We start from the raw sequence: 115,343 nt of genomic DNA on the forward strand, positions 1-115,343 counted from the left end.
TGATGAGGCGCTGAGCGTCGGCGACATCTTCTTCCAGCAGAAATGCATCCGCCACATGAGGGAGGCGATGGCCGATGTCACCAAGGTCTTCGTCACGCACGACCTCCAGGCGATCCGCAGCGTGACCGAATACGCCTATGTGCTCGACCGTGGCGAAATCGTCTTCGCCGGAAGCTCCAGGGATGCAGTCGATTTCTACATCAGGATGTCGCACCGCGTCTCCGACGGACGCGACCGTTCCGTGGCGGACGCCGGCTCTGCAGCGCTGGGCAGACGCGCCGCGCCGGGCGCGGACATGGACGCGAACAGGTTCGAACGGCTGCCATGGATTGATCTCAAATCGTCGCAATTGAGCGGGGCGGGGGACGTTCTGATCAGGCGGGTCGCCGTCACCAGACCTGATCTTGCTCCGGCCGGTACGGTTCAGGCGGGGGACCGGATCAGCGTCGATCTGTTGCTGGGGTGCGCCGCAACGAAGACGCACGTGATCGTCGGCTATCTGCTCAGCGACCGTCACGGCAATCAAATCTGCGGCGAGAACAGTTGTAGCCTCGCCCGCGGCGTCGTCGCACTCGATCCCGGCGAACACCTGGTGCGGCTCGAATTTGTCTGGCCGGAAATCCAGCCGGGCGACTACACCCTTACGGTCGGCATTGGCGAGGGGACGGATCCGCTGCGGCACGTCGTCCAATGCTGGGCTCATAGCGTCGTCAAGCTCAACGCCATCAGTCCTGGTCGGGCGATCCACGGCATCTTCAACAACCCGATAACGAAGCTCGACATCGTGCCGTTTGGCGATTCCACGGCCTGGCCAGCCCCCGGTTCGGCAGCGCCTCCATCAATCCGGTGTGGCGTATGATCGAGCCCGAGCATTCCGCCGACTTGTCGCAGCAACCAGCCTGGGTCGTCAGCGAACCAGCTTACGAGTCGGATGTCCTGAACCCGCAGCTCGCGATATCCCCCTGGCAGGGGCACCGCGACTTCGCCTATGATCTGGTCGGCTTTTCGCGGCCGCGCCTGATCGTCGAACTCGGCGTTCACTACGGCTGCTCCTATTTTGCCTTCTGCCAGGCGGTCAAAGATCGCGATCTGCCGAGCCGGGTCGTCGGCATCGATACGTGGGAAGGCGACGAGCACTGCGGCCACTACGGCGGCGAAGTGTACGAGACGGCAGCGAAGACGATGGCCGGCTCGTTCGCCGATGATCGCTTTGTGCTGCATCGCGCCCGCTTCGATCAGGCGACGGAAGCGTTCGACGACGATTCGATCGATCTGCTGCATATCGACGGCCTGCACACCTATGATGCGGTTCGCAGCGATTTCACCACCTGGTTGCCAAAGCTTGCCCGGGACGGAATCATCCTGATGCACGACATCGCGCCGTCATCGGGCTACGAGTCCGCCCGTTTCTGGGCAGAGATCAAGCAGCGCCATCCGCACTTCGAATTCCTGAACCGGTGGGGGCTCGGCATCCTCTTTCCCAAGGGCGAACGCTGGTACCGCGCCGGGCTCGCGGAAGGCGTGCCGGACAAGATCCGCGGCTATCTCTACCGCGGCGAATGGCTCGTCGAGCGCTACCGCGCCGCCATCGACTTGCAATGGCAGAGGGAGCAGACCGACCGCTGGTGGCAGGAAAGCGAGAGATTCAAACAGCGCGTCGGCGAACTGGAAAGACGGCAGCCTTCTGGCTGGTTGCGCGCGATCGGCATCGTTCGTCGCTCCGACGGTGATTGACGGGATGGATTGGGGATATCATCAGATGGATGACACTGTTGCGGTGATCACGCGGACCAGGAACCGTCCGTTGCTGTTGCCGCGCGCCCTGGACAGCGTGTTGGGCCAGAGCTTCGAGAATTGGATTCACGTCGTGGTCAACGACGGCGGCGATCCTGCCACGGTCGACGGACTGATCGCCCAGCGCACGGGCCGCTATGCAGGTCGTTGCCACGTCATCCACAATAATACATCGCGCGGCATGGAAGCCGCGTCAAATCAAGGCGTTGAAGCGTCATCCAGCCGCTATATCGTTATTCACGACGATGACGACGCATGGCGACCGGACTTCCTCAGTAAGACTGTGGCCTATATGGAGGCGAATGCGACGTTTCCGAAACTGGCCGGCGTGATCACCCACACGGAGAGAGTCGTCGAGTCCATCAGGGAGGACCGGATCGAGACCGTGCAACGACACGATTTCAATTCCTGGGTGAAGGGGGTGCATTTGTTTCGCATGCTGGCGCAAAACATGTTCCCGCCGATCTCGTTCCTGTTCAGGAGAGATGCGCTGGTGAAGATCGGCCCGTTCCGGGAGGATCTTCCGGTTCTGGGTGACTGGGAATTTAATGTCCGATTCCTGCAATCCTTCGAGATCGGAGTGCTGTGCGAATGCCTGGCCTATTATCACCATCGTTTGCCGGCAGGCGCGGTCGAATACAGCAATTCGGTCGTCGATCAGAGCCACCAGCATGAGAACTACAGCGTCTTCCTCCGCAACGAATGGCTTCGTCAGGAACTGAATAGCGGCCGCACCGGGATCGGCACCCTGGCCAATATTTCGTGGCAGATGTTTCTATTGGAGGCGTGGCTTCGAAAGCGGCGCCAGGACAAGGGCTTTCTTCATCGCGTCTTTCGCCGAAGAAAATTCGATTGAGCATGCAAAGCGACATGGACGCGGAACTCCAATCCAGACTTGATGACGCCGACGTCGTTTCATTCGACGTCTTCGATACGTCGATTCTTCGCGCGTTGGCGGAGCCCGATGATCTCTTTCTGTTGATGGAGCCGGCTGTGCGCCGCAGGCTCGGCGCCGATTCAATTCAGTTCGCGGCGGCGCGGCGCGATGCGGAGCGGTTGGCGCGCGAACGCGCCTGGCAAAGCCATCGTGCCCGGGAAGTCACGTTGGACGAAATCTACGACACCCTTTCCGAGTCCCTGGCTATCGATTCGGAGTTGTCTAAGGCCGTTGCTCAAATGGAGATCGAGGCGGAGCTCGACGTCTGCCGGCGCAATCCGTTCATTCATGATGCCTATCGCTGGTGCCGCGATCGCGGCAAGCGAATCGCCTTCATCTCCGATTCGTACCTTCCGAAGCAGGTGATTGCCGACCTGCTGCGGAATGCCGGCTATGACGGCTATGAAGCCTTACTGGTTTCGTCGGTCTCGAAGAAGACGAAGTCAACCGGCGAGCTCCATGCCGAAGCGCGAGCGCGCCTGCCCGGTGAAGGTCAGCGCTGGCTCCACATCGGCGACAACATCCGCGCGGATATCGAGATGGGACGGAAGCATGGAATGTCGACCTGGCATTACCGGCGCTGCATGGACGCGTATATGAGCTCTCACCGCGCCTCGAAGGTGTGGAAGACATCGGAGCCTGTATCTGCGGCAAGGTCGGTTGCGCAGGGGCTGATCGCCAACCGGATCACCCATGCAAGGCGGGACGCCGTGCCGGTCTCGCGCGAGGAGAGCTTTTGGGAGGATTTCGGCTATGTAACGGCCGGTCCGCTGTTTGTCGGCTTTACGGAATGGTTGATTGAGCAGGCTAAGGCGCGCCGCTTGGACGCCCTGTATTTCCTGGCCCGTGAAGGGCTCGTGATGCAGCAGGTCTATGACAAGCTGGCCGCCGCGACAGATGGAGCGGTCAAAGAGACGCACTATCTTTATGGTTCGAGGCGTGCGCTTAACGTGGCGGCGATCAAGGACCTCAATGAGGATGTCATCCGGTTTCTGTCGGGCGGGACATCGGTGCTTACAGCGGCGCAATTCATCGAGCGCGCTGGCGTCGACTGGCGCAAACATCAGGGAGCTTTCGGTGCGGCTGGATTTAGCGGCCCCGACCACGAGGTCAAGACGGAAGCGGACTATGGACGCCTGCGGCAATTGTTCCTCGGGCTTGCAGGACCGATCTGCGAGAACGCGTGTGAGGAACGTGAGGTTCTGCTGGACTATTTGAGCGCTTCCGGTCTGGTGGGGGGCCGTCGCGTTGGCCTGATCGACGTCGGGTGGCATGGTACGATGCAGCGGTCGATCACCGATATGCTGCGTGAGAGGGGGGATTGCCCGGAGATTACCGGACTCTACCTCGGCACATATGGGTTCGCGCACGAGATCGTTCTGCCCGACGAGAAATATCCCCACGACGCCTATCTTTTCCGGCGGGGCGAACCGGACGACTACCGGCGCTTGATCTGGGAGGGGGTCGAAGTCGTCGAATTGTTGTTTTCGGCGACGGAGGGGACGATCGTTCGTATGGAGCGCGACGCCGACGGCAACTATTTTCCGGTTAGGGCGTCCACCGATCTCGAGCCCTACAGGGTCGAGAGTATCGTGCGCATGCAACAAGGGGCGATGCAATTCGTCGACGACTATCTGGCGCTGAAGGTCCGGTTTCCGGACCTCGCCTTGTCCAAGGACGCGGCGGCGGCGCAATTGAAGCGCTTCCTGCAGTATCCGACCGAAGCCGAGGCGCGTCATGTCGGCGATATTCCGCATGGAGAAGGATTCGGTGCCGTATACGCAAGACGACTGCTGGCCTATCCGCACAGCCTGCGGATGCTGGCGCGACCGCAGTCGTTCCGATGGGTGCTCCGGCACGATTATTGGCATGCCGGCCGCAATCGTCGCGGCTCACCGGTGCAGCGCGCGGTCTATTGGCTTCTGACCCGGTAATCCCGCGGACGTCGCCGCCGGCGCGGCCAGCCCGCCGGCGGCGCCCTCCGCCTTGGTCCCATGGTCATCGCCCACAGTCCGCGCTCGTTCCATCAGTGCGAGATCGCGCGACGTCAACCCAAGGATCAGGAAGAACAGGATCACGCCCGCATATCCGAACCGATAATCCGGTACGACGATGAGGGGAAGCAGCATGACCTGATAGGCGAAAGCCACGACCAGATAGACGATCCACTCCGGTCGACGCCGATGCAGCTTCAGCCGCACTATGGCCGCCAGAAGGACGACGGCTCCGATCATCGGGAGCCAATGGCTGGAGAGCCATTGAGGCGCGGCATCGAGATAGGCATTCACCATTCCGTTCGCCTTCGGCCAAAAGAGGTGAATACGAGGATTTGAATCGATGCCGGGATGGTACGTCCAATGCCCGCGCAGGTACTCGCGCACGATGACGCTGCGGGTGTCGAGATATGCGAGCGGATAGGCCACAACGGCGCTCTCCCAGCGGCGACGCAGTTCTGCCAAGTCGTCGCCGACGACGAACCGCACCATTTCACTTTCGGGATTCGCCCATGCGATCGGAGACAGGCTGTCGCTCCAGTAGTGCCGCTGCAGCACAGCAAGATCGTTGGCGGGAAAGCTCGCGGGAGTCAGCAAGAGCTGATCGGTCCGGATCGAAATGCCGGCGAGGTCGAACAGAAAGATCCCGCCCTCGGCATGCCGGGCTTCAGGCTTGACGACTTTTGCGACGAACAGGCCTAGCGCGGCGGCGGTGAGGAGCAAGACCCCGGCGAAGCGGGCGGCGGGGAGCAATTTTCGTCCGGCCAGGACGTACTCGCCCCAAATGAACAGCGGCAGCAGGAGAACGGTCTCCGGGCGTATCGATGGCGCGAGCGCAATCAGGGCTGCGCGCGTATGGACGAGCCTGGTTGGCGCGGCCGCCGAGGACATCGCGAAGGTCGCGACGAATAGCGCGGCCACCCAGGTGTCCTTCGAGACCGCAACGAGGTGGTTGAGTACGGGTGGGAACAACGCGAATCCGAACGCGGCCAGCAACGCCGCCGGCGACGAAAGGCCATTGGCGCGTAAGGTGAGGACGACCGCATAAACGATCGCGAAGACGATCAGCGTGGTATGCCCCGCGACCAGGGACGGAGAGGCGCCGATCGTTCTCCACAGCCAGGCCACGAGAGGAGCGTGCCAGTCGTGAAAGCGGTCGCCGAGTGCCTGGCCATACAGGTCGAGCGCATCGGCATTCATCCGTCCGGGAAACGAGGGCAACGCGATCAGCGCTGATCCGACGAAGGTCAAGAGCGCCAGAGCCCAAGGCGGAAAGCGATCCTGATGCTCGGTCGTCATGAGCGCTGTGCCTGAGAAGGATACGGAATCGTCGCTGTCGGCTTGCGAAATTCAGCTATTTGCTTGCACTCGTTTGGCGCTACTGTCAAACTTGTTGATACTTATGGTTTCGTAGCGGGGGCGACGTAACATGGCGGCCGTGCAGCAATCGCGAGATCATTTTTCCTGGCCGCAACTGCTGTTGCCGTGGGAAATCGTGCGCAGACTGGTCGCGCACGGCACGCTGCTTCGGCAGTTTACCTTGCGGGATATTCTGGCGCGCTACCGCGGCTCGTATCTGGGCGTTGTCTGGTCGCTGTTGCGGCCGCTGGGGATGCTGACTGTCTATGTGGTCGTCTTCGGCTTCATCCTGCAGCCGCAACTCGGCGGTGGCGCGGGCAAGCTGGACTTCGTGCTCTCGATGTTCTGCGGGCTGATCCTATTCGATTTCTTCGCCGAGGCGGTCGGACGCTCGCCCGCTCTGGTCGTCTCGAAACCTAACTTCGTCACCAAGGTGGTTTTCCCGCTGGAGATTCTGTCGCTGTCGGCCGTGGCGGCCGCGCTCGTGCAGATGATCGTCAGCTTCGTCCCATTCTTCTGTGGCGTCCTGCTGGCGCACGGTACGGTTCCGGCCACGGCGACGCTGCTTCCGCTCGTGGTCGCGCCGTTGATCTGCTTTGCATTGGGCTTGAGCTGGCTGCTGTCCAGTCTCGGCGTGTTTGTCAGGGATCTCAACGCGATGGTGCCATTGTTGCTGACAGTGCTCATGTTTGCCAGCGCGATCTTCTATTCGCTGAGCAGTGTCCCCTCGGAATTCCGATGGTTGTTCGATCTCAATCCGATTGCTGCGCTGGTCGATGATGCGCGCAAGGTCGCCGTGCTGGGGCTTGCGCCGGAATGGGGGAGGCTGGGCGCGATGTTCGCCGCTGGCGTCGTTGTCGCTGTTGCTGGCTATGCTTTCTTCATGCGCACGAAGCGCGGCTTCGCCGACGTGGTCTGACGGTCTGCGGACGCGATGAACAGCACAACGTGCGCTTCGGCCGGGGCGATGAAGGCGCCCACACCGTTCCGATTGGCAATTCTGTTCGACGATGCCGACGCGGCATCGCTGGCGCGAGCCGCCACCTTGTGCGACGGTTTCGATCCCACTTGGTTTGCGCCGGAACTCTGGCCGGCCGGACTCACGCGGTTCTCCGGCCTGATGCGGCTGGCCTGGCAGTTGCGTAGCCGTCGGCCCGCGGCACTCTACGCGCCGTCGTCGCGCGGTGCGAACTGGGGCGCCGTTTTGGGCGTCCTGTTCGGCATTCCCGTCGTGACGGACAGTCCCCAACCCGGCATTGCGCGCCTCGTGCGGCTGGTTCGTGGCCGCTATGCCGCTGTGGGCTTGGATGCAGTGGCGTCTTCAGCCAAAACATCTTCTGCCAAGACGTTGGCGCTGCCAGCCATCGAGGGCGTCGAGCATGTTCTGCGCGGGGTCCTGCAGATGGGATCGTCGTGGACGACGACGGGCGACGGGCGGCTGCCGATCGAGTTGGCGCTGGGCACCAGGAACGGCGGATCGGCGATGGCCGATCGGATCGAAGAGCGTGGCGTCAGTCGTCCCGACCGGTCGGTGCGCGTCGTCGGCCGGCCGACCTTGACGGTGTTCCTCCCCGAGCGGCGGATCGCGACCGGAACGGCGATCGTCATCTGTCCGGGCGGCGGCTATGCCGGCGTCACCATCGACAAGGAAGGTCATGACGTCGCGCGCTGGCTGGCGGCGCGGGGCATCGCCGGCCTTGTCCTGAAATACCGGCTGCCGCAATCGGATCGGGCGGACACCGCCCTGCCGTTGCCGATGGCCGATCTCGACGAAGCGCTGGCAGTGACGCGCGCCCATGCGACGGTGTGGGGGATCCGCTCCGATCGGATCGGCGCCATGGGCTTCTCGGCCGGCGGGCATATGGTGGCATGGGCCTCGCGGTCGGCGGGATCGCCGGCCTTTGCCATCCTGGTCTACCCCGTAATCTCAATGGATCGAGCCATTACCCATGCTGGATCACGCAAGGCCCTGCTCGGGAAGTCTCCATCCGATGCCGTGGCCGGACGTTACTCGTTTGAGCGGGCCGTCACGCCAGGCGTCTGTCCGACATTTGTCGTTCACGCTCGGGACGACACCGTCGCCAAGCCAGAGAATAGCTTCGTCTATCTTGAGGCGCTGCGCGCGGCGGCCGTGCCTGTGGAGGCCATGATCTGTGATCACGGCGGCCATGGCTTTGGCCTCGGAATTCATGGCGGCGAGGTCGCAAACTGGCCGGATCGTTGCCTTGAGTGGATCGCTACGACGACTGCAGCACGTTGGAGGCCGTCACCCGAATGAGCGGGACTCGAGCAAGCCGGTCGACCACAACGATAACCCATGGTATCGATCGAAAGGTGTCGTGTCGATATTTGATCGCATTGGTTGAGGTTGCGAGGCGGGAAGGTTGCGGCTGAAGAAAGCGAGTTCTTGCATGGGTGCTGGGCGGCGGATTCTTGTTACGGGCGGAGCCGGATACATCGGGGCACATTGTTGCAAGGCAGTTAGGGAAGCTGGATTTGAGCCTGTCTGCTACGACAACCTTGCGATCGGCCATCGATCGTTTGTGAACTGGGGACCTCTTGTTACGGGGGACATCCTGGACGAACGGAGCCTCGTTGCAGCGCTGAGGGAGTTTGAGATCCAGGCCGTTATTCATTTGGCGGCATCGAGCCTGGTGGGTGAGTCTGTATCGCATCCTCACATATATTATCGTAACAACGTGGTCGGCACGCTGACGCTGCTCGACTCCATGCGCAAGGCCGGATGCTCCAACATTGTTTTTTCGAGCACCGGCGCAGTCTATGGCGAAGTACCTAGGATGCCCATCAGAGAAGCCCAAGCAGGGCATGCCGTAAATCCATACGGCAGATCGAAATGGATGGCCGAGCAGATCATCGGGGACTTCGAGGCTTCATATGGGTTCAACGCGATTCGGTTGCGCTATTTCAATGCTTGCGGGGCAGATGATTGCGGGCTCATCGGCGAACTTCGGGACCCCGAAACTCATCTGATTCCGCGGGCGCTGATGGTCATTCAGGGACACCTGGATGAGTTCGCCGTCTACGGGGATGATTACGATACTCCCGATGGATCGGCAGTCCGGGACTACATTCATGTCAGCGATTTGGCAGATGCGCATGTGAGGGCGATCCATGCCTTGATGAGAAACGAAAGGAAAATTGTCGGACGAGCGTTCAATCTCGGAACCGGCAAGGGTTATTCGGTCAAAGAGGTGTTGCACGCCATTGAGCGGGAAACCGGTTCTGCGCCGCCCACAACGATGAAGGATCGTCGCCCCGGTGACCCGTCCACGTTGGTGGCGGACCCCACAGCTGCCAACGACGATCTCCAGTTCCGCCCATTGCGATCGGACCTGCATACGATCATCAGGTCAGCCTGGGCATGGCATACGAAGGCGCATCCTCGCCGGGTCCGCGAGCTTTGACCAAGGGGAGCCGCCGTTGCGTCCTTCTTTCCGGCTGCCGGCCATGTCAAAGTCGCGAACGACGCGGCCCACCGGCGAGATCGGCCAGCAGCTCTCGAGCATCCAGTCCGCCCCCCAGCAATCGGTCGGTGCCATCCGCGAGATCGGCATCACAATCGAGAAGCTGCAGGAGATTTCGTCGACGATCGCATCGGCCGTGGAGCAGCAGGGCGCTGTCACGCAGGATATCTCGCGCAATGTCCAGCACGCGGCGGCGGGAATGCAGTTGGTCTCGGCCAACATTGCGGATGGACAGCGTGGCGCAGTCGATGCCGGAACCGCCACATCCCAGGTTCTGTCCGCCGGGTACTAGGGCTAGAATCTGCGCCAAATTCAGAATTGGCGTTGATTTACAGCGGACGCCCGTAGCTTTTGATCCCGCCATTCGGAGGTTCGATCCCTCCCGCCCCAGCCAGGTCGAGCGCCCGACAGGCAGGGCTGGATATCGCCCGTGGGACAATGTCGCCGGTACGTCCGATGTTTCGGGTGCCTGCGACGGCAAAATTCCGGAAGTCCAGACAAACCGCGCGCTGTGCCTTGACCGCCCGCCGCGTGATGGTTCACAAATCGTAGCAAACTGAAGGACATGCAGGCGCCCCATGCTGCGCCGCTCCGCTGGCACGATTGCTGCTTAATGAGCCGCCAAACGAGCGCCAGCTCCAGAACAACAGATGCGAGGGACGTCCGGATGCCAGCCCACAGCCCATCCCTCACCTGAGATCCGGCGACAGGCGATTCCGCCTGCGCAGCTTCGCGGGTCCGCCCCCCGGCCCGGCCCGCGTCCGGACGCATGACGTTGCTCCGGCATGCAATGGAGCCGGCGCGGAAGCGGGTCATAGGCAGACCAGAGAGATAGACCGAGTAAGATCAGGGAGAGAAGATACGATGTCTGCAACCACCACAGCGGCCGCGGCACCACCGCAGAAGCCGTTCTACCGGGTCCTCTATGTGCAGGTCCTGTTCGCGATCGTGCTCGGTGTCATCGTCGGCTGGCTCTGGCCCGAGCTCGGCAAGAACGAATGGATCAAGGCGCTGGGCGACGGCTTCGTCAAGCTGATCAAGATGGTGATCGCGCCGGTCATCTTCTGCACCGTCGTGTCGGGCATCGCGCACGTCTCCGAGGTGAAGAAGGTCGGGCGCGTTGCCGTCAAGGCGCTGATCTATTTCGAGATCGTCTCGACCTTCGCGCTTGCGCTCGGGCTCATCGTCGGCAATTTCATTCAGCCGGGGGCAGGGTTCCAGGGCCAGAGCAACGCCGGCACCGCCGCCGTCGCCAACTACGCCAAGCAGGCGAGCGAGATGAAGTCGGTCGACTTCGTGCTTCACATCATCCCGGACACGGTGGTCGGAGCGTTCGCGCAGGGCGATATCCTGCAGGTGCTGCTGTTCTCGATCCTGTTCGGCATCGCCCTGATGACGCTCGGTGAGCGCGGCCATACGATGCGCGCCTTCATCGACGACGCCGCGCACGCGATCTTCGGCGTCATCGCCCTCGTGGTGAAGGCCGCTCCGATCGGTGCCTTCGGCGCCATGGCCTTCACCATCGGTCGCTACGGGCCGCAGGCGCTCGGCAACCTCGCCGGCCTGATCGCGACCTTCTATCTCACGTCACTCGCTTTCGTCGTGATCGTGCTCGGCATCATCGCCCGCATCGCCGGATTCTCGATCTTCAAGTTCCTCAAATACATCAAGGACGAGCTGCTGATCGTGCTCGGCACCTCGTCATCCGAGAGCGCGCTGCCGCAGATGATGGAGAAGCTGGAGCGGCTCGGCTGTTCCAAGCCGGTCGTCGGCCTGGTGGTTCCGACCGGCTACTCGTTCAATCTCGACGGCACTAACATCTACATGACGCTGGCGACGCTGTTCATCGCGCAGGCGATGAACGTTCACCTCTCCTTCGGCGAGCAGATCACGATCCTGCTGGTCGCGATGCTGACCTCGAAGGGCGCCTCGGGCATCACCGGCGCCGGCTTCATCACCCTGGCCGGAACGCTTGCGGCTGTGCGGCCGGAGCTCGTTCCGGGCATGGCGATCGTGCTCGGCATCGACAAGTTCATGAGCGAGTGCCGCGCACTGACCAATCTGTGCGGCAACGGCGTCGCCTGCGTGATCGTGGCGTGGTGGGAAGGCGAGCTCGATCGCGACAAGCTGCGCATCGCGCTCGATCGCGATATCGATCCCGCCGATGTCGAAGTCGCAGTCACCACGGGATAGGCCTGCGGTCGCGGTGGGCGCTGCTGTCGCATTCCAGCGTCGGTAGCGCCGGCCGCGGCCCTGCCCAATCGCGATGCCGCCAACATCTCGGATAATCTGCTAAGGTGGCGGCGGGCAGGGGTTTACCGTGGAGGCATCCTGCCTGGTGCCGCAAGGCCGGCATGGTCTGACCATCGCGACGATACGGCGTATCGTGAACATGGTCGCGCTGGCTGGGGCGGCGGTGCCGAAGTGATGACGCAGCCGGAGTGACATCGCAGTCATTCCGTCGCGCCGCGGTCACCCTCGGGGAGATTGGATGATGGCCGTTGCGCAGTCTGGTGTTCCTCGCATCGTGATCGTCGGCGGTGGCGCCGGCGGCTTGGAGCTCGCGACCCGGCTCGGAGACAGATACGGCCGCAAGGGCAAGCTCGACGTCACGCTGGTCGAGCGCAACCGTACCCATGTCTGGAAGCCGAAGCTGCACGAGATCGCGGCCGGCAGCATGGACATCTCCGCGCACGAGGTCGACTATCTCGCCCAGGCCTATTGGCACGGCTTTCACTACCGCATCGGCGACATGATCGGCCTCGACCGCGACAAGCGCGAGGTGCTGGTGGCTCCCTACCTCGACGCCGAGGGGCGCGAGGTCACGCCGCAGCGGACCATCCCCTATGACGTGCTCGTCATTTCCATCGGCAGCCAGAACAACGATTTCGGCACGCCCGGCGTCGTCGACCACGCCATCAAGCTGGAATCGCAGCGCGACGCCAGGCGCTTCCACGAGCGCATGGTCAACGCCTGCATCCGCGTCCATTCGCAGTCGTCGCCGATCGCGCCGCACCAGCTGAAGGTCGCGATTATCGGCGCCGGCGCGACCGGTGTCGAATTGGCCGCGGAGCTGCATCGCACGACGCGCGAGGTGGTGGCCTATGGTCTCGACCAGGTCGACGCCGAGAAGGACATCAGGATCACGCTGATCGAGGCCGCGGGCCGGGTGTTGCCGGCATTGCCTGAGCGGGTCTCGCGTGAGACCGAGAAGCTGCTCGCAAAGCTCGGCGTCGAGGTCCTGGTTGGCGCCAAGGTCGCCGAGGTCGGCGCCGACAAGGTCAGCCTTGCCGACGGCCGTGTCATCCCGGCCGAATTGATCGTCTGGGCCGCGGGCGTCAAGGCGCCCGACTTCCTGAAGGACATTGCGGGCCTGGAGACCAACCGCATCAACCAGCTCGTGGTCAGGCAGACCCTGCAGACCACGCGCGACGAGCGCGTCTTCGCGATCGGCGACTGCTCGGCCTGCTCCTGGGGCGAGCGCGGCAACGTGCCGCCGCGGGCGCAGGCGGCGCATCAGCAGGCGTCGCATCTCTACAAGCAGATTCCGCGCTTCGTCAGAGGCGAGCCGCTGGCGGACTACCGCTATCACGATTTCGGCTCGCTGGTGTCACTCGGCGAGTTCAGCACGGTCGGCTCGATGATGGGCGCGCTGGTCGGCGGCAATCTGGTGTTCGAAGGCCTGTTCGCGCGGATGATGTATCTGTCGCTCTACAAGATGCACGAATACGCGCTGCACGGGCTCGCGAAGGTGTCGCTGGACACGCTGGCGCGCCTGATCACCCGCCGCACCGAGCCGCACGTCAAGCTGCACTGACGAGGGCGCCTTGGCGTCGGCCCGGCCGATTTTGTTGTCGCCTATTGCCCGGCAAGACCTTAGACTTGCAGCACAATTACGGATACGGCAGCCGCGGCCCGGTACACGGGCCTGGGAAGTGATGGGCCTGGAACGTGATGGGCCTGGAAAAGGGAATGACGGACCTTCCATTCCGGATCGGCCTCGAGGGACATCCCGACGTCACCGCGGTGGTCGGCAGGCGCGCGGGCTGGGTCGCTCGCGGAGTGATGGCGGCTGCGCTGGTCGGCGTCGCGGCATGGCTCGGCTATGCCATTGCCTTTTCCCGCGGGCTCGATCAGCGGCACGCCGCGGCCCAGCAGCGGCTGGCGGTCGAGGCCGCGCAGCTCGACGGCTACCTCTCGCGCTTCGAATATCTGCCCTCGCTGCTGGAGACCTCGCCCGATGTCTTCCGGCTGCTCGGCACGCCGGACGATCGCGCGCTGCAGCAGAGCGTCAGCCTGCATCTGAAGTCGATCAACCTGCTGGCCGGCGCCGACAACCTCTATGTCCTCACCGTCGCCGGTGATGCGATCGCCGCCGCCGACTTCGATCAGCCGGGAACGCCGGTCGGCAGCAACCTGTCCTACCGCCCCTATATGCGCCAGGCGCTGGCGACCGGTCGCGGCGTGTTCTTCGGCATCGGCATCACCAGCGCGCGCGCCGGCTATTACCTGTCCTATGCCGTCAAGCAAGAGGGACGGACGATCGGTGTCGCCGTCGTCAAGGTCAATCTCGATGCCTTCGAGCGCGAATGGCGCAACCGCGGTGCCGACATGCTGCTGGTCGACGCCCGCGGCGTCACCATTCTCGCCTCGCGCGAGGAATGGCGTTTCCGCCCGTTGACGCCGCTCTCGGCCGACGCGCTCGAGGAGATCGCGACGTCCAAGCCCTATGGCAGCTCCAGCCTCGCGCCGCTCGGCTGGAGCTTCATGGAGAGGACCGATCGCGGCGGCCAGGTCGCGACCGAGCGCGGCGCGGTCTACAGCGTCGACGAGCGTCCGCTCAACGGGCGGCAATGGCAGCTGCTGCTGCTCGACGACGAGGCGCCGATCCGGCGGACGGCCTTGATCATCGGCACGCTCTCGGGTCTCGCCAGCATCGTGGCGCTGCTGGCGTTCGGCCTGCTGGCGCAGCGACGCCGCGAGATCCGGCAGCGGCTGGCGAGCCAGGCCGCGCTGCAGGCCGCCAATGACAGGCTGGAAATGCGGGTGCAGGAGCGCACCGCCGAATTGCGCGCCGCGCAGGACGAACTCGTCCATGCCGGCAAGCTCGCCGTGCTCGGCCAGATGTCGGCCGGCATGGTGCACGAGATCAACCAGCCGCTGGCGGCGCTGCAGACCGCCTCCGACAATGCCGTGCAATTCGTCGATCGCGGCATGATCGGCGAGGCCCGCGGCAATCTCATCCGCATCGGCGAGCTGGTCCGCCGGCTGGCGCGCCTGACCGGCCAGCTGCGCGTGTTCGCCTACAAATCGAACGCGCCGCTCGATGCCGTCTCGGTCGAGCAGGCGCTGTCCGAGACGCTCAAGATCCTCGGCGCGCGGGTGAAGGACGGCAATGTCGACGTCACCATAGATCTCGCGCCCGAGCTTCATGTCAGGGCCGATCAGATCCGGCTCGAGCAACTGCTCTGCAACATCATCGCCAACGCGCTCGATGCCGTCGAGGGCGCCGCGCGGAAGTCCATCCACATCCGCGCCGTGCGTGAGGAGGGCCAGTGCCGCATCACCATCGCCAACAGCGGCCCAGCGATCGCCGCCGATGTCCTGCCGCGCCTGTTCGAGCCCTTCGTGACGACCAAGCCGGCCGGCAAGGGTCTCGGACTTGGGCTCGTGATCGCCAATCACATCGCGCGGTCGTTCGGCGGCGAGCTGCGGGCGCGGAATCTCGAACCGTCCGGCGCCGAGTTCATTGTGCTGCTGCCGCTTGCCGATTGAAGAGGTTCCCGCATGACTCCTGAGCAACCGGTCGGCGTGATCTATGTCGAGGACGACGAGGATGTCCGCATCGGCGCCGTCCAGGCGCTGCAGCTCGCCGGGCTCTCGGTCACGCCGTTCGCCTCCGCCGAAGCCGCAGGCACGACCGTTCGCGCCGACATGCCGTTCGTGGTGGTCTCCGACGTGCGGCTGCGCGGCAAGAGCGGCACCGAGTGGCTGTCCGAGCTGCACCGGCTCGATCCGGACCTGCCGGTCATCCTGGTCACCGGACACGGCGATATCTCGATGGCCGTGGAAGCGATGCGCAACGGCGCCTATGACTTCATCGAGAAGCCGTGCTCGTCGGAGCAACTCGTCTCCGTCGTGCGCCGCGCGCTCGACAAGCGCCGCCTGACGCTCGAAGTCCGCGCGCTGCGCTCGGCGCTCGCCGACCGCCAGGGCATCGAGGCGAGCCTGCTCGGGCGTTCGCCGCAGATCCAGGAGGTGCGCCGCCTGGTCTCGACCCTGGCCTCGACCAATGTCGACGTGACGATCTATGGCGAGACCGGCACCGGCAAGGACGTCGTCGCCCGCTGCCTGCACGCTCACAGCGCCAGGCGCGGCGGCAACTATGTCGCGGTGAATTGCGGCGGCCTGCCGGAGTCGCTGGTCGAGAGCGAATTGTTCGGCCACGAGGCCGGCGCCTTCACCGGCGCGACCAAGCAGCGGATCGGCAAGATCGAATATGCCCATGGCGGCACGCTGTTCCTCGACGAAATCGAGAGCATGCCGCTCAGCGTGCAGGTGAAGCTGCTGCGGGCGTTGCAGGACCGCTCGGTCGAGCGCGTCGGCTCCAACAAGCCTGTGGCGGTGGATTGCCGCGTGGTGGCGGCCAGCAAGGCCAATCTGTTCGAGCTCAGCGAGCAGAAGCTGTTCCGCGCCGATCTGTATTATCGTCTCGGCGTCGCGTTCATCGAGCTGCCTCCGTTGCGCGAACGCCGCGAGGACATCCCGATCCTGTTCGAGCACTTCACCCTCGAGGCTGCCAAGCGGTTCGAGCGCGACGCGCCGATCGTGAACGAGCAGACCATGTCGCTGCTGCTCGGCTACTCATGGCCGGGCAACGTGCGCGAGCTGCGCAACGTCGCCGACCGCTTCGTGCTCGGTGTGCTCGACCGCAAGGTCCTCGACCGCTCGGGCGCCGCGGCCTCGGAGCTGTCGCTGCCACGGCAGCTGGAGAACATCGAGCGCTCGATCATCGAGGATGCGTTGCGCCGCAAGCTCGGCGACGTGCCGGCGACTGCGGCGCTGCTGAGCATTCCGAAGCAGACGCTTTACGACAAGATCAAACGGCTGGCCGTGAAGGTCGACGGCGTCCGCGAGGGCGCGCCGCTGCGGCCGCAGTCCTGACCGTGGCTGGTCCTGCGGCGGCAGGAGGGCATCTGTTCCATGCCGGCGATCAGGAACGAATGCTGGACACCGCTTGTTGAAAGATCATGACAGGCAGAGACACCCGCGACCTGCGCTCCGGCGCCTACGACCCCGTCAGCAAGGACGGTCTGCCGCAGTCGCACCAGGTCAAGGACAAAACGACGCCCCGCCAGCAGGAGCAGTGGGGCGCCGACGTGCGGGCCGAGCCGTTGCCCGGCACCGAGCCGGTGCTTCCGGAAGGGCTCATGCGCGAGCGGCGTGGTCCGCTCAATCGCAATACTGGTCGCCGCGACACTGACTAGTGCGCGGCGACCCAGCGCGCCTATTTCGCCGCGATCACCATGATCTCGACGGTGTATTGCGGCGCAGCCAGCTTGGCTTCGACCGTGGCGCGCGCCGGGGTATTGCCGGCCGAGACCCAGCCATCCCACACGGCGTTCATTTCGCCGAAGGTCTTGATGTCGGTGAGGTAGATCGTCGCGGACAACAGCTTCGACTTGTCGGTGCCGGCCTTGGCGAGGTGGCCGTCGATGATCGAGAGAATCTCCTCGGTCTGCTTGGTGACGCTTTCACCGGCCGTCTTCTGCGCGACGACTCCCGCGAGATAGACGGTATTGCCGTGAACGACGACCTGGCTCATGCGCGGGCCAATTTCGAAACGCTGGATCGACATCGAAGAACTCCTCAAAAGGTCAATTCGGGGCTTCTCCCTAGCGCGTGCGACGCGGCGACGCCAGTCGGCTGAACGGCCACTTTCGCCACCCTGGAGCGTGCGACCTTGCGTTGTCGACCGCGCCGCGGCACACGGACCGCGGGGCGTTTCACGATGACCCGGCCTTGTCGCGCTGCAAAGCGGGCTTGCCCATGGGGCAGGCAAAGGCGGGGCGTTTTCCGCGCTTGCACAGATATTTGAGACATGAAACATTCTCCGCGAGGTTCCTTTTTGAAAGGGCGGAGGGGCGTGATGCGGAAACGGTTGATGCTGGCGGCACTCGCGGCGATGGCTTTGGTGACGAGCGCGGGGCCGACATTCGCACAGCAGACGATCCGCGTCGGCTGGACCATCCCGGCGGAAGAATCCAAATACTGGATGATGAAGCGGCCGACCGAATTTCCGGATCTCGGCAAGACCTACAACATCGAATGGACCCAGTTCCAGGGAACGGCACCGATGACGCAGGCGCTCGCCGCCGGCGCGCTCGACTGCGCCACGCAGGCGCCGCTGTCACTCGCGAACGGCGTCGTCGGCGGCGGCCTCAAGGCCTACATCGTCGCCCAGCACGTCTATGAGAAGCCGGGCGGCTTCTCGGTCTACTGGGCGGTCAAGGACGATTCCCCGATCAAGACCATCGCCGATCTCAAGGGCAAGACGGTCGGCATTTCCGTGATCGGCGGCGGCACGCAAGGGCCGTTCAACATGCTGCTGAAGCAGGCCGGGCTCGATCCGGCCAAGGACATCAAGCTGGTCGAAGTCGGCTTCGCGGTGTCGGAGGATGCGCTGCGCCAGGGCCGTGTCGACGCCGTCAATATGAATCAACCCTTTGCCGCGCGCGCCGAGGCCAAGGGCGGCACCCGCAAGCTGTTCTCGCTGTCCGAGGCGATGCCGAACATCGTCCACATCCTCGAGGCCTGCCGCGCCGACTTCGTCGACAAGAACCCGGAGCTGGTGAAGGCCTATGTCCGCGACATCACGACCGGCATGAAGAAGGCGCTCGCCAATCGCGACGAGACCTTGAAGGTGGTGTCGGAGGTCATGAAGGCGCCGGTCGCCGTGATCGACACCTATCTGCTGAAGGACAATGATTTTGGCCGCGATCCGGTGGCCGCGCCGAACTTCCCGGCGATCCAGAAGATGCTCGACATCTACGCCGAGACCGGCATGCTGCCGAAGCTCGACGTCGCCCAGTTCAAGCATCCCACGATCGTCGCGCCGATCCAGTAGGCGGCTTCACGCGGAGCCTTGTCGATGAGGAAGCTGCGATCGCGTGTGACGGTGGAAGGGCTCGATCGCGCTCCGCACCGGGCCTTCATGCGCGCGATGGGGCTGGACGATGCCGACATCGCCAAGCCGATGATCGGCGTCGTTAGCCAGAAGGGCGAGCAGACGCCCTGCAACATGACGCACGATTTCCAGGTCGATGCGGCGAAGACGGGCGTCTCCGAAGCCGGCGGCACGCCGCGGGAATTCGCCACCGTCTCGGTCTCCGACGGCATCAGCATGAACCATGAGGGGATGAAGTTCTCTCTGTTCTCGCGCGAGCTGATTGCCGACTCCATCGAGGCCGTGGTCCATGGCCTGGCCTATGACGCGCTGATCGGCTTCGGCGGCTGCGACAAGACCCTGCCCGGCGTCATGATGGGCATGGTCCGCTGCAACGTTCCGTCGATCTTCATCTATGGCGGCAGCGCGCTGCCCGGCAAGTACCGGGGCAGGACGCTCACGGTGCTCGACTCGTATGAAGCGGTCGGCAGCTACATGACCGGCGAGATCGATGCACAGACGCTCGAAGGCATCGAGCGGACCTGCCTGCCGACCATCGGCGCCTGCGCCGGGCAGTTCACCGCCAACACCATGGGCATGCTGTCGGAGGCGATGGGCCTGTCGATGCCCAACGTCTCGATGATCCCCGGAATCTATGCCGAGCGCGCGCACGTCGCGCGGCAGGCCGGACGCCTGATCATGCAGATGCTCGCGCATGGCGGCCCGCTGCCGCGCGACATCGTGACCCGGAAGGCGCTGGAGAACGGGGCGGCCATCGTCGCGGCTACCGGCGGCTCCACCAACGCCGCGCTGCATCTGCCGGCGATCGCCAATGAGGCCGGCATCCGCTTCACCCTCGACGATGTCGGTGAGGTGTTCGCGCGCACGCCGCTGATCGGCAATCTCAGGCCGGGCGGCAAGTACACGGCGAAGGACGTCTACGACGTCGGCGGCGCCGCCGTGGTGATCCGCGCGCTGATCGAGAGCGGCCACATCGACGGCTCCTGCATCACTGTCACGGGCCGCACGCTGGCTGATGAATACGGCTCGGCCAACCCGCCGGACGGCGAGATCGTGTTCAGCCCGGCCAAGCCGATCATGGCGGATGGCGGCGTGGCTGTCCTCAAGGGTAACCTCGCGCCCGACGGCGCCGTCATCAAGATTGCCGGCCTCAAGAACCTCGTGTTCGAGGGCCGCGCGCGGGTGTTCGAGGACGAGGAGGTCTGCGTCGCTGCGGTCCGCGCACGCAACTATCAGGCGGGCGAGGTGCTGATCATCCGCAACGAGGGTCCGGTCGGCGGTCCGGGGATGCGCGAGATGCTCGGCGTCACCGCGCTGATCTATGGCCAGGGCATGGGCGAGAAGGTCGCGCTGATCACCGACGGCCGCTTCTCCGGCGCCACCCGCGGCATGTGCATCGGCTATGTCTCGCCGGAAGCCTTCGTCGGCGGTCCGCTGGCGATGGTGCAAGACGGCGATCCGATCCGCATCGATGCGAAGGCGCGCACGCTCGATGTGCTGCTTGATGACGTTGAGCTGGCTTCGCGCCGCAAGCACTGGACGCAGCGGCCGCCGCGGCACCGCGCGGGAGCGCTGGCGAAGTATGCGAAATTGGTCGGGCAGGCGCCGCTCGGCGCCGTCACGCATGAGGGACCGGCCGAATGGCCCTGGTTCGATCAGGAGCAGCAATGAGCGGCGCGCGTGGGACGATTGGCAGGGTTCTTGCTAATCTTTCCAGGTCCCCGTCATTCCGGGGCAATCGTCGAGGCGCAGCCGCGAAGCGGCTGCGCTTCGAGGATTGAACCCGGAATCTCGAGCTTGTTCAGCATGACGCAAGGCAATCTCGAGATTCCGGGTTCAAGGCCTTTCGGCCTTGCCCCGGAATGACGGTGGATGTGGTTTAAAACGATCGTCTGCGGCAGTCTTCATGCCTGATATCACGGAGCCTCTAAGCGTGCTGCATCGGAAAGAGAAGCCGACATGGGCGTGACCCCGATCCGACCCGGCCAGCTCGCGGGCGCTCCGCTCGGCCGCCGCGCGGCCACGCCGATCATCGAGATCGATCACGTGTCGCAGGTGTTCAAGACGTCGTCGCGCCGCGACCACACCGCGCTGTCGGACATTTCGCTTTCGGTCGGCGAGGGCGCCTTCGTCTCCATCCTCGGGCCCTCCGGCTGCGGCAAGTCGACCTTGCTCTACATCGTCGGTGGCTTCGTCAGCCCCACCAAAGGCACGGCGAAGATGAAGGGCAAGCCGATCAGCGGTCCCGGCACCGATCGCGGCCCGGTGTTCCAGGAGTTCGCGCTGTTTCCCTGGAAGAGCGTGCTCGGCAACGTCATGTATGGTCCGCTGCAGCAGGGCAAGAAGCCGGCGAAGGCCGAGGCGCTCGCGCGGACTTTGCTCGCCATGGTCGGACTTACCGGCTTCGAGAAATTCTATCCCAAGGAGCTCTCCGGCGGCATGAAGCAGCGCGTCGCGCTCGCCCGCACGCTGGCCTACGGGCCGGAGGTGCTGCTGATGGACGAGCCGTTCGGCGCGCTCGACGCGCATACGCGCACGCGGCTGCAGAACGACCTGCTCGACATCTGGGAGCGCGACCGCAAGACGGTGCTGTTCGTGACCCACTCGGTCGAGGAAGCCGTGTTCCTGTCCGACAAGGTCGTGATGATGTCGCGCTCGCCTGGCCGCATCCGCGAGGTGATCGACATCGACCTGCCGCGCCCTCGACGCCGCGAGGAGCTTCTGCTGGACCCGCGCTACCAGAAATACATCGTCGACATCGAGCGCATGTTCGACGATTCCGGTGACAACGAGCTGCCGTCATGAACGGCCTGCTGAAGCCGCTCGCGCCGGTGCTGGCTTGCTGCGGTCTGCTGCTGGCGTGGCAGCTCGCCTCGCTCGGACTGAAGAACGACAGCTTTCCGACCGCGCTGGAATCGCTGCGTGCGATCCCGCCGATCCTCACCGACAAGGACTCCCTGATCAACATCCTGGCCTCGCTGCGGCGGATGGCGATCGGCTTCGCACTGGCGCTTGCGTTCTCGATTCCGCTCGGGTTGCTGATGGGGCGCAGCCGGTCGACCGCCGCCTTCTTCAACCCGCTGCTGATGCTGATCTACCCGGTGCCGAAGGCGGCGCTGATGCCGATCATCATGCTGTGGCTCGGCGTCGGAGACATCTCCAAGACGCTGGTGATCTTCCTCGGCGTCAGCCTTCCGGTGATCTACCACAGTTTCGAGGGCGCCAAGGCGGTCGAGGAGAAGATGCTGTGGTCGGGCGCGGCGATGGGGCTCTCGGCCGGCGAGCGCCTGCTGCGCATTGTCCTGCCCGCGGCGCTTCCGGAGATCCTCACCGGCTGCCGCACTGGAATCGTGCTGGCGCTGATCACGATGGTGACGAGCGAGATGATCGCGCGGCAATCCGGCGCCGGCAACATCCTGTTCAACGCGCTCGACATGGGCCAGTACGACACGGTGTTCGCGATGATCATCATCATCGGCGCCATGGGCATCTGCCTCGATGCGGCGTTCGAGGTCGTCAGGCGCTGGCTGGTGCGCTGGTCCGAGCCGCAGTTCGACATGCCGCTGAGCTTCTCATGACGCGCACCTCCAACGACATCCTCCTTGGCGCCGCGCCGATCGTGCTGGTCCTGCTGCTGTGGCAGGGGCTGGTGTCGTTCGGCTATGCGCCGCCGACCCTGCTGCCGCCGCCGGGGCAGGTGTTTTTGCGGATGGGCCAGCAGCTCACCAGTGTCACGTTTCAGCAGGACATCGCGGCAACGCTGTTCCGGCTGTTCGCCGGCTTTGCGATCGCCGTGGTGCTCGGTGTTTCCCTGGGAATTGCCGCCGCAGTGAGCCCGCCTGTCAATGCCGCCGTCAAGCCGATCGTGCGCGTGCTGGCGCCGCTGCCGAAGGTCGCGCTCTATCCGGCGTTCCTGCTGCTGCTCGGCTTCGGCCACGAATCCAAGATCATGCTGGTGGCCGCGGATGCGCTGTTTCCGATTCTGCTGTCGACCTACTACGGCGCGACGACCGTCGAGCAGAAGCTGATCTGGTCGGCGCTCGCCGCCGGCACGCCGCCGCGCGACGTCTTGTGGAAGGTGGTGCTGCCGGCCGCGATGCCGTCGATCCTGACCGGCTGCCGCATCGGCCTCGTGATCTCCTGCATCGTCGTGTTCCTGGCCGAGATGATCACCTCGACCGACGGGCTCGGTCACGTGCTGGTGACCGCCGCGCGCACCTTCCAGGCTGTCGACATGTTCGTGCCGCTGATCACGATCTCGCTGCTGGGCCTCATTCTCAACGGCCTGTTGCAGGGCCTGCGCGCGTATCTGCTGCGCGGCTTCCCCTCAGTCTGATAACAACACCAACAACAATCGGGAGAACGTACCATGCTGGCGGATCGCATCGAGGCGAAATGGATCGACGCATTCTGCGAGATCTTCGAGCGCTGTGCCGTCAAGGCGGGTGACACCGCCGCGATCCTGTCGGAAACGCAGTCGCGCGCCCTCAACGTCCACCTTGCGGAGTTGGCGCTGTTGCGGATGGGGGCGCGTCCGTTCCATGTCGTTGTGCCGACCCCGCGCAACCGCCATCCGGTGCCGGTGCGCTCGACCGGTGCGTCGGAGGCGATCGGCAAGCTCGGGCCGGTGGTCTCAGCGCTGCAGCAGGCCGGCTTCGTCGTCGACTGCACCATCGAAGGCTTGATGCATGCGGTGGAGACGCCGGAGATCCTGAAAGCCGGCGCGCGCATTCTCGTGATCTCCAACGAGCATCCCGAGGCGCTCGAGCGCATGGTGCCGGACTCGGCGCTCGAGAAGCGGGTGCGCGCCGCCGCCAAGATGCTGCGCGGCACCAAGCGGATGCGCGTGACCTCGAAGGCCGGCACCGATCTCGACGTGATCATGGAGGGCGCCTCCACCGTCGGCGTCTGGGGCTGGACCGACCGTCCCGGCACGCTCGCGCATTGGCCGGGCGGCATCGTCGTCAGCTTCCCCAGGAGCAAATCGGTCAACGGCACCATCGTGATGGCGCCCGGCGACATCAACCTCACCTTCAAGCGCTATCTCACCTCACCGGTGACGATGACCCTCTGCGACGACTACGTCACCGGGCTGGACGGCGAGGGCGCCGATGCCGCGATGATGCGTTCCTATCTCGCCTCCTGGGGCGACCGCGAGGCCTATGCGGTGTCGCATGTCGGCTGGGGCATGAACCCCGGCGCGCGTTACGAGGCGCTGACCATGTACGACCAGCGCGACACCAACGGCACCGAGCTGCGCGCCGTTCCCGGCAATTTCCTGTTCTCCACCGGCGCCAACGAATTCGCCGGCCGCTACACGGCCGGGCATTTTGACCTGCCGATGATGGGCACCACGATCGAACTGGACGGTGTGGCCGTGATCAAGGACGGCGTGCTGCAGGACGTGTTCGGGTAATTCTCCGGGTCGTCGCTCGCGAGTGGGCGCCACGGCGGCAGTCTACTCCCCTCCCCGCAAGGGGGAGGGGAGCGCACCGTCACATGAGGGGCAGGTCGCCCCACAATGGCGAAGCGTCCGCGATGCAGAATTGTGTCGAGCGAGTTCTGAAAAAAATAATTCACTTGCCATTTTCCGGAAATTGTGGTTCTCTCTCGCCATCCCGCCTCACTGCGGAGGGGCGTTGCGCGCGATCGTCACGACACGCGAGGCGGGGAGCGATGGCCGCGAGAGATCGCAGCGTCCTCTCGCGAGGGCGCCGACGAACGATCGATTGCGGACGTGAAGTCGCAGCGTCCTGACACCCCGAAGCTGGTGTCCAGCGCAATGCGCCTAAAGCGCATTGTCGCCATGGTGGCCAACAAGCCCGGCGCACCAGGGAGACTGCGTATAAGCGTGAAGCCCATCGCGCAGGGAATGCCGGAGTGTTCGGCTGCACCTGTGGTACCTGCCGCCTGCATTCTTCTTCGCAGGCGGGCCACGGGTGAGGCCTTCACCCGGCATTCCCTGCGCCCTCTGCATTTGAAGAGGGACGAACTGATCGCAACGCTCGGGCGCAAATGCGCCGCGAGAACGAGACGTCATGCCGCCCGCTGTTTGACCCGTGTATCCGATCCCCCCACCATTGTCGTCCTGGGCAAGCCGTGACGCGCAAAGCGCGTCGCGGCGCCGACCCGGGATCCATACTCCGCGGCAGTCATTGTTTTGCGAGATGATCGACGCGCGTCCCCAAACTCCTCCCTGGGGTTATGGGTCCCGGCGCTCGCCGGGACGACGGCGGAGTTTGTTGATGCAGTTGCAGTTGATACCCGCAAAGGGCCGGCAGCGACACCGCTGTAGGGTGGGCAAAGCAGCCGCCCGCAGGGCGGTTGCGTGCCCACCGTGCATCCAGGCATGCGGAGCGACATGGTGGGCACGGCGCGCGATGGAGCGCAGCATGAGGCGCGCAGTGTCGCCTGCGCGCCTTTGCCCACCCTACGGCTATGCGCCACGCGACGATCAGCCTCGCTGCGTGCTCAATCCACAACCGGCGGCCGGGCGAGCTTGAAATGCCGCAGCATGTCGACCAGCGCGCCGAGCCGCTGCTCGCGATAGGCTGCGACATCCATACCGGAATAATCGAGGAATCCGGCGCCGGTGCGCAGGCCGATGCGGCCCTCTGCCATGTTGCGCTCGATCACGTCGGGCGCGCGATAGCGGTCGCTGTGGAGCGCGCCCTCGAGATAGCGGCTGGCGTAGTAGAGGATGTCGCCGCCGCCCCAGTCGATGAATTCGAGCAGGCCGAGCACGGCGTAGCGGAAGCCGAAGCCGTAGCGGATCGCCTTGTCGATCTCCTCGGCGCTGGCGACCCCTTCGCCGACCATGCGCGCCGCCTCATTCATGGCGAGCGCCTGGATGCGCGGCACGATGAAGCCCGGCGTGGCCGCGCAGACCACCGGCACCTTGCCGATGCCTTCGAGCAGTGCCTTCAGCCGCGCCGTGACATCGGGATCCGTCGCCTGGCCCGGCGAGATCTCGACCAGCGGGATCAGATAGGCCGGGTTGAGCCAGTGCGCATTCAGGAAGCGCTCAGGCCGCTCCACCGCACCGGAGAGATCGTCGACCAGGATCGTCGAGGTCGTCGAGGCGATGATCACGTCGGGCGCGACCGCGCGCGACGCTGCCCCGAGCACCTCGCGCTTGAGGTCCACGATCTCCGGCACGCCCTCGAACACCAGGGTCGTCTGCGCCAGCACATCGCCGCTCGCGCTGGCCGGCGCGACGGTGATTTTGCCCATCAGCTTTTTGGCATCGGCGGCTTGCAGCATCCCGAGCCGCGCCAAGGTCGCGAACGTCGCGCCGACCTCGCCGAGCGCGTCGCGCTCGAGCCCGGCGAACTCCTCCGGCCTGCGCGACTTGATGTCGATCATCGTCACGGGATGGCCGGCATAGGCGAAGGCCACGGCGATGCCGCGGCCCATGCGGCCGGCGCCGAGGCAGGCGATATGACCGCGCGCGCTCATTGAGCAAATCCATCACGCAGCAGCGCCTGCAGCGCGGTCCGGTCGAGACCACCAAGGCCGAGGCGGGCGAGCGTGCGCCCCGTTGCCACGAAATCCTCGCCGCAGATCGCACCGCCGATGGCCAGGAAGGCGCGGGCGAGCGGCGTCGGCGTGCCGCTCAGCTCGGCGGCCGAGATCAGGAACGACAGGCCGAGCCTGAGATCTTCGCGCATGTAGCGGTGCTGCGTCAGCACGAGCTGCTCGCGCCAGTCGCCGGAATCGGTGAGCCGGTCATGCGAGCCGCGGCCATACATCCAGATCTCGCCCTCCCTGGCGTAGTGATGCGCCAGCGGAAAATGTGGCGCGCCGTAGCCGAGCGCTTCGCGCACCGCAATCCGCTCCGCATCGAGCGCATCGGTGACGCGGCGGATCGAAGGTTGCGTGCCCTCCTTGTGGATGTCCCAGCGCTCGAAATGCTCGATCGGACCTGCATTCATCACGATCAGCGGCGGATGGATGATGCAGCCGGCATTCATCAGCGCGCCCGACAGCGCGTCGCCACAGGGCTCGATCACGTCGGGGAAGGCGCGGCCGATCACAGCCAGCGCGTGCTCGGCCGTCTTCGAAGGAAACACGCCGACCGGCAGCCGCTTGGCCCGGATGGTGATCGCGACCTCGAACGGGCCGTGCTTGCGCGTCAGCCAGGGCAGCGTGCCGGTCTCGGCGTAGCTGACGTTGGCTTGATTGCCGGCATCACGCGCGGCCGCCGCGAAGATCATCGTGCCGAAGGTCGCCGGCGGCAGGAACACGACCTGACCGTCGACGAGATGCGGCGCAAGTTGGTGCGCGATGGCTGCCTGCGCGAAGGCCGGTGCCGGGCAGAGGATCAGCTCGGCGCCATAGACGGCCTCGCCGATATCCGTCGTGACCAGCGCCAGCCTGGCCTCATGACGGCCATTGACGTCCTTGACGATGATCGTCGAGCCCGCCGCGCGATGCTGCGCGACAGCGTCCACATCGCGGCGCCACAGCCGGACCTCGTGACCTCCGAGCGCGAAATCGCCTGCCGCTGCAAAGGAGCCGTTGCCGCCGCCAAGCACTGCAATTTTCAAGAGCGCGTCTCCATGCCGATCATTTGGGGCCATCGATCTGGCGCAGCAGATGGTGCTGCACCTTGCCGAGCGCAGTGCGCGGCAGGTCGTCGACGAACACGATGTCGCGCGGCACCTTGAAGCGCGCGAGCTGCGCCTGCAGATGCGCGCGCAAGGTGTCCGCATCGAGCGCGCAGCCCTGGCGCTTGACGACGAACGCTACCGGCACCTCGTCCCAGCGCGGATCGGGCCGGCCGATCACGCCGCATTCGACGACGTCGGGATGCTCGCCGAGCACGCGCTCGATCTCGGCCGGATAGACGTTTTCGCCGCCGGAGATGATCATGTTGTTCTTGCGCTCGAGCACGAAGAAGTTCCCCTCCGCATCGCGCTGGGCGATGTCGCCGGTGCGGTACCAGCCGTCATGGATCGCCTGCTGCGTGACTTTGGCGTTGCCCCAATATTCGAAGAACAGATTGGGCCCGCGCACGGCGATCTCGCCCGCTTTGCCCGCCGAAAGCTCGTCGCCGTCCTTGTCGATGATCTTGGCTTCGCAGCACAGCCCGGGCAGGCCGGTGGAGCCTGCGCGCGAGAGGTCGCCGCCGAGCCGTGTGTAGACCGCGATCGGACAGGTCTCGGTCGAGCCGTAGACCTGCAGCACCGGCACGCCGCGTGCGGTGATGCGTTCGATCAGCGCCGGCGGCACGATGCTCGATCCGGTCGCAACAGCTCTCAGCGAGGACAGGTCCGTCGCGTTCCAATCGGGATGCTCGGTGACGGCCTGAATGGTTGCCGGCACCAGCACGGTCAAAGTCGGCCGTTCGTTGACGATCGCCGCCAGTGTCGAATCCGGCGTGAAGCGGGCGTGCAGCGTAACGGTGGCGCCGTGATGCAGCGCCGGCGTGGTCTGGATGTTGAGGCCGCCGACGTGGAACAGCGGCAGCACCGTCAGCACGTGATCGTCGGAGGTGAGGCCATGCATGTGCTGGCTCATCACCCCGTTCCACAGCAACGCCTCCTGGCGCAGCACCGCGCCCTTCGGCCGGCCCGTGGTGCCCGAGGTGTAGACGATCAGCAGCGGGCAGGAGAGGTCGATGTGCGGGTTGCGATCATCGCCGTGACCGCGGCCCAGCAGATCGTCGATCTGCAATCCGCTCGACGGCGCAAAGTCGATGCCGACCGGCACGGTCTCCGGATGGCTCTCGGCGAGCGCCGGCAGCACCGGCGCAAAGGCCTGCTCCAGCACCAGCACCTTGGCGGCAGCATCCGAGAGAATGAAGACCTGCTCGGCCACCGCCAGCCGCCAGTTCAGCGGCACCAGGATCGCGCCGAGTCGCGCACAGGCATAGAGCAAGACCAGATAGTCCGGCCGGTTGAGGCTCAAAATCGCGACGCGGTCGCCGCGTCCGACGCTGAACTCGGATTTCAGCGCCCGCGCTGTCCGCGCTATGCGCTCGCTGAAATCGGCATAGCTCAGCGTCCTGCCTTCGAAGTGGATCGCCGGCTTGTCCGGCGTGAACGCCGCGTTGCGCTCGATCAGGCTGCAGAGGTCCACGCTCAGTCGTCCGTCTCGCCGGGCTCGTACAGTGCCTCGCGGCCGATGCGGTCGAGGCACAATTCGGCGGTCCAGGGCAGCATCAGGGAGCCGCAACGGCTGTCGCGATAGATGCGCTCCAGCGGCAGCGTCTTCAGCATCGATTGTCCACCGCATGTGCGGATGGCGAGCGCCGCCAGATCATTGGCCCCCTCCATCACCGAGTACTGCGCCGCATAGGCGCGCAGCACCTGCTCCTTGCTCGGATTGGCTCGCGCCTCGGTGACGGCCTGGAACCAGATTCCCTTGATCTGCTCCAGCTTGATCTGCATCTGCGCGACCGCGATCTGCTTGGTCGGGTACATCCGCCGCTTGACCGGCGGCATGCCCGGCACCTCGCCGCGCAGATATCTGACGGTGAAGTCATACGCAGCCTGCGCCAGCCCCATATAGGTCGGCGACAACGTCATGAACATGTGCGGCCAGCGCATCGCCGCCTGGAAATAGACGCCGCGCGGCATCAAGGCGGCGTCCTCCTCGACGAAGACATCCTTGAAAAGCAGCGTGCGTGACACCGTGCCGCGCATGCCCAGCGGATCCCAGTCGCCGACGACTGAGACGCCCTCCGTTTTCGCCGGCACCGCGAGATAGAGCGTGTTGCGGCGGGATGCCTTCTCGCCCTCGCTGACCTCGGTGCATAGCACACCATAATAGTCCGCGTGTCCGGCGAGCGAGGCGAAGATCTTCTTGCCGCTGACCAGCCAGCCGCCCTTGACCGGCTTGGCCTCAGTACCGAACGCGACGCCGCCCGCTGCCGCCGCGCCACCCTCCGAGAAGGGCTGCGAATAGATCGCGCCGTCGTCGACGATGCGCTTGTAGTGGATCGCGCGCCGCCGCTCGTGCTCGGCGCGGACGTCCTCGTCCATGTCGAGATCGTCGGCGAGCGGTCCGGACCATAAGGTCGAGCAAACGTGCATGTTCCAGGTCAGCGCGGTGGCGCCGCAATAGCGGCCGATCTCGGCGGCGGTGAGTGCATAGGTCTGGTAGCCCGCGCCGAGGCCGCCGAGAGCCTTGGGAACGGAGATGCCGAGCAGGCCCGCGCGATGCAGGTCCTTGTAGTTCTCAGTCGGAAAGCTCGCCTCGCGATCCCAGGTCGCGGCGCGGCCCGCCAGCACGCTCTGTCCGAGTTCCCGGGCCCGTGTGATGATGTCGGCCTGCTCGGCCGTGAGCCGATATGGGGCCGGATCGAACATCGGCGCATCGAGGGCTTCGCCGGAGGCCATCGCCGTCTTCTGGACCGGGATCGTCATCATCTCTCCGCTGTCGCTGGTGTTGCATGTGTCGTCAGGAACGTATCGAGTGCGGCGTTGAACTCGCCGGGCCGTTCGAGATTGACGAGATGGCCGGCGCCCTGAAGTTCGACGTAGTCCGACGAGGGAATGAAGCTCGCCATCTTCTCCATCATCGGCGCCGGCGCGTTGCGATCCTTCGAGCCCGAGAGCACCAGCGTCGGCACCTTGATGTCCTTCAAGGCTTGTCGCCGGTCGAAACCGAGCAGGGCCAGCATGCTGGTGCGATAGCTTGCCTCGGGTACACCGGCCATGCAGGAGGCTGCAATTTCAAGGCCGCGCGGATCGGGATCGTCGCCGACCAACTCCTTGACCAGGTCCGGCGCCAGCGACGCCATCGTCGCGCCCCGATCGAGCGGTCCGAGACGCGCCTCGATGAACGACTTCTGCCAGTCGCCGTCGGCCTTGCCGAAGGCCGGGCTGGTCTGAGCCAACACCACGGCCGACGCGGCCTGCGGATGCGTCGTCAACCATTCCTGTACGATCATCCCGCCGATGGAATGACCAACGAGGATCGGCTGCTTGGCGCCGATCTGGCTCAGGAAATCTTGAAGCGCAGCGGCGAGCGTGGTGATGCTGGCCGTCTCGAGCCGGGCGGATTGGCCATAGCCTGGCATGTCCCAGGCCACCGCATGGCGGCGCTCGCCGAAATAGTCGAGCTGACCGCGCCAGGCGCGTGCCGCGCCGCCGATGCCGTGCAGGAACACCACGGTCTGCCGCTCGGGCGCCCCCGATGCCTCGTAGCCGAAGCGGCCGTCCTTCGTGGTGGTGATTTGCGACGCAGGCACGCAGACCTCCGAGATATGCCTGATACCGCTACGCTGCTCGCTCCAGGCCCTTGAACGCTAGTCGCGGCAACCGGGGTGTCAAGGCGCTTCGGGCGTGTTGTTGCAAAAATTTGAAGTTTAAAATAACTTCGAGGCCGCGATCGTATTGCAAGAGATGAGGAGGCGCGCGTGTCGGGATTGCCTGCAGCTGCGCATGCGATGGTGACGGGCGGCGGACGCGGCATCGGCCGCGAGATCGCGCAAGCCCTGAAGCTTGCCGGCGCAACCGTGACGATCGTCGGGCGCAACGGCGCAACGCTCGATGAGGCGATCGCAGCCGGCTGCGCCGATTACGCCGCCATTGCCGATGTTGCCGATCAGGCCGCGCTGAACGCGGCCGTTGCCGCCGCTGTTGCGCGCCAGCCGATCGACATCCTGATTGCCAATGCCGGAAGTGCCGAGTCCGCCCCGTTCCTGAAATCGGATGCCGCGCTGTTCCGTCGCATGATCGACATCAATTTCATGGGTGTCGTGCATGCCGTGCAGGCAGTGCTGCCGGCGATGAGGGCAAAGTCCTATGGCCGCGTCGTTGCGGTCGCGTCCACGGCAGGGCTCAAGGGCTATCCTTACGTCAGCGCCTACACCGCAGCGAAGCATGCTGTCGTCGGCCTGACGCGCTCGCTCGCGCTGGAGCTGGCTGCGACGCGCGTGACAGTCAACGCAGTCTGCCCAGGCTTCACCGATACGGATCTCGTCGCCGACAGCGTGGACAACATCATGAAGAAGACCGGCCGCAGCCGGGAGCAGGCGATCGCCGAGCTTGCCAAGCATAATCCGCAGGGGCGGCTCATCATGCCGCAGGAAGTTGCTGATACCGTGCTGTGGCTGTGCGGCAGCGGTGCCGGTGCGATCACGGGACAGGCGATCGCTGTGGCCGGCGGCGAGGTGTAGACCGTAACGCCCAACGATAAGATTTGAAGGAAGGAAGCTGACATGTCGAGACACGCCAATCCCGTCACCGTGCCGTTGGCGGACTACAAGCCCAGCCATTTCCTGCTCGCGGTCAAGGATCGCGTCGCGACCGTGACGTTGAACCGGCCCGAGCGCAAGAACCCGCTGACCTTCGAGAGTTATCGCGAACTGACCGACTTCTTTCGGGCCTGCGCGTTCGACGACGACGTCAAGGCGATCATCGTGGCCGGTGCAGGCGGCAATTTCTCGTCCGGCGGCGACGTGTTCGAGATCATCGGTCCGCTGGTGAAGATGGACACCAAGGGTCTGACCGCCTTCACCCGGATGACCGGCGATCTCGTCAAGGCGATGCGGGCCTGTCCGCAGCCGATCGTCGCGGCGGTCGAAGGAATCTGTGCAGGCGCTGGCGCGATCGTTGCGATGGCCTCCGATATCAGGCTGGCTGCAACCGGTGCCAAGGTCGCGTTCCTGTTCAACAAGGTCGGCCTTGCCGGTTGCGACATGGGGGCCTGCGCGATCCTGCCGCGCATCATCGGTCAGTCCCGCGCGTCCGAACTGCTCTACACCGGCCGCTTCATGAGTGCCGACGAGGGCGAGCGCTGGGGCTTCTTCAGCCGCATCGTCGCACCCGCCGACGTGCTGGCGCAGGCCGTGGTGTTGGCAACCGAGATCGCGAACGGCCCGACTTTCGCCAACACGATGACCAAGCGCATGCTGGCGATGGAATGGGCGATGTCGGTCGAGGAGGCGATCGAAGCCGAGGCAGTTGCCCAGGCCTTGTGCATGACGACGGAGGATTTCAACCGCGCCTTCGAGGCCTTCGCGGCCAAGTCGAAGCCGGTCTTCCAGGGCAATTGACAAGCGGAGGGAACCGAAGGGGCTTGCCAGGAGATATTTTAGGGTTAAAATAATTTCGGTTGGCTCGGCACTCCAGCGGAGGCGCTCATGAAGATCGCGATCATCGGCGGCGGACCCGCCGGTCTCTATGCGGCGATACTGCTCAAGAAGCAGCGGCTCGGCGCCGACATCGCGGTCTACGAGCGCAACCGCGCCGACGACACGTTCGGTTTCGGCGTGGTGTTCTCCGATGCCACGCTCGACAATTTCGAGAAGCACGATCTGCCGAGCTACCAGCGGATCACCCAGGAGTTCGCCTACTGGGATGATATTGCCGTGCATTTCCGCGGCACGGTCCACCGGGTCGGCGGCAATGGTTTCTGCGGCTGCTCGCGCCGCACGCTGCTGCGAATCCTGCAGGAGCGAGCGCGCGAGCTGGGCGTGACCCTGCAGTTCGAGGTCGACCTCGAGGACGAGTCGCAATTCGCTGATGCGGATCTCCTGATCCTGTCTGACGGCATCAACAGCCGCTTCCGCCAGAAATACGTCGATCACTTCCAGCCCGAGGTCGATCTGCGCGCCAACAAGTTCGCGTGGATGGGATCGACCAAGCCGCTCGACGCCTTCACCTTCATCTTCCAGGAGACGGAGTGGGGCCCGTTCATCGCGCACGCCTATCAGTACGAGACGGGCCATTCGACCTGGATCTTCGAGACCGATCCAGAGACCTTCGAGCGGGCCGGCCTGACCGGGCTCGATGAGCGGCAATCCGCCGACCGCATGAAGGAGATCTTCGGCTGGTTCCTCGGTGATCATCCGCTGCTGATCAACCGCTCGATGTGGCGCAACTTCCCGATGATCCGCAACAAGCGCTGGGTCAAGGACAACATGGTGCTGCTCGGCGACGCCAAGTCGACCGCGCATTTCTCGATCGGCTCGGGCACCAAGCTCGCGATGGAAGACGCGATCGCGTTGGCTGACGCCATGCAGCGCGCGCCCAGTATTCCGGCCGCACTGGATCTTTATGAGCATGGCCGCCGCGAGGAGGTCGAGAAGACGCAGCATGCCGCCGACGTGTCGCTGGTCTGGTTCGAGCACGTCGACCGCTTCTGGGATTTCGATCCAGTTCAGTTCGCGTTCGGCGTGATGACGCGCTCGAAAGCGATCACCTACGACAATCTCACTCTGCGCGCGCCGGACTTCGTGGCCGAGGTTGACAAGGCGTTCGCGCGGCAGGTTCGCGCCAAGGGCTTCGACGTCGACGTCGAGAAGCCGGTCGCGCCGATGTTCCAGCCGCTCAAGCTGCGCGAGATGACGATCGCAAATCGCGCGGTGCTGTCGCCGATGTGCATGTACTCGGCAGATGAAGGCGTACCCAGCGATTTCCACCTCGTGCACTATGGCTCTCGCGCGATCGGCGGTGCCGGTCTGTTGTTTACCGAGATGACCTGCGTCAGCCGCGAGGCCCGCATCACGCCCGGCTGCGCCGGTCTGTGGAACGACGCGCAGGAGGCCGCTTGGAAGCGCATCGTCGATTTCGTTCACGCCAACTCGCAAGCCAAATTCGCGCTGCAACTTGGCCATGCCGGACGCAAGGGCGCGACCAAGCTGATGTGGGACGGCATGGACCGGCCATTGGAGCAGGGCGGCTGGGACATCGTGTCGGCGTCGCCGCTGCCGTACTTCCCTGACAGCCAGGTGCCACGCGAGCTCGACCGCGCGGCGATGGACGCGATCAAGGCCGATTTCGTCGCCGCGGCCGAGCGTGGCGAGCGCTGCGGCTTCGACATGCTCGAGCTGCACTGCGCCCACGGCTATCTGCTGGCGAGCTTCATCTCGCCGTTGACCAACAAGCGGACCGACGCGTATGGCGGCGCGCTGGAGAACCGGCTGCGCTTCCCGCTGGAAGTGTTTGCCGCGATGCGCGCGGCGTGGCCGGCGCACAAGCCGATGTCGGTGCGCATCTCCGCCACCGACTGGGCCGAGGGCGGCGTCGCTGGTGACGACGCGGTGCTGATCGCCCGCGCCTTCGGCGAGGCGGGCGTCGATCTCGTCGACGTCTCGACCGGTCAGACGGTGCGCGAGGCCAAGCCGATCTACGGCCGCATGTTCCAGACGCCATTCTCCGATCAGGTCCGCAACGAGGCCCGCGTCGCCACCATGTGCGTCGGCAACATCACCTCGGCCGATCAGGTCAACACCATCCTTGCCGCCGGCCGCGCCGATCTCGTCGCGCTCGGCCGCCCGCATCTGGTCGACCCCGCCTTCACCATGAAGGCCGCGGCCTGGTATGGCGCCGACATGTTCTGTCCGCCGCAATATCTGCCGGGCAAAGAGCAGATCTTCCGCAACAGCGTGCGGGAGCGGCAGGATTTCGAGGAGCTGAAGATTAAGGCTAAGCCGAAAACGCGGGCGGAGCTGAAGGCCGAGGCTGCGAAGCCGCTTGCGGCGGAGTAAGCCGCTGTGCCACGCTGCGGCCCGGTACGTCCTGAGCGAGTGGAGTAGGGCGCGATGAAGGCGATCATCGTTGGTGGCGGTATCGGTGGATTGACCACGGCTCTGATGCTGCGGGCGCGCGGCATCGATTGCGAGCTGTTCGAGCAGGCGGATGCGATCCGCGAGCTCGGCGTCGGCATCAACACCCTGCCGCATGCGATCCGCGAGCTCGCCCAGCTCGGGCTGCTGGACCGGCTCGACGAAGTCGCCATCCGGACCTATGAGCTGTTCTACCTGACTCGGCGCGGCCAGGAGGTCTGGCACGAGACTCGCGGGCTCGACGCCGGCCATGACGTGCCGCAATTCTCGATCCACCGCGGCCGGCTGCAGAGCGTGATCCACCAGGCCGTGGTGGAGCGGCTCGGGCCGGAGAAGGTCCACACCGGCTGCCGGCTCGGCGCCTTCACCCAGGACGAGGGCGGGGTCACCGCCTATTTCTTCGACCGCACCGGGTCTCATGTTCACACCGCCCGTGGCGACGTGCTGATCGGCGCCGACGGCATCCATTCCAAGGTCCGGCAGACGCTGTTCCCCAACGAGGGCGCGCCGTGCTGGAACGGCCTGATGCTGTGGCGCGGCGCCACCGACTGGCCGGTGTTTTTGACCGGGCGGTCGATGATCATCGCCGGCGGCCTGAACGCCAAGGCGGTGATCTATCCGATCGCCGAGGGCTCGAGCCCCGCGACCCGCCTCACCAACTGGGCCGTGCTGGTGCGCATCGGCGATGCCAACACTGCGCCGCCGCGGCGTGAGGACTGGTCGCGGCTCGGCAAGACCGACGAGCTGATGCCGCATGTCAACGGTTTCTCCATCCCACAGGTCGATTTCGCCGCCATGGTGCGCGCGACGCCGGAGTTCTGGGAGTATCCCTGCTGCGACCGCGATCCGCTGCCATACTGGTCGAGCGGTCGCGTCACCTTGCTCGGCGATGCCGCGCATCCGATGTACCCGGTCGGTTCCAACGGCGCGTCGCAGGCCATTCTCGATGCCCGCGCGCTCGCCGACGCCTTGGCCCGCTCGGAGCATCCGCGCCAGGCGCTGATGGCCTATGAGCAGAAGCGGCTGCCGATGACCGCCGAGATCGTCGCCTCGAACCGTCGTGGCGGGCCCGAGGGCGTCATCGATGCCGTCGAGCAGCTCGCGCCGCAGGGTTTTACGGACATCAACACCATCCTCAACTACGAGGCCCGCGAGGGCATCGTGCGCGGCTATGCCAGCCGGGCCGGCTTTGCCGCGCGGATGGTCACGCGGCAGGCTTCGTAGGTCAGCTCGCGAGCACCGTTGTTGAGGCTGCCCCTCATCCCCAGTCCTCTCCCCGCAAGGACGGGGAGAGGGCGTGCACCGCATTCTGTGCGACAGCCGATGTCTCGGCCGACTCACGCCCCCGGAGGCGGGGGCAGGAAGTGGATGTTGTGCTCGGCGGCGAGCTTCACGACGTCGTCTGGGTTCTGCTCGCGCATGTTGTGGATCGCCCAGAACAGCTCGTAGAGCCGCCGCGTTGGCGACACCCAGAACAGCGTCTTGGCCGTCTGCTGCGACTTGTTGAAGATGCCGTGCGGCTTGCCCATCGGCAGCCGCACCGTGTCGCCGGCGGTGGCGTATTCCTCGGCGCCGTCGAGGAAGAAGTCGAGCCGGCCTTCGAGGATGTAGAGATATTCGTCCTGGTCGGGATGGATGTGCGGCGGCACGAAGGTGCCGACCGGGAACGTCGCATGCCAGGAGAAGCTGTGCTCGGTGCGGTTCTTCGGCACATAGATCTGGCCGAGGATGTTCCAGGAGATGCCCTGGATGCCCTCATTGGCCCGGGTGATGCCCGCGATTTCCGGATGGCTCATGTTGGTTTTCGCTCCCTGCTTTTACTTGGCCACGCAGTCCTTGGCGTAGCGGTCGGCGTAGTTCTCGAACACCTTCTGCACGATCTCTGTCTGGAACTTGCCGTCCGGGCGCTTGGCGACCTTGGTCAGATAGAAGTCCTGGATCGGGTAGCCGTTGGTGTTGAACTTGAAGTTGCCGCGCAGCGAGGCGAAATCGGCCTTCTTCAGCGCCGCGGCCACGGCGTCCTTGTTACTGAGGTCGCCGCCGACCGCCTTTACGGCGCTGTCGATCAGCAGCGCGGCGTCATAGGCCTGCATGGCGTAGGTGCCGGGCACGCTGTTGTAGGCGGCCTCGTAACCGGCGACGAACTTCTTGCTCTGCGGATTGTCGAAATTCGGTGCCCAGTTGGCGCCGCCGAACATTCCGACCGCGGCATCCTGCTGCGCAGGGAGCGTGGACTCGTCGACGGTGAAGGCGGAGAGCACCGGGACGCTGTCGGCAAGGCCCGCCTGCTTGAATTGCTTGACGAGGTTCACGCCCATGCCGCCCGGCATGAAGGTGAACACGGCGTCCGGCTTTTGCGAGGAGATCTTGGACAGCTCGGGCTGGAAGTCGAGCGTGTTGAGCGGAACGTAGGACTCTTCGACGATCTCGCCCTTGTAGTCGAGCTTGAAGCCGGCGACGCTATCGCGCCCGGCCTGATAGTTCGGCACCAGCAGATACATCTTCTTGTAGCCGCGGTCCTGTGCGACTTTGCCGAGAACCGCGTGCACCTGGTCGTTCTGGTACGACGTCACATAGAAATAGGGACTGCACTCCTTGCCAGCGTAGCTCGACGGACCGGCATTCGGGCTGATCAGGAAGGTCTTGTTCTCCGTGATCGGGCGGTGGATCGCCTGCAGCATGTTGGAGAAGATCGGGCCGACGACGAAGTCGACCTTGTCGCGCTCGAGCAGGCCCTTGGCCTTGGTGATCGCGGCGTCCGGCTTCAGCTCGTCGTCGGCGACGACCACGTCGACCTCCTTGCCGCCCATCTTGCCGCCGAGGTCCTTGATCGCGAGGTTGAAGCCGTCGCGGACCTGCCCGCCGAGCGCGGCGGCCGGCCCCGAGAGGGTGACGATGACGCCGATCTTGATCTTGTCGGCGGCCAGCGTCGGCTGCGCCAGCAGGCACGCGACGACGCCAAGTCCAGCGCCGAGACCGACCAGCTTCGAACTCACTTTCATGACAACTCCCCCGGATGCGGAAATTCACGTTTATGTTTTTTGCACCTGACCAGATGATGCGTCAGACCGCAGCTTGGTCTCAAGCCTAGTCCGACGACGCCCTTACCCGCAAGCGAGCTGCCTGCGGTGAACGGCGGTTTCGGCTGCATGCAAGCAGCGCGCCAATTGCTTGAAGGTTAAAGGAATTACCGTCCTTCCTCCTCTGCCACAGGGGACGGTACGTTTTTCCTTGCTCCCGGAAGGTCCTGAAGGTCAAACTCGCGAGCCTCGCTGGACGAGGCTGAACGTGCCCAAGTGATTCCGTCATGACGCTTGATTCCGAGACCAAGGCCGTCGAGCTGCCCGAGGACCATGCCGAGGAGCTGCGGCTGTGGCTGCGCCTGCTCACCTGCACGACCCTGATCGAGGGCGAGATCCGCAGCCGGCTGCGCGAGCGCTTCGACGTGACCCTGCCGCGTTTCGACCTGATGGCGCAGCTCGACAAGGCGCCTGATGGCATGACCCTGTCCGATGTCTCCAAGCGCATGATGGTTTCGAATGGAAACGTGACCGGGCTGGTCGAGCGCCTGGTCGAATCCGGCCATCTCGATCGCCGCACTTCGGAGACCGATCGTCGGGTTCAGGTGATCCGCCTGACCAAGCTCGGCCGCGCCGAATTCCGCAAGATGGCGGCCGAGCACGAGACCTGGATCGCGGACATCTTCGGCGATCTCACGGAGAAGGACGTGCGTGAGCTGATGCGGCTGCTCGCCAAGACCAAGGGATCGGCGCAGAAAGCCGTGCAGCGCCGGCAGGATTGACGCGAGCCTGACAGGACGTCGCAGGCGACGCTGCTGCGCGCGGCAAACGCTCAAACAATTTGCTGGCAGTGCACAATCTTCGGCTCTTGCGTCCAGATGTTTTAAGTCTAAAATGTTTAGGACTGAAACGTACCGGGCGTCTTTCCTTTCAGACAGGAGCCTGTGATGGCCGCCGCCGCCAAAGCTCAACTTCCGGACAGCGCAAAGGCGCATAGCGCCCATGTCGACACCTTCGCTCAGGACAATCTGCCGCCGCGCGAGCTGTGGCCCGACTTCGTGTTCAGCCGGCCCGAATTCCACTATCCGCCACGGCTGAACTGTGTGACGCATTTCGTCGACCGCTGGGTCGAGGAAGGGCGGGGCGATGCGCCCTGCATCATCAGCACCGAGGTCAGCTACACCTATTCCGAGCTGCAGGCCCTGGTGAACAAGATCGCCAACGTGCTCGTCAGCAAGCTCGGCCTGGTGCCCGGCGGCCGCGTGCTCTTGCGCTCCGCCAACAACCCGATGATGGTTGCCACCTATCTGGCCGTCATCAAGGCCGGCGGCATCGTCGTCGCCACCATGCCGCTGTTGCGCGCAAAGGAGCTGTCCTATCCGATCCAGAAGGCGCAGATCGCGCTGGCGCTGTGCGACGGCAAGCTCGCCGACGAGATGGAAAAGACGCGCGCGGTCGCGCCGGCGCTGAAGCAGGTCGTCTACTGGGGCAATGGAAAGCCCGACTCGCTGGAAGCGCTGATTGCGGATGTCAGCCCTGAGTTCACCGCGGTCGATACCGCCTCCGACGATCTCTGCCTGATCGCGTTCACCTCGGGTACCACCGGGGATCCGAAGGGCACGATGCATTTCCACCGCGACATGCTGGCGGTGTGCGACGGCTACGCCCGCAACGTGCTGCGCGCCAATCAGGGCGACCGCTTCATCGGCACCGCGCCGCTCGCCTTCACCTTCGGCTTCGGCGGCGTGTTGTTTCCGATGCATATCGGCGCCTCCTATGTCGTGCTGGAGAAGACGTCGCCGGACGATCTGTTGTCGGCCATCGAGCGCTACAAGGCGACCGTCTGCTTCACCGCCCCGACGGCGTATCGCGCCATGCTCGGCAAGCTCGAAGGCCGCGACATCTCCTCGTTGCGCAAATGCGTTTCCGCTGGCGAGACGCTGCCCAAGCCGACCTTCGATGCCTGGCTCAAGGCCACCGGTCTGAAGCTGATGGACGGCATCGGCTCCACCGAGATGCTGCACATCTTCATCAGCGCCGTCGAGGACGAGATCCGCCCCGGTGCCACCGGCAAGCCGGTGCCGGGCTACGAGGCCAAGATCGTCGACGACGAGGGCCATGACGTGCCGCCGGGCACGATGGGTCGGCTCGCGGTGCGCGGGCCGACCGGCTGCCGCTATCTCGCCGACGAGCGCCAGCGCAAATACGTCCAGAACGGCTGGAACGTCACCGGCGACACCTACGTCATGGATGCGGACGGCTACTTCTGGTACCAGTCGCGGTCGGACGATATGATCGTGTCGTCCGGCTACAACATCGCCGGCACCGACGTCGAGGCGGCGCTGCTGACGCATCCCGCGGTCGCCGAATGCGGCGTGGTCGGTGCGCCCGACGAGGCCCGCGGCATGGTCGTCAAGGCCTATGTCGTGCTGGCGCCCGGCGCCGAGGGCACCCCGGCGCTGGTGGCCGAGCTGCAGGAGCATGTCAAACGCGAGATCGCGCCCTACAAATATCCGCGCGCGATCGAGTTCGTGACGCAGCTGCCCAAGACCGAGACCGGCAAGCTGAAGCGGTTCGCCCTGCGCGCGATCGCACAGGCCGCCGCTGCGCCATCGTCGGGCACGGGCGCGTAGCAGAGACAGGGAGAGACGTTCGTGAGCACGACCAAAGCGCCCACGCTCGCCGTGGTGAAGCAGGAGGAGGGCGAAGGCCTGCGCGTCCTGCAGCCGAGCGGCTGGCCGATGCCGAAGGGCTATGCCAACGGCATCAGCGCGGACGGACGGATCGTCGTGACCGGCGGCGTCATCGGCTGGGACGCGAACGAGACGCTGGCCGAGGGCTTCGTGGCGCAGGTGCGGCAGGCGCTGCAGAACATTGCCGCCATCCTGGCCGAGGGCAACGCCGGACCGGAGCATCTGGTGCGGCTGACCTGGTACGTCGTCGACATGGACGAGTATCTCGCCAACCTGAAGGATCTCGGCAGGATCTATCGCGAGATCTTTGGCAGCCACTATCCGGCGATGGCGCTGGTGCAGGTGGTGCGGTTGGTCGAGAAGGCCGCGCGCGTCGAGATCGAGGCGACCGCGGTGGTGCCACGCTGAGGGCGACGTTCGAGCGAGAGGCGCGAGACCATGGAGATTTCCGTAAAGTGCTGCGAAGCCGGGCTCCGCCGTGCGCATGCGTTCCTTCCATCGGTCTCGGCTCGGAGATAATTGAAGCAAAATCCGCGACGCGGTTTCGACCTCACCTCGGCGTGCGACATTGCCCTCTCGCGGCGCAGATGCGCCCGAGCTGTGCTGGTCTCGTTCGCCCTCCTGAAATCGAGGGCGCAGGGAAGGCCGGGTGTCCACCACACCCGCGGCCCCCGTGCGAAAAATGTGCACGGGGCAGGAACCACAGGTGGGCCGAACATTCCGGCCTTCCCTGCGCGATGGTCTGACGGCTTATACGTGGTCTCCCTGGTGCACCGGGCTTGTTGGCCACCATGGCGCGCGCAATGCGCTGGGGCATTGTCACGCACGTGATACCAGCATCGGGGTATCAGGACATCACGACTTCACCGTACGCCGCCACATCACTCGTCTGCGCGAGATGCGCATGATGCAACCACGTCCATCGCAGCCTGCCCCACGTATCGTGACGACGCGTACGTCCCTCTTCGCCGAGGCAGGATGGGCGCAACCATCGTCCTGATTTGCCCGACGACACAAGGCTGTGACGCTGCGACATGGTAACGCGACGGGCAGTCACATAGCAGGTCACGGATCTCGTGCGGAGCCATTCGTGGAACGAACAAATGTGGTCGTCAGATGAGAATGTCGCCGAACGACGGACTCCGGATCGCCATGCCGCAGACAAAAACCTGTTCGAGCGTGGCAGCGCAGTGGCGGGTGAGAGCAGGGGGCAGATTTGGACTGGAAATTCTTCGTGACGACGGCGCTGGCTGCCGCCATCGGGGCTGCGGCCGGTGCATTGGCGTTGGCAAGTGCTGGTGGCGGCGGCATAGAACATCAGGCCGACGCCAAGATGCTGGAAATCGGCGTCGCTATCCTGCGCGAGCCGGCGCGGGTGGATGATGATCCGATGCGATCATGGGCGGTGAAAGTGGTGGAGAAGAAGTCCGGCGTGAGTTTTACGGATCAGCAGCGCGCGGCGTTGCTGAAGCGGGCGGCCGGGGGACGGTAGATCAGCGATCCGCTGAATAGCGTGGGCAAAGGCGTGCCTGCGCGATTGCCTGTTTGTCGATGCTGTGTGATAGCAGCCGTGCTGACCATCTTGTGCTGATAGATTTTAGTCGGCGCGCCCCGTGGACTCGGGACCGGTGTCATCAGGTGTCAGAACCAGTTGTGCCTCACGTTCCGGCCGGTGGTTATGGGTCCCGGCGTTCGCCGGGACGACAGTTGTGAGTGGGGCGCACAGCTGTGTAGGACGGCCCCAGTCGAGCGACAACCACCGCTGTCGTCCCGGCGAACGCCGGGACCCATACCGCGGGACTTTCCTTGGGCCCGAATGGGAGAGATATCCAAGGCCCCGACGCGCCGCTCCGTCATGTTGTCATTGGGAGGCGCGCAGCTTCGCTGCGCTCGCAATGACGGAGTGCGAGCGGGGGCTACTGATACGCCGACACGATGTCGCTGACGGCGCGCTCCAGCTGCTGCGCGGTCGCGCACGGGCGGACGACGTTGCAGAAGGTCTGGTAGCGCGGCATCTCGGAATCGCCCCAGCCCCAGGTCACGCGCCCTTCGGGGTTGAGCCAGACCACGCGCTTGGCGCGCTCCGAGATGGCTTTCAGGATGTCGGCGCGTGGGTCGAGCTTGTTGCTGCGGGCGTCGCCGAGCACGATCACGGTGGTCTGCGGCGTGACCGAGGCCATGAACTGCTTCTCGAAATCGACGAGCGAGCTGCCGTAGTCCGACGAGCCGAAGCCGACCTTGTCCATGATCTCGGCCATCGCCTCCTCGGCGGATTTCTGCTCCAGGATCTCGCTGACCTCGATCAGATGGCCGGAAAACGCGAACGAGCGGACGTCGCTGACGACGTCGTGCAGGCTGTGGATCAGCAGCAGGAAGAAGTCGGAGACGCGCGCGACCGAGCCGGAGACGTCGCACAGCGCCACGATCTTCGGGCGGTCGCGATGCCGCCGCTTCCACGCGGTGAGGAAGGGCACACTGCCCCAGGCGGCGTTACGGCGAAGCGTGCGGCGGACGTCGAGATGGCCGCGGCGCTGGCGCTTGCGCGGCTTGCTGTAGCGCTCGCGCAGGCGGCGGGCGATCTGCCGGATCAGCGCCCGCATCGCCGCGACCTGGCGCGGCTCAATGCGCGATAGCTGCGCGTTGCGCAGGATCTCGTGGCGCAAATTCTCGGTTTCTTCGCGGCCGTACAGTGCGAGCGCCTGCGCGACGGCATCACGCACGGTGTCGCGCAGGCCATCGAGCCCGGCCTGCAGCCGTTCGGCCAGCGCGGGATTGCTTTCGGTCAGTGCGTCCAGATCGTCGCGCAGTCGCTGGATGCCCATCGTCTCCAGCATGCGGCTGGAGAACAGGCCGCGCTGGGTGAAGTAGCGGATCTCGGAAAGGCCGACGGCGCTGGAGGCGTTGGCGATCGCAGCCGAGATCTCGGCCGTGCTCTGCGCGAGCAGCATCTGGGCAAGGGGGCCGAGCTCGGTATTCGCTTTGCCGGTCTGCTGCCCCAACGTCGGCGCTGGCTGGGCTTCGGTCTGCGCCGCCTCCTCCGATCCCTCGTTCGTCTCTGCCTGTGCCGGATCGACATGGGCGAAGAACAGGTCGAAGCAGGCGCCGAGCGCCTTCTTCTCGTCCTCGCTCTTGGCCAAGGTCAGCAGCAGGCTGTCGCGCAGCACGGTGCGATCGGACAGGCCCACGCGCGCCACTGCCCGCATCGCGTCGATGCTCTCGGCCGGCGAGACATGCACGCCGGCGCCGCGAGCGGCGCGAAAGAAGCGATGCAGGTTCTCCTGCATGGGCCCTATCCGAAGATGTTCTGGCGCTGCGCCTTGGCGACGAAGGTCGTCACCTGCGGCAGCGCCACCTCGATGTCGGACTCGTATTTCAAGAGCACGTTGAGCGTGTCCTTGACCACCTCATGGCCGAGCTCGGCGGCCTGCAGCAGCACCAGCACGCGCGCCCAGTCGATGGTCTCGCTGACCGACGGCTGCTTCTTCAGGTCGAGCGTGCGGATGTCATGGATGAAAGCCACGAGCTGCCGCCGCAGGGTTTGCGAGATGCCGGGGATGCGGCTCTCGACGATGCGCTCCTCCAGCTTCTGCTCCGGGAAGCCGATGTGCAGATGCAGGCAGCGCCGCTTCAGGGCGTCGCCGAGATTGCGCTCGGAGTTGGAGGTCAGGATCACGGTCGGCGGCTTGGCGGCGGCGATGCTGCCGAGCTCGGGGATCGTGACCTGGAAGTCCGACAGGATCTCCAGCAGCAGCGACTCGAACTCGGCGTCGGACTTGTCGATCTCGTCGATCAGGAGCACGCAGCCATCAGGCTCGAGCAGGGCCTGCAACAGCGGCCGGGGTTCGACGAATTCCTTGGAGAAGAACACGTCGCCGAAATCATGCAGCTGGGCGAGCGCCGCGTGCAGCGTCTGCGCGCCGCCGAGCACCTCGCCGAGCTTGTCCTTCAGGATCTGGGTGTAGAGCAGCTGCTTGGCGTATTTCCACTCATACAGCGCCTTGGCCTCGTCGAGCCCCTCGTAGCATTGCAGCCGGATCATCTTGAGGCCGCGCCAAGCGGCGATGGCCTTGGCGAGCTCGGTCTTGCCGACGCCGGCCGGGCCCTCGACCAGGATCGGCTTGTCGATCGCCTGCGACAGGTAGACGGCGGTGGCGATCTGGCGGCTGGCGATATAGCCCTGGGCGGCGAGGCCGGCTTCGACGGCCGCGATCGAGGCGATGGCTGAAGAGGGGGCCGGGGAATCAGCCACTGATCGAACTCCGTTTCCTTGGGCAGTCGGACCTGGAGCTGACGTGATCGGCGGTCCGGTCCCTGCGATGCCCGTCAGGCGAAACCCCTGACATTTGCTGGCTTTGTGTTATGTCCTGGCTACGCGCCCGGCCCATCCTTGTCCAGTGCGGGCGCGTCGGCAGGGCAGCATGGCTGCCTGTCCCGGATCGACGGACCCCGAAAATCACGCCGAGCGGAATATGAACCGATCCATCCTGCATCTCCTCGTCCTCTTGGTTCTCGTGGTCGGAGGCGGCTGGATCATCGGCGCCTCCAACATGCCCGGCGCCTGGTACGGCTCGCTCAACAAGCCCTGGTTCACCCCGCCGGGCTGGCTGTTTCCGATCGCCTGGACCGTGCTCTACATCATGATCGCGATCGCCGGCTGGCGGACGTATGAGCGCGTCGGCAGCGGTGCGGTGATGCAGGTGTGGTGGGGCCAATTGGTCCTGAACTTCGCGTGGTCGCCGGTGTTCTTCACCGCGCATCTGATGTGGGTCGCGTTCGCGATCATCGCCAGCATGTTCGTGCTGATCGTGACCTTCATCGTGATGCAATGGCGCGAGGACCGGATCGCGGCGCTGCTGTTCGTGCCCTATGCCTGCTGGGTCGCGTTTGCGTCCGCGCTGAATTTTTCGGTGAACGTGCTGAACTGAGATGAGGCGGCTGATGGGGCGAAGCTTAGGACGATTGGCCAGGCTGCCGCGGCATCCTCCGCCGTCGTCCCGGCGAACGCCGGGACCCATACCGCGGATGGCCGATTGTTGGAAACGGCTCTGCGTCATCTTTCTTTCTCGACAGAGGGCCCCGGTGGTTATGGGTCCCTGCTTTCGTAGGGGCGACAGTTGGGGGTGGGGCAGCCGGCTGTGCATACTGAGGCATGATGTTCGAGGCCTCCAGCCATGAACCTCAAGCAGCTCGAATATTTCGTGCAGGTCGCCGAGCTCGGCTCGTTCAGCAAGGCGGCAAGCGTGCTCGACGTGGCGCAGCCGGCGCTGTCGCGGCAGGTGCGGGCGCTGGAATCCGAGCTGAAGCAGCAGCTGTTCGCGCGCAATGGCCGCGGCGTGGCGCTGACGGAAGCCGGCAAGCGGCTGCTCGACCATAGCGTCGGCGTGCTGCAATTGGTGGCGCATGCGCGCGAGGATCTCGGCGCCAGCCGCGACGCGCCGGTCGGCCGCGTCACCATCGGCCTGCCGCCGAGCATCGCGCGGCAATTGACGCTGCCGCTGATCGACCGCTTCCGCAAGGAGTTTCCGGCGGCGCGGCTCGCCGTGGTCGAAGGCCTGTCGACGCATGTGGTGGAGTGGGTGACCACGGGGCGTATCGATGTCGGCATGGTCTACAATCCCGAGGCCCAGGCCGGCATCGAAATTACGCCGGTGCTGCAGGAGCCCTTGGCGCTGGTGAGCCACGCGCCGAAGGGCAAGCGCCGCGTCACCGCGCCGCTGCCGATGGCCGAGCTGTCGCGCTATCAGCTGATCATGCCGGAGCGGGTGCATGCGATGCGGCGTCTGCTGGAGACGCAAGCCGCGCTCGCCGGGATCAAGCTCGACATCGCCTGGGAAGTGTCGAGCGTGCCCTCGATCATCGACCTCGTCTGCGCCGGCTACGGCCACGCCGTGCTGACCCCGAGCGGCGTCGCCGCGTCCGGGCGCGCGAGCGAGCTCGCGATCCGTCCGCTGACCGAGCCGGCGCCGACCAGCGTGCTGTGCCTGGTGACATCAGCGCACAAGCGGCCGACCCCGCTGGCCCAGCACACGATGAAGCTGGCGACGGCCCTGATCAGGAAACTGCCGCGCTGACTGCAGCAATCCGTTTCGGCTCGGCGGGTGCCACCCTCCCCTGGAGGGGGAGGGTCGGTCGCCTGCGAAGCGGGTGAGCGGGGGTGGGGTGAAGCCACGGGCGCCGGAGCATCTGGAGAGATCACCCCACCCCGGCTCACTTGCGCTGCGCTCAAGTGAGCCGACCCTCCCAGGGGCGGGTGGAGCCCGGGGCGTCTACGTGATGCGCAGTCCGCAGCCCAGACCCGTTGAGACCCGTTCTAAAATCAGCATGGCTCACCTGATATCTTATGCCGTTTTGGAATAGCTGATAGACGCAGCCCGGCGCTGGCGCGCCCTGTCGCGCCCGGTCACATATCTCGTCAAGCCGCCGCAGGCGCAGGGCTGATCGCGCACGGACGCGCGCTCCTTGCGGACCTCGGCGAACGAGCAAGAACAGCCCCCCAAGGAAAGCAGAAACGATGCAAACGACCGGCCGCGTCGACGTCCAGGCCTTTCTCGACGATCACAAGTTCTCCGCCTTCCAATGGCTGATCTTCGCGCTCGGCTTCGTCATCGTGCTGCTCGACGGCTTCGACACCGCGGCGATAGGGTTCATCGCGCCGTCGCTCTTGAAGGAATGGGGCATCGAAAAATCGGCGCTCGGCCCGGTGCTGAGCGCTGCGCTGTTCGGGCTTGCCGCCGGCGCGCTGTTCGCCGGTCCCGTGGCTGACCGTCTCGGCCGCAAGCTGGTGCTGGTCGGCTCGGTGCTGATCTTCGGCGTTGCCTGTCTCGCCTCGGCCTTCGCGACCAACCTGACCGAGCTCACCGTGCTCCGCTGCGTCACCGGCATCGGCCTCGGCGCCGCCATGCCGAACGCCGTGACCCTGCTCAGCGAGTATTGTCCGGGCCGGCTGCGCGCCACCATGACCAATTTGATGTTCTGCGGCTTCCCGCTGGGCGCGGCCTGCGGCGGCTTCCTGGCCGCCTGGATGATCCCGCAATGGGGCTGGCGCAGCGTGCTGGTGCTCGGCGGCGTGACGCCGCTGGTGCTGACCGTGCTGCTGATCGCGATCCTGCCGGAGTCCGTGCACTATTTGCTGTCGCGCGGCGCCTCCGTCGAGCGCGTGCGCAAGGTCATGCGCAAGATCTCGGCCAAGGCATCGGACGTCGCCCAGTTCGTGATGCTCGAGCCGGAGCATGCCGAGACCACCCGGCGCGTCAACGCCACCGGCATCGGCATGGTGCTGTCGCCGGTGCTGCGCGTCGGCTCGGTGATGCTGTGGGTCACCTATTTCATGGGGCTCGTGATCTTCTACTCGCTGATCAACTGGATGCCGGTCCTGTTCAAGGATGTCGGGCTCAACCCGCAGACCGCGACCCTGATCTCGGCGCTGTTCCCGCTCGGCGGCGTCGGCGCGGTGTTCTTTGGCCTGCTGATGGACCGCTTCAACGCCAACCGCATCGTCGCGGTCGGCTACGCCCTGACCGCGGTGACGATCTTCCTGATCGGCCAGGCGGTCGGTAACATCGGCTTGCTGGTGGTGATCGTGTTCGTCGCCGGCGTCGTCATGAACACGGCCCAGTCGTCGCTGCCGGCGCTGGCCGCCGCGTTCTATCCGACCCAGGGTCGGGCCACCGGCGTGGCCTGGATGATGGGCATCGGCCGCTTCGGCGGTATTGCCGGCTCCTTCCTGGTCGCCGAGCTCACCGCCCGCCATCTGACCTTCAGCGAGATTTTCACCGTGATCGCAGTTCCCGGCTTGATCGCGGCGCTCGCCCTTGTGGTAAAGCAGGCCGTGGGACCGGGAGGCCGCGCCAGCGGCAAGGATGTCGGCAGCCCTGTGATTGCGCATTGAGCGGCGCCCCGGAAGACAGAGAAGCTTGAGGGAGAGACTGACGTGATCATCGACGTGCACGGCCATTACACGACGGCCCCGAAGGCGCTCGAAGAGTGGCGCAACCGGCAAATCGCGGGCATCAAGGATCCCTCGGTGATGCCGAAGGCCTCCGAGCTTTCGATCAGCGATGACGAGCTGCGCGAGAGCATCGAGAGCAACCAGCTCAAGAAGATGAAGGAGCGCGGCAGCGATCTCACCGTGTTCTCGCCGCGCGCGAGCTTCATGGCCCACCACATCGGCGACTTCCAGGTGTCCTCGACCTGGGCCGCGATCTGCAACGAGCTGTGCTATCGGGTCAGCAAGCTGTTCCCGGACCATTTCATCGGCGTCGCCATGCTGCCGCAGTCGCCGGGCGTCGATCCGAAGACCTGCATTCCCGAGCTGGAGAAGTGCATCAAGGAGTACGGCTTCGTCGGTATCAATTTGAACCCGGACCCGTCCGGCGGCCACTGGACCTCGCCGCCGCTGTCGGACCGGCACTGGTATCCGATCTATGAGAAGATGGTCGAGCTCGACATCCCCGCGATGATCCACGTCTCGACCAGCTGCAACGCCTGCTTCCACACCACGGGCGCGCACTACCTCAACGCCGACACCACGGCGTTCATGCAGTGCCTCACGTCCGACCTGTTCAAGGATTTCCCGACCCTGAAGTTCCTGATCCCGCATGGCGGCGGCGCGGTGCCGTATCACTGGGGCCGGTTCCGCGGCCTTGCCCAGGAGCTGAAGAAGCCGCTGTTGAAGGACCACCTGCTCAACAACATCTTCTTCGACACCTGCGTCTATCATCAGCCGGGCATCGACCTGCTGACCGGCGTGATCCCGACCGACAACATCCTGTTCGCGTCGGAAATGATCGGCGCCGTCCGTGGCATCGACCCGGAGACCGGCTTCTATTACGACGACACCAAGCGCTACATCGAGGCCGCCAAGCTGACGCCCGAGCAGCGCCACCAGATCTACGAAGGCAACGCCCGGCGCGTGTTCCCGCGGCTCGACGCCGCGTTGAAGGCCCAAGGCAAGTGATTTAGGACCAGCGAGATGAGCACCCCCATGAACAATCTCGGCATCGTCAAGAAGAGCATCACCCGCGCCGACAAGGCCGCGGTGGAGAAGCTGTCGAAATTCGGCGTCGCCACCATCCACGAGGCGATGGGCCGGGTCGGGCTGATGCAGTGCTACATGCGTCCGATCTATCCGACGGCGAAGATGTGCGGCACCGCGGTCACCGTGCTGCTGCAGCCGGGCGACAACTGGATGCTGCATGTCGCCGCCGAGCAGATCCAGCCCGGCGACGTTGTCGTCGCCGCCTGCACGGTCGAGAACACCGACGGCTTCTTCGGCGATCTCCTGGCCACCAGTTTTCGCGCCCGCGGCGCCCAGGGCCTCGTGATCGACGGCGGCGTCCGCGACGTCGCTGATCTGACCGAGATGCAATTCCCGGTGTTCTCGCGCGCAATTTCCGCGCGGGGAACGGTGAAGGCTACGCTCGGCTCGGTGAACATCCCGATCGTCTGCGCCGGTGCGGCGGTCAATCCGGGCGACGTGATCGTCGCCGACGTCGACGGCATCGTCGTCGTGCCGGCCGCGGTCGCTCATCAGGCCGCAGATGCCGCCGCCGCGCGCGAGGCCAACGAGGCCGACAAGCGCGAGAAGCTGGCGTCCGGCGTGCTCGGACTCGACATGTACAAGATGCGCGAGCCGCTGGCGAAGGCCGGGCTCAAATACATCGATTGAGCGACAATGACTGTGGCGTCCAACCAGTGGCGTGTCGGGCTGATCGGCTACGGCGAGGTCGGCAAGATCCTCGCCGAGGATCTGCGCAAGGACGGCGTGCGCGTCTGCGCCTACGACGTGAAGTTGGCTGACGCTAGGGGCGACGCGATGCGCAGCCACGCCGCTGAAATCGGCGTGACGCTCGCAGCCTCGCATGCCGAGCTGGCAGCGCAGGCCGACTTCATCGTGTCTGCCGTCACCGCGAGCCAAGACGTGGCGGTGGCGGATGCCTGTGCTGCGACCATCAAGCCGGGCGCCTGGTTCCTCGACTTCAATTCAGCCTCGCCCGGCGCCAAGCAGCGCGCCGCCGCGCTGATCGACGGCGCCGGTGGACGCTATGTCGAAGGCGCCGTCATGACGTCGGTGCCGCCCTATCGCATCAAGGTGCCGCTGCTGCTCGGCGGCGCCGGCGCGCGCGAGCTGGCGCCGCTGCTCAACGACCTCGGCTTTGCCGCGAAGTTCGCCAGCGACAAACTTGGTGTCGCCTCGGCCACCAAGATGTGCCGCAGCATCATGATCAAGGGCCTCGAGGCGATGGTGATCGAGAGCTTCACCACCGCGCGCGCCTATGGCGTCGAGGATGCGGTGCTGGCCTCGCTCAAGGAGACCTTTCCCGGCATCGACTGGGAGAAGCAGGGCGCCTATTTCTTTCAGCGCGTGATCGAGCATGGCCGCCGCCGCGCCGAGGAGGTAAGGGAGGTCGCCGAGACCGTGCGCGACATCGGCCTGACGCCGTGGTCGGCGGAAGGCACGGCCGAGCGCCAAGCCTGGGTCGCCGATCTCGCCGATGACGGCCTGTTCGGAATCCGCGGAACGAAGGACTTCGCGCGCAGCCCCGACTGGCGCACCGAGGCCGATCGCATTCTCAACAAGATCAAGTCCAAGGAGTAGGGAACCTCATGGAGTTCCAGAAGACCCCGGGATGGCTCGACTGGTACGACGGCCCGTCGAAGCCGCGCTTCAAGGTGCCGGCCGGCAGCGTCGATGCGCATTGCCACGTGTTCGGCCCTGGCGCCGAATTCCCTTATGCGCCCGAGCGCAAGTATACCCCCTGCGACGCCTCCAAGCAGCAGCTCTATGCGCTGCGCGACCATCTCGGCTTCGCCCGCAACGTCGTGGTGCAGGCGACCTGCCACGGCGCCGACAACCGCGCCATGATCGATGCGCTCGTGCATTCCAACGGCAAGGCCCGCGGCGTCGCCACGGTGAAGCGCAGCGTCAGCGACGCCGAGCTGCAGGCGATGCATGACGCCGGCGTGCGCGGCGTCCGCTTCAACTTCGTCAAGCGCCTGGTCGACTTCACGCCCAAGGATGAGCTCATCGAGATCGCCAACCGCATCAACAAGCTCGGCTGGCACGTCGTGATCTACTTCGAAGCCGTCGACCTGCCGGAGCTGTGGGACTTCTTCACCTCGCTGCCGACCACCGTCGTCGTCGATCACATGGGGCGTCCCGACGTCACCAAGCCGGTCGACGGTCCGGAGTTCGAGCTGTTCGTGAAGTTCATGCGCGAGCACGGCAACGTCTGGTCCAAGGTGAGCTGCCCTGAGCGTCTCTCGGTCGCGGGACCGCCGGCGCTGAACGGCGAGCAGAACGCCTATCGCGACGTGGTGCCGTTCGCCCGGCGCATCGTCGAGACCTTCCCGGATCGCGTGCTGTGGGGCACCGACTGGCCGCATCCGAACCTGAAGGACCACATGCCCGACGACGGCCTCCTGGTCGATTTCATTCCGCATATCGCTGTCACGCCGGAGCTGCAGCACAAGCTCCTGGTCGACAATCCGATGCGGCTTTACTGGCCGGACGAATCCTGAAGGAGAGAAGCGATGTCGCTCGACAAACCCTATACCGACGTTCCCGGCACGACCATCTTCGACGCGGACATGTCGCGGATGGGTTATCACCTCAACCAGTTCTGCATGTCGCTGATGAAGGCGGAGAACCGCGCCCGCTTCAAGGCCAACGAGCGTGCCTATCTCGACGAATGGCCGATGACCGAGGAGCAGAAGCAGGCCGTGCTCGACCGCGACCTCAACCGCTGCATTTCGCTCGGCGGCAACATCTACTTCCTCGCCAAGATCGGTGCGACCGACGGCAAGAGCTTTCAGCAGATGGCCGGCAGCATGACCGGCATGACCGAAGATCAATATCGCGACATGATGATCAAGGGCGGCCGCTCGGTCGAGGGCAACCGCTACACCGGGGAGAAGAAGTAAATGGCCCATATCTCCGCAAGCGTCTTCACCTCGCACGTGCCGGCAATCGGCGCCGCGCTCGACCTTGGCAAGACCGGCGAGGACTATTGGAAGCCGGTGTTCGCCGGCTACGACTTCGCCAAGCAGTGGGAGAAGGAGCAGAAGCCCGACGTCGTGTTCCTGGTCTTCAACGACCACGCCACCGCCTTCAGCCTGGAGATGATCCCGACCTTCGCGATCGGCACTGCGGCCGAATATCAGCCGGCCGACGAGGGCTGGGGTCCGCGTCCCGTGCCGAAGGTGATCGGCCATCCCCGGCTCGCTGCGCACATCGCGCAGTCGGTGATCCAGGACGACTTCGACCTCACGATCGTCAACAAGATGGACGTCGACCACGGCCTCACCGTGCCGCTGAGCCTGATCTTCGGCCAGGTGGATGCCTGGCCGTGCCCGGTGATCCCGTTCGCGGTCAACGTCGTGCAATATCCGGTGCCGTCGGGCCGCCGCTGCTTCATGCTGGGCAAGGCGATCCGCAAGGCGATCGAGAGCTATGACGAGCCGCTCAACGTGCAGATCTGGGGCACCGGCGGCATGAGCCACCAGTTGCAAGGGCCGCGCGCCGGCTTGATCAACCGCGAGTGGGACAACGCCTTTCTGGACCGACTGATCAACGATCCGGAAGGGCTGTCGAAGGTGCCGCACATCGAATACGTGCGCGAGGCCGGCAGCGAGGGCATCGAGCTCGTGATGTGGCTGATCGCGCGCGGCGCCATGAGCGACGTCAACGAAGCCAAGAAGGGCAACGCGCCGACCGTGCGTCACCGCTTCTACCATGTGCCGGCCAGCAACACCGCCGTCGGCCATCTGATCCTGGAGAACAACTGATATGGCCAAAGACGGTTCTAAGACCATCAAGGTCGCGCTCGCCGGCGCCGGCGCCTTCGGCATCAAGCATCTCGACGGCATCAAGAACATCGACGGTGTCGAGGTGGTGTCGCTGGTCGGGCGCCGCTTCGACCAGACCAAGGAAGTCGCCGACAAATACGGCATCAAGCACGTCTCGACCGAACTCGCCGACAGCCTGAAGCTGCCGGAGGTTGACGCCGTCATTCTCTGCACCCCGACCCAGATGCATGCGGCGCAGGCGATCGACTGCCTCAAGGCCGGCAAGCACGTACAGGTCGAGATCCCGCTGGCGGACTCGCTGAAGGACGCGCAGCAGGTCGTCGAGCTGCAGAAGGAGACTGGGCTGGTCGCGATGTGCGGCCACACCCGGCGCTTCAACCCCAGTCATCAATGGGTGCACAAGAAGATCAAGGCCGGCGAATTCCACATCCAGCAGATGGATGTGCAGACCTACTTCTTCCGCCGCACCAACATGAACGCGCTGGGCCAGCCGCGCAGCTGGACCGATCACCTCTTGTGGCACCACGCCGCGCACACCGTCGACCTGTTCGCCTATCAGGCGGGCTCGCCGATCGTGAAGGCCAATGCTGTGCAGGGACCGATTCATCCCAACCTCGGCATTGCCATGGACATGTCGATCCAGCTCAAGACCGCCAATGGCGCGATCTGCACCTTGTCGCTGTCGTTCAACAATGACGGCCCGCTCGGAACTTTCTTCCGCTACATCGGCGACACCGGCACCTACATCGCCCGCTACGACGATCTGGTGAACGGCAAGGAAGAGAAGATCGACGTCTCCAAGGTCGATGTCTCCATGAACGGCATCGAGCTGCAGGACCGCGAGTTCTTCGCCGCGATCCGCGAGGGCCGCGAGCCCAACGCCTCCGTGGCCCAGGTGCTGCCCTGCTACCAGGTGCTGCACGATCTCGACGAGCAGCTCGCCAAGGGCTGACACTATCCCTCCTCGCGTGGTAGGCGCGGGGAGGGGACTTCCCAGGCGCGGCCCCGTGGCCGCTTATGGCGCCTTGGACGGCTTCAACTTCGGCAGCGTCGCCACGATCTTCTGCTTGCCGTCGACGATCTCGGCCAGGAAGCTCTCCCGGTCGATGTCGCCGTTCTGGTCCCAGCTTGCCTCCATCAGCATGCCAGGTGCCTTGTCCGGCGTCAGCGTCAGCCCTTTCATGGTGGCGCCGAAGGCGTGGCCGTCGAACTTGCCGATCATCTCGGTGACGTATTTGACGAGATAGACCGCGGTATAGCCCTTGATGCCGTTATGGTCGGGCCAGTAGCGGTAGCGCTCGTTGAACTTCTTCGCAAAGGCCTGGATGGCTGGGACCGGCGCATCCGCGCTCAGGCCGACATGGCCGCGCACGCCGTTGGCGGCGGGGCCTGCGAGCTCCACGACCTTCTGACTGAGCAGCGTCGTCTCTCCGAACAGCGGCACCGACAATCCCTGACGTTTGGCCTCGATCAGGAAACGCGCGCTTTCTTCCTCGTTGGTGTAGACGAAGATCGCGTCGGCCTTGACGTTCTTCAGCTTGATCACGTCCGAGCCGAAATCGACCTGGCCCTGCTCGGTCGAAATGTCGGACACGACGTCGATGCCGCGGGTCTTCATCTCCTTGACAAAGCTGTCGCGGCCGCCTTTGCCGAAATCGTTATTCACCCAGACCACGGCGACCGATTTCACCTTCGACTGGTCGTGCAGATAATTGGCGATCTTCGGCATGCTGAACTGTTGGCCGAAGGCGGTGCGGAAGATCCAGGGATTGCCTTGCGTGGTGATGTCGGCCGCCTCGGCGCCGACGATCTGCGGTACCTCCGCCTGCTGCGTCAGCGCCATGTTGACCTTGACCGAGCCGGAGTAGATCGGGCCGAGCACGACGTAAGGCTCGCGGTCGAGCACCTTCTGAACCTGGGCGCGGGAGACGCCGGGATTGCTCTGGGTGTCGAGATGCTCGGTCGTGATCTTGCGGCCGAGAATGCCGCCAGCGGCATTGATTTCGTCGACCGCAAGCGCGACGCCATCGCGCCAGTTCGTCCCCGACACCGCGCCTGGGCCCGACAGCTCGACGACGTCCGGAATGTAGACAGTGTTCTCGGCATGCGCATGAAAGCCCCACAGCGAAGCGGCCAGCGCAACGCCGCTCAGTCGTCCCAGATGTCTCACGATATCCTCCCCCTTGTTTTTGCTTATGGTGACGAACTCATCGGTATCTCTGCAAAGCCCAGCAGCCGCGATGGCGTTCGCCATAGCAGCCGATGCTGGTCGTTGGGATCTGGAAAGATCTCGGTGATGCCGGCCAGCAGCGGCCCGTAGTCGAGCCGTTCAGGCGCACGCAGGAAAGGCCAGTCCGAGCCCCAGACGCAACGATCGAGCGTGAAGGCATCGACGAGCGCGGCGATGAACGGCCACGTATCGGCGTAGGGATAGGGCTGCCGCGCGAACTTGTAGTAGCCGGATAGCTTCACATAGGCATCACGCTCGCGGCCGAGTGCGAGCAGCGCCTGGAAGGCGGCGCGCTTCAGCCCGTGTTCGACGGCAGGCCGGCCGCAGTGATCGAACACGAGACGGACTTTTGACCTTTCAATGAGCGGCAGCAAGTCGAGCAGTTGATCCTGCTCGACCTGGACCTGCAGAAACAGATCGAGGTCGGTCAGCTTGTCCAGCAGCGGCGCGGCGTCACGGTAATAGTCGGTGCCATGAAACGGCACGTTGAAGGCGATGCCGACGACGCCGGCGGCCTTGAGCCGCTGCAGCTCCTTGATCTCGACGTCCTTCTCGACGACAGCGACGCCCTTGAACCGCCCGTTTCCGAGTCCGAGCGTATCGAGCAGGATGCGGCTGTCCGAGCCATAACCCGAATTCGTCGCGACGATCAGCGCATGGCGCACGTCGAAGACATCGAGTACGCGGATCAGATGCGCAGCGGTGGCGATCTCCTGACCGGTTGGACGGTAAGGCGTGTCCGGCGCGTAAGGAAAGCGCGCGGGATCGATGGCGTGGATGTGGCAATCGATCCTGGGGCCTGCCGGAAGTGCCATGGTCGAGCCCTCTCTGACCGACGTTCAGAACGTCGCTTGAATGGCCTTGATCAGCGCGGGCGTCACGTCCGGCAGCACCCCGAACCACGCCTGGAAGGCCAGGCGCGCCTGGTTGAGCAGCAGGCCAAGGCCGTTCACCGTCGTGCAGCCGCGGGCGCGAGCGTCCGCGAGGAAGGGCGTCTCCAGCGGCGTGTAGATCAGGTCTGCCACGAGCGTCTTGGCTGAGAGCCGCCCCAGATCGATCTCCAGCGCCGGCTTACGGATCATGCCGCGATCGGTGCTGTTGATCAGCAGCGCGACGTCGGCCACCGCCGCCGAGCGGTCGTCCCACGCCACCGTGCTGATGGCCGACCCGAACTCGGCCGCAATGGCCTGCGCCTTCTCGGCGGTGCGGTTGCTGATGCGGATGTCGCGGGCGCCGTTCTCCAGCAGCGCCACCACCACCGCGCGCGCAGCGCCGCCGGCGCCGAGCAAGAGAATAGGACCTTCGTCGGCGCGCCAGTCCGGCCTGGCGTCGCGCAGGCTCTGGACAAAGCCGTTGCCGTCATTGTTGAAGCCGCTCAGCGTGCCGTCGGATTCGACGACAATGGTGTTGACGGCGCCGATGCGGCGTGCGGTTTCGTTCACCCGATCGAGCAGCGGCATCGCCGTCTGCTTGTGCGGCATGGTGACGTTGCAGCCGCGAAAGCCGAGTGCCACCAGTCCTGCGAGCGCATCCTTCAGCCGCTCCGGCTGAACCGCGAGCGGCACATAGGCGCCGCGCAGGCCGTGCGCGTTGAGCCAGAAATTGTGGATCGTGGGGGAGCGGGAGTGAGTAACGGGCATGCCGATGACGCCGGCCAATCCGAATCCATTCGCTTGCGACATGCTGCGCGATGACCTCCCTTTTCAGATATCGGCCTGTCCCGGCCAAATGTGAAACCGTCTTATGAGCAATGACGCGCACAGGCAATTGAAACATTCGACCACAGATCCTTGTCGCAATGCAGCGCATCATGGCTCAATGTCCAGTTCATGGGCGTCATCGCGTGACCCGCCCCCTGGGCAAAGCCAGGGGTGATTTCTATGATTGCGCAAGTCTGCCTCGACGACCGTCCGCCGGACCCAAAGGATCGCCATTGACTGTCCAATCTCCGCCACCCGTGGCAACAGAAACCTTCACCGACGCCGCCGCCGCGGTGGCCCGGCTCGAGGAGATCTACGAGCGCAATACCGCTTTCCTGCGCGGCCATTTCGAGGCCTATGCCAACGGCGTCGTGCCGGCGACACGGATCCGCGCCACCTATCCCTTCGTGCGGCTGACCACCGCAAGTCACGCCCGGCTCGACTCGCGTCTCGCCTACGGCTTCGTTGCGGGTCCTGGCGCGCACGAGACCAGCGTCACGCGGCCGGACCTGTTCCGCTCGTACCTGACCCAGCAGATCCGCCTGCTGATCGAAAACCACGGCGTACCGGTCGAGATCGGCGAGTCGGCTGAGCCGATCCCGGTCCATTTCGCCTATCGGCGCGACATCAACATCGAGACGGCGCTGCCGCATCACGAGAGCCCGCTGGTGACGCGCTCCTTGCGCGACGTGTTCGACGTGCCGGATCTGTCGACCATGGACGACGCCATCGCCGACGGCACGCTCGAGCTGACGCCGGGCATGCCGGAGCCGCTGTCGCTGTTTCGCGCCGCGCGCGTCGACTACTCGCTGCGCCGTCTCTATCACTACACCGGGACCGATCCCGACCACTTCCAGAACTTCGTGATCTTCACGAACTACCAGTTTTACGTCGATGCCTTCGCGGATTGGGGCCGTCAGCAGCTCGCGGCGGGGCAGGGCGCCGCCGAGACGTTCGTCGAGCCGGGCAACGTCATCACGCGCAATGCGCGGCTCGGCGGCGGCACCACGGGCGCGGCGCCGTCGCGCACGCCGCAGATGCCGGCCTTTCACCTGGTCGAGCCCGGGCACCAGGGCATTACCCTGATCAACATCGGCACCGGGCCCTCGAACGCACGCAACGTCACCGACCACATCGCGGTGCTGCGGCCGCATGCGTGGCTGATGGTCGGCCATTGTGCGGGTCTTCGCAACACGCAGCGGCTCGGCGACTATGTGCTGGCGCACGGCTATGTCCGAGAGGATCATGTGCTGGACCAGGAGCTGCCACCCTGGGTGCCGATCCCGGCGCTTGCGGAGGTGCAGGTCGCACTGGAAGAGGCCGTCGAGGCGGTCACCGGCTTTTCCGGTTTCGAGCTGAAGCGGCTGATGCGCACCGGCACCGTCGCCAGCGTCGACAATCGCAACTGGGAGATCAGCGGTCCGGCGGTGATCCGGCGGCTGTCGCAATCGCGCGCCATCGCGCTCGACATGGAGTCGGCAACGATCGCGGCCAATGGCTATCGCTTCCGCGTGCCTTACGGCACGTTGCTCTGCGTGTCCGACAAGCCGCTGCATGGCGAGATCAAGCTCGCCGGCATGGCGGGCGACTTCTATCGGCAGCGCGTCGGCCAGCATCTCCAGATCGGGCTGAAGGCGCTGGAGCTCCTGAAGCACCAGGAGTCGGAGCGGCTGCATTCGCGCAAGCTGCGCAGCTTCGCCGAAGTCGCATTTCAATAGCGGCCCGTGGCCGTCTGGGATCAGCGGCCCCGGCGCCCGTCGAACGCCTGACGCGCCTGCTCGACCTCCGGCATCTTGGCGATGGTCCAGGCGTAGAGCGCGCGGAACGGTGGCTGCAGGGTACGGCCGAGCGGCGTGATCTCGTATTGGACCGCGACCGGCGAGTCCGCGATCACCTCGCGGGCGACGAGGCCGTTCCGCTCCAGCCGGCGCAGGCATTGCGTCAGCGCCTTCTGGGTGACGCCCTCGAGCTGCTTTTTGATCGCGTTGAAGCGCAGCGGTCCGGAGTCGAGCACCGCCAGCACCATCATCGACCATTTGTCGGCGATCTGGTCGATCAGCACCCGGCTCGGGCATTCCGACGAGAAGTGCTGCGGCTTGCAGCGGAGCGGGGCGGTCTCTGATGTCGACGTGGCGGTCACGACAGCGGTTTCCTCGGATATACCTGAGCGACTTTGGGTGCCTGATTGACTTCAGGTTTACGAAGTATACTGGAGCGGTTCCGAACGCAATGGAGCCCCCTGAATGTCCGACCTCGATACCAGCGTGCTGTTTCGTCCGTTTCGCCTGAAGTCGCTGGAGCTGAAGAACCGCATCGTCATGGCGCCGATGACCCGCAATGCGGCGCCGAACGGCATTCCCGGCGAGGCCAACGCCGCTTATTACCGCCGCCGCGCCGAAGGTGGCGTGGGGCTGATCCTCACCGAGGGCACGGTCGTCAACCGCCCGGCCTCGCGCAACGAGCCCAATATTCCCTTCTTCCACGGCGATGCCGCGCTGGCCGGCTGGCAGAGCGTCGCCACGGCCGTGCACGCCGCCGGCGGCCGCATCGCGCCACAGATCTGGCACACAGGCTCGACCAGGGGCATGAGCCGCTGGGAGCCCGATGCGCCGGTCGAGAGCCCGTCCGGGCTGGTTGCGCCGGGCAAGCCGCGCGGCAACGCGATGAGCGAGAACGACATTGCCGACACCGTTGCCGCCTTCGCGCAGGCCGCGGCCGATGCCAAGCGGGTCGGCTTCGACACCGTCGAGATCCACGGTGCGCACGGCTATCTGATCGATGAATTCTTCTGGTCCGGCACCAACAAGCGCGAGGACCGCTATGGTGGCGCGACCATCAAGGAGCGCTCGCGCTTCGCTGGCGAGGTCGTCGCCGCGATCCGCAAGGCGGTGGGTCCCGATTTCCCGATCATCCTGCGCGTCAGCCAGTGGAAGCAGCAGGACTATGCGGCGCGCCTCGCCGAGACGCCGGCGCTGATGGCCGACTGGCTGCAGCCGCTGGTCGCGGCCGGCGTCGACATCCTGCACTGCTCGCAGCGCCGTTTCTGGGAGCCGGAATTCCCGGACGTGGACGGCGAGAAGGGCCTGAACTTTGCCGGCTGGGCCAAGAAGATCACGGGGGCTGCGACCATCAGCGTCGGCTCGGTCGGCCTGTCCGATGAATTCTTCTCGGCGTTTGCCGGCAAGCCGTCGACGACGGCCGATCTCGACGCGCTGCTGGAGCGCATGGCCAAGGAGGAGTTCGACCTCATTGCGGTCGGCCGCGCGCTGATCAGCGATGCCGAATGGGTCGCCAAGATCAAGTCCGGCGACAAGGCGGGCCTGAAGGGCTTCAGCGCGGCGGATCTCGGCGCGCTGGTTTGAGCTCTTGTCGACCCGTTGGTGCCCCTCGCCCGGCGCAAGCGGGGCGAGGGGGCGTACCGTCAGCGAGGCGCGAGCTCGAGCCTGCCATCCCGTCCTTGCGACGGACTAATGCACCGTCAGCTCGAGATACATCGGGCTGCGGAAGGTCGAGGACGGCATCCAGGGCAGTTGCTCCTGGGTGCGGCGATAGTCCGGCACGACCTTGTGCAGCTCGTCGAACGCGATCCTGATCGCCATGCGCGCGATCGCCGATCCCAGACAGGCGTGCACGCCGCCGCCGAAACCGAGATGGCCGCGCGGTTTCCGCGCGATGTCGTAGACATCCGGATTGGGAAACTGCCGCTCGTCGCGGTTGGCGGAGCCGTAGGCGAGGCAGACGAAATCGCCCTCGCGCATGGTCTGGCCGTGCAAGGTGACGTCCTTCTGCAGGCAGCGGCGGAAGCGCTGCGCCGAGGTGTTGAAGCGCAGCGACTCTTCCACGGCGTCCGCCATCAGGTCGGGATTGGCGACGACGGCCCGGCGCGCCTCCGCGTGATCGGCGAGATTGTAAGCCAGCATCGTCATGAAACCGCCGAGCGACTCGATGCCGGCCATGATCAGCGTTGTCGTCGTCAGCAGCACCTCGCGCTCGTCGAGCTTGTCGCCGTCGATCTCGGCCATGCTGAAATGCGAGATCAGGTCGTTCTGCGGCCGAGCGCGGCGCTCCGCGATGATGCCGGCCGCATAGTCCTGCATCCAGTTGTAGGCTGCGATGTGCTGCGGTCCCTTGGCGCGGCTCACCGGATCGCTCTGCACCATCAGCACCGCCTTGTCGCGCACGGTCTGCTCGTCGCCGAGCGGCAGGCCGAGCGCGGCGAACAGCACGCGCACGGTGAATTTCGAGGAGAACGCCTCGATGAAGTCGAACCGGTCCTGGCCGCGCAGCGCCTCGGCGCAGTCGCGCGCGATGTCGCGGATCGGGCCTGACAGGCTCTCCAGATTGCGCTTCATGAACGCGTGCTGGACGAGGCCGCGCAGCCGGTCGTGGCGCGGCGGATCGGTGGTGCCGAGCGTCGCGCCGGCGCGGTTCGGCAGCTCGGTCATCAGGTTGCCCTTGGCCGACGAATAGGTCTGCCAGTTCGTTCCGGCCGCCGCCACATCGGCATAGCGCGACAGAATCCACACCTGGGCCTGCGGGCTCCAGAAGCAGGGGTGCTCGTCGCGCAGCGTCTTGTAGAATGGGAACGGGTCGGCATCGACCGCAGGCGAATACGGGTCGAACGCGAACATGTTGGGCCTCCTCTCCATTGAGTGTGGTCGTTGTTGTTCTTTTCACTGATCTAGCCGAGCCGTGGCCGCGGCGTGAGACACGAAAGCCGGCCAAGACTTGTACTTTTCCGACATTCAGGGTTAGCTCTCGCTCATGCCCCGCTTTCGCACCAAGCCGTCGATCCCCGCGTTCGCGCTCTACGGCGAAGCGTCGGCCGCGCAGCCGGACATGCTGCATGTCGAGCCGATCCAGGTGCGCAGCAAGCTCTATCGCTGGGAGATCGAGGCGCATACGCACCAGGGCCTGCACCAGATCCTCTGGGTCGCTGCCGGTCCAGCCGAGATCGCCTTGGACGAAAGCCGCGAGCGCTGTACCGGCCCGGTCGCCGTGATCATTCCGCCCGGCGTGGTCCATGCCTTCCGCTTCTCGCGCGACACCGACGGCTATGTGCTGACGTTCAATCCGCGGGCGGTGGTGGAGGGCGATGTGCCGGCGACCGGCGAGGCGCTGCGCGACCTGTTCGCAACCGCGCAGATCCTGCATCTCGATGCGCAGGCGGTCGCGACGCGGCGCATCGCCGCGCTGTTCGTCGACCTCGCCGACGAGTTCGCCGCGGCCGATTCCGCGGCCTCACCGGTGCCGCATTGGCTCGGTCGCTCGATCGTGTGGCGGCTGGCGCAGCAGAGCGCGCGGCAGTCGCAAGGCGCGCGGCGCGGCAGCGGGCATGCGGCGCTGTTCACCCGCTTCATCGTGCTGGTCGAGGCGCATCACCGCGATCACTGGTCGGTGGCGCGCTACGCCGACGAACTCGGCATGACGCCGGAGCGGCTCAATCGGTTGACGCGGGCTGAGACCGGCCAGTCCGCGCTCGACATCGTGCATGCGCGGCTGGCGCGCGAGGCGTGCCGGCGGCTCACCTATATTGCAGCGCCGGTGTCGAAGCTGGCGTTCGAGCTCGGTTTCAAGGACCCGGCCTATTTCTGCCGCTTCTTCAAGCGGCACACCGGGGCGAGCCCGCGCGACTATCGCCGTGCGATGGGGGTGGGGGACGGCGCGGCGCCGCCGTAAGGGTGATCGGCGCCGCCCGATACCACCTTCGCATTCGTTTTGCATCGCGGCATGGTGTCGGAAAAGTGCAAGAGAATGTCGCGTCCATCCAAGTGATCCCAGCACATTCCTTGCTAAAATCAGCGACTGAAAAGCATACCCAACAAGCCTGCGTCTGCGAATCCGGGAGAACACGCCCATGAAAGTCCAAGTCTGCATCATCGGCGGAGGCCCGTCGGGCCTGATGCTGTCGCAGCTCCTGCACCTGCAGGGCATCGATACGATCATCCTGGAGAAATCCAGCCGCGACTACGTGCTGTCGCGGATCCGCGCTGGCGTGCTCGAGCACGGCTTTGCCGAGCTGATGCGCGAGGCGCAGTGCGGCGAGCGCATGGACCGCGAGGGCGAGATTCATCACGGCTTCTACATCGCCCATGACGGCAAGCTCGACCGCGTCGACCTGCACAAATATTCCGGCGGCAACTCGGTGATGGTCTACGGCCAGACCGAGCTGACGCGCGATCTCTACGAGGCCCGCGACAAGCTCGGCGGCAAGGTCGTGCACAACGCGACCGACGTGACGCCGCACGACATCGCCTCCGACAAGCCTTACGTCACCTACCGTCAGGACGAGGAGGTCGTCCGCATCGACTGCGACTACATCATCGGCGCCGACGGCTTCCACGGCGTCAGCCGCAAATCGATCCCGCACGACAAGCTGACGGAATACGAGCGGGTGTATCCGTTCGGCTGGCTCGGCGTGCTGTCGCGCACCAAGCCCGTGTCGCCGGAATTGATCTATGCCAAGCACGAGCGGGGCTTCGCGCTGTGCTCGCTGCGCTCGCAGGTGCTGAGCCGCTACTATGTCCAGGTGCCGCTCACCGACAAGGTCGAGGACTGGAGCGACGATGCGTTCTGGGAGGAGCTGAAGCGCCGGCTGCCGGCGGAGATCGCGGCCAAGCTGATCACGGGGCCCTCGATCGAGAAGAGCATCGCGCCGCTGCGCAGCTTCGTCGCCGAGCCGATGCGCTACGGCCGGCTGTTCCTCGCCGGCGACGCCGCCCACATCGTGCCGCCGACCGGTGCGCGCGGGCTGAACTCGGCTGCGTCCGACATCTACTATCTCTATCATGCGCTGCTCGATCACTACAAAAAGGGCGACGACCGCGGCATCGACGGCTATTCGCAGCGGGCGCTGGCGCGGATCTGGAAGGCGCAGCGCTTCTCCTGGTGGATGACGACGCTCTTGCATCGTTTCCCCGACCGGTTGTCCTACGACGACAGACTGCAGGACACCGAGCTCGCTTATCTGTTCTCGTCGGAGGCCGCGCAGCGGTCGCTGGCGGAGAACTATGTCGGACTGCCGTTCTAGCGAGGTCAACGCGACGCGTTTCGCCTGCGCTGCTTGATGGCACCACGCATCAGTAGCCTCGCTGTCGTCCCGGCGAACGCCGGGACCCATACCCCCAGGGAGCGGTTTGAGGCAGGCTGGCGATTGGCTTTGTGCCCATCATGACTGCCGCGGAGTGTGGGTCCCGGGTCGGCGCCGTGACGCGCTTCGCGCCTCACGGCTTGCCCGGGACGACGGTTGGGATAGATCGGATTCACGTCTCAAACAGCGCAGGCAGGACGTGGCAACGCGGTCTCGCGGCACATGATGCCCGAGGTCTGCGATCAACTCGCCCCTCCCATAATCGAGAGGGCGCAGGGAATGCCGGGTGAAGGCCTCACCCATGGCCCGCCTGCGTAAGAAAATGCTGGCGGCAGGTACCACAGGTGCAGCCGAACACTCCGGCATTCCCTGCGCGGCAGTCTCACGCTTATACGCAGTCTCCCTGGTGCGCCGGGCTTTCTGGCCACCATGATCCGCGCGGCGCCTCGAGCGCCCTCGCGAACGTAACACCAGCATCGGGGTGTCAGGACGCTGCGACTTCACGTCCGCAAGAGATCGCTCGTCCGCATGCTCTCGCGAGCTTGCTCGAACTCTCGCGGCCACCGCATCCCCGCCTCGCGTGTCGTGACGATCGCGCGCAACGCCCCTCTCGTTGAGGCGGGATGGCCGGAGATAAGCACATTTTCCGATAAGGCGAAAGAAAAATTTTCTGAAAAGCGGAAAATTTTCGAAGGGGGCCGGGCAGATCGCGTTCAATGCCGCGCAGGAACGTCGGCTGCCCGCGAGCCCCATGAGCAGGATGCAGTATGTTGATCGAACACGCGACCGTCAGCCCCGTCACCGCTCCGCGGCCGCTTGGAGGATGACGCCGTGTTTCGCTGGTACAACTTCGCTCAGCTCGAGATCGGCGGACAGATGATCGGGGCGCGCTGTTGGATTAGCGCCAACTGCTAAAGTCTGTCGGCCTCCCCGCGCGCCCCGAAAAATGAGTTGCGCACCTCAAAAACCGCGCTATGGTCCTCAACCCAAAGGGGAGGAGCATGAACGCGCCGCTGACATTGCGGGATATTGCGCGGCAGGCGGGCGTGAGCCTCGCCACCGTCGACCGCGTGCTGCACAACCGGCCGGGCGTGCGCCCGGACACGGTGCGACGCGTCAAGGATGCGATGGCGCGCAGTGCGTTCCAGCCGCATGCGGCGGCCTCCGAACTCGCCCGTGCCCGCTCGCGGCGTTTTGCCTTCGTGATGCCGTCCGGTGCCAATCCCTTCATGCAGCAGATTCAGGCGCATCTCGGCGAGTTGGCGAACTGGATGGCCGCGCGCCGGCTCTCGGTCGATGTCGTCACGACGGACGTGTTCGATCCGGCTGTGCTGGCCGGCAAGCTCGAAGATCTGGTCGGTCGCGTAGACGGTGCGGCGGTGGTGGCGCTCGACCATCCGAGCGTGCGCGCCGCGATCAATGATCTCGTCGAGTCCGGCGCCAAGGTCGTGACTCTGGTCTCCGACGTGCCGTCGTCGCGGCGGCATCATTATGTCGGCATCGACAACATCGCCGCTGGCCGCACCGCGGGTGCGCTGGTCGGACGCTTCGCCGGCGGCAGGGCGGGGCGGGTCGCGATCATGGCCGGCTCGCAAGGCCTGCGCGATCATGCCGAGCGCATCTTCGGCTTCGGCCAGGTTCTCGCGGCGGAGTTTCGGCAACTTGAGGTTTTGCCGGTTGCTGAGGGGCATGATGTGGACGATCGCTCGGAGCACCTCATGCGTGAGCTGCTGACCGAGTATCGCGACATCGTCGGGCTCTACAATGTCGGCGCTGGCACGGCCGGCGTCGCCAAGGCGCTGACCGAGTCGGGGAGGGTCGATGACATCGTGTTCGTCGGCCATGATGTGACGGCGCTGACGCGCAAGCTGCTGTTGAACGGCGTGATGGATGCGGCGATTTCGCAGAACCCGGGACACGAGGCGCGTTCTGCCGTGCGCGTGCTCCTGGCGCTGGCGCGCGGCGAGCCGATCCTGAGCGAACAGGAGACGATCCGCATCGACATCGTGATGCGGGACAATCTGCCGTGAGCGGATGGCCGCGGTGACGCGGTCGGCCCGAACACGGAATGAGAAACGACCGAGGCGCTGGTTTCGAGGCGACGCAGATCGCCGAGGCGCCTGGCGGTCCGTGTGGGAGGAGTGGAGTCGTGTTTCTCGGACTGGATGTCGGCACATCCGGCGTGAAGGCCGTGCTGGAGGACGAGACGGGCGCGCTGATCGCGAACGCCGCGCGTCCGCTGTCGCTGTCGCATCCGCAGCCGCTGTGGTCCGAGCAGAATCCGGATCATTGGGTCGAGGCCGTCATCGGCGCGGTCGATGATCTCGCGCGTGAGCGTCCGCGTGAGACGTCAGCGGTGCGCGGCATCGGCTTGTCCGGCCAGATGCACGGCGCGACCTTGCTTGGTCGCGACGGCCGGCCGCTGCGTCCCGCGATCCTGTGGAATGACGGCCGCTCGCAAGCCGAATGCGCCGAGCTCGAACGCCGCTGCCCCGAATTGCACACGATCGCCGGCAATCTCGCGATGCCCGGCTTCACCGCGCCGAAGCTCGTCTGGGTGGCGAAGCACGAGCCGAAGATCTTTGCAGAGGTCGCGACGGTGCTGCTGCCGAAGGCCTATGTGCGCTATCGGCTGTCCGGCGAGATGGTCGAGGACATGTCGGATGCGGCCGGCACCCTGTGGCTCGACGTCGGCGCGCGGCGCTGGTCGGAGAAATTGCTGGCGGCGACCGGGCTCGGTCTCGATCACATGCCGCACCTGGTCGAGGGCAATGAGCGGAGCGCCGTGTTGTCGCCCGAACTGGCGCGGCGCTGGGGCATGGGCGCTGATGTCGTGATCGCAGGCGGCGCCGGCGACAACGCGGCGAGCGCTATCGGACTCGGCGCCATCCGGCCTGGCGATGCCTTCCTGTCGCTCGGCACATCAGGCGTGCTGTTCCGGGTGACCGACCGCTTCGCGCCGGCGCCGGAAGCGGCCGTGCATGCGTTCTGCCACGCGCTCGGCGGGCTGTGGCATCAGATGGGCGTGATGCTGTCGGCCGCGGCCTCGCTGGCGTGGCTGGCGCGCATTCTCGAGACGCCGGAAGCCGCGCTGCTGGCGCCGCTCGGCACGCGCGTCGAGCGTCCGAGCCCGGTGCAGTTCCTGCCTTATCTCGACGGCGAGCGCACCCCGCACAACGATGCCCATGCCGCCGGCGCCTTCGTCGGCCTGCGCAGCGCCGCTGGCCGCGGTGATCTCGTGCAGGCGGTGCTTGAGGGCGTGGCGTTTGCCTCACGCGACATGTTCGCCGCGCTCGCGCGTAGCGCGCAGCCGATCAAAGAGCTCGATCTGGTCGGCGGCGGCTCGCGCTCCTTGTTGTGGGCACAGATCATGGCCGACGTGCTCGGCGTCACCGTGCACCGGGTCGAGGAGGGCGAGGTCGGCGCCGCCATCGGCGCCGCGCGGCTCGGCCGTCTCGCCGCGACCGGCGCAGCACCGGCCGATGTCTGCCGCAAGCCGCAGCGGCTGCAGAGTTTCGAACCCCGCGCCACGCAGCGCGCGGCATACGACGCCGCCTACGCGCAATGGCGCAAGCTCTATCCCGCTCTCAAGGAGTAAACCCTCGTGAACGTCCAGGCTCCCTTCTTCCAGACCGGCGCAACCGTCACCTATGGCGGGCCCGAGTCGCGCAGCCCGCTGTCGTTCCGCTGGTACGACAAGGATCGCGTCATCCGGGGCAAGCGGATGGAGGATCATCTGCGCTTCGCGGTCTGCTACTGGCATTCGTTCTGCTGGCCGGGCAGCGATCCGTTCGGCGGCGAGACCTTCCTGCGGCCTTGGCAGCACGGCGATGATGCGCTGGCATTGGCGCGCGCCAAGGCCGACGTCGCGTTCGAATTGTTCCGGCTGCTCGACGTGCCGTTCTTCACCTTCCACGACGTCGACGCCGCGCCGGAAGGCGCGACGCTGAAGGAGTCGGTCGCCAATCTCAACGCCATCGCCGACCTGTTCGAGCAGAAGATGGCGAGTGCGAAAGTGCGGCTGCTGTGGGGCACGGCCAACCTGTTCTCGCACCGCCGCTACATGGCGGGCGCCGCGACCAATCCCGATCCGGACGTGTTCACCTACGCGGCGGGACAGGTGCGTGCCGCACTCGAGGTGACGCATCGTCTCGGCGGCGCCAACTACGTGCTGTGGGGCGGCCGCGAGGGCTACGAGACGCTGCTCAACACCGACATGAAGCGCGAGCTCGACCAACTCGGCCGGTTCGTCTCGCTGGTCGTCGAGCACAAGCACAAGATCGGCTTCAAGGGGCCGCTGCTGATCGAGCCGAAGCCGAAGGAGCCGACCAAGCATCAGTACGATTTCGACGTCGCCACCTGCTACGGCTTCCTGCGGCGCTACGATCTGCTCGACGACGTCAAGCTCAACATCGAGCAGAACCACGCCATCCTCGCCGGCCACTCGTTCCAGCACGAAATCGCGCTGGCGCAGGCGCTCGGCGTGTTCGGCTCGCTTGACATCAACCGCGGCGACGATCTGCTGGGCTGGGACACCGACCAGTTCGCGATGAACGTGCCGGAGCTGGCGCTGGTGTTCCACGACATGCTCAAGGGCGGCGGCTTCACCACGGGCGGCCTGAACTTCGATGCCAAGATCCGCCGGCAGTCGATCGATCCGGATGATCTGCTGCACGCCCATGTCGGCTCGATGGACGCCTGCGCGCGTGCGCTGATCGCCGCCGATCAGATGCTCGAGGACGGTGCCCTGACGGCGCCGCTCGCGCAGCGCTACGCCGGCTGGGACGGCGAGGAGGGGCAGGCGATCCTCGCCGGCCGCCGCTCGCTCGCCGAGCTCGCCGACCGCGCCGTCGACACCGGCCTCGATCCGCAGCCGCGCTCCGGCCGGCAGGAATATCTCGAAAGCGTGGTAAATCGCTATGTCTGATGACAGCAGCCTGCGCACGATGACGAATGAGGCTGAGCGAGCCGTGATGAGCACCGCCGCGCAGCCGGTCTTGGAGCTGAAGGGCCTCGGCAAGCAGTTCGGCGCGATCCGCGCGCTGCACGGCGTCGATCTTTCGATCGACGCCGGCGAGGTCGTCGGCCTGATGGGCGACAACGGCGCCGGCAAGTCCACCCTGGTGCGCATCATCGCCGGCAATTTTCCGCCGAGTCAGGGCACCATCCGTTTCGGCGGCCGCGAGGTGCATTTCCATCGTCCGATGGATTCGCGCAGCGTCGGCATCGAGGTCGTCTACCAGGACCTGGCGCTCGCCAACAACCTCACCGCCGCCGCCAACGTGTTTCTCGGTCGCGAGCTGAAGCGCAATTTCGGCCCGCTGGTGCTGCTCGACCACAAGGGCATGGAGGCGCGCGCGCTCGAGCTGTTCCGCGAGCTGCGCTCGGAGACACGCCCGCATGATCTGGTCAAGGACATGTCGGGCGGCCAGCGCCAGGCGGTGGCGATCGCGCGCACGCGGCTGTCCAATGCCAAGCTCGTGATGATGGACGAGCCGACCGCGGCGATCTCGGTGCGCCAGGTCGAGCAGGTGCTGAGCCTGATCCATCGGCTGAAGGAGCAGGGCATCGCCGTCATCCTGATCTCGCACCGCATGCCCGACATCTTCGCGGTGTGCGATCGCGTCGTGGTGATGCGTCGCGGCGAGAAGAAGGCCGACAAGCCGGTCGGCGAGACCAGCCCCGAGGAAGTGACTGCGCTGATCACCGGCGCCAAGGAGGCGGCGTGATGTCCGTTCCATCCGAGACCCGCTCCGCCGGCACCGAAGTCACCTTCACCAATGTCGGCGCCATCAGATGGTGGCACCGCGGCGTGTTCGCCTCGCAGACCGCTTATGTCACGCTGGCGCTCATCGCCCTCATCATCGTGATGAGCTTCGCCAGTCCCTATTTCCTGACCGAGGGCAATCTGCAGAACGTCGCCAAGAACTTTTCCTTCATCGCCATTGCGACGCTCGGCATCACCTTCGTCATCATCACTGGCGGCATCGACCTGTCGGTCGGCTCGATGATGTGCTTCGCGGCGATGATCACCTCGATGGTGATGACGACGCTGTCGACACCGGGGATGCCGCTGTCATCGCTGTTCGTGCATCTCGCCGCGGACGGCAAGACCGTGGTCGCCAACGTGCCCGGCCTGATCCTGATCGTCTCGGTGCTGGCAGGCCTTGCGGTCTCGCTCGTCGTCGGCCTGATCAACGGCGTCTGCATCGCCTTGCTCGGGCTGTCGCCGTTCGTGACCACGCTCGGCATGCTGTCGATCGTGCGCGGTCTCAGCTATGTGATCTCGAACGGCAAGGGCAGCTTCCCCGGCGGCCCCGACGCCGATTATTTCTATGCGCTGACGCAGGGCGATGTCTACGGCGTGCCGGCGCCCTTCATCTATCTGATTGCGTTGGCGCTGGTGATGGCGCTGGTGCTGCACCACACCGCGTTCGGCCGCCACGTGTTCGCGATCGGCGGCAACGAGAAGGCGGCGGAGCTGACCGGCGTCTCGGTGCCCCGCGTGAAGATCGAGGTCTATGTGATCGGCGCGCTCGCCGCCGGCCTGCAGGGAATCATCATCTCCGGCTGGCTCGGCTCCGCGCCCGCCAACATGGCGACGTCCTACGAGCTCAACGTGATCGCGGCGGCCGTGATCGGCGGCGCCAACCTCGCCGGCGGTCTCGGCGGCCCGCTCGGTGCCATCGTCGGCTGCGTGCTGCTCGAGGTGATCAGGAACGGGCTGGTGCTGGCGCAGGTCAACTCCTACTGGCAGCAGACTCTGGTCGGCGTGATCATCATCGCCGCCGTGCTGGTGGATCGTATCCGCGCACGCCTGCTGTGACGAATACTGGCCGGGATGACAAGCGCGTCTATCCTCACCCGGAACAGACAATCATCAGGGATAGACATGGAGGAGGGAAACCCATGAAGAAGCTGCTCTATGCGGTCGCATCGCTCGCGATCATGCTGGCCCCGGCGCAGGCCGAGACCAAATACCGCTTCGCCATCGTGCCGAAGGCGATGAACAATCCGTTCTTCGACGTCGCGCGCGACGGCTGCCTGAAGCGCGCCAAGGAGCTCGGCAACGTCGAGTGCATCTACAAGGGTCCGGTCGAGCACGAGCCGGCCACGCAGGCGCAGATCATCCAGGACTTCGTCACGCAGAAGGTCGACGGCCTGGCGATCTCGGTGGCCGACGTCGCCGCGATGACGAAGTCGATCGAAGCGGCGACCGCCGCCGGCATTCCGGTGATCACCTTCGATGCCGATGCGCCGGGCTCCAAGCGCATCGCCTATATCGGCACCAACAACAAGGATTTCGGGCTGGCGCTCGGCAAGCAGCTGCTGCAGCTCCGACCCGACGGCGGCAAATATGCCGTCGTCTCCGGCGGCCCCGGCGCCAAGAACCTCGCCGAGCGCGTCGATGGCGTGCGTGAGGCGCTGAAGGGCTCGAAGTGGACGGAGGTGGCGGGCTCGCCGACCTTCTGCAACGACGATCCCGCGCTCGCCGTGCAGCAGATGGCCGATCTGCGCACCGCGACGCCGGATCTCGGCGCCATCGTGCCGATCGGCGGCTGGCCGATGTTCGCGCCCGAGGGCTACAAGGCCTTCGTCAACAAGAACCGCAAGGACATCGACGCCGGAAAGCTGACGCTGGTCGTCGCCGACACGCTCAAGATGCAGCTCGAATTGCTGCGTGACGGCTATTCCAACGCGCTGACCGGCCAGCGCCCGTTCGAGATGGGCGAGAAGGCGATGGACACGCTGCTCGCGATCAAGAAGGGCGAGAAGGTGCCGGACGTGATCTACACCGGCCTCGATCTCGTCACCAAGGACAACGTCGCCAAGCTTCTGAACTGAGTTCCTCCCGGGGAAAACCTGGCGGTCCGGCATCCGGCTTCGGCCGGCGGCTGGGCCGCCCTTTTTGTTTGGGATGCTTTTGTCGCGTGGAGCGGGCACCAAAGACGGCCTGCGTTTGCGTTGTCTCGCTCCACGAAGACGCTGCTGATCGTCTCCACCACACTGTCATCGTCCGCGACGGCGGACGATCCAGTATTCCAGAGACGGTCGTGGGCAATCGCGACGCCGCTGCGTGCTGGATCATCCGCCGGAGCCTGTCATTGGGCTCGCCGAAGGCGAGACCCGGTGGCGGATGATGACAGTTGGGGAGAGGCAACACGGGCCCGGACGATTGACAGGGGGATATATCTGACTAAAGTCAGACATCATGCTCGACCCCATCTCTCGCGTCCGCCGCTTCAACCGCGCCGTCACCTCGGAGGTTGGCGCGCTCGACACCTCGTTTCTCGGGCGCGGGCGGCCGCTCGGGGCGGCCCGCGTGCTCAATGCGATCGGCCATGGCCGCAGCGACGTCGCCGATCTGCGCGACTATCTCGCGCTCGATTCCGGGCTGATGAGCCGGCTGCTGCGCAGCCTGGAGGAGGAGGGGCTGGTGACGACTAGGCCGCATCCCGACGACGCACGCCGCCGCATCGCCAGGCTCACCGCCGCCGGACGGCGCGAATTCGAGGCCTATGAGACGCTCTCCAACGCCCAGGCCGAGTCGATGCTGGCGCGTCACGCCCAGCCCGAGGCGCTTTTGGCGGCGATGGACCTGGTTGCGGCCGCGCTGGGACGCAGCCGCATCGCCATCGACGAGGTTGATCCGCGCGGCGAGCAGTCGCGCTACTGCCTCGGCGAGTACTACGCCGAGCTGTCACGCCGCTTCGAACGCGGCTACGACGTCGCGCTGTCGCGCGATCCCGACGCCGCCGACATGACGCCCCCGCGCGGGGCTTTCTTCGTGGCGCTGTCCGACGGCCTGCCGCTCGGCTGCGTCGGGCTGAAGGGCAGCGGCGGCGATGTCGCCGAGATCAAGCGGCTGTGGGTCGCGCCCGCGGCGCGCGGGCTTGGCCTCGGCCGGCGGCTGATGGATGCGGCCGAGGACGCCGCGCGAAAGCTGTCGATCACGACGCTCCGTCTCGACAGCAACAGCGCGCTGACCGAGGCCGTCCAGCTCTATCGCCGCACCGGCTGGACCGAGATCGACCGCTTCAACGACGATCCGTATCCGGATCTGTTCTTCGAGAAGCAGGTTTGAGGTCGATCTCCCGTGACGCTCGGCGCTCGTGCATCGGGCTTCAGGAACGCGAGCGCCTTGTGGTCGGCGAATTGCTAGGGGACCTCTGCGACGGACCCCGTCGGCCTGCTCGGCGTTAAGCGATGGGCAACCGGCGGGTGATTGGATGAGGGTCGTTGGGTTCCAGCGATGAGAGGCAGACGGGCGTGCTTTGAGTCTAATTTGTTGCCTGAGCCTGACGCAATTGCGGCGAGGGCCTCGTGACTAGGGGACGCTTCTTCGCCTCACTTCACCCCAAGACTTGATCGAGCGTATAGATCGTCCTGCGCCGATCGCGCCGGCGCGGGCGGAACAGCAATGACGAATCGGGACAAGGCATGGTGACACGATCCACGGCGGCTCAGAACCTTGCAGCGATGCGGCGTCGCGGACCGGTCTTGATGACCCTTGCGGCCTTGGCGGCACTGGCGATGCCCAGCTCCGCGGCCAACGCGCGGCAGGCGCGCCCCGCGCCGGCGACCGAAGCGACGGCGCCGCGCGCGCATGGCGATCCGATCATGGCGATCGTATCGATCAAGGCCCAGAAGGTGACGTTCTACGACGCCGACGGCTGGATCTGGCGGGCGCCAGTGTCGACCGGTGTCTCGGGCCGCGAGACGCCGGCCGGCGTGTTCGCCGTGCTGGAAAAGGACAAGGACCACCGCTCGACGCTCTATGACGACGCCTGGATGCCGAACATGCAGCGCATCACCTGGAACGGGGTGGCGCTGCATGGCGGGCCGCTGCCCGGCTATGCCGCCTCGCATGGCTGCGTCCGCATGCCCTATGGCTTTGCCGAGAAGCTGTTCGACCGGACCTGGATCGGCATGCGGGTGATCATCGCGCCCGGTGATCCCGCGCCGGTCGAGTTCTCCCATCCCGCCTTGTTCGTGCCGACCGCAGAGGCGCTCGCCGCGGTGCCCTCGCGCGCCGCGACGCTCGGCCGCGAAGCCGAGGACGCCGCCAGGCTCGCCGACGAGGCCAAGGCGGCGGCTGTCGCGGCCGAGCGCGAGGCCAAGGCTCTGAAGGCGTCCTTGCGCAAGCTGGAGCAGGCCAAGGTGCGCAGCGAGGCCGAGCTCAAATTCGCCGACAGGAAGCTGGCCGCCGCCAAGACCGATCAAGCCAGGACGCTGGCCGAGGATGCGAAGCAGAAGGCCGCCGCCAAGGCGACCGACGCGGCGGCGCAGCTCGAGGCCGCCAAGTCGGACGCGACCGCGAAGCTCGCTGCGGCGAGCTCGACCAAGGATGCCGCCAAGGCGGCTGCGGCCAGGAAGGCCGATACGAGCAAGGCTGCGACGGACGCCAGGCTCGCGACCGAGCCGGTCTCGGTCTATATCAGCCGTTCCACGCAGATGCTCTATGTCAGGCGCAACACGCACAAGCCGGCCCCCGACGGCGGCGGCGAGGTGTTCGACACCTCGATCGAGGCGCCGGTGACCATCCGCGATCCCGACCGGCCGATCGGAACGCATGTGTTCACCGCGGTGGCGCAGAACGGCGCGGGGCTGCGCTGGACGGCGGTGACCATCGACGACGGCGACACCGCCAAGGACGCGCTCGACCGCATCACCATTCCGAAGGACGTGCTCGCGCGGATCGCGCCGACGGCCGTGCCGCGCTCCTCGATCATCGTCTCGGACGAGCCGCTGTCGAGCGAGACCAATTATCGGACCGAGTTCGTCGCGGTGCTGAGCAACCAGCCGCAGGGCGGCTTCATCACGCGCCGGCCGACGACCAATGTCGACGTTGCCAGCGGCGACGAATATGACGATGGCTTCGGCAGCTTCGTCCAGCGCAGCTGGGATGGCCAGCCCGTCGCGGCGCCGCGCCGTCGCGGTCCGCCTCCGACCTATTACCGGCCGGTGCAGCCGGGCTGGTGGTGACCAGCCGGCCTGATGCCTGACCGCGATTCGCGGGTCAGGCCGGATGGCACTTCAACTCAGTTGCGGCCCGCGGGGATGACGCCGGGCCACTGCATCAGGAAAGGCTGCGGCTCGTGCTGTGCCTCGGTCGCGCGCGCCACGCGCCTGACACGGTGAGGCCTGCGAGAGATCGAGCTGGTCGCCTCGCGAGCGGTCTCGATGCGCGCCAACTGCTGACGCATCTCGCCGGTGGAGGTCCGGAGCTGCTCGATGGTGACGTCGCTGTTCGCGGCCGCGGTGCGCAGCCCGCTCAGCTCGGTCGCCGCATCTTCCTGGGCGCCGCGGAGGCGGACCGTCTGGCGCTTCAGCAGCGCGAGATCGGACTCGATCTTGTCGGCCGTATCGCGGCGGCGCGCCTCGTTCTCGTCGGCGGTGGTGCGCAAGGCGGCCAGGCCCGTTTCGGCCGTGGTGAGGCTGGCGCGCAATTGCAGAAGCTCGCCGGAGGTGTCGCTCTGGCGGTCGCGCAACTGGGCGGTCTCGGCCTTGAGCTGCGCCAGCTCCGATGTCAGGGCGGCGACGCGGGTCTCGAGCGAAGGCGCTCCGGTCCCGAAGGAGAAGCTGTTGGCGCCGCCGCTGCTCCACCACATCGCACCGGCGCTGGCTGCGAGCGCCAGGCTCAGGACAATTCGTAGAGAGGCCGTGCCGCTGCTCGGCGGGGCGTCCGGCGTCTTGGTGGGTCTGCGCATCGACAGGTCTCCGGGATTTGATGGAGACAATTATGATCATATTAAGGTTGCCAATGTTCTAAGCGCGCCGCGCCCGCGGAACATTTCATCCACGTAGTTTTGCGGGAATGCAGGCTCGCAGCCTTGAGTCGTGAGCACGATCGGCGGCGCTCAATCGTGCGGATGCAGGGACGGCGATGATCCGGCCTGGATCGCCGGCACACAATTCGGATCCGTCGGAAAAGGCTTCGTGCGTCCTCGGGATCGTGATCTAAATCGCGCATGTCCAACATTCCGCCCATCGCCACACCGCCGGCATTCGACGAACTCGCCGAGGCCATCAGGCAGCGCCGCTCGGTCTATGGCCATATCAGCGGGCTCAGGATGGACCGGTTCGCGCCCGGCGAGGCCTGGTCGACCTTGCCCTATCGTCCGGTGTTCGTCGGCGACAGCGAGACCGGCGTCATCCATGGCGGCGTCGTCACCGCGATGCTCGACGAGAGCTGTGGCATGGCGGTGCAGCTCGCGCTCGACGGCAGCCGGGCGATCGCCACGCTCGATCTGCGTATCGACTATCAGAAGCCGGCAACCCCCGGTTTCGACATCAAGGCCCATGCGGTATGCTTCCGCGTCACCCGCTCGATCGCGTTCGTGCGCGCCACCGCCTATCAGGAGGAGGAGACCGCACCGGTCGCCACCGCGACCGCCTGCTTCATGATCGGCGCCAACCGCACCAACATGCTGACCGACCGGGCGGCCTTCGACGGCGCGCCACCGCCGCTCGACGCACCGGACGATCCGACGGGGCCGTTTCCCACCAGTCCGTTCGCGCGCTGCCTCGGCATCCGCTTCGCCGAGAACGACACGCTCGTGATGCCGTTCTCGCACCGGATCATCGGCAATCCCGTGCTGCCTGCGATCCATGGCGGCATGACTGGCGCGTTTCTCGAAACCGCGGCGATCGTCACCGTGATGCGCGAGCTCGGCGCCACGGCGCCGCCGAAGCCGGTCGGCCTCACCATCAACTATCTGAGGTCGGGGCGCGCGCTCGACACCGTCGCATCGGCGTCGATCGTCAAGCAGGGCCGCCGCGTCGTCGCCTTCGAGGCCCGCGCCTGGCAGGACGATGCGACGAAGCCGATCGCCACCGCCTTCGGCCATTTCATGCTGCGGCAGGCGCCAGGGCAGGAGCAGGACTGAGGAAGATCGCGTCGCGGGTCGCGATCATGCCTTGCGCAGGATCTTGTCCATTGCCTTTCCCCGCGCCAGCTCATCGACCAGCTTGTCCAGGTAGCGGATCTCCCGCATCGTCGGTTCCTCGACATCCTCCACGCGGACGCCGCAGATCATGCCCTTGATCAAGGTCCGCGCGGGATTCATCGCAGGCGCTTGCGCGAAGAAGGTCTCGAAGTCCGTCTGACGCTCCAACCGGGTCTCAAGCTCGTTTTGGCCAAAGCCCGTCAGCCAGCAGATCACCTGATCGACCTCTGCCTTGGTGCGTCCCTTCTTCTCGGCCTTTGCGACGTACAATCGGTACACGCTCGCGAAGCTCGTCGTGTAGATGCGGTGTTTTGCCATGCTGGCTCCATCGGATCGTAGGCGACGCATGTCGGGTCTGAGAGGGGCGACGGCGCGCCCGAAGCGCGTGCTTCATGTCCGCGTTCAGATCGTAATACAGCACGTTCGTTCGCACACGTCGGAAACGCGCGCTAGCCCGGCAGGAACATTGGAAACGACACCCCGAACGACCACGCCAGGATCAGGCCGAGACCCAAGCCTTCGGCCAGCGGCGAGCACGTCCTGCGACCGACACAGCCGCCGATCACGCCGAACACGATGAGGAACAGCACGATCACGGGGGATGATGATGAGCAGGAAGAACAGCCGCTTGAGGTCGAGCGCGACTGCCCCGCCCAGCGAGGCCAGGAAGGCGGCGCGAATCCACACGGTGCGCCACGGCGCGGCGTGGCCGCCCTGGTTGGCGATGCTGTCGGCCAGCCTGCAGGGCACCGCGCCGTGCCCTGCGCAAACCGATGGCGTCTCGTCTGCGCGGCGCAGCGTCCATGATCGGCTCCGTTTCAATCCCAAAACTAGCGCAGGAACTCGTGCGGTTACAGCGACGGCGCAGGCGAGCGTTGCGGCCGCGATCGAACGAAACGCACGCCGTTTCGTTGACAACGCCGCCGAGGCGATATTCGGTGACCCCGTTCAGCGGCGACAAGGAGGATGCATGAAACCGGAAGTCATCTGCCTGATGGCGTCGAGCGTCGACGGCCGGACATTGCCGAGCCGCTGGCGTCCGAAGGGATCGGGCGATCTGTTCGAGCAGGTGCATGACCAGCTCGGGGGCGATGCCTGGCTGATCGGCCGCGTCACCGGCCAAGAGTTCGCCAAGGGCTCGGCCTATCCGGCCGAGACCACCGAGCGAATCCCGCGTACCCATTGGATCGCACGACGCGGCGCCAAGGCCTACGGCATCGTGCTCGATCCCCATGGCAAGATCTGCTGGGGCCGCGCCGACATCGGCGGCGATCCGATCGTCGTCGTGCTGACCGAGGCCGTGTCGGATGCACATCTCGCGGGCCTGCGCGGCGAGGGTGTCTCCTACGTCTTCGCCGGCCAGTCGAAGCTCGATCTCTCACGCGTGCTGGAGATCGTCGCGCAGGAGCTCGGCGTGAAGCGCCTGCTGCTCGAGGGCGGCGGCGGCGCCAACGGCGCGTTTCTGCGCGCGGGTCTGGTCGACGAGTTCAACCTCGTTCTATGTCCGGCCGTGGACGGCGCCAAGGGGGCACCCAGCGTGTTCGATTCGACCGAAGCCGAGTCCGGCGAGCGCGCGCCGATCACGGCGATGACGCTCGAAAGCAGCACGGCGCTGGAGGGCGGCGCGCTGTGGCTGCGCTACAAGATCACCAACGGCTCGCCCTTGCCGGCCCAGGCAAGTCATGGCTGAGCGGCGAATGCACGTCATCGTCGTCGGGGGCGGTGCCGCGGGCCTGATGGCGGCGCGTGAGCTGGCCCGCGCCGGCAAGCAAGTGACGCTGCTGGAAGCGCGCGACCGCTGCGGGGGGCGCATTCATCCGCTGCCCGCGAGCAGGTTTGGATATCGCGCGGATGCCGGCGCGGAATTCATCCATGGCGAGGCGCCGGTCACCCACGCGCTGATGGCCGAGGCGGGGCTCACCTCGACGCCGGTCGATGGCGCGCGCTGGTACGTGACGGACGGCGCGTTCTCGCGCGAGGATCCTGCCGATCGGCAGATGCGCCAACTGCACCGCGTGGCGCGGCAGCTCGATCAGGATATGACCGTCACGGCGCTGCTCGAGCGTCATTTCGGCGGCGCGGAGTTTGCCGCCCTGCGCAAGTCGGTGCTCGGGATGGTGCAGGGCTATGATGCCGCCGATCCTGGTCGTGCCAGCGTGTTCGCGCTGCGCGACGAGTGGATGGGCGGCGACCGCGGTGCTCAGGCACGCATCGTCGGCGGCTACGCGGCGCTGCTCGATCATCTCTTGGCGGAGTGCCGGGCGCATGGCGTGGCGATGAAGCTCGAGGCGGTGGTCCGCGCGGTGGAGAGCTCCGATGATGGCGTCGTCGTGCGCTGCGCCGACGGCCGCGCGCAGCGCGGCGATATCGTCCTCCTGACCGTGCCGCTGCCGCTGCTGCGGACCATCGCGCTGCCGCCGGCGATGCGCTCGCAACAGGCCGCAGCCGAAGCCATCGGCTTCGGCAACGTCATCAAGCTGCTGCTGCGCTTCGAGCGCCGGTGGTGGCGAGAGGCTCGGACCGAGGACCTCTCCGACATGCTGTTCGTGCTGTCCGATGCCGACGTGCCGGTGTGGTGGACGCAGCATCCGAACGATGATGCGGTGCTGACCGGCTGGCTCGCCGGGCCGCCGGCCGGCGCTTTCGTCGCGCTCGACGATGTCGCCTTGATAGAGTCGGGTCTCTCGGCGCTTGCGAGCATTTTCTCGCAGCCGGTGGACTCGCTGAGGCAGCAGCTCGTCGCGTCGCATGTCACGGATTGGGCGAAGGATCCGTTCGCGCGCGGGGCCTATTCCTATGCGACGCTAGGATCCCGCGAGGCGCAGGATACGCTTTCGCGCTGGGATGACGGTCGTGTCCTGATCTCCGGCGAAGCACTGTATCGCGGGCGCGACATGGGAACGGTCGAGGCGGCGCTGGCCAGCGGGCAACAGACGGCGCGGCGCATCCTCGCGATGTGATCGCGCGCCGCGCGCATGATGTTGCGCCCGTAGGCCCACGGCGCTAGCATTCGTCGATCACCATGGAAAGGATCGTCATGCTCGATCACGTCGGCTTCCCTGTCTCCGACTTTGTCCGCGCCAAGGCTTTCTATGCGGCGGCCCTGGCGCCGTTGGGTTACGTCCTGATGATGGAGATCACCAACGAGCAGACTGGCGGTCACGGTGATCACGCCGGCTTCGGCGACGGTCGTCCGGATTTCTGGATTGGCACCGGCGGGACGGCCGCGACCTCGACGCATGTCGCATTCCACGCCAAGGATCGCGCCACGGTCGATGCGTTCTATCAGGCGGCGATCGCGGCAGGCGGACGGGACAACGGCGCGCCTGGACTGCGGCCGCATTATCACGCGAACTATTACGGCGCGTTCGTGCGCGACGCCGACGGCAACAACATCGAGGCGGTGTGCCACGCGCCGGCGTGAGGGCCGCTCACCCTTCGGGATGAGTCATGCCATCACCGGCATGTGCTCGGCAGCCGCGGCTAAGCTCGGCGCGACCACGATCTCGAGCTGCTGGCGCAGCCAGCGGTGCATCGGATCCTCGTGGTGTCGCAGGTGCCAGACCATGTACATCGGCATCGCCGGGCAGGGGACCGGCACCGGCGCCACCGCCAGGCCGCGCAGCATGTAGGCGCGCAGCAGGCTCGGCAGCGTCGCGATCATGCGGCTGCCGCGCAGGAACGGGCCGATGCCGCCGAAGCCCGGCACCTGCGCCGCGAACCGCCGGACGATGCCGCGCTCGGCCATGACCTCGTCGATGTCGAGCCGGCGCCGCGGCTCGTACAGCACCGTGACGTGGTCGCTGGCGAGATAGTCCTCGAGGCTCTGCGGCGGCTCGCGCTGGCTCGCATCGTAGAACACGCGATAGCTGTCCTCGAACAGCCGCTTCTGCAGGATGTCGCTGCCCTCGGGCGGGCGCGGCGTGATGATGAGCTGACAGTGCTCTTCGCGCAGCATCTCCGGCGTCGGTGCGCCGGAGGGGATGACGCGCAGGCTGAGGCCCGGCGCCTGCGCGCGGGCGTAGCGGAGCAGGGACGGCAGCAGCAGGTCGCGCTGCAGATCATTGGCAGCGATCGTCACTTGCGCGGAGATTTTCGCCGGCTCGAACGCAGCGGTGTGCGAGAAGCTCCGGAGGTCGTCGAGCAGAGCGCGGGCGCGCAGCGCCAAGAGCTGCGCATGCGCGGTCGGCACGATGCCACGGCCGGACTTCACGAACAGCGGATCGCCGGTGATCGCGCGCAGCTTGTCGAGCAGATGGCTGACGGCCGACTGCGTGACGCCGAGCCGCTGCGCAGCGCGGGTGACCGAGCCCTCCTCGATGACGGCGAGCAGGAGCTGCAGCAGATGGCCGTCGAGGTCCAAATGATCGAATTGGCTCATGGATCGGATCGGTCGCGCGGCCTTTATTGACGGTGTCTGCCAGTGATACTGGCGGGCACGAACGGCGCCGCGTTTGATCCAGATCAAGCGCGGCCGTCCGAAACACGACCAGGGGAGGCTCAGATGTCCACCACGTCAGCCCGGCAGCCCGTGCCCGGCACCACCATCTTCGACGGCGAGCAGGCCCGCAAAGGCTACGCCCTCAACAAGATGTGCTACTCGTTCAACGATGCCGCCAACCGCAAGGCCTTCGTCGCCGACGAGGATGGCTATTGCGCCAAATACGGCCTCAATGCACAGCAGTGCGCGGCGATCAGGAACCGCAACGTGCTGGAACTGATCGAGGCCGGCGGCAACGCCTATTACCTCGCCAAGTTCGCCGGCATCTTCGGGCTCGACATGCAGGACATCGGCGCGCAGCAGACCGGGCTGACGAAAGAGCAGTTCAAGGCCAAGCTTCTGGCGGCAAGGGGTTGATCATGGCGAAGATCGTAGGTTGCATCACCACGTCCCACGTTCCGGCCATCGGCGGCGCGATTGCCAAGGGGTTGCAGCAGGACCCGTATTGGAAGCCGTTCTTCGACGGTTTCCCGCATGTGCGCGAATGGCTCGCCAAGGCCCAACCCGATGTGGTCGTGCTCGTCTATAACGACCACGGCCTCAACTTCTTCCTCGACAAGATGCCGACCTTCGCCGTCGGCGCGGCCGACAGCTATAGCAATGCCGACGAAGGCTGGGGCATTCCGCAGACCGCGCCGTTCAAGGGTGACAGCGAATTGTCCTGGCATTTGATCGAGCATCTGGTGAAGGAGGATTTCGACCTCACCACCTGCCAGGAGATGGTGGTCGATCACGCCTTCACGCTGCCGATGGCGCTGTGCTGGCCCGATCAGAAATGGCCGGTGCGGGTGGTGCCCGTGGTCGTCAACACGGTGCAGGCGCCGCTGCCGTCGGCCGCGCGCTGCTACAGGCTCGGCCAGGCGCTGGCGCGGGCGATTCAATCCTGGCCGAAGGACGAACGCGTCGTCGTCATGGGCACCGGCGGCCTGTCGCATCAGCTCGACGGCGAGCGCGCCGGCTTCATCAACAAGGATTTCGACGAGAAGTTCATGGCCAGCATGGTCGACGATCCCGCCTGGGCGACGAAGTATTCGACCACCGAGCTGGTCGAGCTGTCGGGCACCCAGGGTGTCGAATTGCTGAACTGGATGGTCGCGCGCGGCACCCTGCCGGAGAAGGTCCGCAAGGAGCATTCCAACTATCACATCCCGATCTCCAACACGGCGACCGGGCTGATGGTGCTGGAGCCGGTGTAGCGGCTCCAGCGGGATTTTTGGTGCGGAAGGTGATGACCGAGAGCTATTCCGCCAACGACCATCACGCGGTATGGGTCCCGGCTCAAGGCCGGGACGACAGCAGTGTGTTTGGTACGACCGCGCCACATCACCGGTGTCGTCCCGGCGAACGCCGGGACCCATACCGCGGATGCTATCGAGGGACGTTGCTGTCCGTCACCCGCATCGATGACGGTCGATGTGACTTCCAATATCTCCGACTAACTCACACATCTCATCTGCATCTCAACGCACGGCCGCCGCCTCGCCGCCATGAACCGTCATGTCGTGCGCCGTGCCGCGATGGGCAATCAGCGCATAGGCGACGGGGACCACGAACAGCGTGAACAGGGTGCCGATCGCGAGCCCGGTGGCGATCACCAGCCCCATGTTGAAGCGCGACACCGCGCCGGCGCCGCTCGCGGTGATCAGCGGGATCACGCCGAGCACCATCGCCGCCGTGGTCATCAGGATCGGACGCAGGCGGACGGTGGCCGCCGCGATGATCGCCTCGGTGCGGTCCTTGCCCTGTTCGCGCAGCTCGTTCGCGACCTCGACCATCAGGATGCCGTGCTTGCTGACGAGGCCCATCAGGGTGACCAAGCCGACCTGGGTGTAGATGTTGATGCTGGCGCCGCCGATGCCGAGGCTGATGAAGATCAGCGCGCCCGCCAGCGACATCGGCACCGACACCAGGATGATGATCGGATCGACGAAGCTGTTGAACAAGGCGGCGAGCGCCAGGAAGATGATGATCAGCGCGAACACGAAGGTGGTGACGAAGCCGCCGGATTCCTGTTCGAGCTGTCGCGACGCGCCGCCATAGTCGATCGAGTAACCCGATGGCAGCGACTTCGCGATCTCCTTCAAGGTGGCGAGCGCGTCGCCCATCGCGATGCCCGGCATCGCCACGCCGGAGATGGTTGCCGCATTGATCTGCTGGAAGTGATTGAGCGACTCGGGGATCGTCTTGCGCTCGAGCCGGGCCACGGTCGACAGCGGCACCATGGCATTGCCGCTGGTGCGGATCGAATAGTCGAGCAACTGACTGTCGGTGAGGCGGTCGTTCTGCCGGACCTGGGGGATCACCTTGTAGGAGCGGCCCTCCAGGCTGAAATAGTCGAGATAATTGCCGCCCAGCATGGTCGCGAGCGCGCCGCCGAGATCGCTCATCTTGAGGCCGAGATCGGCGGCCTTGTCGCGATCGAACACCACGGTGGTCTGCGGCTTGTCGATCTTCAGATCGCTGTCGAGGAAGATGAATCGGCCGCTCGCCAGCGCCTTGGCCATGAAATCGCGCGACACGTCGTTGAGCTCGCCGAACGCGCCGGTGGTGCCGATCACGAACTGGACCGGCAGGCCGTTGCTGCCCGGCAGCGGCGAGGGCTGGAACGCCACCGAGCGGGCGCCGGCGATGCCGTTCAGGAGCTGCTGGAATTCCGGCTGCAGGGTCTTGGTCGTCGCCTTGCGCTGATCCCAGGGCTTGAGAACCCAGCCGCCGATCACCTGTGTCGAGGTATCGATCTGGAACACGGTACGCGTCTCCGGGCGCTGGGCGATCAAGCCATACAGCTGCTGGCCGTAAAACTGGCGCTGCTCGAGCGTGGCCGAGGGCGCCGAATTCGTCAGCGATAGCACGATGCCCTGGTCCTCGTCCGGCGCAAGCTCGCTGGTGGAACTGACATAGAGCCAGGGAATCATCGCGAGCAGCAGCAGCGCGAACACCACCACCACCGGCTTGGTCGCGAACACGCTTTCGAGCCAGCGGCGATAGAAGTGGGCGAGCCGTTCGAGCACATGGTCGATCGTCCTCACCAAACGCGTCTCGAACGTGGTGGCGTCGCGCTCGGTCCGGCGCAGCAGCCAGGCGCAGTTCATCGGCGAGAGCGTCAGCGCGATTACCGCCGAGACGGTGACGGCGCCGGCGAGCGTGAAGGCGAACTCAGTGAACAGGGCCCCGGTCAGGCCGCCCTGGAAGCCGACGGGCACGTAGACCGCGATCAGGACCACGGTCATCGCGATGATCGGGCTCGCCAGCGCCCGCGCCGACTGGATCGCGGCCTCGACCGGCGGCACGCCCTCGTCGATCAGGCGGTGGACGCTTTCCACCACGATGATGGCGTCGTCGACGACCAGGCCGATCGCGAGCACCAGCGCCAGCAAGGTCAGCAGGTTGATGGAGAAGCCCATCAGCAGCATCAGCCCGAAGGTGCCGATCAGCGACAGCGGAATGGCGATCACCGGGATCAGCACCGAGCGCCACGATCCCAGGAACATGAAGACGACGACAATTACGATCCCGATCGCCTCCACTAGCGTATGGATCACCTCGTCGATGGACGAGTTCACGAAATCGGTGGAGTCGTACAGGATCTCGCTGGTGATGCCGTTCGGCAGCTGTCGCTGCAGCTCCGGATAAACAGCCTTCACGCCGTTGATGACGTCGAGCAGGTTCGCCGTTGGCGCCACCTGGATGCCGATGTAGACCGCGGTCTTGCCGTTGAAGCGCGTCGCGCTGTCGTAGTCGTCATTGCCGAGCGTGACATTGGCGACATCGCGCAGGCGGATGATGGCGCCATTGACCTGCTTGACGACGAGATTGCGGTATTGCTCCAGCGAATGCAGATTTGTCGCGGCGGCGAGGTCGACCTGCACGAGGCGGCCCTTAGTGGTGCCGAGCCCGGAGATGTAGTCGTTGCCCGACAGTGCCGTCGACACGTCGGTCGCGGTCAGGCCATAGGCCGCGAGCTTGTCGGGGTCGAGCCAGGCGCGCAGGGCGAATTTCTTGGCGCCGAGCAATTCGGCGGTCTGCACGCCGGAGACCGCCTGCAGCTTCGGCTGCACCACGCGGGTGAGGTAGTCGGTGATCTGGTTCGGCGCCAGCACGTCGCTGGCGAAGCCGATATACATCGAATCGATGGTCTGCCCGACCTTCAAGGTCAGGGTCGGCTGTTGCGTGCCGGTCGGTAGCTGGTTGAGCACCGAGTTCACCTTGGCGTTGATCTCGGTCATCGCCTTGCCGGAATCGTAGTTGAGCCGCAGGTTCACGGTGATGGTGCTGCTGCCGGTGACGCTGGTCGACGTCATGTAGTCGATGCCGTTGGCCTGGGCGATCGCGTTCTCCAGCGGCGTCGTGATGAAGCCGGCGATGATGTCGCTATCGGCACCGGCATAGGCCGTGCTCACCGTGACGATGGCGTTCTGCGTGCGCGGATATTGCAGGATGGCGAGCGTCGTCATCGAGCGCAGGCCGAGCACCAGGATGAGGGCGCTGACCACGAGCGCCAGCACCGGCCGGCGGATGAAGATGTCTGTGAAACGCATGGTGATGACTCTGGTGGGCGCGGGCTGGCCGGATTATTGATCGACGACGTTCGGCGCGGCTTCCGCGACCGGTACGTGTGAGTTGTCGACTCTCACCGGGCTGCCGTTGCGCAGCTTGATCTGTCCCGCGATCACGACCGCCTCGCCCGGCTTGACGCCGTCGGTGATCGCGATCCGGTCGCCCTTGGCCGGCTTGCTCTTGACGAACATCTGCCGCGCCTTGCCCTGGCCGTCCTTGAGATCGTCGACGACGTAGACGAGATCGCCGTAGGGGTTGCTGACGATTGCCGTCAGCGGCAGCGTGACGAGCTGCTCCGGGCTGCCGGTCGCGATCTCGACCTTGGCGAACATGCCAGGCAACAGCCGGGCGGCCTCGTTGTGCAGGGTGGCGCGGACCTGGACGTTGCGGCTGGTGGAATCGACCTTGGCGTTGATCGCCGAGATCTGGCCGGTGAAGCGCTCGGATGGGAAGGCATCCACCGTGATGGCGACGTCCTGGCCGATCCGAATGTCGGCGAGCGACTGCTGCGGCAGATAGAAGTCGACGAAGATGGGATCGAGGCTCTGCAGGGTGACAATGGTGGTGCCGGCGCCGAGATACTGCCCGAGATCGACGGCGCGGATGCCGAGCCGGCCGGCGAAGGGCGCCTTCAGGGTCTTCTGCTCGACGATCGCCTTCTGCTGCGTCACCAGGGCCTGCGCGTTCTTCAGATTGGCGCGGTCGCTGTCGAGCGTGGCCTGGCTGACCGCGTTGAACTTGATCTGCTCCTCGTCGCGCTTGACGACGATGGCATAGTTCTCGGCAGTCGCCTGCAGCGACTGCAGCTTGGCGACGTCGTCGGTCGCGACCAGCTGCAGCAATTGCTGGCCGGCTTCGACGGTGTCGCCCGAATTGAACTGGATGCCCTGCACGATGCCTGCGGCCTGCAGCGCCAGATCGGCGCCGTTGACGGCGCGCAGCGAGCCGACCGCGGTGAGGTTGGAGCGCCATGGTGCGGTCGCCGCAACGACCGTCGAGATCGTCTGCGGCGGGTTGGCCATGGCGCCGATCGCCTTGGCGATCATGATGCCCTTGAATGTCTGAAAGCCGTAGAGGCCGCCGAACAGCACCGCCATGGCGGCCAGCATGATCGTCATGCGTTTCTTCATTACATTGCTTCCTGGGTCGTGCGATTGGGACCGGCGAAGTAGCCGGGATTGACGCGGGGCAGCGCCGCCGGGGTCTCGTCCTGGCGATTCCACCAGCCGCCGCCGAGCGCCTGGAACAGCGCCGCGGTGTCGGTGAAGCGCGTGGCCTGCGACTTGATGCGGGAGACGCGCGCGTTGAGATAGGATTGCTGCGCGTTGATGACGTTGGCGTAGGGCACCGCGCCGCTCTTGAACTGCTCGACCGCCATGGCGAGACTGTCGGCGGTGGCCTTCTCGGCGGCGGCCTGGGCCTTCAGCGCCTCGGCGTCGTACTGGATGGCGCGCAGCGAATCCGCAACGTTCTGGAACGCGGTGATGACCGTGCTCTTGTAGAGCGACAAGTCCTGCTCGAAGGTGGCGACGTCAGCCTCCTTGGTGTGATACAGCGTGCCGCCGTCGATCAGCTTCTGGCTGACGCTCGAGGCCGCATCCCACACGATGGTCGTCGGCGAGAACAGCCGGCCCGGTCCGCTTGCGCCGTAGCTGCCCGACAGCGTCACCTGCGGCAGCAGATTGGCGACGCCGACGCCGACCGTCGCTGTGGCCTGGTGCAACGTAGCCTCGGCCTGCCGGATGTCCGGACGCTGCCGGACGAGCGAGGAGGGCAGTGACACCGGCAGCTTGCGCGGCAGCCGCAGCTCCGCGAGGGTCACATGCTCGCCGCGGTCCTGGCTCGGCAGCCGGCCGAGATAGGCCATCAGTTGATTGCGTTGCTGCGCGAGTTGCTTCTGCAGCGGCGCCAAGGTCGCCTTGGCCTGCGCCAGCGTCGCCTCCTGCGCCAGCACGTCGGATTTGGAGATGGCGCCGACATCAAACTGGTGTTGGATCCGGCCAAGCTGGTCGGTCTCGGCCTTGATGATCTCCTCGGTCGCTGCGATCTGATCGCGCAGCGAGGCGTCGCTGATCGCGGCGGTGACGACATTGGCGGTCAGCGCGAGATGCGTCGCCTCCAGCTTGAACGCCTGGTAGTCGGCCTGCGCCTGCAGCGCCTCGACCTGGCGTCGCGTGCCGCCCCACAGATCGAGCGCGTAGCTGACGCTTACCGACGTGCCATAGAGCGTGTAGAGCGAGGTCTGGCCGGGCCATTGCCCGTTCTGTGTGGTGGAGCCCTGGGTGCGTTCGGCGGATCCGCTCGCGCTCAGCTGCGGAAACAGCGCGCCCTGTTGCGACAGCGCGTTCTCGCGCGCAGCACGCAGCGCCAATTGCGCGGCTTCGATGTCCGGGTGGTTGCGAATCGCTTCCTCGACGAAGGCGTTGATCTGCCGGGAATGAAACAGCGCCCACCAGGTGCCGGGCAGATCGCCTCCGGGTGCGAAGCTCTGCACATTGCCGCCCGGCGTCGAGGCGCTGGCGGTCGCGGCGAGGCGTCGCTCGGCGACGTAACCGGTCGCGACCGGCGCCTCGGGGGAGATGAAGTCCGGGCCGACGGCGCAGGATGCGAGCAGCACGCTGCAGCCAAAAAGGCCGAGCGGGACGGACATCGCGCGGCCTGTCGGGACCCCCCTCAAACGCGCGGGAAACATTCGGACATGATCTGACATAAAACTAAACCGTTTCGTTTTCTATCCGGACCATGCGGGGCAGCACAGACGTAGTCAAGTCACGTTGATGACAGGGCGGTGATGCGCACAGCTTCGTCCTGCGCGGCGCCGGTGCTCGCTTGCACCGGACGGGCGCATCATTTTTGAGGTGAGAGTAGACAACGCGCCGCTTCCATTTCCGCAGCGGTCGGGCAGCGACGTCGTTCTTGTCACAATGATCGAAAAAGGTCTGCCGCCGAGCTCGCGCGGCGCGGGCCGGCCTTTGGCGAAGCAGCGCGCGAGACGGAGTTGGAGGCCGGCTCGCAGCGTCGAGCCGGCTCCGTGGGGCGGTCGCCGCGCGTCAGGACGGCATCGAGGATGCGACCACCGGCTTTGCCGGCACGGTGCGCGCGCGATTCGGGCGCCGCAGCCGGCGCTGCGCCCAGATCAGCACGCCTGTGATCAGCAGTGCGAACAGCGCGATCGAGATCAGCACGTTGGCCGCGCTGCCGATCAGCGACCAGTTGCCTTCGTGCAGCAGGCGCGGCCAGTTGCGCGGCAACGCGGAGAGCCCGTCGGACGTCACAGCATAGGCCCTGAGCTCATCGTCCTCGATGATCCTCGCCATCATCCGCCCGCCGCGATTGCCGATCGAGTTGACCGCCGAAAGGTCGTGGTCCCTGGCGACGATGCTGACGGCGTCAGGCAGCGAGATGCGCTTGGCTGCGGTGGGCGGAGCGCTGCCTGCGAAGGTCAGGCCGAGCTCGAGACAGAGTCCGGTGAGCGGGCTGAGCAGAATCAGAGGCAGCGTGAACCAGGCCGTGCCCTTGTGCCAGCCGGACAGCGTGTTGCGCAGCCGCGGCAGTCCCATCAGGATGCCGATGATCATGATGGTGACCATTGCGATGGTCGAGATCAAGGTGAGGCCGGGGATTCCGATCAGATGCTCGTGGGTCCTGCGCGCCCACAGGAAGACGCTCGCCATCGCGGGCTTCTCGACCGCGGCGCCGGTCGTGATGTCGACCTCGGCGCCCGGCGTACCCTGCAAGGTGAGGTGCTGTGTGGACGCATCGATCGACAGGCCGCGTGCCTTGCCGTCGGGATCATGCTGCTTGATCAGCGCGATCACGCGCGCCGGATCGACGCTCTGCGGCTTGACGGCAGCGACCTGCGCCATCGGCTCGAAGGAGAGGATCAGTCCGGTCACGATGATGACAAGCAGCGGCAGCGCGAAGACGAGGCTGATCCAGCGGTGAAGTTTGAGCAGAAGCTGCTTGTTCATGATCGTCTCCAAGTATTCGCCAAGTGATCGTCGAGTGATCGTCACACACACGAACGACGCGGCGTGACTGTTGTCCGCAGGCGCTCACTCCGTAGTTTCAGATCGTTTCTTGCTGGACGACGCTGCGAGATCAGTCCGCCGCCGTTGCGCTTTCATTAGCCGAGCGCACCACTCATACGAAAGGAGATAACTATTAATTTTAGGTCATGCGCCGTTTGATCGGCGTCAATGCGGCGAAAGCAAATCGGTGTCTATGCAAATGATGTCAATTCACGACTGACGTTTCTCGGTGACCGGCTGAAACGAGATAGCGGCGGCATCTCAGGATGACGCGCTCATCTCGGACTTCAGCGCGTCATTGTGAGAGGCCCTTGGCGATGCGCTTCGCTTCTCACGTCGGTGTCGCACTGATCCGCAGTCTGTCGCTGTCCGATGCGGAGAACACCGCGATCCCCGGCGGCACTGCGCGCCGACGCGTCAGGGCGATTTCCCTGGCGACACAATGCCCTTCAGTCCGGCGCGCTCAGCAGCGGCGCTGACGAGGCCAGACGACTGGATCTCGGCCGTGAAGCTGCGCAGGAAGTCGAGCCCGGCGTCGCGGCCCCTGGGGATCGCGATGGCGTGGCGCTCCTCGCCCCAGCGCCCGTCGAGCACGCGCGATCCTGGCACCTGCTCGGCGATCTCGAACAGCGTCGCCTTGTTGGTGGCGAAGGCATCGATCTGGCGGCTCGTCAGCATGGCGACCGCATCCTTCAAGGTCGGCGCCCGGACCAGCGTCGCGTTCTTCAGCTCGCGCCCGAGCGTCGCATCCGACGTGCTGCCGGTCGTGACGCCGATCTTGCGGCCGCTCGCGTCGACATCGCCGGCGTCGGAAAGCGGGGAGCCGTCGGGCACGAGATACCCAAGCTCGATCTCGAGATAGACAGGACCGAAATCCATCTCCTTTGCGCGCGCCGGCGAAGCATTGGTGAAGGCGACGTCGACCGCGCCGGTCTTGACGGCCTCGAGCACCTCGGCGTTCTTGGCGAACACGACCGGCTCGTAGTCGACATGGAGCTGGCGCGCCATTTCCTTGCCGATGGTGTAGCCGACGCCGCGGGGATTCTCGGTCCCGTCGGGCAGGATCGATGTCGGCGTGCCCGGATAGAGTCCCGCGCGCAGATGTCCGGTCGGCGCGAGAGTGCGTGCCACGTCGACATCAGCGGAATAGCTTCGAACCGGAGCGAGCGTCGCGCACGCGACGAAAGCGACAATGACGGCCTGCCTCAGGATGGTAGCTGCGCAGTCCATCGGTCGCCTCGCTGATATCAGACTGATTCGGTCAGTTCGCTGCCGGCTTCGCCATCGAGCACCTGCTGGAGACGCGTCTTGTCCAGCGCGTTTTCCCACCTTGCGATGACGATGGTGGCGACCGCGTTGCCGATCAAATTCGTCGGCGTCAGCCCCTGCGACATCAACCGGTGAATGCCGAGCACCAGTGCGACGCTGGCGACCGGAATCGTTCCGGTCGCGGCGAGCGTCGCGGCCAGCACGACGAAAGCGGCGCCGGCGATGCCGGCTGCGCCCTTCGACGTCACCAGCAGGATCAGCAGCAGCCCGATCTGGTGGCTGATGTCGAGATGAGTGTTGGTCGCCTGCGCCAGGAACACCGCGGCGGTGGCGAGGTAGAGGCAGGTGCCGTCGAGATTGAACGAGTAGCCGGTGGGGATGACCAGGCCGACGATGCCGCGCTCGCATCCGGCGGCTTCGAGCTTCGCCAGCATGCGCGGCAGCACGGTCTCCGATGACGTGGTGGCGATGCAGACCAGCACCTCATCGCGAATGTAGCGGATCAGCTTCCACAGGCTGAAGCCGGTGAGGGCGGCAATGGGGCCGAGCACGGCGGCGATGAAGATCAGGCAGGTGAGATAGAAGCTGCCGAGCAGCAGGCCGAGCTTGGCCAGCGAGCCCAGGCCGAACTTGCCGACGGTGAAGGCGATGGCGCCGAAGGCGCCGAGCGGGGCCGCCCACATCACGATCCGAACGACACCGAAGATCATCTTGCCGCCGACATCGATCACATCCGTCACCGCCTTGGCGCGGTCGCCGAGCCAGATCAGCGAGAACCCGCACATCACCGAGATGAACAGCACCTGCAGGATGTTGCCTTCCGCAAACGCGCCGACGAAGGTCTGCGGGATGATGTTGAGCAGGAACGGCACGAAGCCGACCGCAGCGGTCTGCTTGACATAGGGCTCGATGGTCGCGGAGTTGATGGTCGCCGGGTCGATGTTCATGCCGACGCCGGGCTGAAACAGGTTCACCGCGGTCAAGCCGATGATCAGCGCCAGCGTCGTGATCGCCTCGAAATAGATCAGCGCCTTGATCGCGACGCGGCCGACCTTGGCCATGTCGGCCATGTGGGCGATGCCGTTGACCACCGTGCAGAAGATGATCGGCGCGATCAGCATCCGGATCGCCTTGATGAAGGCGTCGCCGAGCGGCTGCATCTGGGCGCCGAGATCCGGCTTGACGGCACCGAGCAGGATGCCCGCTGCCATCGCGATCATGACCTGGACCCAAAGCTCCTTCCACCAGCCGCGGCGGGCGCCTGCCTTGCTGTCGGCGGTGAGGGTCGTGGCAGTCATGATCGGTCCTGTCGCTGAAGGGCTCGAAGTTGCAGCTGGCGGTGACTCAGCTCTTGGGCTCGAACTTGAACAGCCGTTCGGGATTGCTGACAAGCAGCTTTCGCTGCATGGCCGGATCCGGGGCGTAGAGCGGGATCAGATCGACCAGATCACCATCATTGGGCATGATCTTGACGTTCGGATGCGGCCAGTCCGTGCCCCAGATGACGCGATCGGGCGCATTCTCGATCAGTTTCCGGGCGAACGGCACGGCGTCGTGGAACGGTGGTCCGGAGGCCGAGGCGCGCTCGGGACCGGTGATCTTGATCCAGCACTTGCCGTCGCTGGCCTGCAGGTCGAGCAGCGCCTTGAACTCGGCGTCATCGATGCCCTTGGCGGCGCTGATCGTGCCCATGTGGTCGATCACATAGGTGACCGGCAGCGCCTTCAGGATCGGCACGAATTCCTGGATTGTCCCGGCCTCGAGATAAATGTCGACGTGCCAGCCGATCGCCGCGACGCGGTCCACCAGGGTGCGGAAGACGTTCATGTCGCCGACGCCGCCGAGGCGGCGGAGGAAGGCGAACCGGCAGGCGCAGATGCCGGCCTTCCCGAGCGCCGTGAGGTCGGCGTCGGACATCGCCGCGTTGATGTTGGCGACGCCTTTGTAGTTGCCGTTGCTCTGCGCGATGGCGTCCGTGACGACGCGATTGTCCGTGCCATGGACGGTGGCGTTGACGATGACGGCGCGTTCGACACCGATTTTGGCGTGCAGCGCCCGGAACATCTCCAGTGACGCATCGGGCGGCGTGTAGGGGCGGGTGGGCGAGAACGGATAGGTCGAGGCCGGCCCGAAGATGTGCGTGTGGGTATCGACGCTGCCGAGCGGCGGCCGGAAGCTCGGGGTCTTCGTCGCCGGATCCGGGCCGGCGATGCTGGGGATCTTGACCTCTTCGGCGGAGAGTTGCGCAGGGACAGCGCCGAGCACGCTCGCCGCTCCCAGTCCGGCCATGGTGGCCAGCAGATCTCGTCTCAACATCAGAGCGTCCTCCTCGGAATGGCCGCGGTCACAGGCAGGCGTTGCCTGCCAGGCTCCGGCATCGTTCGTGTTTGCTATCGTCACGCCACGATGGAGAGATCAGGCGACCTCTCAACATGGCGTCGTGATCATGGCGTGCTTCGGATCCGGAGCCGGCGGACCGCTGTGATCCCAGTTGTTCCTGATCGAGGATCTTGCAGCCTCTGCAGCATGACAAGAAGCATTGGGTGAACGGTCAGTTCGCTTGGTTGGACAATGCTCTGCAGTCCTACTGCCAACGTTGCTGAGACCCTCCGTTCGAGCTGCGTTGCAGCGCGACTGGGCGAGATGGGCTGCTCTTCAACCAGTCTGCGAGAAGGCAGCCCGAGCGCGCCGATCCGCGGAATTGTTCGTGCGACGGAAAGGTGAGTTGCGTCAACGCCATGGCGTGCGTTTTGGTCATGCGCCGGCGGCTTCGAGCGCCGTTGTGGAGACCGCATGCGCAATGCTATGCGACAGCAAAGAGGGGCGCGCGGGGCACCGAGACGCTGCGCGGCTGTCAGTTCACAACGGTATCGGGCAAAGGAAACACCATGGTCGACGCGCTCATCATCGATGCCTGCAGAACGCCGCGCGGTATTGGCAAGGCCGGCAAGGGCGCGCTCGCAGGACTGCACCCGCAGCATCTCGGCGCCACCGTGCTGCGCGCGCTGGCCGATCGCACCGGCATCAACACCGGCGACGTCGAGGACGTCATCTGGGGCTGCTCGTCGCAGCGCGGGCCGCAGAGCGGTGATCTCGGCCGCATGTCGGCGCTCGACGCCGGCTACGACATCCGCGCCTCGGGCGTCACGCTCGATCGCTTCTGCGGCTCCGGCATCACCAGCGTCAACATCGCAGCAAGCTCGATCATGGCCGGGCAGGAGGACCTCGTCGTCGCCGGCGGCTGCGAGATGATGTCGATGGACGGCCGGCGCGGCGAGGGGCCGCTGATGATGGACGCCGGCAATCTGCATCTGCGCGCGCTGCATCCGCAGTCGCACCAGGGCGTCTGTGCCGACGCCATTGCCACCATGGAAGGCATCACCCGCGCCGACGTCGACGCGCTCGGGCTGGAGAGCCAGAAGCGCGCGGCGGCTGCGATCGCTGCCGGCCATTTCAAGAAGAGCCTGGTGCCGGTGCATCGCGAGGACGGCAGCCTCGCGCTCGACCACGAGGAATACCCCCGGCCGCAGACCACGGCCGAGGCGCTGGCCGGGCTGAAGCCGGCGTTTCCGGCGATCGCCGACTACGCGCTGGACGAGAAGGGCACGACCTATCGCAACCTGATCCTGCAGCGCTATCCCGGCCTCGAGATCGATTTCATGCATCACGCCGGCAATTCCTCCGGCGTCGTCGACGGTGCGGCGGCGATCCTGCTGGCGTCGCCGTCCTATGCCAAGGCCCATGGCCTGAAGCCGCGGGCACGCGTCGTGGCGATGGCCAATATGGGCGATGACCCGACCCTGATGCTGAACGCCCCGGTGCCGGCGACGCGCAAGGTGCTGGCCAAGGCCGGGCTCAAGCTTGATGACATCGACCTGTTCGAGATCAACGAGGCGTTCGCCGTCGTCGCCGAGAAGTACATCCGCGACCTCGAGCTCGACCGCGCCAAGGTCAATGTGAACGGCGGCTCGATCGCGCTGGGACATCCGATCGGCGCCACCGGTTCCATCCTGATCGGGACGCTGCTCGACGAGCTCGAGCGGCGCGATCTCAAGCGCGGCCTGGTCACCATGTGCGCGGCCGGTGGCATGGCACCCGCGATCATCATCGAGCGGGTCTGAACGGTACATCTCCTCGATTTGAGGTGCGCGCCCGTTGCGGAGATTCCCGCGGCGGGCGCCGTCGTCTTTACTCCGGCAATTTGTGATTTTGGCGGTGGCGCAGTTGAGGCGCAGGATCGCGCGAGCCGCGGCGGTTCCACTTTCCGGACCAGTCAACCACGTTTCGACCGGAAAGGAATTCGCGCTTGTTCCGCTAGTTGCGACGGGTTATTGCCACGGCGAGGCCTCATCTTAGAAGAAACGGCTCTCCGTGCTGTCGACGCTGTCGCATATCATCGATCGCAAGGCTTCGAACCGGGTGGTCACGCGGCTGCGGGCACTGCTGCGCAGCAATGAGTTCTACCTGATACCGCTGGCCCTGGTGATCGGCGTTGCGACGGGTGCGATCGTGACGGTGATGAGCCTGATCGCGCAAGTCGCGCATGTGGTCATTTACGGCATCCCGATCGATGTCCGGCTCAGCGCTCATACCTGGGTCAACCCGGTGGTCGCCCTGATCGCACCCGCCTGCGGCGGCCTTGCGCTCGGCATCATGGAATGGCTGCGGCGGCGCTGGAAGATCGCGGCCGCGGTCGACCCCGTCGAGGCCAATGCGCTGCGCGGCGGACGGCTGTCGATGCGTGACAGCATCGTGGTGAGCGGCCAGACCCTGGTCTCCAACGGCTCCGGCGCGTCGGTCGGGCTCGAGGCCGGCTACACCCAGATCGGCGCCGGCGTCGCCTCGCTGCTTGGGCAGTATCTCACGCTCCGCCGCAACGATATGCGCCTCATTCTCGGCTGCGGTGCGGCCGCCGCCATTGCGGCCGCCTTCGGCGCGCCGATCACGGGGGCGTTCTATGCCTGTGAGCTGATCGTCGGCGTCTACTCCGTCGGCAGCGCGGCGCCGATCCTGGCGGCCTCGCTGGCGGGTGCGCTGACCTCGCAATATCTCGCCGGCGCGCCGTATTCGCTGGAGGTCGCCAAGGTCGGCGCGGTCGGCTTCGAGCAATACATCGCGTTGTTCGTCCTGGCGCTGCTCGTCGCCGGCATCGGCATCCTGGTGATGCGTGCCTCGCCGACGGTCGAGCGGCTGTTCGTCCGCATTCCGGTGTGGCTGCGCCCGGTGATCGGCGGGGTCTGTGTCGGCGCCATGGCGATCGTGACGCCGCAGGTGCTGGCGGCAGGCCACGGCGCAATGCTGCTCGACCTGCATCGCGAGATGGCGGTCGGCATGATCGCCACCATCATCGTGCTCAAGCTCGCCGCCTGCCTGATCTCGCTGGCCTCGGGCTTCCGCGGCGGTCTGTTCTTCGCCTCGCTGTTCGTCGGCAGTCTGCTCGGCAAGCTGTTTGCGGGCCTGCTCGCGCTGGCCGGCCTCGGGCTCGCGATCGACCCGCTGGTGGCGATGCTCACCGGCATGGCGACGCTCGGTGTCGCCATCGTCGGCGGACCGCTGACGATGTCGTTCCTGGTGCTGGAAATGACCCGCAGCGTCGACGTTACCGCCGTCGTGCTGGCCGCCTGCATCGTGACCTCGGTATGCGTCCGCGTCCTGTTCGGCCACTCGTTCTCGACCTGGCGCCTGCATCTGCGCGGCGAGACCATCCGCAGCGCCAACGATGTCGGCTGGCTGCGCAACCTCACGGTCGAGCGGCTGATGCGCTCCGACGTCGGGAAGGTGCCGACCACGACGAGCATCGCGGCCTGCCGGCGCGAGTTCGCGCTGGGCACGCGCCAGGCCGTGGTGGTGGTGAACAACAGCGACGATTATTGCGGGCTGGTCTCCTTGCCCGATCTGTTCTCGGGCGAATTGGATTCCATTGCCGACGAGATCCAGGTGGTCGAGCTCGCCAAATATTTCGACGTCGCGCTGTTGCCCGAAATGAACGTCAAGACGGCGATGAAGATCTTCGACGATTCCGGCGCCGAGGTGCTGGCCGTGCTGGAGTCAGAGAACAGCCGGAAGGTGATCGGCTTCCTGACCGAGTCCTTCGCGCGCCGCCGCTATGTCGAGGAGATCGACCAGGCGACGCGCGGCGTGCTCGGGGCGCTGTCGTGAACGCGTCCCATCGCCGCGACGCGTGATCCCTGGGCCGGCACCAGGGCAGGCTGACGGCCGATCGAGACGCGTGAGGACTGCATGACGAGACGGATGAGCACGGCTATCGTGGCCGCCTTGAGCGCGCTGGTGACGGCTGCGGCGACAGCACAGCCCGCGGTGCTCAAAGGCAAGGACGCGTTCGGCAGCTGGCAGGGCGATGCACCGGGCACGATCAGGCTGATCCGTCCCGAAGACCTGCCCAAACCGGGTGCGACGGCGTCCGCAGCCAACGTCTCCCGCGTGGTGCAACGACCGGCCTCCGCCGTGCCGAAGGTCATCGACGGTTTCAAGATCGCGCTGTTCGCCGAGGGGCTGAGCGGGCCGCGCATCATTCGCACCGCGCCGAATGGTGACATCCTCGTCGCCGAGACCCGGGCAGGGCGCGTCCGCGTGCTGCGCCCAAGCGAGGACGGCAGCAAGGTCGCGTCGAGCGAGATCTTCGCCGACCGGCTCGGCCATCCCTTCGGCATTGCGTTCTATCCGAGTGCCGATCCGCAATGGGTCTATGTCGCGAGCACCGAGCGCGTCATGCGCTTTCCCTATCGTGCCGGCGACATGAAGGCGCAGGGGCCGCTGCAGGTCGTCGTGCCCGATCTGCCGGCCGGCTACGGCCATTCGACCCGCGATGTCGTCTTCACCAGGGACGACAAGCGCATGCTGGTGTCGGTCGGCTCCGTCGGCAATGTCGGCGAAGCGCTGGGAGAGCCTGCCGGCGGAATCAGTGCCTGGATCAAGGCGCACCCGCTCGGCGCGGCCTGGGGTGGGGAGGCCGACCGTGCCGGCGTGCTCGCGTTCGATCCCGACGGCAACAACCGCAGCCTGTTCGCCACCGGCATCCGCAACTGCGTCGGCCTCGCCATCCAGCCCACGACCGGAACGCCGTGGTGCTCGACCAACGAACGCGACGGGCTCGGCGACGATCTGGTCCCGGACTACGTCACGCGGGTGAAGGAGGGCGGCTTCTATGGCTGGCCCTGGTACTACATCGGCGAAAACCCCGACCCGCGCCATGCCGGCGAGCGCCCGGACCTCAAGGGCAAGATCACCGTGCCCGACGTGCTGCTGCAGCCGCATTCGGCCTCGCTCGGTCTGACGTTCTACGACGGAAATCTGTTCCCGCCGGAGTATCGCGGCGACGCCTTCGCGGCGGAGCACGGCTCGTGGAACCGCTCCAAGCGCACCGGCTACAAGGTGATCCGGGTCAGGCTCAAGGACGGCGTGCCCACCGGCGAATACGAGGATTTCGTCACCGGCTTCGTCCTCAATGACCGCGAGGTCTGGGGTCGGCCGGTCGGCGTCACCGTGGCGCGCGACGGCAGCCTTCTCATTTCCGAGGACGGCAATGGCACGATCTGGCGCGTGAGCCGCTGAGCGCCGCACCACCACCTGTGACTCACTTCTTCGGCGCGCGGCAGTTGAAGGCGCGGCGGAAGCCGGCGGCGCGGGCGTCGTCCTCGGAGCAGAACCAGCGATCGGGCTCGGTGGTCGCGGGATAGCTCGGGCAGCCCTGCAGATGATAGATGCCGATGTTGCCGGTGACGCGCGCGCGCACCGCGAACTTGCCCTTGATGCTGCAGCCCGGCGGCGCGCTCGGCGCGTCCGGGAACAGCACGGCACGGATCTCGCGGTCGCGGTCGGTGCGGCAGGCGGCGCCGAGCAGGGCGCCGTCCTTCTTGTCGGTGCGGAACTCGGCCGGCGCGACGAAGCAGCCCTTCCAGAGTCCGCGCAGCGCCTCCTTGGCCGCGGCGACATCGTCCTTGACCCGCGCCTTCGCGGCCGGGTCGGCGCCGACGGCGAAACCTGCGCGCGCCATTTGCTGGTTGAGGCTGACCCTGTCGCCGTCGACGGTGCAGAGGCCGATCCTGCGGGTCTTGAGCGGCTTGTCCGGACCGAGATCGTCGCAGCGCACCGCGCGGCCGCCGATCAGCTTGCCGAGCTGCTCGCGCGCCTCGACGCCACAGCTCCAGGAATCGGCGTGATCGTCGATGCAGAGCTGGTCGACCTCCGGCGCATCGATGCCGTCGAGCCGGAACACCGTGTCGCCGAGCTGGATCGTGTCGCCGCTGCGCACCGTGGCGCTTGCGGCCAGCGACGCGCCGGTCATGCCGGCTCCCAGCACCATGGCCCCACACAACGACAACAGCCGGTCTCGCAGCCGCATGCTTCCTCCCGCAATCACATTCATCAAATACCCGGCCGAAGTCCTATCACAGCGCGCGTGAGTCTCGCCAAGGGCGGCGCGGAACGGTGCCGCCGGACGGCCACCTTGCGCGGGGGGCGGCTGCTACCCATCTGACCGGGCGAAGGAAATCTTGCCATGTTGGACTTTACCTCCGATCTCGCCGGCGATGCGCTGTCGCCGGCGCGTGCGTCTGACCCTGCGCCGGCCGATGACCGCGCGCTGCTCGACGCCTATTCCAATGCCGTCATCGATGTCACCGAGCGCGTCGGTCCTGCGGTCGTGCGTGTCGAAACCGGACCCAAGGCTGGGGCGACCGCCGGCTCCCGCGGCGGGCTCGGCTCGGGCATCGTGATCTCGCCCGACGGCCTCGTGCTGACCAATAGCCATGTGGTCGGCTCCTCCAAGAGCATCCGGCTGCGCGACGTCGAGGGCATCGTCACCGATGCGCAGGTGCTCGGCGTCGATCCCGACACCGATCTGGCGCTGCTGCGCGCCAATCACGCGCGCGACCTGCGCTACGCCGCGCTCGGCAATTCCAAGAGCCTGCGCCGCGGCCAGCTCGTGGTCGCGATCGGCAACCCGCTCGGGTTCGAATCGACGGTCACCGCCGGCGTCGTCTCGGCGCTGGGGCGCTCGATCCGCTCGGTGTCGGGCCGCATGATCGAGGATGTCATCCAGACCGATGCGGCGCTCAACCCCGGCAATTCCGGCGGCGCACTGGTGTCGTCGGCCGCCGAGGTGATCGGCATCAACACCGCCATCATCCAGGGTGCGCAGGGCATCTGCTTTGCGGTCGCGAGCAACACCGCGCAGTTCGTGCTGTCGGAGATCATCCGCCACGGCTATGTCCGCCGCGCCTATATCGGCGTGTCCGGGCAGACCGCGCCGGTGCCGCGGCGACATGCGTTGCTCGCCGGTGTCGAGAACAAGATGGGCGCGCTGCTGATGCAGATCGAGCCGGACGGGCCCGCGGCCCGCGCCGGCCTGCTGCCTGGCGACGTCGTGATCAGGCTCGACGGGGTCGAGATCAACGGCGTCGACGACCTGATCCGCGTGCTCGACCGCGACCGCATCGGCCGTACCATCGCGATGGACGTGCTGCGGCTGGGACGGCTGCGCGGCATCGACATCGATCCGGTGGAGCGCAAGCCGGCGGCAAGGCAGGCGTCTTAGCATTGCATTCGTGAGATGCTGAGCTGCAGCCACGACCACAGCTGTCGCCCCGGCGAACGCCGGGACACATAACCCCAGGGAGCAGTTTGAGGCAGGTGCGTCGTGAGCACCTCGCGCCACACGTCCGCCGCGGCGTATGGGTCCCGGGTCGGCGCCGCGCCGTGCTGTCGCGCGTCACGGCTTGCCCGGGACGACAGCGGTGGGTGGGTCGGATATACGCTTCAAACAGCGATTGGTATAAGGTCTCGTTCCCGCGGCGCGTCGCGCCCGAGTTCTGCGATCAGTTCGGTCCCTCCTGATAGTGCAGAGGGCGCAGGGAATGCCGGGTGAAGGCCTCACCCATGGCCCGCCTGCTGAAAAAATGCAGGCGGCAGGTACCACAGGCAAAGCCGATTCAACCGGCATTCCCTGCGCGACGGTCTTCACGCTTATACGCAGTCTCCCTGGTGCGCCGGGCTTGTTGGCCACCATTCGCGACAATGCTTGCGCATTGCGCGGGACACCAGCATCGGGGTGTCAGGACGCTGCGACTTCACGTCCGCAAGCGATCGTTCGTCCGCGCATCCGAAGACACACTGCGATCTCTCGCGGCCATCGCTCCCCGCCTCGCGTGTCGTGACGATCGCGCGCAACGCGCCTCCGCAGTGAGGCGGGATGCGCGCAGACAACCGCGATTTCTGGAAATACGCAGCATGTTTCTACCCGAAGTTCAAGGTGGCCATGGACCTTGCGGGACGCTGTCCGGAACGTCGGCTGGAGCCCAAATTCGGGACCGATGCACCGCTGGGCCCAAGACGGCTTGCTACACAGGATGGCCAGAGGGCGGCTGGTCAACGGTTAGCATCCACGATGATCTTAGCAAGCAACCACACTCCGAGACCAATGATCAGGATCGGAGCCAGTGGCCAAGGCAAGTTGAGAAGCGCCCAAAGCCCCCCTGCGAAGCACACGACCCCGCAAGCGACCCAGAAGCCTTCGATCCTGATGTCCATCTGCCAGCGGGCATACTCCGCCGCGAGGATGAGGATGCCAACACCCATGAGAAACCATTCCCAGGGCACCGGCACCAGCATGGCGATGCCGACCCAGATGAAGAACACGGCCCAGGCAACGGCGTCGATCTGCCCGGCGATTTCGGTGGACGATCCGCGATTGAACGCTGGCTGGCTGTTCATGCCTTTCTCCATTTCGTCGTTCGAAGGAACGAGCAACCGAAGACCTAGAGCTTGGGTTGCATGGACCGGATCATGGCCTGCGCTGGAACAAGGGCGGCAACTCTCCCCGACCCGGGGGGCGCAAGCGACCGATAGGCGGAGCTACTCCGACCACAGGATGTCGAAGCGGTTGAAGCCAATTGACTTCGTTACGAACTTGGGGGTCTTGCCGGACAGGCCTGCCAACGCGCCCGACGTGAACTTGATGAGGGCCTTGCCGGACCCGGCTAAGCCAACTGCCCTTCCGTCCTTCATCTCGATCGTTGCGGTTCCTTCCTGCATTTTGGTTAGGGCGAGACCCCCGGGCGTCCTGTGGACGCCGCCGACGAGGACCAGCTTTCCAGTTGGACCATCTCCGATCAAACTGAGCACAGAACACGCCACCATTGTAACTAATCGCTTGATCATGGAGTGTCCTACTGCGAAGTTGCGCGACCTTGATCTCAATACGAGCCCGCCCATTGACCGAGATCAACAGGGCAATCATGTGCGTCGGATGCGCACTCTCTAAGCTGGAAGGCGATGGGCCGCCCCCGGACCGCGCCGCCCGGGTCAATCCATCAACAATGAGGCCCGGTCAGGTCAGGCAAGCAGACGCATTTGGACCTCGGTCGACAAGTCGGGAAAGGGCACGTGCCGACATCGGCGGGGTGACCTTAATCTCTCATGCCATCAGAAACCTTGCACGACTTGAGACCGCGAAACCAGCCTTCGATCTCCTCGGACTTCATAGGATCTTTGTGAGCGCCCACTGAAGGGTGAGACGACACGGCATTCGTACACCCGACACACACCGGCGACTCAAAGGCGCACCAATTCTCTGCGGGGGATTTAGATGAATGCCTGAAGCAGTTAAGCCAAGGTGGCTCGGATGCGCCCATATGTCTGTCACTCCACGTAACAGGCTGCGACCGGAAATCTACAGTTTTTCGTGCGAGCGACCGCTGTTGTGGGCTGCTTGCAAGCCATGGCATGCGCGGCAGTCAGGACAAGATTCCTGCACCTTCTCGATGGCGCGGCGACATAGATCGACCGGCTTCTCTTGGCCGTCAGCCGCCGAGGCCAAGATCTTCTCGGCGAGGCATGCCATCAAGGAAGGTGTCCGCTTTGCTTCGGGTATCGTTCTTGCAGCGTCCGCCAGAACACCCCGCAATGCGGCGCGAGGATACGTTTGCGACCACTCGCTCTGCGTCAGCGCCATCAGTTCCCCCACAGACAGACAACTCACACTACTTACAAACGAAAATCGGCTGTTGAGCTTTGCTCGGCGCCTCGCGTTCGAAAATTGGGCCGTCGAATGTGACATTCGACGGCCCAATTCGTTCGGTGTCACTGGTGAACGATCCAGGGGCGGTCACACCGAGGAGACGAAAGTATAATTAGGTCATTGAAAGCCGGACATCTTGGCTATCTCGACTTAGGTATCTCGATGCGCTTCGCGGAGGCGGGTAGTTTCCCCATTTCATTCTCGATCAGCCGGAGCAATATGCGGCTCTTATGCGGATCCGTCTCCTCTCGCAGGAGCGCTTTGTAGTGAACCAGGTTCTGGTTGACGATGAAGCTTTCCAAGTCAGTCATTCGAGCCTCGCCTTCCCACGCATCATTTATAAGGTATGCGGTGCGCGAGGCAGAACCATTTTCAGTGCCCAAATCCTGCAGACATTGCTCAATGCGCGCCGGGGGGCGTCCCCAACCGCCCTTGGCGTGCTCAATCTCGGTAGTCCGCATTGGGGCGCAAGCCGCTGCTTGGCGTTGGACTGCGGTAGATCGGCTCTGGCCTGAAGAACGGACATCGCGTTCGGGGCCGGGCGGCGCCTTGGGCCAGACGGAACCCGACAAGCGCTGCTCCATCGCCCTCCAGGGTCCCTCGCATTGTCCGATGTCAATGCTGCCGGGACCAGAGGATTAAGCTCCCGACCCGAAAGTCGTGCCGAGAGGAGGCCGCCATGTTGTTTGGTCCGTGTGGTTGATGACTCGATCGCCGTCGTTGTCGCGACGCCACCTGCTTTGCGCCGGCGGCGCGGGCTTTGTGTCCGCGATGGTGGGCACGCTGGTCGGGAGCGGGCGGAGCGCAAGGGCTCAGGCACTCGGCGGAGCCGTGCCGCAGGTCGATCGCTTGAAGGTTCGCATGGTCAGCGACATCATTGTCCGTCGCTTCGGGATATCGCAAAAGCTCGGTGACCTCTCGATCGCGCGCATGCAGGGCAATGAAACACCGGATGCGCCGCCCCGCGCCACCCTGGTCGGGGAATGGGGCCTCTCGATGCACGCTGAATCCCAGCGTGACAATGAGGTCCGCAATATCCTCGTCGATTTCGGATACAATCCGGTCACGCTGCTGACCAACATGGAGATCCTGAAGATCCAGCCCGAGGAGTTCGACGCGCTCGTCCTCAGCCATGGCCATTACGATCACTTCGGCGGCATGGTGGGGTTTCTCTCCGCGACAAAGGGCAAGCTCAAGAAGGATCTGCCCTTCTTTGTCGGCGGTGAGGACTGTTTCTGCACGCGGACCGTCGGGAATGGTGGTCAGTTCGGGGCGCTCGATCGCCAGGCCATCAAGGAGTCGAACCTCATCCTGATGATGGCGGACGGGCCGGCCGTCGTTGCCGATCATGCGTTCACGACGGGCAAGATCGCGCAAAGCAGCTTTGAAAAGCCGCTCAGTCCCAGTCGCGAGAAGGTCGGCATCGCCAATGGATTCGGCTGCTTCCCGGACAAGGTCTCGCCGGCGAAAAACGCCGGCGAGTTCGTCGTGGACGACTTCGAGCACGAGATCGGGACCAATTTCCTGCTGAAGGGAAAAGGTCTGGTGATTCTGACCTCGTGCAGCCATCGTGGCGTCATCAACACCATCAGGCAGGCCCAGCGCGCATCGGGAGTTGACAAGGTTCACGCGGTGATTGGTGGCTTCCACCTCGTGCCGCCGCTCGACGATGCCTACTTCAAGCAGGTCATCGCGGAGTTGAAGGACATCAACCCTGATTACCTCATGCCGGCCCATTGTACGGGCGAGCCGTTCTACGACATGCTCCGGCGCGAAATGCCGGGGAAAGTGTTCCAGTCGAACGTCGGAACGCTCTATACGTTTACGACCTAGGTGGTTGCCCCACCTTCGCGACGGGCTGACCATCGGGACCATGCGCCGCGTGCAGCGGCCGCCCAAGAAATAAGCTGAGGCGTCGGCGAGGGCGGCTGCCCGGCAATCGAGCAGCTTCAGGTCCTTTTCTCAAGTCATTGAAACGGTTGTCTCTTCCAAATCCGCGGCAAGCGCGAGCCGATTGTACACAATGGCACAGCGCTTGCTTCGTTACTTGCGAGCCATTCTCGCGGGGAGGCAATGGTCGCCATGGCGGACTCAATTGCATCGGGTGGAGTGAGCATCGCCGCCGAGCCCGAGCCGATCGCGCTCGACTGGGACGAGACGGCGCTGCTCATCATCGACATGCAGCGCGACTTCATGGAGCCGGGCGGTTTTGGCGAGACGCTGGGCAACGACGTCTCGCAGCTCGCGCGCGCCGTGACGCCGATCGCGAACGTCCTGGCGGCGGCGCGCAAGATGGGCATGCTCGTCATTCACACCCGCGAGGGCCACAAGCCGGATCTGTCCGATGCGCCGCCGGCCAAGGTCGAGCGCGGCGCGCCATCCCTTCGCATCGGTGATCCCGGCCCGATGGGGCGCATCCTCATTCGCGGCGAGGCCGGGCACGACATCATTCCCGCGCTCTATCCCGTCGACGGCGAGGTCGTGATCGACAAGCCGGGCAAGGGCGCATTCTACGCCACCGAACTCGGTGAGGTGCTGAAGCATCACGGCATCGAAAACCTGCTGGTGTGCGGCGTCACCACCGAGGTCTGCGTCAACACCACCGTGCGCGAGGCCAATGACCGCGGCTATCGCTGCGTCGTCGTCTCCGACGGCTGTGCGTCCTACTTTCCTGAATTCCACGAGATGGGCCTGAGGATGATCAAGGCCCAGGGCGGCATCTTCGGCTGGGTCGCTGACTCCGCCGCGGTTCTGAAGGCGATGAACTGAGAGATGAGCCGAGAGACGAGTTGAGACGGATGAGTTCGACGATGTAGGCGCTGACAGCAACAGGGGAGCAAGGCGATGAGCGGAAGCGGGACGGCAAGCGCGGTCAAGGCGGATTTCAAGCCGGTGCTGTGGACACCCGGCGATTGGAACGCATTCTTCGGTTTCGGCACCAACATCCTCGTCAACATGCTCGTGCTCACCGGGCTCTTGCGCTTCGTGCTGAAGATGCCGGACAGCCTGGTGTTCGGTCGCATCCTGCCGGCGCTCGGCCTGATGATGTGCCTGTCGACGTTCTACTACGCGTTCCTCGCCTACCGCCTCGCGCAGAGGACCGGACGCAGCGACGTCTGTGCGCTACCCTCGGGGGTCAGCGTGCCGCACATGTTCATCGTCACCTTCGTGATCATGCTGCCGATCACCTTGAAGACCGGTGATCCGCTGAAGGGTTGGTCGGCCGGCCTCGTCTGGGTGTTCTTCCAGAGCTTCATCCTGATGATCGGCGGCTTCATCGCGCCGTATATCCGCAAGATCACGCCGCGCGCCGCGCTGCTCGGCACGCTCGCCGGCGTCTCCGTCACCTTCATCTCGATGCGCCCGGCGCTCGAGATGTATATGACGCCGCAGATCGGCCTGGTGTGCTTCGCCATCATTCTGGTGAGCTGGTTCGGCGGCGTGAAATATCCGAAGGGATTGCCGGCCGGGCTCGTCGCCATCGCGGTCGGCATGATCATCGCCTGGGGCTCGAACCTGTTCGGCCTCGGTCTCGGCGGCCTCAGCGTCAAGGGCCTCAGTGACGCCTTTGCGAGCTTCGGCTTCTCGGTGCCGCTGCCAGCGTTCGGCACGGTGTTCTCAGGCTTCGAATATCTCGGCGTTATCCTGGTCACCGCGATCCCGTTCGGTATCTACGACCTCGTCGAGGCCATGGACAACGTCGAGAGCGCGGAAGCCGCGGGCGACGAATATCCGACCACGCGCGTGCTGACCGCCGACGGCATCGTCAGCCTGATCGGCTGCATGATGGGCAATCCTTTTATCAACGCGGTCTATATCGGCCATCCCGGCTGGAAGGCGATGGGCGGCCGCATCGGCTACTCCGCGGCGACCGGGCTGATGGTGATCGTGCTGTCCTGGCTCGGCATCATCTCGGTGCTGCTGGCACTCGTGCCGGTGGTCGCGATCTCGCCGATCCTGCTCTACATCGGCATGCTGATCGGTGCGCAGGCGTTCCAGACCACGCCGGTCAAGCATGCGCCCGCGATCGTGCTCGCCTTCACGCCGCATCTCGCCGCCTGGGCCAAGCTGCAGATCGACACCATGCTGGCCTCGACGGTGACGGCGGCACAAACCGTAGGCGGCCTCGCCGCCGACAAGGTCGATGCGGTCAAGACCGCTGCGATCGCCGCGCTGCCGCAGCAGGGCGTGCTCTATCATGGGTTGGAGGTGATGGGCGGCGGCTCGATTCTCGCCGGGCTCGTGCTCGGCGCGATCGGCGTGTTCGTGATCGAGCGCGACTTCACCAAGGCGGCGGCGTTCGCGCTCGCCGGTGCCGTCATGACCTATTTCGGCTTCATGCACGGTGAAGCGGTCGGCATCGGCGGCGGCCTCGGCGTGACGCCCGCGGTGGCGCTGGCCTATGTCGTGGTCGCCGGCGGATTGTTCGCGCTGGGCCGGCTCGGCATGTCCGAGAGCTACGTTCCGCATGCGGAGATGCAGGCGGCGCCCGCGGAGTAGTCCGATGACGTCACGACCACCGTCATTCCGGGATCGATCGTCAACGCGCAGCCGCTTTGCGCCTTCGCGTTGCCGATCGCCCCGGAATGACGGTGGAACGCCGGCAGGGCGAACAGCGACGCATCCGGGTCGGTCCGATGCGTCCCTGCGCATGCGGATCGGTGAAGGAGAGGCGGGGCATCGCGGCTCCGTTGCCCCATCAATCCGATCTTGGTTGGTTGCGTCGTGGTTTGGTTCGACGCACTCATGGCCGCACCGCCGGCGCGTCCATCGGCATGCCACGCGCGCGCGACATCAGGTAGAGCTCGAGCGCGATCATGTCGGGCGCGTCGAAGTCGAAGGCTTGCGCGCGGATGCCGGTCATGCAGCCGCGGAGGCGGCGCTGCAGCGAGCCCATGCCTTGCCATTCCAGCCGGTAGATCGGATAGCCTGTCGGCTGTCCCTGCGTGATCGCGGAGCCGGCAAGATGCTTGTCCCAATTGTCGTTGTGGCAGTTGCTGCAGGCGAGGTTGAGCTGACCCTGCCGCTGCATGAACAGCTCGCGCCCGCGCGCAACTGACGGCTCCAGCCGCGGATCGTCGCCGGCCGTGATCGGCATGCCGCGCGATTGCCGGGCGATCAGCGCCGTCAGTGCGAGCAACTCCCGGCTCTCAGGGGCGAACGGTTCAGCTTCCTGATGCTGCCTGCGGCAGAGATTGACGCGCTGGCCGAGATCGACCGAAGCAGCGCTGGCGGCATTGAAGGCCGGATAGCGCGCGGCGACGCCCTTCATGCTGACGTCGACCTCGCCATGGCAATCGTTGCAGGACTTGTTCGCCGTGCCCGCCTTCGTCGTCCACAGCGTCTCAGCATCGAGCACCGACAGCATCGCGGGATTGGCGGTGTCGTCGTCCTGCATAGCCCTGGTGTCGGAGGACATGAAGTCATAGCCGGAGCGGCGCGCGGATTCCGCAATCTCACCCGCGACGACGGGCAACGCTGCGCCCAGCAAAGCTGCGACCGCGAGAAGCGCGCTCCGCATCATTCGACCGTGATCGTCGCCGAGGCGCTGGCAACGAAGCCGTTGTCGCCGATCCATTCGAACTCGAAGCGGCCGCTCTCGCTCGCGGTGGTGAAGAACGACAGGAATGGATTGGCGGCGATGGCGGGAAACAGATCGGCCCGAAAGATCTCGGTGCCGTTGAAGCGGCAGGTGAAGCTGGTGATGATGTCGCGCGGGACGGCTTCGCCTGCGGCCGTATGGCGATAGCCCGGCTCCATGACGTGGCTCATCAGCGTCTTGATCTCGATGACGGCGCCGCGCTGGGCCTTGGCGGGAACGTTGACGAGGGCGGCAGGCATCACGGCATCTCCTCGGTGCAGGCGGCGAGCGTCACGATGACATCGACGCTCGCCGACCAGAACGAGCCGTCGGAGAGTCTTGCGATCGCCACGACCTTCTGCGTATCGGCGAGCCGGATGCGGGTCGTCACCTGGGCGCGGCCGGCGCTCGCTGTCAGGTGAAAGTTGGCGACGTTGGGCTGCGGATTCTTCTCGTTGAAGACGTGGATGCTCTTGACGTAGCTGTCAGGCGTCATCGGATGATCGACGCTGACGGTCATCGGCACGGTGTTGCCGTTCTCGACCAGCGGCGGGATGTCGAGCCGGACCTTGCCGACCGTCACATTGGCCTCGCCGACGAGATTGCGGATCGCCGACGCGAGCATCGCCGGCGTCGCCTGCGCAGGCCGGACCGTGATCAGCGGCAGCGCGCCGGCGGCGGTCAGCGTTCCCGCCAGTTGCAGCAGGTGGCGGCGCGAGATGTGGGACGATTCGAACATGCCAATCATATGGGCTCACTCGCGCAAGGTCGCGAGATAGGCGACGATGTCTTCGATCTGCTCCGCCGACAGGATCGGCTTGTCGCGCCAGGCGGAACCGACGCGCGTCAGCCCATCCACGCGGTAGTAGGACGGCATGATCGTTTCCGGATTGAGCCTGGAGGCATCGACCAGCCGCAGGCGGAGCTGCGGGACCGTCGAACGGCTGCCGGCCCCGGCAAGGCTGGGCGCGAGATCGCCCTGGAAGCGCACCTCCGCAAACGGGCCGGAGTGACAGAGGATGCAGGTCGAACTGCGTGCGAGGACGAGCGCGCGGCCGCGCTCGGCGTTGCCGGACTGGCCGGTGAGGGAGGAGGCGATGCCGTCGCCGGTGATCGTAGTGGGCGCGAGTGCCTGCGCCGTGATAGCGGCGGGCAGGGCGGCGACGATCGCGGCGATCAGAACGCTAGCCGAAGGCATCATGGGTCAGCGCCTTGAACCAGGCCGTCGCCGCGTCGGCCTCACGCGCGCGCGTCTCGCGCGGGGCGTCGACCGGGCTGCTCCGGCCGCCCTCGACCTCGGCGAAGATGTCTCCCTTGGGCTGATAAACGCCTGCCAGCGAGAACGCGTAGTCCGGCGCGACGATGCTGTAACAGATGCCGGTCAGCGGCGGCGGCTCCGACGGCCGTCCCGTCAGATCGCGCACGATCACGGCCGCACACGCCTTGCCCTGCGCCTGCGCGGCGCCGGCCGATTTCGGGATGCCGCCGCCGAGACAGGCGTCGCCGATGACGTGGACATCCGGGACGAGCTTCGAGGCGAAGGTCGCGGCATCGATCGGACACCAGCCGGTGCGGTCGGCCGCGCCGGCGAGCGAGGCAATGCGGCCGGCCTTCTGCGGCGGGATGATGTTGGTCACATCGGGATTGTAGTTGCCGAACTCGGTGACGACGGAGCGCGTGGCAACGTCGACGCCGGTGACGCGGCCGCCCTGCGACAGCGGGATACGCTCGATCATTCCGGCATAGAGCTGCTGCCACGCCTGCTCGAACAGCTTCTGCTGCGAGAAGCTGTCCTTGGCATCGAGGATCAGCACCTTCGACTTCGGTTTGTGCGTTTTCAGGTAATGCGCGATCAGGCTGGCGCGCTCGTAAGGCGCCGGCGGGCAGCGCGACGGATTGGCCGGCACCGCGATGGCGACGGTGCCGCCATCCGGCATCGCCTCGATCTGCTTCCGCAGCAGCAGCGTCTGCTCGCCGGCCTTGTAGGCGTGCGGCATCGCTTCTGATGCAGCTTCGTCGTAGCCCTGCAGGGCCGTGAAATCGAGATCGATGCCGGGCGCCAGCACGAGCCGGTCATAGGCCAACGTGGTGCCGTCGGCGAACGTGACCTTGTGGGCCGGCGCATCGATCGCCGTGGCCGTCTGCAGCACGACGCTCACGCCTTCGGCTGCGATCTTGTCATAGCCGAACTGCTGGGCACTGATATCGCGCAGGCCGGCGATGACCTCGTTGCTGAGCGGACACGCCGTGAAGGTCTTGTTGGCCTCGACCAGGGTGACGTCGAGCTTCGCATCCGCCTGGCGCAGCGCGCGGGCGCAACTGGCGCCGCCGAAGCCGCCGCCGATCACGACCACGCGCGCCATCGCTTGTGCGCGCAGCACGGCAGGGGCGGCGATCATGGCAACGCTTGCCGCGATCAGGCCGCCGACCTCTCTGCGCGTGCGCTGCCGGGACATCGTCATCATCTTGCAATAGCACGGCGGCGGCCATTGTTCCCAACGGCTGCCGCCACGTGGGTCATGCGAAGGTGATGTTCTGGGCGCGCAGCGGCACCGAGCGGATGCGCTTGCCGGTGGCAGCGAAATACGCGTTCAGCACGGCGGGCGCGGCGACGCCGATGGTCGGCTCGCCGACGCCGCCCCAGAAGCCGCCGCTCGGGATCATGATCGCTTCCACCTTCGGCATCTCGCTGATCCGCATCGAGTTGTAGCTGTCGAAGTTGGTCTGCTCGATGCGGCCGTCCTTGACCGTGCAGCCGCCGTAGAACAGCGCCGACAGGCCGTAGACGAACGAGCCCGCGATCTGCCGCTCCACCTGCGCCGGATTGACCACGTAGCCGGGATCGGTCGAGGCGACGATGCGGTGGATCTTGATCTTGGTGCCGTCGATCACGGAGATCTCGGCGGCGCCCGCGACATAGCTGCCATAGCCATGGAGCTGCGCCAGCCCGCGATGAACGCCGTCCGGCGCCGGCGTGTCCCAGCCGATCTTCTCGGCCACGGCGTTCAGCACCGCGAGGTGCTTGGGATGATCGGCCATCAGCTTGCGGCGGAATTCCAGCGGATCCTGGCCGGCCGCATTGGCGAGCTCATCCATGAAGCATTCGAGATAGATCGCGTTCTGGTTCACGTTGACGCCGCGCCAGAAGCCCGGATTGATGTGCGGGTTGCGCATCGCGTGTTCGATCAGGAGGTTCGGCACGGAGTAGCCGATCGTGGCTTCGCCCGATGGCGCGAGCCCCTGGAAGGTCGCGGGGTCTTTGCCGTTGACCAGCGCGTCGGGCCGCAGGCTGAACAGGATCGACTGGCCGGAGATGCGCATGTGCAGCGCGGTCAGATTGTTGTCGGCGTCGAAGCCGCCGGTCAGCTTGCACTGCGTGATCGGGTGATAGCGGCCATGCGTCATGTCCTCCTCGCGCGACCACAGCAGCTTGACCGGCGTGCCCGGCATCTCCTTGGCGATCTTCACCGCCTGGCGGACATAGTCGGTCTGGCCGCGCCGGCCGAAGCCGCCGCCGAGAATCAACTTGTGCACCTCGCACTTGTCCGCCGGAAGCCCTGAGGCTTCCAGCACCGCGGCGAACGCCGCCTCGCCGTTCTGCGTGCCGCACCACACCTCGCAGCGATCGGCCGTGTAGAGCGCGGTCGCGTTCATCGGCTCCATCGTGGCGTGGTTCTGGTAGGGATAGTCGTAGACCGCCTCGACCTTCTTCACCGCGTTCGCCAGCGCGGCCTTGGCATCGCCGTTCTCGTTGCCGACGAAGGCCGGCCCGGAGTCCAATCCTTCCGCGAGCCATTTGGCGATCGACGCCGAGGAGACCTTGGTGTTCTCTCCTTCCTCCCACACGATCGGCAGCGCATCGAGCGCCGTCTTCGCGTGCCACCAGGTGTCGGCGACCACGGCCACGGCGGTGCCGTCGATCGCCACCACCTTCTTGACGCCCTTCATGCCGGCGATCTTGGCCTCGTCATAGCTCTTCAGCTTGCCGCCGGTGACCGGACAGTCCTTGATCGCGGCGTTGAGCATGTTCGGCAGCTTCATATCGGCGCCGTAGATCATCGCGCCGGTGACCTTGTCGGCGGTGTCGAGCCGTCTCACGCCCTTGCCGATCAGGGTCCAGTCCTTCGGATCCTTCAGCTTGACGTCGGCAGGCGGCGTCAGCTTCGCGGCGGCTTCCGCCACCTTGCCGTAGGTCGTCGTGCGGCCCGAGGCCTTGTGGGTGATGACGCTGTTGGCGGCGGTGCATTCGGCCACCGGAACCTTCCATTCGTCGGCGGCCGCCTGGATCAGCATCATGCGCGCGGCGGCGCCGCCCTTGCGGACGTAGTCCTGCGAAGAGCGGATGCCGCGGCTGCCGCCGGTGGAGAAATCGCCCCACACGCGCTTGCGGGCGACGTTCTGGCCGGGCGTCGGATATTCGGTCGTCACCTTGCTCCAGTCGCAGGCAAGTTCTTCCGCGACGAGCTGAGCGAGACCGGTGAGCGAGCCCTGGCCCATCTCCGAGCGGGCGATGCGGATCACCACGGTGTCGTCGGGCCGGACTACGACCCAGGCATTGACCTCGGGCGAGCCATCCGCGGCGCGCACGATTTGCGGGCCGCCGAACGGGATGTCGAGGCCGAGCGCGAGGCCACCGCCGAGCGCGGCGGTGCCGATGACGAAGGACCGGCGGTTGAGGCGCGGCGTCACATGCTGGTTCATGCCGTCCTCCTCAGGCGTTGGCAGCGGCGTGGATCGCCTCGCGCACCTGCGCGAAGGTTCCACAGCGGCAGATGTTGGTGATGGCGTCGTTGATGTCCTGGTCGCTCGGCTTCGGATTGTCCTTGAGCAGCGCGACGACGGCCATGATCATGCCGCTCTGGCAGTAGCCGCATTGGGGAACGTCGTTCTCCAGCCACGCCTGTTGCACCTTGTGCAGGCCGCCGTCGCTGGCGAGTCCCTCGATGGTCGTGATCTGCTTGCCCTGGGCCTCGGAGACGGTGACGCCGCAGGAACGCACGGCGGTGCCGTCGAGATGCACGGTGCAGGCGCCGCATTGTGCGATGCCGCAGCCATATTTGGTGCCGGTCAGTCCGGCGTTCTCGCGGATCGCCCACAGCAGCGGCGTGTCGGGCTCGACGTCCAGAGCATAGGATTGTCCGTTGATCGTCAGGTTTGCCATCGCAGATCCCTTTCGTTCAACTCGCCAGTTGAACAGAGGGCGGCAATGTGGCGCGAACGTTTGCATCCTTCAAATCAAGAATATGCGTTTGCCGCGCGGGAAGATTTGTGATGAGCCGGGGTTGTAGTTGCTTCGGCTCATGGGCCGCGCGGCGGAGCTACGGCAAGCCGCAGGAAGCTCATCACGCTGCCCAGCGCGGCGAAACCTGCGCCGAGGGCCAAGGCAAGGGTGGCACCTTCGCGCCCCGCAAGGCTGAAGCACAGGGCGGCCAGCGCCGCGCCCGTGGTCTGGCCGGTCAATCGGGCCGTTGCGACGATGCCGCTGGCGCCGCCGCTGCGATGGGGCGGGGCGCTCGACATGATGGCCTTCATGTTCGGCGCCTGGAAGAAGCCGAACCCGATGCCGCAGATCAGCATGCGCCAGACGATGTTCGCGATG

The 115,343-nt window shown here is 65.6% G+C and carries 100 protein-coding genes and 1 pseudogene (2 of these 101 running past the window's edge); 62 read left to right on the forward strand and 39 right to left on the reverse strand.

Features of this window, described 5'->3' with window-relative positions:
• The 4 genes in view from QX039_RS08685 to QX039_RS08700 are tightly spaced (at most 25 nt apart) and all read left to right on the forward strand, a layout consistent with a single transcriptional unit that may run on beyond the window.
• Positions 1-859: the 3' portion of an ABC transporter ATP-binding protein gene (locus tag QX039_RS08685; protein ID WP_315741088.1), read on the forward strand. It extends 566 nt beyond the left edge of the window; 859 of the gene's 1,425 nt are visible here — the last part of the coding sequence; its start codon lies beyond the left edge, outside the window; its stop codon occupies positions 857-859.
• Positions 856-1,734, forward strand: a complete 879-nt coding sequence (locus QX039_RS08690; protein WP_315741089.1) for a class I SAM-dependent methyltransferase — start codon at positions 856-858, stop codon at positions 1,732-1,734. The genes QX039_RS08685 and QX039_RS08690 overlap by 4 nt, the downstream gene beginning before the upstream one ends.
• A gap of 25 nt (positions 1,735-1,759) precedes the next feature.
• On the forward strand, positions 1,760-2,650 hold the full coding sequence (locus QX039_RS08695; RefSeq protein ID WP_315741090.1) for a glycosyltransferase family 2 protein: 891 nt from the start codon (positions 1,760-1,762) through the stop codon (positions 2,648-2,650).
• Positions 2,651-2,652: 2 nt separating this feature from the next.
• Positions 2,653-4,665, forward strand: coding sequence for an HAD family hydrolase (locus QX039_RS08700; RefSeq protein WP_315741091.1), 2,013 nt, complete (start codon positions 2,653-2,655; stop codon positions 4,663-4,665).
• Here QX039_RS08700 and QX039_RS08705 read toward each other — a convergent pair.
• Positions 4,624-6,024, reverse strand: coding sequence for a hypothetical protein (locus QX039_RS08705; protein ID WP_315741092.1), 1,401 nt, complete (start codon positions 6,022-6,024; stop codon positions 4,624-4,626). The two genes, QX039_RS08700 and QX039_RS08705, sit on opposite strands and share 42 nt — an antisense overlap.
• Before the next feature lie 130 nt (positions 6,025-6,154).
• Here QX039_RS08705 and QX039_RS08710 point away from each other — a divergent pair, with 130 nt between their 5' ends.
• From QX039_RS08710 to QX039_RS08750, 9 genes and pseudogenes are all read left to right on the forward strand, one after another.
• The gene (locus tag QX039_RS08710) at positions 6,155-7,003 is read left to right on the forward strand and encodes an ABC transporter permease (RefSeq protein WP_315741093.1); all 849 of its coding nucleotides are present in this window, start codon (positions 6,155-6,157) and stop codon (positions 7,001-7,003) included.
• Positions 7,004-7,051: 48 nt separating this feature from the next.
• Complete coding sequence (locus QX039_RS08715) at positions 7,052-8,362, forward strand: alpha/beta hydrolase (protein WP_315741094.1); 1,311 nt, start codon at positions 7,052-7,054, stop codon at positions 8,360-8,362.
• Positions 8,363-8,495: 133 nt separating this feature from the next.
• Positions 8,496-9,509: a UDP-glucose 4-epimerase GalE gene (gene galE / locus QX039_RS08720; RefSeq protein WP_315741095.1), complete on the forward strand. Its 1,014-nt coding sequence runs from the start codon at positions 8,496-8,498 to the stop codon at positions 9,507-9,509.
• Between the two features lie 55 nt (positions 9,510-9,564).
• Positions 9,565-9,852: pseudogene (locus QX039_RS08725) on the forward strand (methyl-accepting chemotaxis protein); the annotation flags it as partial.
• Positions 9,853-10,433: 581 nt separating this feature from the next.
• Positions 10,434-11,762 (forward strand): dicarboxylate/amino acid:cation symporter, encoded by a 1,329-nt coding sequence (locus QX039_RS08730; protein WP_315741096.1) that lies wholly within the window; start codon positions 10,434-10,436, stop codon positions 11,760-11,762.
• A gap of 301 nt (positions 11,763-12,063) precedes the next feature.
• Positions 12,064-13,386 (forward strand): NAD(P)/FAD-dependent oxidoreductase, encoded by a 1,323-nt coding sequence (locus tag QX039_RS08735; protein WP_315741097.1) that lies wholly within the window; start codon positions 12,064-12,066, stop codon positions 13,384-13,386.
• Between the two features lie 155 nt (positions 13,387-13,541).
• Positions 13,542-15,344 (forward strand): ATP-binding protein, encoded by a 1,803-nt coding sequence (locus QX039_RS08740; protein WP_315741098.1) that lies wholly within the window; start codon positions 13,542-13,544, stop codon positions 15,342-15,344.
• A 12-nt stretch (positions 15,345-15,356) separates the two neighbouring features.
• Positions 15,357-16,733 carry a sigma-54 dependent transcriptional regulator gene (locus tag QX039_RS08745; protein ID WP_315741099.1) on the forward strand — a complete coding sequence of 459 codons (1,377 nt, stop codon included), beginning with the start codon at positions 15,357-15,359 and terminating at the stop codon, positions 16,731-16,733.
• Between the two features lie 86 nt (positions 16,734-16,819).
• Positions 16,820-17,056 carry a hypothetical protein gene (locus QX039_RS08750; RefSeq protein WP_315741100.1) on the forward strand — a complete coding sequence of 79 codons (237 nt, stop codon included), beginning with the start codon at positions 16,820-16,822 and terminating at the stop codon, positions 17,054-17,056.
• A gap of 20 nt (positions 17,057-17,076) precedes the next feature.
• On the opposite strand, the gene QX039_RS08755 is transcribed toward QX039_RS08750, so the two are convergent.
• Positions 17,077-17,427 (reverse strand): RidA family protein, encoded by a 351-nt coding sequence (locus QX039_RS08755; RefSeq protein ID WP_315741101.1) that lies wholly within the window; start codon positions 17,425-17,427, stop codon positions 17,077-17,079.
• Between the two features lie 291 nt (positions 17,428-17,718).
• Between QX039_RS08755 and QX039_RS08760 the strand changes: the two genes are divergently transcribed.
• The 6 genes from QX039_RS08760 (at position 17,719) to QX039_RS08785 (ending at position 24,172) form a co-directional block, all read left to right on the forward strand.
• Positions 17,719-18,696 (forward strand): ABC transporter substrate-binding protein, encoded by a 978-nt coding sequence (locus QX039_RS08760; protein WP_315773042.1) that lies wholly within the window; start codon positions 17,719-17,721, stop codon positions 18,694-18,696.
• Between the two features lie 24 nt (positions 18,697-18,720).
• Positions 18,721-20,427, forward strand: coding sequence for a dihydroxy-acid dehydratase (gene ilvD, locus QX039_RS08765; RefSeq protein WP_315773043.1), 1,707 nt, complete (start codon positions 18,721-18,723; stop codon positions 20,425-20,427).
• Positions 20,428-20,715: 288 nt separating this feature from the next.
• Positions 20,716-21,561 carry an ABC transporter ATP-binding protein gene (locus QX039_RS08770; RefSeq protein WP_315773045.1) on the forward strand — a complete coding sequence of 282 codons (846 nt, stop codon included), beginning with the start codon at positions 20,716-20,718 and terminating at the stop codon, positions 21,559-21,561.
• Positions 21,558-22,334, forward strand: a complete 777-nt coding sequence (locus tag QX039_RS08775) for an ABC transporter permease (protein WP_315773047.1) — start codon at positions 21,558-21,560, stop codon at positions 22,332-22,334. The genes QX039_RS08770 and QX039_RS08775 overlap by 4 nt, the downstream gene beginning before the upstream one ends.
• Positions 22,331-23,092, forward strand: coding sequence for an ABC transporter permease (locus QX039_RS08780; protein WP_315773049.1), 762 nt, complete (start codon positions 22,331-22,333; stop codon positions 23,090-23,092). Before QX039_RS08775 ends, QX039_RS08780 begins: the two co-directional genes overlap by 4 nt.
• 33 nt (positions 23,093-23,125) lie before the next feature.
• Entirely contained in the window at positions 23,126-24,172 is a 1,047-nt protein-coding gene (locus QX039_RS08785; protein WP_315773050.1) for a peptidase M29, read from the forward strand.
• A gap of 1,055 nt (positions 24,173-25,227) precedes the next feature.
• Here the strand turns inward: QX039_RS08785 and QX039_RS08790 are convergent.
• Genes QX039_RS08790 through QX039_RS08810 form a run of 5 tightly spaced genes read right to left on the reverse strand, consistent with a single transcriptional unit; the run spans position 25,228 to position 30,955 of the window.
• Positions 25,228-26,214 carry a 3-hydroxybutyryl-CoA dehydrogenase gene (locus QX039_RS08790; RefSeq protein WP_315773051.1) on the reverse strand — a complete coding sequence of 329 codons (987 nt, stop codon included), beginning with the start codon at positions 26,212-26,214 and terminating at the stop codon, positions 25,228-25,230.
• Positions 26,211-27,305 carry an NAD/NADP octopine/nopaline dehydrogenase family protein gene (locus QX039_RS08795; RefSeq protein WP_315773052.1) on the reverse strand — a complete coding sequence of 365 codons (1,095 nt, stop codon included), beginning with the start codon at positions 27,303-27,305 and terminating at the stop codon, positions 26,211-26,213. The genes QX039_RS08790 and QX039_RS08795 overlap by 4 nt, the downstream gene beginning before the upstream one ends.
• Before the next feature lie 19 nt (positions 27,306-27,324).
• A complete protein-coding gene (locus tag QX039_RS08800; protein WP_315773054.1) occupies positions 27,325-28,839 on the reverse strand; it encodes a class I adenylate-forming enzyme family protein in 1,515 nt (504 codons plus the stop codon).
• Between the two features lie 2 nt (positions 28,840-28,841).
• Entirely contained in the window at positions 28,842-30,128 is a 1,287-nt protein-coding gene (locus QX039_RS08805) for an acyl-CoA dehydrogenase family protein (protein WP_315773055.1), read from the reverse strand.
• Positions 30,128-30,955: an alpha/beta hydrolase gene (locus QX039_RS08810; RefSeq protein WP_315741173.1), complete on the reverse strand. Its 828-nt coding sequence runs from the start codon at positions 30,953-30,955 to the stop codon at positions 30,128-30,130. Before QX039_RS08810 ends, QX039_RS08805 begins: the two co-directional genes overlap by 1 nt.
• Before the next feature lie 168 nt (positions 30,956-31,123).
• On the opposite strand from QX039_RS08810, the gene QX039_RS08815 reads away from it, so the two are divergent.
• The 4 genes from QX039_RS08815 (at position 31,124) to QX039_RS08830 (ending at position 36,502) form a co-directional block, all read left to right on the forward strand.
• Entirely contained in the window at positions 31,124-31,885 is a 762-nt protein-coding gene (locus QX039_RS08815) for an SDR family oxidoreductase (RefSeq protein WP_315741174.1), read from the forward strand.
• A 42-nt stretch (positions 31,886-31,927) separates the two neighbouring features.
• Positions 31,928-32,764, forward strand: coding sequence for an enoyl-CoA hydratase family protein (locus tag QX039_RS08820; RefSeq protein ID WP_315741175.1), 837 nt, complete (start codon positions 31,928-31,930; stop codon positions 32,762-32,764).
• An 87-nt stretch (positions 32,765-32,851) separates the two neighbouring features.
• Positions 32,852-35,200 carry a bifunctional salicylyl-CoA 5-hydroxylase/oxidoreductase gene (locus QX039_RS08825; RefSeq protein WP_315773056.1) on the forward strand — a complete coding sequence of 783 codons (2,349 nt, stop codon included), beginning with the start codon at positions 32,852-32,854 and terminating at the stop codon, positions 35,198-35,200.
• A gap of 54 nt (positions 35,201-35,254) precedes the next feature.
• The gene (locus QX039_RS08830) at positions 35,255-36,502 is read left to right on the forward strand and encodes a flavin-dependent oxidoreductase (RefSeq protein ID WP_315773057.1); all 1,248 of its coding nucleotides are present in this window, start codon (positions 35,255-35,257) and stop codon (positions 36,500-36,502) included.
• A 113-nt stretch (positions 36,503-36,615) separates the two neighbouring features.
• On the opposite strand, the gene QX039_RS08835 is transcribed toward QX039_RS08830, so the two are convergent.
• On the reverse strand, positions 36,616-37,074 hold the full coding sequence (locus QX039_RS08835; RefSeq protein WP_008963203.1) for a cupin domain-containing protein: 459 nt from the start codon (positions 37,072-37,074) through the stop codon (positions 36,616-36,618).
• A gap of 21 nt (positions 37,075-37,095) precedes the next feature.
• On the reverse strand, positions 37,096-38,280 hold the full coding sequence (locus tag QX039_RS08840; protein WP_315773058.1) for an ABC transporter substrate-binding protein: 1,185 nt from the start codon (positions 38,278-38,280) through the stop codon (positions 37,096-37,098).
• 305 nt (positions 38,281-38,585) lie between these two features.
• Here QX039_RS08840 and QX039_RS08845 point away from each other — a divergent pair, with 305 nt between their 5' ends.
• From QX039_RS08845 to QX039_RS08860, 4 genes are all read left to right on the forward strand, one after another.
• Positions 38,586-39,080: a MarR family transcriptional regulator gene (locus tag QX039_RS08845; RefSeq protein WP_315741180.1), complete on the forward strand. Its 495-nt coding sequence runs from the start codon at positions 38,586-38,588 to the stop codon at positions 39,078-39,080.
• A gap of 165 nt (positions 39,081-39,245) precedes the next feature.
• Entirely contained in the window at positions 39,246-40,931 is a 1,686-nt protein-coding gene (locus QX039_RS08850; protein ID WP_315773059.1) for a benzoate-CoA ligase family protein, read from the forward strand.
• Between the two features lie 21 nt (positions 40,932-40,952).
• On the forward strand, positions 40,953-41,399 hold the full coding sequence (locus tag QX039_RS08855) for a RidA family protein (protein ID WP_315741182.1): 447 nt from the start codon (positions 40,953-40,955) through the stop codon (positions 41,397-41,399).
• A gap of 808 nt (positions 41,400-42,207) precedes the next feature.
• A complete protein-coding gene (locus QX039_RS08860) occupies positions 42,208-42,483 on the forward strand; it encodes a hypothetical protein (protein WP_315741183.1) in 276 nt (91 codons plus the stop codon).
• Between the two features lie 424 nt (positions 42,484-42,907).
• On the opposite strand, the gene QX039_RS08865 is transcribed toward QX039_RS08860, so the two are convergent.
• The gene (locus QX039_RS08865) at positions 42,908-44,275 is read right to left on the reverse strand and encodes a vWA domain-containing protein (RefSeq protein WP_315773061.1); all 1,368 of its coding nucleotides are present in this window, start codon (positions 44,273-44,275) and stop codon (positions 42,908-42,910) included.
• Positions 44,276-44,280: 5 nt separating this feature from the next.
• Positions 44,281-45,240 carry a MoxR family ATPase gene (locus tag QX039_RS08870; protein ID WP_315773062.1) on the reverse strand — a complete coding sequence of 320 codons (960 nt, stop codon included), beginning with the start codon at positions 45,238-45,240 and terminating at the stop codon, positions 44,281-44,283.
• Positions 45,241-45,502: 262 nt separating this feature from the next.
• Between QX039_RS08870 and QX039_RS08875 the strand changes: the two genes are divergently transcribed.
• From QX039_RS08875 to QX039_RS08920, 10 genes are all read left to right on the forward strand, one after another.
• Positions 45,503-45,916 carry a TspO/MBR family protein gene (locus QX039_RS08875; protein ID WP_315773092.1) on the forward strand — a complete coding sequence of 138 codons (414 nt, stop codon included), beginning with the start codon at positions 45,503-45,505 and terminating at the stop codon, positions 45,914-45,916.
• A gap of 246 nt (positions 45,917-46,162) precedes the next feature.
• Positions 46,163-47,062: a LysR substrate-binding domain-containing protein gene (locus tag QX039_RS08880; protein ID WP_315773063.1), complete on the forward strand. Its 900-nt coding sequence runs from the start codon at positions 46,163-46,165 to the stop codon at positions 47,060-47,062.
• Positions 47,063-47,502: 440 nt separating this feature from the next.
• Complete coding sequence (locus QX039_RS08885) at positions 47,503-48,879, forward strand: MFS transporter (protein ID WP_315773065.1); 1,377 nt, start codon at positions 47,503-47,505, stop codon at positions 48,877-48,879.
• Positions 48,880-48,921: 42 nt separating this feature from the next.
• Positions 48,922-49,947 carry an amidohydrolase family protein gene (locus tag QX039_RS08890; RefSeq protein ID WP_315773067.1) on the forward strand — a complete coding sequence of 342 codons (1,026 nt, stop codon included), beginning with the start codon at positions 48,922-48,924 and terminating at the stop codon, positions 49,945-49,947.
• Between the two features lie 15 nt (positions 49,948-49,962).
• The gene (gene ligK, locus QX039_RS08895) at positions 49,963-50,658 is read left to right on the forward strand and encodes a 4-carboxy-4-hydroxy-2-oxoadipate aldolase/oxaloacetate decarboxylase (RefSeq protein ID WP_315741189.1); all 696 of its coding nucleotides are present in this window, start codon (positions 49,963-49,965) and stop codon (positions 50,656-50,658) included.
• A gap of 6 nt (positions 50,659-50,664) precedes the next feature.
• Positions 50,665-51,588 (forward strand): NAD(P)-dependent oxidoreductase, encoded by a 924-nt coding sequence (locus QX039_RS08900; RefSeq protein WP_315773069.1) that lies wholly within the window; start codon positions 50,665-50,667, stop codon positions 51,586-51,588.
• A gap of 8 nt (positions 51,589-51,596) precedes the next feature.
• Positions 51,597-52,511 (forward strand): amidohydrolase family protein, encoded by a 915-nt coding sequence (locus tag QX039_RS08905; protein WP_315773071.1) that lies wholly within the window; start codon positions 51,597-51,599, stop codon positions 52,509-52,511.
• A 12-nt stretch (positions 52,512-52,523) separates the two neighbouring features.
• On the forward strand, positions 52,524-52,913 hold the full coding sequence (gene ligA / locus QX039_RS08910) for a protocatechuate 4,5-dioxygenase subunit alpha (RefSeq protein ID WP_315773072.1): 390 nt from the start codon (positions 52,524-52,526) through the stop codon (positions 52,911-52,913).
• A complete protein-coding gene (locus QX039_RS08915) occupies positions 52,914-53,777 on the forward strand; it encodes a class III extradiol dioxygenase subunit beta (protein ID WP_315773073.1) in 864 nt (287 codons plus the stop codon).
• Position 53,778: 1 nt separating this feature from the next.
• Positions 53,779-54,750, forward strand: a complete 972-nt coding sequence (locus QX039_RS08920; protein WP_315741194.1) for a Gfo/Idh/MocA family oxidoreductase — start codon at positions 53,779-53,781, stop codon at positions 54,748-54,750.
• A gap of 63 nt (positions 54,751-54,813) precedes the next feature.
• Here QX039_RS08920 and QX039_RS08925 read toward each other — a convergent pair whose 3' ends face one another.
• From QX039_RS08925 to QX039_RS08935, 3 genes are read right to left on the reverse strand one after another with little or no spacing between them, the layout of a single operon-like run.
• On the reverse strand, positions 54,814-55,968 hold the full coding sequence (locus QX039_RS08925; RefSeq protein WP_315741195.1) for an ABC transporter substrate-binding protein: 1,155 nt from the start codon (positions 55,966-55,968) through the stop codon (positions 54,814-54,816).
• A gap of 23 nt (positions 55,969-55,991) precedes the next feature.
• Positions 55,992-56,843, reverse strand: coding sequence for an amidohydrolase family protein (locus QX039_RS08930; protein ID WP_315741196.1), 852 nt, complete (start codon positions 56,841-56,843; stop codon positions 55,992-55,994).
• Positions 56,844-56,867: 24 nt separating this feature from the next.
• A complete protein-coding gene (locus QX039_RS08935; RefSeq protein WP_315741197.1) occupies positions 56,868-57,710 on the reverse strand; it encodes a shikimate dehydrogenase in 843 nt (280 codons plus the stop codon).
• Positions 57,711-57,961: 251 nt separating this feature from the next.
• Between QX039_RS08935 and QX039_RS08940 the strand changes: the two genes are divergently transcribed.
• Positions 57,962-59,446, forward strand: a complete 1,485-nt coding sequence (locus QX039_RS08940; protein WP_315741198.1) for an AMP nucleosidase — start codon at positions 57,962-57,964, stop codon at positions 59,444-59,446.
• A gap of 20 nt (positions 59,447-59,466) precedes the next feature.
• On the opposite strand, the gene QX039_RS08945 is transcribed toward QX039_RS08940, so the two are convergent.
• The gene (locus tag QX039_RS08945) at positions 59,467-59,790 is read right to left on the reverse strand and encodes a helix-turn-helix domain-containing protein (RefSeq protein WP_315741221.1); all 324 of its coding nucleotides are present in this window, start codon (positions 59,788-59,790) and stop codon (positions 59,467-59,469) included.
• Between the two features lie 181 nt (positions 59,791-59,971).
• On the opposite strand from QX039_RS08945, the gene QX039_RS08950 reads away from it, so the two are divergent.
• Positions 59,972-61,090 carry an NADH:flavin oxidoreductase gene (locus QX039_RS08950; RefSeq protein ID WP_315741199.1) on the forward strand — a complete coding sequence of 373 codons (1,119 nt, stop codon included), beginning with the start codon at positions 59,972-59,974 and terminating at the stop codon, positions 61,088-61,090.
• Between the two features lie 105 nt (positions 61,091-61,195).
• Here the strand turns inward: QX039_RS08950 and QX039_RS08955 are convergent, their stop codons facing one another.
• On the reverse strand, positions 61,196-62,359 hold the full coding sequence (locus QX039_RS08955; protein ID WP_315741200.1) for a cytochrome P450: 1,164 nt from the start codon (positions 62,357-62,359) through the stop codon (positions 61,196-61,198).
• 133 nt (positions 62,360-62,492) lie between these two features.
• On the opposite strand from QX039_RS08955, the gene QX039_RS08960 reads away from it, so the two are divergent.
• From QX039_RS08960 to QX039_RS09005, 10 genes are all read left to right on the forward strand, one after another.
• The gene (locus QX039_RS08960) at positions 62,493-63,407 is read left to right on the forward strand and encodes a helix-turn-helix domain-containing protein (RefSeq protein WP_315773074.1); all 915 of its coding nucleotides are present in this window, start codon (positions 62,493-62,495) and stop codon (positions 63,405-63,407) included.
• 178 nt (positions 63,408-63,585) lie between these two features.
• The gene (gene pobA, locus QX039_RS08965; protein WP_315741202.1) at positions 63,586-64,758 is read left to right on the forward strand and encodes a 4-hydroxybenzoate 3-monooxygenase; all 1,173 of its coding nucleotides are present in this window, start codon (positions 63,586-63,588) and stop codon (positions 64,756-64,758) included.
• Positions 64,759-65,819: 1,061 nt separating this feature from the next.
• Positions 65,820-66,848 carry a LacI family DNA-binding transcriptional regulator gene (locus QX039_RS08970; RefSeq protein WP_315773076.1) on the forward strand — a complete coding sequence of 343 codons (1,029 nt, stop codon included), beginning with the start codon at positions 65,820-65,822 and terminating at the stop codon, positions 66,846-66,848.
• A 119-nt stretch (positions 66,849-66,967) separates the two neighbouring features.
• The gene (xylB, locus tag QX039_RS08975) at positions 66,968-68,416 is read left to right on the forward strand and encodes a xylulokinase (protein WP_315773077.1); all 1,449 of its coding nucleotides are present in this window, start codon (positions 66,968-66,970) and stop codon (positions 68,414-68,416) included.
• A 6-nt stretch (positions 68,417-68,422) separates the two neighbouring features.
• On the forward strand, positions 68,423-69,745 hold the full coding sequence (xylA, locus tag QX039_RS08980; protein ID WP_315773078.1) for a xylose isomerase: 1,323 nt from the start codon (positions 68,423-68,425) through the stop codon (positions 69,743-69,745).
• Between the two features lie 46 nt (positions 69,746-69,791).
• Positions 69,792-70,547: an ATP-binding cassette domain-containing protein gene (locus QX039_RS08985; protein ID WP_315758432.1), complete on the forward strand. Its 756-nt coding sequence runs from the start codon at positions 69,792-69,794 to the stop codon at positions 70,545-70,547.
• Positions 70,547-71,644, forward strand: coding sequence for an ABC transporter permease (locus QX039_RS08990; protein ID WP_315773080.1), 1,098 nt, complete (start codon positions 70,547-70,549; stop codon positions 71,642-71,644). The genes QX039_RS08985 and QX039_RS08990 overlap by 1 nt, the downstream gene beginning before the upstream one ends.
• Before the next feature lie 83 nt (positions 71,645-71,727).
• A complete protein-coding gene (locus QX039_RS08995; protein WP_315758434.1) occupies positions 71,728-72,663 on the forward strand; it encodes a sugar-binding protein in 936 nt (311 codons plus the stop codon).
• Between the two features lie 367 nt (positions 72,664-73,030).
• Positions 73,031-73,903: a helix-turn-helix domain-containing GNAT family N-acetyltransferase gene (locus QX039_RS09000; RefSeq protein WP_315773082.1), complete on the forward strand. Its 873-nt coding sequence runs from the start codon at positions 73,031-73,033 to the stop codon at positions 73,901-73,903.
• A gap of 356 nt (positions 73,904-74,259) precedes the next feature.
• The gene (locus QX039_RS09005; RefSeq protein ID WP_315741209.1) at positions 74,260-75,804 is read left to right on the forward strand and encodes a L,D-transpeptidase; all 1,545 of its coding nucleotides are present in this window, start codon (positions 74,260-74,262) and stop codon (positions 75,802-75,804) included.
• A gap of 56 nt (positions 75,805-75,860) precedes the next feature.
• Here the strand turns inward: QX039_RS09005 and QX039_RS09010 are convergent, their stop codons facing one another.
• A complete protein-coding gene (locus tag QX039_RS09010; RefSeq protein WP_315741210.1) occupies positions 75,861-76,529 on the reverse strand; it encodes a hypothetical protein in 669 nt (222 codons plus the stop codon).
• A gap of 261 nt (positions 76,530-76,790) precedes the next feature.
• On the opposite strand from QX039_RS09010, the gene QX039_RS09015 reads away from it, so the two are divergent.
• Positions 76,791-77,708: a PaaI family thioesterase gene (locus tag QX039_RS09015; protein ID WP_315741211.1), complete on the forward strand. Its 918-nt coding sequence runs from the start codon at positions 76,791-76,793 to the stop codon at positions 77,706-77,708.
• Between the two features lie 24 nt (positions 77,709-77,732).
• Here QX039_RS09015 and QX039_RS09020 read toward each other — a convergent pair whose 3' ends face one another.
• Both QX039_RS09020 and QX039_RS09025 read right to left on the reverse strand, forming a co-directional pair.
• Positions 77,733-78,086 (reverse strand): DUF2200 domain-containing protein, encoded by a 354-nt coding sequence (locus QX039_RS09020; protein WP_315741212.1) that lies wholly within the window; start codon positions 78,084-78,086, stop codon positions 77,733-77,735.
• A 131-nt stretch (positions 78,087-78,217) separates the two neighbouring features.
• Positions 78,218-78,364: a hypothetical protein gene (locus tag QX039_RS09025; RefSeq protein WP_315741213.1), complete on the reverse strand. Its 147-nt coding sequence runs from the start codon at positions 78,362-78,364 to the stop codon at positions 78,218-78,220.
• Positions 78,365-78,738: 374 nt separating this feature from the next.
• Between QX039_RS09025 and QX039_RS09030 the strand changes: the two genes are divergently transcribed.
• The 3 genes from QX039_RS09030 to QX039_RS09040 all read left to right on the forward strand — a co-directional run bounded on the left by QX039_RS09030 (position 78,739) and on the right by QX039_RS09040 (position 81,192).
• Positions 78,739-79,458, forward strand: a complete 720-nt coding sequence (locus QX039_RS09030) for a RibD family protein (protein WP_315741214.1) — start codon at positions 78,739-78,741, stop codon at positions 79,456-79,458.
• The gene (locus QX039_RS09035; RefSeq protein WP_315741215.1) at positions 79,451-80,728 is read left to right on the forward strand and encodes an NAD(P)/FAD-dependent oxidoreductase; all 1,278 of its coding nucleotides are present in this window, start codon (positions 79,451-79,453) and stop codon (positions 80,726-80,728) included. Before QX039_RS09030 ends, QX039_RS09035 begins: the two co-directional genes overlap by 8 nt.
• Positions 80,729-80,805: 77 nt before the next feature.
• On the forward strand, positions 80,806-81,192 hold the full coding sequence (locus tag QX039_RS09040) for a VOC family protein (protein WP_315741223.1): 387 nt from the start codon (positions 80,806-80,808) through the stop codon (positions 81,190-81,192).
• A 24-nt stretch (positions 81,193-81,216) separates the two neighbouring features.
• Here QX039_RS09040 and QX039_RS09045 read toward each other — a convergent pair whose 3' ends face one another.
• On the reverse strand, positions 81,217-82,149 hold the full coding sequence (locus QX039_RS09045; RefSeq protein ID WP_315741216.1) for a LysR family transcriptional regulator: 933 nt from the start codon (positions 82,147-82,149) through the stop codon (positions 81,217-81,219).
• 123 nt (positions 82,150-82,272) lie between these two features.
• On the opposite strand from QX039_RS09045, the gene QX039_RS09050 reads away from it, so the two are divergent.
• Both QX039_RS09050 and QX039_RS09055 read left to right on the forward strand, forming a co-directional pair.
• Positions 82,273-82,626, forward strand: coding sequence for a protocatechuate 4,5-dioxygenase subunit alpha (locus tag QX039_RS09050; RefSeq protein WP_315741217.1), 354 nt, complete (start codon positions 82,273-82,275; stop codon positions 82,624-82,626).
• A gap of 2 nt (positions 82,627-82,628) precedes the next feature.
• On the forward strand, positions 82,629-83,465 hold the full coding sequence (locus QX039_RS09055) for a class III extradiol dioxygenase family protein (RefSeq protein WP_315741218.1): 837 nt from the start codon (positions 82,629-82,631) through the stop codon (positions 83,463-83,465).
• A gap of 264 nt (positions 83,466-83,729) precedes the next feature.
• Here QX039_RS09055 and QX039_RS09060 read toward each other — a convergent pair whose 3' ends face one another.
• The 7 genes from QX039_RS09060 to QX039_RS09090 all read right to left on the reverse strand — a co-directional run bounded on the left by QX039_RS09060 (position 83,730) and on the right by QX039_RS09090 (position 94,442).
• Complete coding sequence (locus tag QX039_RS09060) at positions 83,730-86,807, reverse strand: efflux RND transporter permease subunit (protein ID WP_315773084.1); 3,078 nt, start codon at positions 86,805-86,807, stop codon at positions 83,730-83,732.
• A 33-nt stretch (positions 86,808-86,840) separates the two neighbouring features.
• The gene (locus QX039_RS09065) at positions 86,841-87,956 is read right to left on the reverse strand and encodes an efflux RND transporter periplasmic adaptor subunit (protein WP_315737106.1); all 1,116 of its coding nucleotides are present in this window, start codon (positions 87,954-87,956) and stop codon (positions 86,841-86,843) included.
• Complete coding sequence (locus QX039_RS09070; protein WP_315737107.1) at positions 87,956-89,476, reverse strand: efflux transporter outer membrane subunit; 1,521 nt, start codon at positions 89,474-89,476, stop codon at positions 87,956-87,958. Before QX039_RS09070 ends, QX039_RS09065 begins: the two co-directional genes overlap by 1 nt.
• Positions 89,477-89,876: 400 nt before the next feature.
• A complete protein-coding gene (locus tag QX039_RS09075; RefSeq protein ID WP_315737108.1) occupies positions 89,877-90,797 on the reverse strand; it encodes a PepSY-associated TM helix domain-containing protein in 921 nt (306 codons plus the stop codon).
• 477 nt (positions 90,798-91,274) lie between these two features.
• Positions 91,275-91,988, reverse strand: coding sequence for an ABC transporter substrate-binding protein (locus tag QX039_RS09080; RefSeq protein WP_315737110.1), 714 nt, complete (start codon positions 91,986-91,988; stop codon positions 91,275-91,277).
• 116 nt (positions 91,989-92,104) lie between these two features.
• A complete protein-coding gene (gene dctA, locus QX039_RS09085; RefSeq protein ID WP_315737112.1) occupies positions 92,105-93,424 on the reverse strand; it encodes a C4-dicarboxylate transporter DctA in 1,320 nt (439 codons plus the stop codon).
• Between the two features lie 46 nt (positions 93,425-93,470).
• Positions 93,471-94,442: an amidohydrolase family protein gene (locus QX039_RS09090; protein ID WP_315737114.1), complete on the reverse strand. Its 972-nt coding sequence runs from the start codon at positions 94,440-94,442 to the stop codon at positions 93,471-93,473.
• A gap of 572 nt (positions 94,443-95,014) precedes the next feature.
• On the opposite strand from QX039_RS09090, the gene QX039_RS09095 reads away from it, so the two are divergent.
• From QX039_RS09095 to QX039_RS09105, 3 genes are all read left to right on the forward strand, one after another.
• Entirely contained in the window at positions 95,015-96,247 is a 1,233-nt protein-coding gene (locus QX039_RS09095; protein WP_315737116.1) for an acetyl-CoA C-acetyltransferase, read from the forward strand.
• Between the two features lie 250 nt (positions 96,248-96,497).
• On the forward strand, positions 96,498-98,285 hold the full coding sequence (locus QX039_RS09100; RefSeq protein ID WP_315773086.1) for a chloride channel protein: 1,788 nt from the start codon (positions 96,498-96,500) through the stop codon (positions 98,283-98,285).
• Between the two features lie 81 nt (positions 98,286-98,366).
• Entirely contained in the window at positions 98,367-99,698 is a 1,332-nt protein-coding gene (locus QX039_RS09105; RefSeq protein ID WP_315773088.1) for a sorbosone dehydrogenase family protein, read from the forward strand.
• Between the two features lie 22 nt (positions 99,699-99,720).
• Here QX039_RS09105 and QX039_RS09110 read toward each other — a convergent pair whose 3' ends face one another.
• Complete coding sequence (locus QX039_RS09110; RefSeq protein WP_315773089.1) at positions 99,721-100,488, reverse strand: thermonuclease family protein; 768 nt, start codon at positions 100,486-100,488, stop codon at positions 99,721-99,723.
• A gap of 156 nt (positions 100,489-100,644) precedes the next feature.
• On the opposite strand from QX039_RS09110, the gene QX039_RS09115 reads away from it, so the two are divergent.
• Positions 100,645-101,682 (forward strand): S1C family serine protease, encoded by a 1,038-nt coding sequence (locus QX039_RS09115; RefSeq protein ID WP_315773091.1) that lies wholly within the window; start codon positions 100,645-100,647, stop codon positions 101,680-101,682.
• An 830-nt stretch (positions 101,683-102,512) separates the two neighbouring features.
• On the opposite strand, the gene QX039_RS09120 is transcribed toward QX039_RS09115, so the two are convergent.
• The 3 genes from QX039_RS09120 to QX039_RS09130 form a co-directional block, all read right to left on the reverse strand.
• A complete protein-coding gene (locus tag QX039_RS09120) occupies positions 102,513-102,857 on the reverse strand; it encodes a hypothetical protein (protein WP_315737124.1) in 345 nt (114 codons plus the stop codon).
• A gap of 141 nt (positions 102,858-102,998) precedes the next feature.
• Complete coding sequence (locus QX039_RS09125) at positions 102,999-103,304, reverse strand: hypothetical protein (protein WP_315772425.1); 306 nt, start codon at positions 103,302-103,304, stop codon at positions 102,999-103,001.
• 999 nt (positions 103,305-104,303) lie between these two features.
• Positions 104,304-104,474, reverse strand: coding sequence for a hypothetical protein (locus QX039_RS09130; RefSeq protein ID WP_315772427.1), 171 nt, complete (start codon positions 104,472-104,474; stop codon positions 104,304-104,306).
• Positions 104,475-104,883: 409 nt separating this feature from the next.
• On the opposite strand from QX039_RS09130, the gene QX039_RS09135 reads away from it, so the two are divergent.
• The 3 genes from QX039_RS09135 (at position 104,884) to QX039_RS09145 (ending at position 108,663) form a co-directional block, all read left to right on the forward strand.
• Complete coding sequence (locus QX039_RS09135; RefSeq protein ID WP_315772428.1) at positions 104,884-105,996, forward strand: MBL fold metallo-hydrolase; 1,113 nt, start codon at positions 104,884-104,886, stop codon at positions 105,994-105,996.
• Positions 105,997-106,245: 249 nt separating this feature from the next.
• Positions 106,246-106,932 (forward strand): isochorismatase family cysteine hydrolase, encoded by a 687-nt coding sequence (locus QX039_RS09140; RefSeq protein WP_315772430.1) that lies wholly within the window; start codon positions 106,246-106,248, stop codon positions 106,930-106,932.
• 75 nt (positions 106,933-107,007) lie between these two features.
• Complete coding sequence (locus QX039_RS09145; RefSeq protein WP_315772432.1) at positions 107,008-108,663, forward strand: regulator; 1,656 nt, start codon at positions 107,008-107,010, stop codon at positions 108,661-108,663.
• A gap of 244 nt (positions 108,664-108,907) precedes the next feature.
• On the opposite strand, the gene soxA is transcribed toward QX039_RS09145, so the two are convergent.
• The 8 genes from soxA to QX039_RS09185 form a co-directional block, all read right to left on the reverse strand.
• Entirely contained in the window at positions 108,908-109,687 is a 780-nt protein-coding gene (soxA, locus tag QX039_RS09150) for a sulfur oxidation c-type cytochrome SoxA (protein ID WP_409998881.1), read from the reverse strand.
• On the reverse strand, positions 109,684-110,004 hold the full coding sequence (gene soxZ, locus QX039_RS09155; RefSeq protein ID WP_315772434.1) for a thiosulfate oxidation carrier complex protein SoxZ: 321 nt from the start codon (positions 110,002-110,004) through the stop codon (positions 109,684-109,686). The genes soxA and soxZ overlap by 4 nt, the downstream gene beginning before the upstream one ends.
• Positions 110,004-110,483: a SoxY-related AACIE arm protein gene (locus QX039_RS09160; protein WP_409998882.1), complete on the reverse strand. Its 480-nt coding sequence runs from the start codon at positions 110,481-110,483 to the stop codon at positions 110,004-110,006. Before QX039_RS09160 ends, soxZ begins: the two co-directional genes overlap by 1 nt.
• A gap of 15 nt (positions 110,484-110,498) precedes the next feature.
• Complete coding sequence (gene soxX / locus QX039_RS09165; protein ID WP_409998886.1) at positions 110,499-110,942, reverse strand: sulfur oxidation c-type cytochrome SoxX; 444 nt, start codon at positions 110,940-110,942, stop codon at positions 110,499-110,501.
• Positions 110,929-112,206: an NAD(P)/FAD-dependent oxidoreductase gene (locus tag QX039_RS09170; RefSeq protein WP_315737703.1), complete on the reverse strand. Its 1,278-nt coding sequence runs from the start codon at positions 112,204-112,206 to the stop codon at positions 110,929-110,931. The genes soxX and QX039_RS09170 overlap by 14 nt, the downstream gene beginning before the upstream one ends.
• Before the next feature lie 55 nt (positions 112,207-112,261).
• Entirely contained in the window at positions 112,262-114,445 is a 2,184-nt protein-coding gene (locus QX039_RS09175; RefSeq protein ID WP_315737132.1) for a xanthine dehydrogenase family protein molybdopterin-binding subunit, read from the reverse strand.
• Between the two features lie 10 nt (positions 114,446-114,455).
• Positions 114,456-114,905: a (2Fe-2S)-binding protein gene (locus QX039_RS09180; protein WP_315737133.1), complete on the reverse strand. Its 450-nt coding sequence runs from the start codon at positions 114,903-114,905 to the stop codon at positions 114,456-114,458.
• 137 nt (positions 114,906-115,042) lie between these two features.
• Positions 115,043-115,343 carry the 3' portion of an MFS transporter gene (locus QX039_RS09185; RefSeq protein ID WP_315737134.1) on the reverse strand. The gene runs 1,100 nt beyond the window's last position, so only the last 301 of its 1,401 coding nucleotides appear in the window; its start codon lies off the right edge, out of view — the gene reads right to left on this strand; its stop codon occupies positions 115,043-115,045.

Origin of the sequence: Bradyrhizobium sp. SZCCHNR1043, assembly GCF_032489675.1 — a bacterium.
Classification (GTDB): Bacteria; Pseudomonadota; Alphaproteobacteria; order Rhizobiales; family Xanthobacteraceae; genus Bradyrhizobium.

Excerpts from the sequence above, each read along its gene's own strand:
- QX039_RS08690 (WP_315741089.1), top strand. The coding sequence starts at position 856 with ATGATCGAGCCCGAGCATTCCGCCGACTTGTCGCAGCAACCAGCCTGG.
- QX039_RS08695 (WP_315741090.1), top strand. The coding sequence starts at position 1,760 with ATGGATGACACTGTTGCGGTGATCACGCGGACCAGGAACCGTCCGTTG.
- QX039_RS08700 (WP_315741091.1), top strand. The coding sequence starts at position 2,653 with ATGCAAAGCGACATGGACGCGGAACTCCAATCCAGACTTGATGACGCC.
- QX039_RS08705 (WP_315741092.1), bottom strand. The coding sequence starts at position 6,024 with ATGACGACCGAGCATCAGGATCGCTTTCCGCCTTGGGCTCTGGCGCTC.
- QX039_RS08710 (WP_315741093.1), top strand. The coding sequence starts at position 6,155 with ATGGCGGCCGTGCAGCAATCGCGAGATCATTTTTCCTGGCCGCAACTG.
- QX039_RS08715 (WP_315741094.1), top strand. The coding sequence starts at position 7,052 with ATGAAGGCGCCCACACCGTTCCGATTGGCAATTCTGTTCGACGATGCC.
- galE (WP_315741095.1), top strand. The coding sequence starts at position 8,496 with ATGGGTGCTGGGCGGCGGATTCTTGTTACGGGCGGAGCCGGATACATC.
- QX039_RS08730 (WP_315741096.1), top strand. The coding sequence starts at position 10,434 with ATGTCTGCAACCACCACAGCGGCCGCGGCACCACCGCAGAAGCCGTTC.
- QX039_RS08735 (WP_315741097.1), top strand. The coding sequence starts at position 12,064 with ATGGCCGTTGCGCAGTCTGGTGTTCCTCGCATCGTGATCGTCGGCGGT.
- QX039_RS08740 (WP_315741098.1), top strand. The coding sequence starts at position 13,542 with ATGACGGACCTTCCATTCCGGATCGGCCTCGAGGGACATCCCGACGTC.
- QX039_RS08745 (WP_315741099.1), top strand. The coding sequence starts at position 15,357 with ATGACTCCTGAGCAACCGGTCGGCGTGATCTATGTCGAGGACGACGAG.
- QX039_RS08750 (WP_315741100.1), top strand. The coding sequence starts at position 16,820 with ATGACAGGCAGAGACACCCGCGACCTGCGCTCCGGCGCCTACGACCCC.
- QX039_RS08755 (WP_315741101.1), bottom strand. The coding sequence starts at position 17,427 with ATGTCGATCCAGCGTTTCGAAATTGGCCCGCGCATGAGCCAGGTCGTC.
- QX039_RS08760 (WP_315773042.1), top strand. The coding sequence starts at position 17,719 with ATGCGGAAACGGTTGATGCTGGCGGCACTCGCGGCGATGGCTTTGGTG.
- ilvD (WP_315773043.1), top strand. The coding sequence starts at position 18,721 with ATGAGGAAGCTGCGATCGCGTGTGACGGTGGAAGGGCTCGATCGCGCT.
- QX039_RS08770 (WP_315773045.1), top strand. The coding sequence starts at position 20,716 with ATGGGCGTGACCCCGATCCGACCCGGCCAGCTCGCGGGCGCTCCGCTC.
- QX039_RS08775 (WP_315773047.1), top strand. The coding sequence starts at position 21,558 with ATGAACGGCCTGCTGAAGCCGCTCGCGCCGGTGCTGGCTTGCTGCGGT.
- QX039_RS08780 (WP_315773049.1), top strand. The coding sequence starts at position 22,331 with ATGACGCGCACCTCCAACGACATCCTCCTTGGCGCCGCGCCGATCGTG.
- QX039_RS08785 (WP_315773050.1), top strand. The coding sequence starts at position 23,126 with ATGCTGGCGGATCGCATCGAGGCGAAATGGATCGACGCATTCTGCGAG.
- QX039_RS08790 (WP_315773051.1), bottom strand. The coding sequence starts at position 26,214 with ATGAGCGCGCGCGGTCATATCGCCTGCCTCGGCGCCGGCCGCATGGGC.
- QX039_RS08805 (WP_315773055.1), bottom strand. The coding sequence starts at position 30,128 with ATGACGATCCCGGTCCAGAAGACGGCGATGGCCTCCGGCGAAGCCCTC.
- QX039_RS08820 (WP_315741175.1), top strand. The coding sequence starts at position 31,928 with ATGTCGAGACACGCCAATCCCGTCACCGTGCCGTTGGCGGACTACAAG.
- QX039_RS08825 (WP_315773056.1), top strand. The coding sequence starts at position 32,852 with ATGAAGATCGCGATCATCGGCGGCGGACCCGCCGGTCTCTATGCGGCG.
- QX039_RS08830 (WP_315773057.1), top strand. The coding sequence starts at position 35,255 with ATGAAGGCGATCATCGTTGGTGGCGGTATCGGTGGATTGACCACGGCT.
- QX039_RS08835 (WP_008963203.1), bottom strand. The coding sequence starts at position 37,074 with ATGAGCCATCCGGAAATCGCGGGCATCACCCGGGCCAATGAGGGCATC.
- QX039_RS08840 (WP_315773058.1), bottom strand. The coding sequence starts at position 38,280 with ATGAAAGTGAGTTCGAAGCTGGTCGGTCTCGGCGCTGGACTTGGCGTC.
- QX039_RS08845 (WP_315741180.1), top strand. The coding sequence starts at position 38,586 with ATGACGCTTGATTCCGAGACCAAGGCCGTCGAGCTGCCCGAGGACCAT.
- QX039_RS08850 (WP_315773059.1), top strand. The coding sequence starts at position 39,246 with ATGGCCGCCGCCGCCAAAGCTCAACTTCCGGACAGCGCAAAGGCGCAT.
- QX039_RS08865 (WP_315773061.1), bottom strand. The coding sequence starts at position 44,275 with ATGCAGGAGAACCTGCATCGCTTCTTTCGCGCCGCTCGCGGCGCCGGC.
- QX039_RS08880 (WP_315773063.1), top strand. The coding sequence starts at position 46,163 with ATGAACCTCAAGCAGCTCGAATATTTCGTGCAGGTCGCCGAGCTCGGC.
- QX039_RS08885 (WP_315773065.1), top strand. The coding sequence starts at position 47,503 with ATGCAAACGACCGGCCGCGTCGACGTCCAGGCCTTTCTCGACGATCAC.
- ligK (WP_315741189.1), top strand. The coding sequence starts at position 49,963 with ATGAGCACCCCCATGAACAATCTCGGCATCGTCAAGAAGAGCATCACC.
- QX039_RS08900 (WP_315773069.1), top strand. The coding sequence starts at position 50,665 with ATGACTGTGGCGTCCAACCAGTGGCGTGTCGGGCTGATCGGCTACGGC.
- QX039_RS08905 (WP_315773071.1), top strand. The coding sequence starts at position 51,597 with ATGGAGTTCCAGAAGACCCCGGGATGGCTCGACTGGTACGACGGCCCG.
- ligA (WP_315773072.1), top strand. The coding sequence starts at position 52,524 with ATGTCGCTCGACAAACCCTATACCGACGTTCCCGGCACGACCATCTTC.
- QX039_RS08915 (WP_315773073.1), top strand. The coding sequence starts at position 52,914 with ATGGCCCATATCTCCGCAAGCGTCTTCACCTCGCACGTGCCGGCAATC.
- QX039_RS08920 (WP_315741194.1), top strand. The coding sequence starts at position 53,779 with ATGGCCAAAGACGGTTCTAAGACCATCAAGGTCGCGCTCGCCGGCGCC.
- QX039_RS08930 (WP_315741196.1), bottom strand. The coding sequence starts at position 56,843 with ATGGCACTTCCGGCAGGCCCCAGGATCGATTGCCACATCCACGCCATC.
- QX039_RS08935 (WP_315741197.1), bottom strand. The coding sequence starts at position 57,710 with ATGTCGCAAGCGAATGGATTCGGATTGGCCGGCGTCATCGGCATGCCC.
- QX039_RS08950 (WP_315741199.1), top strand. The coding sequence starts at position 59,972 with ATGTCCGACCTCGATACCAGCGTGCTGTTTCGTCCGTTTCGCCTGAAG.
- QX039_RS08955 (WP_315741200.1), bottom strand. The coding sequence starts at position 62,359 with ATGTTCGCGTTCGACCCGTATTCGCCTGCGGTCGATGCCGACCCGTTC.
- QX039_RS08960 (WP_315773074.1), top strand. The coding sequence starts at position 62,493 with ATGCCCCGCTTTCGCACCAAGCCGTCGATCCCCGCGTTCGCGCTCTAC.
- pobA (WP_315741202.1), top strand. The coding sequence starts at position 63,586 with ATGAAAGTCCAAGTCTGCATCATCGGCGGAGGCCCGTCGGGCCTGATG.
- QX039_RS08970 (WP_315773076.1), top strand. The coding sequence starts at position 65,820 with ATGAACGCGCCGCTGACATTGCGGGATATTGCGCGGCAGGCGGGCGTG.
- QX039_RS08985 (WP_315758432.1), top strand. The coding sequence starts at position 69,792 with ATGAGCACCGCCGCGCAGCCGGTCTTGGAGCTGAAGGGCCTCGGCAAG.
- QX039_RS08990 (WP_315773080.1), top strand. The coding sequence starts at position 70,547 with ATGTCCGTTCCATCCGAGACCCGCTCCGCCGGCACCGAAGTCACCTTC.
- QX039_RS08995 (WP_315758434.1), top strand. The coding sequence starts at position 71,728 with ATGAAGAAGCTGCTCTATGCGGTCGCATCGCTCGCGATCATGCTGGCC.
- QX039_RS09000 (WP_315773082.1), top strand. The coding sequence starts at position 73,031 with ATGCTCGACCCCATCTCTCGCGTCCGCCGCTTCAACCGCGCCGTCACC.
- QX039_RS09005 (WP_315741209.1), top strand. The coding sequence starts at position 74,260 with ATGGTGACACGATCCACGGCGGCTCAGAACCTTGCAGCGATGCGGCGT.
- QX039_RS09010 (WP_315741210.1), bottom strand. The coding sequence starts at position 76,529 with ATGCGCAGACCCACCAAGACGCCGGACGCCCCGCCGAGCAGCGGCACG.
- QX039_RS09015 (WP_315741211.1), top strand. The coding sequence starts at position 76,791 with ATGTCCAACATTCCGCCCATCGCCACACCGCCGGCATTCGACGAACTC.
- QX039_RS09020 (WP_315741212.1), bottom strand. The coding sequence starts at position 78,086 with ATGGCAAAACACCGCATCTACACGACGAGCTTCGCGAGCGTGTACCGA.
- QX039_RS09030 (WP_315741214.1), top strand. The coding sequence starts at position 78,739 with ATGAAACCGGAAGTCATCTGCCTGATGGCGTCGAGCGTCGACGGCCGG.
- QX039_RS09035 (WP_315741215.1), top strand. The coding sequence starts at position 79,451 with ATGGCTGAGCGGCGAATGCACGTCATCGTCGTCGGGGGCGGTGCCGCG.
- QX039_RS09040 (WP_315741223.1), top strand. The coding sequence starts at position 80,806 with ATGCTCGATCACGTCGGCTTCCCTGTCTCCGACTTTGTCCGCGCCAAG.
- QX039_RS09045 (WP_315741216.1), bottom strand. The coding sequence starts at position 82,149 with ATGAGCCAATTCGATCATTTGGACCTCGACGGCCATCTGCTGCAGCTC.
- QX039_RS09050 (WP_315741217.1), top strand. The coding sequence starts at position 82,273 with ATGTCCACCACGTCAGCCCGGCAGCCCGTGCCCGGCACCACCATCTTC.
- QX039_RS09055 (WP_315741218.1), top strand. The coding sequence starts at position 82,629 with ATGGCGAAGATCGTAGGTTGCATCACCACGTCCCACGTTCCGGCCATC.
- QX039_RS09060 (WP_315773084.1), bottom strand. The coding sequence starts at position 86,807 with ATGCGTTTCACAGACATCTTCATCCGCCGGCCGGTGCTGGCGCTCGTG.
- QX039_RS09065 (WP_315737106.1), bottom strand. The coding sequence starts at position 87,956 with ATGAAGAAACGCATGACGATCATGCTGGCCGCCATGGCGGTGCTGTTC.
- QX039_RS09070 (WP_315737107.1), bottom strand. The coding sequence starts at position 89,476 with ATGTCCGTCCCGCTCGGCCTTTTTGGCTGCAGCGTGCTGCTCGCATCC.
- QX039_RS09075 (WP_315737108.1), bottom strand. The coding sequence starts at position 90,797 with ATGAACAAGCAGCTTCTGCTCAAACTTCACCGCTGGATCAGCCTCGTC.
- dctA (WP_315737112.1), bottom strand. The coding sequence starts at position 93,424 with ATGACTGCCACGACCCTCACCGCCGACAGCAAGGCAGGCGCCCGCCGC.
- QX039_RS09090 (WP_315737114.1), bottom strand. The coding sequence starts at position 94,442 with ATGTTGAGACGAGATCTGCTGGCCACCATGGCCGGACTGGGAGCGGCG.
- QX039_RS09095 (WP_315737116.1), top strand. The coding sequence starts at position 95,015 with ATGGTCGACGCGCTCATCATCGATGCCTGCAGAACGCCGCGCGGTATT.
- QX039_RS09105 (WP_315773088.1), top strand. The coding sequence starts at position 98,367 with ATGACGAGACGGATGAGCACGGCTATCGTGGCCGCCTTGAGCGCGCTG.
- QX039_RS09110 (WP_315773089.1), bottom strand. The coding sequence starts at position 100,488 with ATGCGGCTGCGAGACCGGCTGTTGTCGTTGTGTGGGGCCATGGTGCTG.
- QX039_RS09115 (WP_315773091.1), top strand. The coding sequence starts at position 100,645 with ATGTTGGACTTTACCTCCGATCTCGCCGGCGATGCGCTGTCGCCGGCG.
- QX039_RS09120 (WP_315737124.1), bottom strand. The coding sequence starts at position 102,857 with ATGAACAGCCAGCCAGCGTTCAATCGCGGATCGTCCACCGAAATCGCC.
- QX039_RS09125 (WP_315772425.1), bottom strand. The coding sequence starts at position 103,304 with ATGATCAAGCGATTAGTTACAATGGTGGCGTGTTCTGTGCTCAGTTTG.
- QX039_RS09130 (WP_315772427.1), bottom strand. The coding sequence starts at position 104,474 with ATGACTGACTTGGAAAGCTTCATCGTCAACCAGAACCTGGTTCACTAC.
- QX039_RS09140 (WP_315772430.1), top strand. The coding sequence starts at position 106,246 with ATGGCGGACTCAATTGCATCGGGTGGAGTGAGCATCGCCGCCGAGCCC.
- QX039_RS09145 (WP_315772432.1), top strand. The coding sequence starts at position 107,008 with ATGAGCGGAAGCGGGACGGCAAGCGCGGTCAAGGCGGATTTCAAGCCG.
- soxA (WP_409998881.1), bottom strand. The coding sequence starts at position 109,687 with ATGATGCGGAGCGCGCTTCTCGCGGTCGCAGCTTTGCTGGGCGCAGCG.
- soxZ (WP_315772434.1), bottom strand. The coding sequence starts at position 110,004 with ATGCCTGCCGCCCTCGTCAACGTTCCCGCCAAGGCCCAGCGCGGCGCC.
- QX039_RS09160 (WP_409998882.1), bottom strand. The coding sequence starts at position 110,483 with ATGTTCGAATCGTCCCACATCTCGCGCCGCCACCTGCTGCAACTGGCG.
- soxX (WP_409998886.1), bottom strand. The coding sequence starts at position 110,942 with ATGCCTTCGGCTAGCGTTCTGATCGCCGCGATCGTCGCCGCCCTGCCC.
- QX039_RS09170 (WP_315737703.1), bottom strand. The coding sequence starts at position 112,206 with ATGACGATGTCCCGGCAGCGCACGCGCAGAGAGGTCGGCGGCCTGATC.
- QX039_RS09175 (WP_315737132.1), bottom strand. The coding sequence starts at position 114,445 with ATGAACCAGCATGTGACGCCGCGCCTCAACCGCCGGTCCTTCGTCATC.
- QX039_RS09180 (WP_315737133.1), bottom strand. The coding sequence starts at position 114,905 with ATGGCAAACCTGACGATCAACGGACAATCCTATGCTCTGGACGTCGAG.